Source organism: Klebsiella pasteurii (assembly GCF_018139045.1).
GTDB lineage: Bacteria > Pseudomonadota > Gammaproteobacteria > Enterobacterales > Enterobacteriaceae > Klebsiella > Klebsiella grimontii.
The window spans coordinates 4,820,716-4,936,058 of the sequence record NZ_CP073236.1 but is presented as its reverse complement, the minus strand read 5'-3'; the positions used below and the strand labels follow the sequence as shown (position 1 = coordinate 4,936,058).

Here is a 115,343-nt window from a genome sequence, read left to right as displayed (position 1 = left end):
TTAATGACGTTCCAGCCAGCACCACCGAAGATGCCTTCCAGTTCGTTAATGATCTTGCCATTACCGGTAACCGGGCCGTCAAGACGTTGCAGGTTACAGTTGATAACGAAGACCAGGTTGTCCAACTTCTCACGAGTCGCGATGGTGATCGCGCCTTTGGATTCCGGCTCGTCCATCTCACCGTCGCCCAGGAAGGCGTAAACGGTTTGTTTGGAGGTATCTTTCAGGCCACGGTGTTCCAGATATTTCAGGAACTTAGCCTGATAAATCGCACCGATTGGGCCCAGACCCATAGAGACGGTCGGGAACTGCCAGAATTCCGGCATCAGTTTCGGGTGCGGATAAGAGGACAGACCTTTACCGTGAACTTCCTGACGGAAGTTGTTCATCTGCTCTTCAGTCAGACGACCTTCCAGGAAAGCACGCGCGTAGACGCCCGGAGAGATGTGGCCCTGGAAGTAAACCAGGTCGCCGCCGTCCTGCTCGTTGCGTGCGCGGAAGAAGTGGTTAAAGCACACTTCATAGAAGGTTGCGGAAGACTGGAAGGAAGCCATGTGGCCGCCCAGTTCGAGATCTTTTTTCGATGCGCGCAGAACGGTCATAATCGCGTTCCAGCGGATCGCAGAACGGATACGACGTTCCAGATCCAGATTCCCCGGGTATTCCGGCTCATCTTCAACGGCAATAGTATTTACGTAACCGCCGGTCGATGCGCCAGCAGCCACTTTCACCCCGCCTTTGCGGGCTTCAGAAAGGAGTTGGTCAATAAGATACTGAGCGCGCTCAACACCTTCTTCACGGATGACCGATTCGATCGCCTGTAGCCAGTCGCGAGTTTCGATCGGATCCACGTCATTTGGTAAACGTTCTGACATGGGGGGTATTCCTTATCTATCTAATCGTTGATTAATCTGGAACCTGTCCCATTGCGCTCTTTGTTCTTCATACTTCTGGCTGTCTCTTTGTTGGCTTCGCTTCCTCATCCCAGTCACATAGTTCACTATGCTCCCGGGGATTCGCGCGCTTGCCGCCGCGATACACCCAAAATTATTTTGAACAACTAAAAGTGCAATAAGACAGGTTCTGCGTTTAGTTGCCGCGCTCTAAAAATGGCGCTTAAGAACCGGAGTTCTCATCTTTTCGTTGCTGTAAACGACGCAGTGAGCGTTCACGACGGCTCTGCTCACGGCTACGATCCAGCAAAATTTCCTCAATGAACGCCAGGTGACGATGCGACGCTTCACGCGCCTGCTCCGGTTCCCCGGCGATTATCGCCTCAAAAATGCGAGTACGATGATTGCTGACCTGCGGGAGCATCTCCCGACGGGCGTACAACAATTCAAAATTCTGGCGAACGTTCTGGGCCAGCATCGGCTCCATACAGCGTAGTAGATGGAGCAACACCACATTGTGCGCCGCTTCGGTGACGGCAATTTGATACTGGACGACGGCATCGGATTCGGCGTCAAGATCGCCGGACTGCTGAGCCCGCTCAATGGCCTGATGCAACTCGCGAATACGTTCGCGATCTTCATCGTTGCTGCGCAGCGCCGCGTAATAAGCCGCGATGCCTTCAAGCGCGTGACGGGTTTCCAGCAGATCGAATTGGGATTCAGGGTGGTCGGACAGTAGCTCTACCAGCGGGTCGCTGAAGCTCTGCCACAGGCGGCTTTGCACAAACGTTCCGCCCCCCTGGCGACGAAGCAACAAGCCCTTAGCTTCGAGGCGTTGAATAGCCTCACGGAGCGAGGGACGGGAAACGTCGAACTGTTTTGCCAGTTCACGTTCTGGCGGGAGTTTTTCACCGGGGCGCAACGTCCCCTCAAGGATTAAAAACTCCAGCTGCTGCTCTATCACATCGGATAGTTTTGGTTGGCGGATCTTGCTGTAGGCCATATTCCCTGTCTCTGCCATTAGCCCGGAGTCAATTGGTCTTACCAATTCATAGTTCGTATCGCTAAAGTAACAAAGTATTCACCTTCTGTCCATACAGGTTTTGATTGAAATCATTAAACCCGGCACGTTTTAACAACCTTACAGAAATAACATTTCAAAAATGTAACCTTGCACAAATGTTGTGTTTACTCACAAAGAGGTAGCGTTAACGTAATAGAAACGAAAAATTACGCTATCTGAACCGATTCAACTCACCAATTGGTGAATATTAATTCAATGAAAGCGAATAAGTAGCAAATAATAGACAGGTGCGGAATATTGAGGTGTGATTTACAAATGGTTTCTTTTTGCTCGCATCGTCATCATCCCTTCATAAAGCAGGTGCATTCAGCGGCGCTTATCACTATTCTCCATGATACGAAAGGCCTTTTCATGAATTCCCCCTCCGCCTTGCGTAAAGAAATAAGTACATCAACGGAATTTGATAATTACACAAACACAACAATATGTGCGTTGCATCATTCGGGGCAGAACGGAGCGCAGGCTCAGTGAAATTTCGCTGACTATGCTATCAGGCAGGGACGGACAGCGAAGAAGTCACCTGAAGGATGACGCGGACAAACATAATAACCATAACCACACACGAGGTTTCATGATGGAAGGTCAACAGCATGGCGATCGGCTTAAGCGCGGCCTTAAAAACCGCCATATTCAGCTTATTGCGCTGGGAGGCGCTATCGGTACCGGTTTGTTTCTCGGTAGCGCATCCGTCATCCAAAACGCGGGTCCCGGTATCATTCTGGGCTACGCAATTGCCGGTTTTATTGCCTTCCTGATTATGCGTCAGCTGGGCGAGATGGTCGTTGAAGAACCGGTGGCCGGTTCATTTAGTCATTTTGCCTACAAATACTGGGGCGGCTTTGCAGGTTTCGCTTCCGGCTGGAACTACTGGGTGCTTTACGTGCTGGTCGCGATGGCTGAGCTGACCGCGGTCGGGAAATACGTCCAGTTCTGGTGGCCGGAAATTCCCACCTGGGTTTCTGCGGCCATTTTCTTTATCGCCATCAACGCGATCAACCTGACTAACGTCAAAGTGTTTGGCGAGATGGAGTTCTGGTTCGCGATCATCAAAGTCGTCGCCGTCGTGGCGATGATCCTGTTCGGCGGCTGGCTGCTGTTTAGCGGCAACGGCGGCCCGCAGGCCACCGTACGCAACCTGTGGGAGCAAGGCGGATTCCTGCCGCACGGCTTCACCGGGCTGGTGATGATGATGGCGATTATTATGTTCTCGTTCGGCGGTCTGGAGCTGGTGGGTATTACCGCCGCAGAAGCGGATAACCCGGAGCAAAGCATTCCAAAAGCCACTAACCAGGTTATCTACCGTATTCTGATTTTCTATGTGGGCTCGCTGGCCGTTCTGCTCTCTCTGCTGCCGTGGAGCCGCGTGACCGCCGATACCAGTCCGTTTGTCCTGATTTTCCATGAGCTGGGCGATACCTTTGTCGCTAACGCCCTGAATATCGTGGTCCTGACCGCGGCGCTGTCGGTGTATAACAGCTGCGTTTACTGCAACAGCCGGATGCTGTTCGGCCTGGCCCAGCAGGGTAACGCGCCAAAAGCGCTAATGAGCGTTGATAAACGCGGCGTACCGGTTAACACTATCCTCGTCTCCGCTGTGGTCACCGCGCTGTGCGTCCTGATAAACTACTTCGCGCCGGAATCCGCGTTTGGTCTGCTGATGGCGCTGGTAGTTTCCGCCCTGGTGATCAACTGGGCGATGATCAGCCTGGCGCACATCAAATTCCGTCGCGCTAAGCAGCAGCAGGGCGTGGTTACCCGCTTCCCGGCGCTGCTGTATCCGCTGGGTAACTGGATTTGCCTGCTGTTCATGGCGGGAGTACTGGTGATCATGCTGATGACCCCTGGCATGGCGATTTCTGTCTACCTTATCCCGGTGTGGATTGCCGTTCTCGGCGTCGGCTACCTGTTTAAACAGAAAACCGCCAGCGCCATTAAAGCGTAATCCTGCATCTCTACAATCTGTGTCCGCCCGACGTTGGCGGACACAGTGCATTGTTACCTGCTTCACATTTTATCCCTGACAACCGATTTATCCATATCGTTAACCCTATCCTGCAACGCATTAGTCCATTACCCGGCTAATAATTCTCTCCATACCGCCACGGGGAGATCGCTGCGATGAATGGCAATAAGCTTTCAGTTAAAGAAAAAATAGGCTACGGGATGGGTGACGCCGGATGCAACATCATATTCGGCGCCATCATGTTGTTTGTTAACTATTTTTATACGGATATTTTTGGTCTCGCGCCGGCGCTGGTAGGCGTATTGCTGCTCTCCGTACGCGTTATTGATGCAGTTACCGATCCGATTATGGGGGCTATGGCCGACCGTACCCGCAGTAAATACGGGCGCTTTCGTCCATGGCTGCTGTGGATTGCTTTCCCGTATGCGCTGTTCAGCGTGCTGATGTTTACCACGCCGGAGTGGACGTACAATAGCAAGGTTATCTATGCTTTCGTCACCTACTTCCTGCTCTCGCTGACCTATACCGCGATTAACATCCCCTACTGCTCATTAGGTAGCGTGATTACGAATGACCCGCAGGAACGCGTGGCCTGCCAGTCCTATCGCTTCGTGATGGTCGGTATTGCCACACTCCTGCTCTCCCTTACGCTACTGCCGATGGCGGACTGGTTCGGTGGTGAGAATAAAGCCAAAGGCTACCAGATGGCGATGACCGTGCTGGCGTTTATCGGTATGTGCATGTTCCTTTTCTGCTTTGCCACCGTCCGTGAACGCGTAAAACCCGCTGTCCAGACCAACGACGAGCTGAAAAAAGATCTAAAAGACGTCTGGAAAAACGACCAGTGGGTTCGCATCCTGCTGTTAACGCTTTGCAACGTCTGTCCGGGCTTTATTCGCATGGCCGCCACCATGTACTACGTCACCTGGGTTATGCAACAAAGCACCCACTTCGCGACGCTGTTTATCAGCCTTGGCGTGGTCGGGATGATGATCGGTAGTATGCTGGCAAAAGTTCTGACCGACCGCTGGTGTAAACTGCAGGTGTTTTTCTGGACCAATATCGTACTGGCCGTTTTCTCCTGCGCGTTCTATTTCTTCGACCCGCACGCCACCATGATGATCATGGCGCTCTACTTCCTGCTGAATGTTCTGCATCAGATCCCCTCACCGCTGCACTGGTCGCTAATGGCCGACGTTGACGACTACGGTGAATGGAAGACCGGCAAACGCATCACCGGCATCAGCTTCTCCGGCAACCTGTTCTTCCTGAAGGTCGGTCTGGCTATCGCCGGGGCGATGGTTGGCTTTCTCCTCTCCTGGTACGGTTACGATGCCGGCGCGAAACAGCAAAGCGCATCCGCGCTTAACGGTATCGTACTGCTATTCAGCGTTATCCCCGGCGTCGGCTATCTGATTACCGCGGGAGTGGTGCGTATGCTGAAGGTTAACCGTGAATTTATGAGGCAAATTCAGTCTGACCTCGAGAAGCGCCGGGTCAACTATAGCGAGCTCAATGACTATCAGGACCTGAAAACCGGCGAACATGTAAGGAAAGCGTAATGAAAAACTGGCCGAATCCATTTATTGAACAACGCGCGGACCCGTATATTCTGCGCCATCAGGATAGCTACTACTTTATTGCTTCGGTGCCGGAGTACGACCGTCTGGAAATCCGCCGCTCCGCAACTCTTGAAGGCCTGCGCGACGTGCAGCCGGTGGTCGTCTGGCGTAAACCGGACAGCGGCCCGATGAGTCAGCTCATATGGGCGCCGGAGCTGCATGAGATTGACGGAAAATGGTACATCTACTTTGCGGCGACCCACACGCACGACCTGGATGAACTGGGGATGTTCCAGCACCGTATGTTTGCGCTTGAATGCGCGGACAGCGATCCGTTAACCGGTAAATGGCAGGTAAAAGGCCAGGTAAAAACGCCGTTTGACACCTTTGCCCTGGATGCCACCACTTTCCGTCATCAGGGCAAACAGTGGTACCTGTGGGCGCAAAAAGACCCTGACATTAAAGGCAACACCAACCTCTATCTGGCTGAGCTGGAAAACCCGTGGACGCTAAAAGGCAAGCCGGTGATGTTGAGCAAACCCGAGTTCGACTGGGAGTGTCGCGGTTTCATGGTGAACGAAGGCCCGGCGGTGCTTTTCCACGGCGACAAGCTGTTCGTTAGCTATTCCGCCAGCGCTACCGATGAAAACTACTGCATGGGCTTACTGTGGATAGACATTAACGCCGACCCGCTCCGGCCAGAAAACTGGCATAAAGCGCCGCAGCCGGTATTCCGCACCAGCTATGAGAATCGTCAGTATGGGCCCGGGCACAATAGCTTTACGCAGACGCCGGAAAGAGAAGATGTGCTGGTGTACCACGCGCGTAACTACACCGAAATAGAAGGCGACCCGCTGTACGATCCAAATCGTCATACGCGCCTGAAGCTCATTCGCTGGCAAGAAAACGGGATGCCTGATTTCGGCATCCCGGCAGCAGACACGTATTAAAAGTCCTGCCTGCCCGCCAACGGGCAGGCGCTTAAATCAGCGTACCGTAAATGGTCAGCAGCGCCATAATCACCACGACCACCAACGAGGTTTTCTTCGCCATGGAGACCGCCGCCTTCGGCGTAGCCACTTTATCCACGTGCGGCTCACGCGCCAGCGAATACTGCGCCAGACGCGTCAATACCTGATACTGAGAAGAGTGGCGGTCGCCCAGCGAGGCAAACCACGCCGGTAAGGCTTTTTCCCCGTGTCCAACCAAAGCGTACACCACGCCGACCAGGCGTACCGGAACCCAGTCAACCACGTGCAGAATGCCGTCGATACCCGACTGTAAGCGATGGCGCGGCGTCTGATAACGCGCCAGCCACGTTTGCCAGGCCCGCAGCGTACAGTAGGCGATCAGGGTTAACGGCCCCCACGGCCCGCCGACCACAAACCAGAACAGCGGAGCAAGATAATAGCGGTAGTTAATCCACAGCAGCGCATTTTGCAGCTCGCTCAGATACTCACGCTGGTCGCATCCGGGCGGTACGCCGTGGATCAGGGTAAGTTCGCTGGCCATGGCGTCGCAGGCGCGGCTATCATCGCGCGCTGCGGCCTTCAGGTAGGCGTGATAGTGCAAGCGGACTTTACCTGCGCCTATGCACAGCAGGCCAAGCAGGATCCAGAACACCAGCAGCGGAACGTTAAACAGCTGCCCCTGCAGCAGGCGCTGAATAATAAACACAACCGCCGCAGCCGCTACCGTCATCAGTATGGTTGTCAGCAGGGAATAATGCTTTATCCGGCGAAACAGCACTTCCAGCCGATGATCGAGCTGCCAGTGCTCGCCCAGCTTAAACAAGCGCTCGGCAATGAGGACTAACAGCGTAGTAAACAACGTCATGGCATCTCCTTATTCTGACGACGGGGTTAACAGAGCGCGAAATTTTACCCAGTCAAAAGCCGGGCCGGGATCCGTTTTACGCACTGGCGCAATATCGCTATGGCCGGTGATATTGTCAGCTATCGCCGGATAGAGCGGGATAAGCTGACGGGTAACGGCTGCCAGCTGCTGATACTGCGCGTCGGTATAAGCCAGCTCGTCGGTCCCTTCCAGCTCAATGCCTATCGAAAAATCGTTGCAGCGCTCGCGCCCGTGATAGCTTGAAACACCCGCGTGCCACGCGCGCTTGTCGAAAGGCACATACTGCACGATTTCGCCATCGCGGCGAATCAGACAATGCGCCGAAACGCGAAGATGGGCAATCTCGGCAAAGAAAGGATGGGCATGAGGATCGAGCGTACCGCTGAACAGGGCATCAATCCACGGGCCGCCAAATTCGCCGGGCGGTAGGCTTATATTGTGCACCACCAGCAAAGAGGGAGTTTCATTATCCGGACGGCTATCTTGATGCGGCGAAGGTACCCGACGCGCCTCGACCAGCCATCCCCCGTTCAACTGCATGTTGAGTCTCCTTTTACTAGCTTATGCATGGCGGCACCGCGCCCAACGAATCCCCTGCATCATACGCCCTCTCGCTCAGCGGACTAACGCCAAAAGCTAAACGCTGAAACCGCCGGCAAAATGAAGCGGATGTGGTACAAAAACGTTGTTCAGGTTAGCATGTTTCCCACTTCTGAATCTTATCTATCTGGAGCTTTATCATGACGCCTCGTCGCTACAATCCCGACCGCCGCCGTGACGCGCTGCTGGAGCGTATTAATCTTGATATTACCGATGCCGTCGCTCAATCCCTGCGGGAAGATTTAGGCGGCGAAGTGGATGCGAATAACGACATTAGCGCACAATTATTGCCTCAGGACGCGCACTCGCATGCGGTCGTGATCACCCGCGAAGATGGCGTATTTTGTGGTAAACGCTGGGTAGAAGAAGTCTTTATTCAGCTTGCGGGCGATGACGTTAACTTCACCTGGCATGTTGCCGATGGCGATGCAGTAAAAGCAAACCAGCCGTTGTTCGAGCTGGAAGGCCCTTCGCGTATTCTGCTCACCGGCGAGCGCACCGCACTCAATTTCGTGCAAACGTTGTCCGGGGTAGCGAGTGAAGTCCGCCGCTACGTTGATCTGCTGGTGGGTACCAAAACTCAGCTGCTCGATACGCGCAAAACGCTGCCGGGTCTGCGCACAGCGCTGAAGTACGCGGTCTTATGCGGCGGTGGGGCCAACCATCGTCTGGGCCTCTCCGATGCCTTTCTGATTAAAGAGAATCATATTATCGCTTCCGGCTCGGTACGGCAGGCGGTTGAAAAAGCGTTCTGGCTTCATCCTGATGTGCCGGTAGAAGTGGAAGTCGAAACTCTTGAAGAACTGGACGAAGCGCTAAAAGCCGGCGCCGACATCATTATGCTCGACAACTTCACTACCGACCTGATGCGCGAAGCGGTCAAACTTACCCAGGGTCAGGCGGCGCTGGAAGTCTCCGGCAACGTTACATTCGATACCATTCGTGAATTTGCCGAAACCGGCGTCGACTACATCTCCGTTGGCGCGTTGACGAAACACGTGCGCGCCCTCGACCTCTCTATGCGTTTCCGTTGATTGCCTTGCCCCGGTTTTCACTTTATGCCGGGGCTCACTTTTGCGAACTGACTCGCATGCCAATAATCCCTCCATGCAAGCGGCCCAAAAAGCCTGGAACCCTGCTTCCTTAGGCGAAATCTGCGGATCGTATCGCTGAAAAAATCCCGGCAAAGTGCTCCCGAAGATAACAAGGAGCAACTTATGGACAAACAACGTGGTTTTACCCTCATCGAACTCATGGTGGTCATCGGGATCATCGCCATTCTCAGCGCAATCGGCATTCCGGCGTATCAGAATTACCTGCGAAAAGCGGCGCTTACCGACATGCTACAAACCTTCGTCCCTTTCCGTACCGCCATTGAGCTATGCGCGCTGGAGCACGGCGGATTAACCCCCTGCGATGGCGGCAGCAACGGGATCCCCTCCCCCGCAACCACCCGCTACGTCTCCGCTATGACCGTAGCGACGGGCGTTGTCACGCTCACCGGCCAGGAAAGCCTCAATGGCCTGAGCGTCACCATGACGCCGTCCTGGGATAACGCTAACGGTATCACCGGCTGGCAGCGCGTTTGCAATATTACTGGCGATAGCGCACTTAAGCAGGCCTGTGAAGATGTGTTCCGTTTTAACTGAGAGGGCAGCAATGAAAACTGAACAATTGATCCCACTGTGCCAGCGCTACAAGGCATTGCTGCTCGATAGCGATGAAAACACCATTGCCATCGCCGTAGTCGATGCCCCTGCGCCGGAACTCATGGAAGCCCTGCGCTTCGCGACTCAGAAAAGGATTGATATCGAATGCTGGAACCAGGACCGGATGGACAAACGGCTGCAGACGCCGGGAATATCAACACTCACCCCACCTGTTGAAGCGTCGGCCAGCATCGTTGAACAGGTAAATAACCTTCTCGAACAAGCCCTGCGCCAGCGCGCATCCGATATTCATATCGAACCAGGCGACGATCGCCTGAGAATTCGCCTGCGGGTAGACGGCGTCCTCCATTCTCTTGCTCCGCTCGCCGCGGAACTCGCCGCCCCCATCACCGCCCGACTTAAGGTGCTCGGCAATCTGGATATCGCCGAACACCGGGTGCCGCAGGACGGTCAGTTCACCCTCACGCTCTCCGATCGCCCGGTCTCGTTTCGGATCGCCACGCTTCCCTGCCGCGGAGGGGAGAAAATCGTTCTGCGTTTACTACATCAGGTCGAACAAGCGCTGGACCTGGAGGCGCTGGGGCTCTCCACCCAGCAGCTTGCCGCCTTCCGTTCGGCGCTAAACCAACCCCAGGGCCTGATGCTGGTCACTGGTCCGACGGGGAGTGGGAAAACCGTCACTTTATACAGCGCGCTGCAGGCGCGGAACCGCGACGAAGTCAATATATGCAGCGTTGAAGATCCGCTGGAGATCCCCATTGTGGGGATGAATCAGACGCAGATTAACCCCCGGGCGGGTTTAACCTTTCACAGCGTACTGCGCGCCCTGCTCCGTCAGGATCCCGATATCGTAATGGTGGGAGAAATACGCGATGCGGAAACCGCTGAAATTGCGATAAAAGCAGCGCAGACCGGGCACCTGGTGCTCTCAACGCTGCACACCAATTCAACCAGTGAAACGCTGGTTCGTCTGCAGCAGATGGGCGTTGCGCGCTGGATGATCTCATCCGCGCTTTCGCTGGTGGTTGCTCAACGTCTGGTACGCAAGCTGTGCCCCCACTGCCGGCGGGAAACCGGCAGTTCGGCTGATGTTCCGCACAGCCTGTGGCCGCGGGCGCTTCCTCGCTGGCAGGCTCCGGGCTGTCAGCACTGCTATCACGGCTACTACGGTCGCCTGGCGCTCTTTGAGCTGCTACCCGTCAATACCGCGTTACGGCAGGCGATAACTCAGGGTCTTAGCGCCGGGGAGATCGAGTCCCTGGCACGGGAATCCGGAATGATGACGCTATTTGAGAGCGGTTGCCTGGCCGTCGAACGTGGGATGACCAGTCTGGAAGAAGTGGTACGCGTGTTGGGGATACCGCATGGCGACTAAACGACTGTGGCGCTGGCGCGGTATCACTCTCCAGGGCGCTCCCTGCCAGGGAACGCTCTGGCAGGATAATCGCCCCGAGGCATTGCAGGTTCTACAGCGACAACGAATTATCCCGCTGACGCTGCGCCGCTGTAGCGTGCAAAACGCCCTCTGGCATCCGCGCTACAGCGGTGAAATCATCCGCCAGTTGGCGGCCCTTCTTCAGGCCGGCCTCCCGCTGGCTGAGGGGTTGGAACTGCTGGCGCAGCAGCAGCCCAATGCGCAATGGCAAGCGTTGCTGCAAACCCTGGCAGCAGATCTAGCGCAGGGCATTTCGCTTTCAGGCTCCCTGGAAAAATGGCCTGAAGCGTTCCCCCCGTTATATCTGGCCATGATCCGCACCGGTGAGCTTACCGGTAAACTGGAGCTATGCTGCGCCGAGCTGGCCCAGCAGCAGCGAGAACAGCTGCTTCTCACCGAGAAAGTGAAAAAAGCGCTGCGCTACCCGCTGATTATTTTGACTCTGGCGCTGCTGGTGGTCATGGGAATGCTGTGCTTCGTCTTACCGGAGTTTGCCGCTATATATCAAACTTTCAACACCCCGCTGCCGTGGTTGACCCGCGCGGTAATGAGCGTCGGCGAGGGGCTAACTCGCTTTTGGCCATTACTCGCGGCGCTGGTAATTTTACCTGCGATACTCAACCGGCTGATTTGCCAGCGGCCAGGCTGGCTACTGTATCGTCAGAAGCTGCTCCATACGCTGCCGGTGTTTGGCAAACTGCTATGCGGCCAGCGGCTTAGCCAGATTTTTACCGTACTCGCATTGACGCAAAGCGCCGGTATCAGCTTTCTGCAAGGGCTGCAAAGCGTAGAGGAAACGCTGAATTGTCCGCTGTGGCGACAGAGACTCCGCCAGGTTTGCCGGCAAATTACCCACGGCGATCCCATCTGGCAGGCGCTCGCCAACAGCGGAGGATTTACGCCGCTGTGTCTACAGCTGATTCGTACCGGTGAAGCTTCGGGTTCGCTGGATACTATGCTGGCCAATCTGGCTCGTCACCATAGCGAGCAGACGCATCAGCAGGCAGATAATCTGGCCACCTTACTGGAGCCGATGATGCTGGTTGTAACCGGAACGATTGTCGGCGTGCTGGTGGTGGCGATGTATTTACCCATTTTTCATCTGGGCGACGCCATTAGCGGAATGGGGGGATAACGCTGGCGCAAACGCGCCAGCGAGCGGCATTACAGACTGTTGAACACGCGGTTCTCTTGTTCCTGTACGCGAATAAAAGTCGTACGTTTAGTCAGTTCTTTCAGGCGTGAAGCACCAACGTAGGTGCATGCGGAGCGCAGGCCGCCAAGAATATCGCGCGCGGTGTTTTCAACCGGGCCGCGCAGCGGCAGCTTAACGGTTTTGCCTTCCGCCGCACGGTACTGGGCTACGCCGCCAACGTGACGGGTCATCGCCGACTCGGAGCTCATGCCGTAGAACAGCATGAATTTTTCACCGTTCTCTTCAACTACGGTACCGCCGCTCTCTTCGTGCCCGGCCAGCATACCGCCAAGCATCACAAAATCTGCGCCGCCGCCGAATGCTTTAGCCACATCCCCGGGCATAGTACATCCGCCGTCGCTGATAATCTGCCCGCCCAGGCCGTGCGCCGCGTCGGCACATTCAATCACGGCGGAAAGTTGCGGATAGCCGACACCGGTTTTCACGCGGGTTGTACATACGGAACCCGGGCCGATGCCAACCTTCACGATATCGGCGCCCGAAAGAACCAGCTCTTCACACATTTCGCCGGTAACAACGTTACCTGCAATGATGGTTTTCTGCGGCCAGGCTTCACGCGCTTTCGCGACAAACTGCACGAAGTGCTCGGAATAGCCATTCGCCACGTCAATGCATACGAAGCTAAGCTGCGGGTTCTGGATCAGAATCTGTTTGGTTTTTTCGAAATCCGCGTCGGAGGTTCCGGTAGAGACCATGACGTGCTGCACGACATCTGCCGATACGCTCTGAACAAACGCCTGCCACTGTTCAACGCTGTAATGCTTATGTACCGCAGTCAGAACGCCGAACGAAGCCAGAGCTTTAGCCATAGCAAACGTGCCAACGGTGTCCATATTAGCAGCAATAATCGGCACGCCAGTCCAGGCCAGGCCAGAGTGTTTGAAAGTGAATTCACGTTCCAGCTGTACGTCAGAACGGCTTTTGAGGGTAGAACGTTTCGGGCGGATAAGAACGTCTTTAAAACCAAGCTTCAAATCTTCTTCAATACGCATGTGCGAATTCCTGGGGTTAATTGCATTATTGTGAGAGCACAACTCCAGTGACGCTATCATACGCACGAATCATGGCCGCGCAAGACTGCGATTTTCACTTTTTTTACGCTACAATCGTATAAATTTACCTGGTGAATAGCCAAAAGCGAATTTGCGATATCCCATCGCTGGCGTATCATTTTTAACCATTTGATTTGCATGCACAAAAAAACCAGAATAGGTGGTGACAGCGCTTTATTGGTTGATATCAGACCGATAAACCAACTGTCGCAGTGGCGTCGTCGCGTCGTAAATAACGGCGCTATTATTGAAAAATGTGCATGTAGTCAGTTTCAGGATTGAGGTGTATGGCATACACGGTAGCGTTAACAGGCGGCATCGGCAGTGGTAAAAGTACTGTAGCCGATGCATTCTCACACCTCGGGGTTAACGTTATTGATGCTGACATAATCGCGCGCCAGGTAGTAGAGCCCGGCACTCCGGGGCTAAGCGCGATTGTTCAACGCTTCGGTCCGCAGATACTCAATGAAGATGGCACCCTCAACCGTCGTGCTCTGCGTGAGCAGATTTTCGCTCATGCAGAGTATAAGAGCTGGCTAAACGCGCTGCTGCATCCACAAATTCAGCAGGAAACGCGTCGCCAGATGCAGCTTGCCACCTCATCTTATATTCTCTGGGTTGTACCTTTATTGGTCGAAAACCGTTTGTCCGCTAAAGCCGATCGCGTCCTTGTTGTTGATGTACCTAAAGAGACGCAGATAGAGCGCACGATGCTTCGCGATCGGGTCAGCCGACAACATGCGGAACATATTCTTGCCGCTCAGGCCACGCGCGAGCAGCGCCTTGCCGTTGCGGATGATGTTATTGAAAATATGGGTTCACCTGGTGCCATCGCATCAGCTGTCGCCCGCCTGCATGCAAAGTATCAACAGCTGGCAACGCAGGCCGCCTCACAGGAAAAACCGTAATGTCTACCCCTGTTCTATTTGAACATCCGCTTAATGAAAAAATGCGTACCTGGCTGCGTATTGAGTTTTTGCTCCAGCAGCTGGCCGTACATCCCGCCATTACCAGCCATGCTGATGCGCTGCATTTTTTCCGCAATATCGGCGACCTTTTAGATGTTTTTGAACGCGGTGAAGTGCGTACCGATCTGATGAAAGAGCTGGATCGCCAGCAGAGGAAGCTGCAATCCTGGGCGGAAGTCCCTGGGGTTGATCAGGATCGTATCAACGAACTCCGTCAGCAGCTGAAGCAATCAGGCAGTACGTTAATGTCGGCGCCACGTATCGGCCAGTACCTGCGAGAGGATCGCCTGATCGCCCTGGTACGCCAACGCCTGAGCATCCCGGGCGGCTGCTGTAGCTTCGATCTTCCGACGCTGCACATCTGGCTGCATATGCCGCAGGAATACCGTGATGAGCAGGTCGGTAAGTGGCTGGCCAGCCTGGAACCGTTGACGCAATCGCTGATGCTCATTCTCGATCTCATCCGTAACTCGGCCCCCTTCCGTAAGCAGACCAGCCTGAACGGTTTTTATCAGGACAACGGCGAAGATGCCGATCTGCTGCGTCTGCGTTTGGATCTTGCCAGCCAGCTCTACCCCCAAATATCAGGCCACAAGAGCCGCTTTGCCATCCGCTTTATGCCGCTGGACAGCGAACATGGCATCGTGCCGGAGCGTTTTGATTTTGAACTGGCCTGCTGTTAAGGAGTCATTATGTCCGAAGAGATAACCGTCAACTGCCCAACCTGCGGCAAAATTGTGGTCTGGAATGAGCAGAGCCCGTATCGCCCGTTCTGCTCCAAGCGCTGTCAGCTTATCGATTTAGGCGAATGGGCAGCGGAAGAGAAACGTATCCCGAGCAGTAGCGATCTATCAGATAGCGACGGCTGGAGCGAAGAAAAAGAGTAACGGATTTCGGGCGGGCATGTGCAGGCCCGCCCTGATTTGCCGGATGCAGACGCACCCTACCCGATCTGAGAACATTGAATTAACTTCGTAATGACGGGTTCGTTTGCCGGCGGAAAATCCTCTGCAACAAGCACGCTCTGCGCAATCCAGCGACCCGGTTGCCCTTCTTTACCCCACGGCTCGCCATCCCAGCTTTCCACCAGCCAGAACCACAGCGTGATATGACGATCGGGAAACTGATACTCCAGCTTATCAAACAGACGGGAAGCACGTACCGTAATGCCGACCTCTTCCTGCAATTCGCGAACTAAGGCCTGCTCTGACGACTCTCCTGCTTCGATTTTTCCACCAGGGAATTCAAGTTTATTCGCCATATGCGCGTCGGCAGCGCGCTGCGTTATAAAAATTTCCCCTTGCGAATTACGGATAATACCCACTGAAATTTGCAGCGTTTTCATTGTCTTTGTTCCATAAAAAAGGCGCAGATATCTGCGCCCTGGTATTCAAGATTGTAAAAGCTTAGCTCAGGCGACCGTGGCACTGCTTATATTTTTTGCCGGAGCCGCACGGACACGGATCGTTACGACCCACTTTACGCTCGCCAGTTTGTTCAGCCAACGCCTCCGCGGCAGCGGTATCATCGTCCTGGTGGCTCAACTGCTGCATCTGCGCCAGACGCTCAGCTTCTTCACGACGCTGCTGCTCCATCGCTTCCACCTCTTCCGGCATCCGCACCTGAACCTTACTCAGCGTACTGATCACTTCATACTTCAGGGATTCCAGCATTGAAGCGAACATGGAGAAAGATTCACGCTTATATTCTTGCTTCGGATCTTTTTGCGCATAGCCGCGCAGATGGATGCCCTGACGCAGATAGTCCATCGCCGCCAGGTGCTCTTTCCACAGGGAGTCCAGCGTTTGCAGCATGACGCCTTTTTCAAAGTGACGCATCATCTCAGCGCCAACCACTTCTTCCTTACGCTGATAGGTTTCAATGGCGCTCTGCAGAATGCGCTCACGCAGCGTTTCTTCATGAAGCTCCGGCTCTTTATCCAGCCACTCTTTGAGCGGAAGATCGAGGTCGAAATCATTTTTCAGACGCTCCTGCAGGCCTTCAATATCCCACATCTCTTCCAGCGACTGCGGAGGAATATGGGCATCGATGGTCGCTTTAAATACGTCTTCACGAATGCTATTAATCGTCTCGCTCACGTCGGTCACGTCGAGCAGCTCATTACGCTGGGTGTAAATAGCGCGACGCTGGTCGTTGGCCACATCGTCATATTCCAGCAGCTGCTTACGGATATCGAAGTTGCGGCTCTCGACTTTACGCTGCGCGTTGGCAATCGCTTTGGTCACCCACGGATGTTCGATAGCCTCACCCGGCTTCATACCCAGTTTACGCATCATGCCGGACACGCGGTCAGACGCGAAGATACGCATCAGGGCATCTTCCATCGACAGATAGAAACGGGAAGAACCGGCGTCCCCCTGACGGCCTGAACGACCGCGGAGCTGGTTATCAATACGGCGAGATTCATGGCGTTCGGTACCGATGATATGCAGACCGCCCGCAGCCAGTACCGCATCGTGACGAACCTGCCAGTCGGCTTTGATCTGCGCAATCTGTTCCGGAGTCGGGTCTTCCAGCTGGGCGACCTCGGCCTGCCAGCTACCGCCGAGCATAATGTCGGTACCACGGCCGGCCATGTTGGTCGCAATGGTCACCGCAGATGGATAGCCCGCCTGAGCGACGATATCCGCTTCGCTGGCGTGGAATTTCGCGTTCAGCACGTTGTGCTTGATACCCGCCTTCGTCAATTCATTAGAGACCACTTCTGATTTTTCGATAGAAATGGTCCCCACCAGCACCGGTTGGCCCGCGGCGGTACGCTGCTTGATATCTTCGATAATGGCCTGGATTTTTTCCGCTTCAGTCATATAAACCAGGTCCGCCATGTCTTTACGAATCATCGGGCGGTTGGTCGGGACCACAACGGTATCCAGCTTGTAGATCGAACTAAATTCAAACGCTTCGGTATCGGCAGTACCGGTCATCCCTGCCAGCTTCTCGTACAGGCGGAAATAGTTCTGGAAGGTAATTGAAGCCAGCGTCTGGTTTTCGTTTTGAATATCAACGCCTTCTTTTGCTTCAACGGCCTGGTGCAGACCATCGGACCAGCGACGCCCCTGCATCGTACGACCGGTATGTTCGTCGACGATAATCACTTCGCCATCTTTAACGATGTAATCAACATCGCGGGTGAACAGCACGTGCGCGCGCAGCGCGGCAGTCACATGGTGCATCAGCATGATATTAGTCGGTGAGTACAGCGACTCGCCTTCTTCCATAATACCTTCATTTACCAGTAGCTCTTCAATCAGCACCAGACCCCGTTCGGTCAGGTTTACCTGACGCGCTTTCTCATCGACGGAGAAGTGTCCTTCGCCGGTAAAGGTCTCAGAGTCTTCTTTATCCTGACGTACCAGGTGCGGAATGATCTTGTTCACTTTCTTATACATTTCCGAGCTGTCTTCAGCCGGGCCGGAAATAATAAGCGGAGTACGCGCTTCATCGATCAGAATGGAGTCGACTTCATCCACCAGCGCATAGTGCAGTTTGCGCTGCACGCGCTCTTCAGGACTGAAGGCCATATTGTCGCGCAGATAGTCAAAGCCGTATTCGTTGTTGGTACCGTAAGTAATATCGGCTGCGTAGGCTTCACGCTTGGCCGGCGCAGGCAGGCCGGACATGTTAATGCCAACGGTCATACCCAGGAATTCAAACAGCGGGCGGTTGTTCTCGGCATCACGCTGCGCCAGATAGTCGTTAACGGTCACCACGTGAACACCTTTACCGGTCAGCGCATTCAGATAGGCAGGCAGCGTTGCGGTCAGCGTTTTACCTTCACCGGTACGCATTTCTGCAATACAGCGGTCGTTGAGAACCATGCCGCCGAGCAGCTGAACGTCAAAGTGACGCATACCGAAGACGCGCTTACTGGCTTCACGCACGACGGCAAAGGCTTCCGGGATCAGACTCTCCAGGGCTTCACCTTTTTCCAGGCGAGCGCGGAACTCAGCAGTTTTCCCTTTCAGTTCGTCGTCGGACAGTTTTTCCATGGACGGTTCCATGGCGTTGATCACGTTGACGGCTTTGCGCATACGACGCAGCGTACGGTCGTTACGGCTACCGAATACTTTCGTTAATAATTTGATTAGCATAATAAAATCTCAAACGCCCCGCGGTGCGGAGTCAAAAAATAGAATGGTCCGTTTTTGGTTTAGCTGAGGCGTTGAGGCCCGGCGCGAATGCCGGTAACCTGGCTAATCCAGGTACAGACGCGAAACGCGCGGTGGGAAAAAGAGGGGGTGTATGCCGCCAGGTGAACAATGGCAGGAGGAGTACTATCCTGCGTCAACAGCGCGCTAAGCGTGTCGAGAAGAGCCAGATGCTGCGCCTGAAGCGGTGAAGACTCTTCCGCTACCGGCAGCGCCTGCGGCGCCATCGCAAAAGAGAGATGGCGAATAACCGTACGAATGGCGTGCTGATGCCAGTAATCAACGGTGAAATTGGGTCGACGGCTAGAAGCTTCCAGCAGCGCAAGCTGGGAAAAATTGACTTTCGCAGGATGATGATTGCTGGACGTCGTTTTTGCGGGCGACGCGGTCTCATGCTCATGACCATTGCTAAGCGCAGGCAGGCCAAGGCTAGCCGCGACCATCCCCAACAGGAGATGCGGCCAGAAATACCGTCTGCCAAACTGTCGCCAGCGCGTCAGCAATCCACTCAATTACGTTACCTTTTGTTGGTAGCAACCCTAAGAAATATTTTGCGTTCAAATACTAACATTAATACGTCGTCACGGCAGCAGGAATGAAGTCTCAGGCGGGGTAAAAACGTTTAAAAAAGGAACGAACGCGTAAAAAATGCAGTTAAAAATCAAAGCAGGGCGCAGCGGGAATATAAAAAAGAAAACGACTGGCTCCCTGGCCGGAGAGAGTACCAGGTTACCAGTCGAATTTACTATCGGGTCTGACTTATGCCAGAACCAGCGTTGGAGCGCGGAACGCCAGCGGCATTTCTGCGTCGTCCTCGAAGGTCACATACTCCCAGGCTTCCTGTTTTGCCAGAACAGCCTGCAGCAGTTTGTTATTCAGCGCGTGACCGGATTTGTACGCCGTAAATGCACCGATAATATTGTGACCACACATAAAGAGGTCGCCAATGGCATCCAGCATTTTGTGACGGACAAACTCATCTTCAAAGCGCAGACCGTCTTCGTTCAGTACGCGATAATCGTCAACAACGATGGCACAATCGAAGCTGCCGCCCAGGCACAGGCCGCGGGACTGCAGATATTCGATATCACGCATGAAACCGAAGGTACGCGCGCGGCTAATCTGGCGCATAAACGCATCAGCCGAGAAGTTCATTGCGTAGCGCTGGCTACTGGAATCAATCGCCGGATGGTTAAAATCAATGGTGAAGTCCAGTGAAAAACCATTGTACGGTTTGAATTCAGCCCATTTATCGCCATCTTCAACGCGAACCGTCTCTTTAATACGCACAAATTTCTTAGCGCAGTTCAGTTCATCGATGCCGGCATCCAGCAACAGATAAACGAACGGAGCCGCACTACCGTCCATAATCGGAACTTCCGGCGCATCGACTTCAATAATAATGTTGTCGATACCCAAGCCAGCCAATGCAGCATTGAGGTGCTCGACCGTCGATATCCGCACGTCATGCTCGTTGACCAGGCAAGTACAGAGCATGGTATCACGCACAGATTTGGCATCAGCCGGAAAATCAACCGGTGGATTCAAGTCGGTGCGACGATAGATGACCCCGGTATTTGCCGGCGCAGGGCGTAACGTCAGGGTGACTTTCTTGCCGGTATGCAAACCGACGCCAGTCGCCTGAACGATACGTTTAAGAGTCCTTTGTTTGATCATCGTATAATCTCGCCAAGTTACCTATCCAACCGAAGTGTACTACACATTCGGCAGGCCAGTTTAGCACAAAGAGCGCAGATGCCCAACTTCCAGCCAATTCTTAATCGGCTTGCTTACGCAGGAAGGCTGGGATATCCAGATAATCCGGCTCTTTCGCCGCCTGCGGCGTATTGTCGTTGACCACTTTTGCGGCCGGTTTCTGCTCTTGAGTCAATGGAGACATACCGTGCTGCTGGTAACGATCCATCACTGGCTGCTGCACCTGTTTGTTAGTCACCAGAGTAATTTCTGGACGTTTGTCCATACCGATACCGGTGGCAACAACGGTTACGCGCAGTTCGTCGTTCATATCCGGGTCCAGAGAAGTACCGATAACCACGGTGGCGTTATCCGAAGCAAATGCGCGGATAGTATTACCCACAGTCTCGAACTCATCCAGACGCAGGTCGAAGCCCGCGGTGATGTTGACCAGAACGCCACGCGCACCGGACAGATCGATATCTTCCAGCAGCGGAGAAGAAATCGCCATTTCAGCCGCTTCTTCCGCACGGTCTTCACCGCTCGCCACGCCGGAACCCATCATGGCGTAGCCCATTTCAGACATCACGGTACGCACGTCCGCAAAGTCGACGTTCATCAGGCCAGGACGGGTGATCAGTTCAGCGATACCCTGCACCGCGCCTTTCAGCACGTCGTTTGCAGCGCCGAAGGCGTCGAGCAGAGAAATGCCGCGACCCAGTACTTTCAGCAGTTTGTCGTTCGGGATGGTGATCAGCGAGTCAACGTGCTTGGATAGCTCGGTGATACCCTGCTCAGCGAACGCCATACGTTTCTTGCCTTCAAAATTGAAAGGCTTAGTCACGACGGCAACGGTCAGGATACCTAAATCTTTTGCGACTTCAGCAACCACTGGCGCAGCACCGGTTCCGGTACCGCCGCCCATGCCGGCTGCGATAAACACCATGTCGGCGCCGTCAAGAGCGGCACGCAGCGCTTCACGGTCTTCATCCGCTGCGTTACGGCCGACTTCCGGGTTTGCGCCTGCGCCCAGACCTTTAGTAATACCGCTACCGATCTGGATAGTCTGGCCAACAGCCGTTTTGCGCAGAGCCTGCGCGTCGGTGTTCACCGCGAAAAACTCAACACCCTCAATGCGCTCGCGCACCATGTGCTCAACGGCGTTACCGCCGCCGCCGCCGACGCCGATGACTTTAATCACCGCGTCGTTGGTCAGTTCCATAGGTTCAAACATAATTTCTCTCTCCGTTGTGCCTGTCGCCTGAGATCGCTAATTTTCTGCGTTCTCTTAAAAAATTAAAACTCTTTTCGCAACCAACTGTTGAGTCGTTTGATCCACGACCCGACCGTTACGCGTTTTTCCACTTCTGCTTCACCACTGAGATGAGATTCCTTCCCGTAGTGCAGCAGCCCAACCGCCGTCGAGTAATACGGCTCCTGGGCATAATCCGTTAATCCGGTAATGTTCAGCGGCGCGCCAATCCTCACCTGCGTATGGAATACGCGCTGCGCGCAGGCGGCAAGTCCTTCAATTTGCGCCGCGCCGCCGGTTAATACAATGCCTGCCGCCAGGTGGTGCTTCACACCTTGCTGACGCAGCTGTTCCTGCAGTTGCAGAATCTCTTCATTAACCAGGTTGAGCAATTCGGTATAACGTGGCTCAATCACCTCTGCCAGCGTCTGACGCTGCAGGCTGCGAGGTGGACGCCCACCCACGCTGGGTACTTCTACATTTTCGTCTTTACCAACGATGGAGCCCAGCGCACAGCCGTGACGCACTTTAATGGCTTCCGCGTCGCTCGGCGGCGTACCGAAAGCGTAGGCAATATCGCTGGTCACCACGTTGCCCGCGTACGGGATCACTTTGGTATGACGCAGCGCGCCGCCGGTATATACCGCTATATCCATTGTACCACCGCCGATGTCCACCACGCAGACACCCAGTTCACGTTCGTCTTCCGTTAATACGGAATAGCTGGCGGCTAAACCGGCGAAAATGAGCTGGTCAACTTTCAGACCGCAACGTTCCACCGCTTTGACAATATTTTTCGCCATATCGTTATGGCAGGTAATCAAATGCACTTTCGCCTGCATACGTACGCCAGACAATCCGACGGGGTTTTTGATCCCCTCCTGGTAATCGATAGCGTACTCCTGCGGGATAACGTGCAGAACGCGATGTTCGTCGCGCACGCGAACCGATTTCGCGGTATGTACCACGTTTTCAACGTCGTCCTGCGTCACTTCTTCTTCTGAAATCGGCACCATGCCGATTTCATTTTGACAGCTGATATGTTTGCCTGAAAGCGCCAGATAGACTGACGAGATCTGGCAATCCGCCATCAGTTCGGCCTGGTCAATGGCGCGCTGTACGCATTTCACCACGGATTCCAGGTCGTTCACTCCGCCTTTATCCATACCACGCGATGGGCAACTGCCCACGCCAATGATATTAATCATACCGTCGGGCAGAACTTCCCCTACTAAAGCGGCAACCTTAGCGGTGCCAATCTCCAGTCCAACTACCAGTTTTCTGTCCGTCGCCTTGATCATTGTTGTTCTGCCTGTGCCTGATTCTGTTGTTGTTGAGCTTCCTCTACGGGAGCCGGTACCCAACCGACTGCCGCTCCCGAGTCATAACGCAAATCAACGTAGCTTATCCGTTTGCCGTCGGTCTGCGCCTGCTGCTGAAGAACCGGGTAGAGTTCCATAAAGCGCTGAAGCCGTTTCATGGTGTCACCCCGGCCAAGGTTGAGCTTAATATCGTTATTCAGCGTCAACTGCCAGGAACGACGCGCGGTCATTGCCGCCACTTTCAACGTGAACTTATCCTTTGCCAGCACCTGCCCCATGTCGCGATAGCCCTGAAGAACTTCGTTCTCGCTGCCTTCCGGGCCGTACAACATCGGTAAATTCTGTTTACTGGTGCGATCTGACGGCACGCTGAAAGAATTTCCGTCCACGTCTACCATATGCTGATCATTCCAGCGCGCAATCGGCACATATTCAACCAGATGAATCTTCAATTCGTCCGGCCACTGCTTTCTGACGCTCGCCTGCTTAATCCAGGGCAGACGTTCAATCTGGCTTTGAATTATATTGACGTCCTGCGTCATAAAGGTGCCCGGCGACCCTAATGCCAGAATCGCCTGACGGATATCATCGTTGCGCGTGTAGTGACGCTCACCGGTGACCACCATCTTTGACAGCGGTAATCGCTGTGCATCTTCCATCCAGCCCAGAACCATCCATCCGCTGACCAGCACGGTACAGAGCACCGCCAGCAGGAAGAAAATACCTGCCAGACGAGAGCCATTACTTCGACGCGAAGAAGTTTCTTCTTCCTCTTCGTGGTTCCGCGTATTCAGCGCAGCCTGCGACATATCACCCCGCCAGGTCCAGAATTCGTACAACAAGCTGCGAGAAGCTCATCCCGGCCTGACGCGCCGCCATTGGCACCAGGCTATGGCTGGTCATGCCAGGAGAGGTGTTTGCTTCCAGCAGATAAAACTGGCCATCGCTGTCCAGCATCACATCAATTCGTCCCCAGCCGTAACAGCCAAGAGTATCCCAGGCTTTTTGCACCAGAGCCTGAATTTCTGACTCGCGCGCGGGATCTTCAAAACCTGGGCAGAAATATTGCGTTTCATCAGAGAGATACTTTGCTTCATAATCATAGAAGGTTCCAGCCGCCTGGATACGTATTGACGGTAAAATTTCTTCTCCGACGATAGCGACGGTAAATTCCGGCCCACTGAGCCATTTTTCGATTAGAACTTCGTCATCGTGCTGAAAAGCCAGCGTCAATGCATCTTGCAATGCGCAACTTTCGCTGACTTTAGACATACCGACACTTGAGCCTTCCCGACTCGGTTTAATAATCAACGGCAGTCCGAGGGCGGCGATTTGCTGTTCTAACTCAGCAGAAAGTCCTGCGCTGAACTGTTTACGCGTGAGCGCAACCCATGGCGCAACTGGCAGCCCAGCCCCCTGCCACAGCAATTTGCTGCGCAGTTTATCCATTGAGATAGCCGAAGCCATTACGCCACTGCCGGTATAGGGCAGGTGAATCAGCTCCAGCAGCCCCTGCAATGTTCCATCTTCACCGCCACGACCATGCAGGGCAATAAACGCTTTCTGAAACCCCATATTTTTCAATTGGGTAATATCCACGTCGCGCGGGTCTACCGGGTGTGCATCGACCCCGGCTTCACGCAGGCCAGCGAGCACCGCCGAACCTGAATTGAGAGAGACTTCACGTTCAGCGGAGGTTCCGCCAAAGAGGACCGCGATTTTATCAGCCATGGCGCTCCTCCTGCGATTTTTGCGGCTGCAATTTGATTTCCGCCAGGTGACGGGCGATTTTACCGATATTTCCCGCCCCCTGAACCAGCACCAGATCGTTGCCGGTCAACACTGAAGCCAGCATCTCTGCCGCCTGCGCCGGGTCGGAAACCAGAATTGGGTCAACTTTACCGCGACCGCGGATCGTACGGCACAGCGAGCGGCTGTCGGCGCCAGGAATAGCGGCTTCCCCCGCGGAATAAACGTCCAGCATCAGCAGCGCGTCAACCTGGGTCAGTACGTTGGCGAAATCATCGTACAGATCGCGCGTACGGGTAAAACGGTGTGGCTGAAACAGCATCACCAGGTTTTTATCCGGCCAGCCCGCCCGCGCTGCTTTAATGGTGGCATCCACTTCCGTAGGATGATGACCATAATCATCGATTAGCATCGCGGTGCCGCTTTTACCGTTAACCTCAGCTAACGGGTATTCGCCAAGGAAATCAAAGCGACGGCCGGTGCCCTGGAAGCTTTCCAGTGCGCGCAGGATAGCAGCATCATCAATGCCCTCTTCCGTCGCAACGGCCACCGCCGCCGCCGCGTTCAGCGCATTGTGGCGACCCGGAGCGTTCAGTGTCACCTGAATGACTTCTTTATCCTGGCGAACCAGACGGAAATGGCCCTGAGCGCCGAGCTGGCGATAATCTTCAACGCGAACATCGGCATCATCGCTAAATCCGTAAGTGGTTATCTGGCGACCAACGCACGGCAACAGTTCACGGATAACAGGATCGTCCACGCACATCACCGCACGACCATAGAACGGCAGATTGTGCAGGAAGTTAATAAACGTCTGCTTCAGGTTTTCGAAGTCGCCATGGTAGGTATCCATATGATCGGCTTCGATATTGGTCACGATAGCAACCATCGGCTGTAAATGCAGGAACGAAGCGTCGCTTTCATCCGCTTCGGCAATCAGGTAGCGGCTGTGGCCAAGACGGGCGTGGACGCCAGCGGCTTTCACCAGACCGCCGTTAACGAAGGTTGGATCAAGTCCCGCTTCAGCATAAATGCTCGATACCATCGCCGTAGTCGTGGTTTTTCCGTGCGTGCCGGCAATGGCAATGCCGTGACGAAAACGCATCAGCTCCGCCAGCATCTCGGCGCGACGAATAACCGGAATACGTGCTTCGTGGGCAGCGACAATCTCCGGGTTATCCGCAGAAATTGCGCTGGAAACGACGACAACGCTCGCATCGCGCACGTTCTCAGGGCGATGGTTGAAATAAATCGTAGCGCCAAGCTGAGCCAGCTGCTGAGTCACCGGATTCGGCGCCAGGTCGGAGCCGCTAATCTGATAACCTTCGTTGGCCAGAACTTCGGCAATACCGCCCATGCCGGCACCGCCAATGCCAACAAAGTGAATGTGCCGGACGCGACGCATCTCGGGCACTATGGAACGCAGTTTTGCCAGATCTTGTGTATTCATTCTTTACGCCATCAACTTCTTTATTCGGACGGTGATTATCACCGCGATTAGCGCGCCAGTGCTGCGGCGCTCACTTCTTCAGCTACCCGTTCGGTCGCATCCGGAATCGAGGCTCTACGCGCTCGCTCCGCCATATCCAGCAGCGTTACGCGATCCCAACTTGCCAGGGTCTGCGCGACGGCCTCCACGGTGAACTGCGGCTGCTCAAGGATCTTCGCTGCCCCGGCCTTCTCCAGCGGCAGCGCATTCCAGTACTGCTGACGATCTTTGTGCTGAAAAGGCACAAACAGCGCCGGTAAACCAGCGGCGGCAATTTCGCTCACCGTCAGCGCACCGGAACGACACACAACAACATCGGCCCAGGCATATGCCGCCGCCATGTCGTCGATAAATTCGGTAACTTTATGCTGCGGCTGCCCGGCATCGGAGTAGGCCTGCTGCACGGTTTCCTGACCGCCTTTACCGCTCTGGTGCCAGATGGTGACAGAAACACCGAGCTTCGCCGCCACCTGCGGCATCGTCTGATTGAGCACGCGCGCGCCCTGCGAACCGCCCACGACCAATACGCGAATCGGTCCCTGACGTCCGACCAAGCGCTGCTCCGGCAGCGGCAGCGCCAGCACATCGGTGCGAACCGGGTTGCCCACAACATCGGCATGCGGGAAAGCGCCGGGGAACGCCTGCATCACTTTTTTAGCGATTTTCGCCAGCCATTTATTCGTCAGGCCGGCAATCCCGTTCTGCTCATGCAGAACAACGGGGATCCCCAGCGACCATGCCGCCAGACCGCCGGGGCCGGAAACGTATCCGCCCATACCCAGAACCACGTCCGGCTGAAAACGCCGCATAATCGCCCGCGCCTGACGCCAGGCGTTGAAAATGCGCACCGGCGCCAGCAGTTGCGCCTTAAGGCCCTTGCCGCGCAGGCCGGAAATCTGAATGAAATCAATTTCAATGCCGTTCTTCGGCACTAAATCCGCTTCCATACGATCCGCGGTGCCCAGCCAGCGAACCTGCCAGCCCTGGTCCATTAAATGGTGCGCAACCGCCAGTCCCGGGAACACATGTCCGCCGGTACCGCCCGCCATCACCATTAACCGCTTTTCCTGACCGCTCATCGAACACCCCGTGTAAACGCCTGGGCTTTTTCCAGGCGCGTTTCATAATCAATTCGTAACAGCAACATGATGGCCGTCGACATAATCAGCAAGCTCGATCCGCCGTAGCTGATCAGCGGCAGCGTCAGGCCTTTAGTTGGCAGCATACCCGCCGCCGCGCCGACGTTTACCAACGCCTGAAAGCTAAACCAAATCCCAATGGCGCAGGCCAGAAATCCGGAGAAACGATGGTCAATCTCCAGCGCCTTACGGCCAATGGACATGGCGCGAAAAGCGACGAAGAATACCATTAAAAGAGCGAGTACCACACCGATATAACCGAGCTCTTCGCCGATAATGGCGAAGATGAAATCGGTATGCGCCTCCGGCAAATACTCCAGTTTCTGCACCGAATTGCCCAGGCCTTGCCCCCACATTTCGCCGCGACCAAAGGCCATCAGCGACTGGGTCAACTGATAGCCGCTGCCAAACGGATCTTCCCACGGGTTCCAGAAAGAGGTTACGCGGCGAATACGATACGGCTCGGCGAGAATCAGCAGTACGACCGCCGAGATCCCCATACCGATAATGGCGATGAACTGCCACAGCTTGGCCCCTGCCAGAAACAGCATGGCCAGGGTGGTCACAAACAGCACGACGACGGTCCCGAGGTCAGGCTGCGCCAGCAGTAAAATCGCCAGTACGAAAATCACGCCCATCGGCTTCAGGAAGCCGCGCAGGTTGTTACGCACTTCGTCGCCTTTACGCACCAGGTAGTTGGCGATGTAGCAGAACAGCGACAGCTTGGTGAACTCCGCAGGCTGGATACGCAGCGGTCCCAGCGCAATCCAGCGCGATGCGCCGTTGACCGAGCTGCCAACCACCAGAACGATCAGCAGCATGACGATAGAGGCGATCAGCATCGCGGTACTATGGCGTTGCCAGAACTCCATCGGCAGGCGCAGTGTCACCATCGCCAGCCCGAGAGCCAGCAGGATGTATAAACCATCGCGTTTGGCAAACAGAAACGGGTCGTTAGCCAGACGCTGACCTACCGGCATCGACGCCGAGGTCACCATAATGAAGCCGATCGCGGCCAGGCCAAAGGTCAGCCACAGCAGCATCCGGTCATACATCACCAGGCTATCGGTATCTTTTTGCCGCGAGCCCATCACCCAGCCTTTCAGCGCGGCGAACAGCCATGCGAAAATAAACATTCCCGGCAGACGCGGCAGTCTCAGCCGTGGCATTTTCAGGCGCGGGAGTGATAAACGCATCAACCTAACTCCTTCGCCAGGCGAGCAAAGACGTCGCCGCGTTGTTCAAAGTTTTTAAACTGATCGAGGCTGGCGCACGCTGGAGATAGCAGAACCATATCGCCCGGGACAACCTGCGGCGCAATCTGGCGCATCGCCTGCTCCATGGTTTCCGTTTGCACAGCGACATCCGGGCGAAGGGCAGCCAGCTGCGCGCCGTCGCGGCCAAAGCAGTACAGGCGGACGTTGTCGCCGGTCAGGTAACGGCTTAACGGCGTGAAATCAGCCGATTTACCATCGCCGCCCAGCAGCAGATACAGCGTTCCGTCAAGGTGCAGCCCATTGAGCGCCGCTTCGGTACTACCGACATTCGTCGCTTTAGAATCATTGATCCAGCGCACGCCGTTGTGCTCCAGCACCTGCTGGAAACGATGCGCCAGGCCGGTAAATGTAGTCAGCGCTTTCAAGCTGCTGGCGCGCGGCAAACTAGCGGCATCAGCCAGGGCCAACGCAGCCAGGGCGTTACTGTAGTTGTGCTGGCCGCTAATCTTCATCTCTTTGACGTTGAGCACTTTCTCGCCTTTGACGCGCAGCCAGGTTTCCCCTTGCTGACGATTCAGGTGATAGTCGCCAACGTCCACGCCGAAGCTAATGCAACGATCGTCAGCACCGCGTACCGGCATGGTTAACGCATCGTCAGCGTTGACGATACAGGCCCGCGCATTTTCGTAAACTCGCAGTTTGGCGGCGCGGTACTGCTGAAGCCCCAGCGGGTAGCGGTCCATATGATCTTCGGTGACGTTAAGGATCGTCGCCGCTACCGCTCGCAGGCTCGAAGTGGTTTCCAGCTGGAAGCTGGAAAGTTCAAGAACATAAAGTTCGCGCTCAGGATCCAGCAGCATCAGCGCCGGCAGACCAATATTGCCGCCTACGCCGACGTTCAGACCCGCCGCCTTCGCCATTTCCCCTACCAGCGAAGTTACGGTGCTTTTACCGTTAGACCCGGTGATAGCTATAATCGGCGCCTGCGCCTCGCGGCAGAAAAGTTCGATATCGCCGACAATTTCTACGCCTGCATCCGCCGCCGCGCTCAGGGAAGGATGCGCCAGCGCGATGCCCGGGCTGGCGACAATCAGGTCAGCCGTCAACAGCCAATCTTCGTTCAGACCGCCGACATAGCGCTCAACGGCTTCCGGCAGTTTATCCAGTCCCGCAGGCGCAACGCGGGTATCCATCACCCGCGGCGTCACGCCGCGAGCCATGAAAAAGTCCACGCATGACAGGCCGGTCATACCCAGCCCAATAATGACGACTTTTTTACCCTGATAATCTGCCATGATTAACGTACCTTCAGCGTCGCCAGGCCTATCAGCACCAGCATCAGCGAAATAATCCAGAAGCGCACGATCACGCGCGGTTCCGGCCAGCCTTTCAGTTCATAGTGATGGTGGATCGGCGCCATGCGGAAGATGCGCTGACCGCGCAGCTTGAAGGAGCCGACCTGCAGAATCACCGAGAGCGTTTCCACTACGAATACGCCGCCCATAATCACCAGCAGAAACTCCTGGCGCAGCAGCACGGCGATAATACCCAGCGCGCCGCCGAGCGCCAGAGAACCCACATCGCCCATAAAGACCTGCGCCGGATAGGTGTTAAACCACAAGAAGCCCAGCCCCGCGCCGACAATCGCCGTACAGACGATCACCAGTTCACCAGCGTGACGCAAATAAGGGATATGCAGGTAGTTGGCGAAATTCATGTTACCCGTCGCCCACGCGACCAGCGCGAATCCGGCGGCAACAAATACGGTCGGCATAATCGCCAGCCCATCGAGGCCGTCGGTCAGGTTGACCGCATTCCCGGTTCCGACGATGACAAAGTAGGCCAGCAGGACGTAGAACAGGCCCAGCTGCGGCATGACGTCTTTGAAGAACGGCACTACCAGCTGAGTCGCCGGCGTATCTTTACCCGCCATGTACAGCGCAAAGGCAACGCCCAGCGCAATCACCGACATCCAGAAGTATTTCCAGCGGGCAATCAGCCCCTTGGTGTCTTTACGTACTACCTTACGGTAGTCGTCAACAAAACCGATGATGCCGTAGCCGACCAGAACCGTCAGCACACACCAGACGTAGGGGTTGGAAGGATAGGCCCATAGTAGAACGGAGACAACAATGGCAGTCAGGATCATAATCCCGCCCATCGTTGGCGTACCGCGCTTGCTAAAGTGAGATTCCGGGCCATCATTACGTACAACCTGGCCAAAAGAGAGTTTTTGCAGACGGGCAATCATGCGCGGGCCCATCCACAAAGAGATGAACAGCGCGGTCAGCAGGCTGACAATGGCGCGAAACGTCAGGTAAGAAAAGACGTTAAAGCCTGAGTAATATTTGACCAAATGTTCGGCCAGCCATACTAACATGTTCCGTTCTCCTGTAATGCGCGTACTACCACTTCCATGGCGGCACTACGTGAACCCTTCACTAAAATGGTCATAATTTTATGTTCTGACAGCAGCGCTTGCAGCCGCGTTACCAGCAGCGCTTTATCGTTAAAGTGTTCACCGACGCCGCTGGCGCCGCTAATCTCCGCGCTCAAGGAGCCTACGCTCAATACGCGATCGAGCCCGGCCGCTTTTGCCGCTTCGCCCACCTGACGATGGCACGCCTGGCTTTCCGCACCAAGTTCAGCCATATCGCCAACAACCAGCACCCGGTAGCCCGGCATCTCAGATAGCACCTGTACCGCGGCGGTCAGCGAGCCGACGTTGGCGTTATAGGAGTCATCCAGCAGGAGCTGGCTATCGGTGAGTTGAATCGGGAATAAACGCCCCGGCACCGCTTTCAGATCTTTCAGCCCCGCTTTAATTGCCTCATGCGTCGCGCCTACCGCCATAGAGAGCGCCGCTGCGGCCAGCGCGTTGGCGATGTTATGGCGCCCCGGCAGCGGCAGCAGCACATCAACGCTGCCGGTTGGGGTTCGCAGAGTAAATTCGGTCCCGTGCGAAGTCACATGAACGTTAGTTGCCGTGAAGTCGCTATTGGCGGCATTCGGCGAGAAGCGCCAGGTTTTACGCTCGCCAATGACGTTTTGCCAGTTCAGCCAGTCATTATTGTCGGCATTCATAATTGCGATGCCGTTGAGCGGCAGACCGGTGTAAATTTCGCCCTTCGCTTTCGCTACGCCTTCCAGGGAACCAAAACCCTCCAGGTGCGCGGCGGCCAGGTTATTCACTAACGCGGCGTCGGGACGGGTCAGGCTAACGGTCCAGGCAATTTCCCCCTGGTGATTAGCGCCTAACTCGATGACCGCGTAGTCATGCTCTTTGGTGAGACGCAGCAGCGTCATCGGCACGCCGATATCGTTGTTCAGGTTGCCAGCGGTATACAGCGTATTACCGCACTGGCTCAGAATCGCGGCGGTCATCTCTTTAACCGAGGTTTTTCCGGAAGATCCGGTCAGCGCGACCACCCGCGCCGACACCTGCTGACGCACCCACGCGGCCAGTTCGCCGAACGCCAGACGCGTATCCTTTACTACCACCTGCGGCAAATCGCAGGCCAGTCGATGGCTGACCAACAATGCGCCCGCGCCGGCAGCCTTAGCCTGTTCGGCAAAGTCATGAGCGTCAAAGCGCTCGCCTTTTAGCGCCACAAACAGGCAGCCTGCCGTGACCTTACGGGTGTCAGTGGTGACGTCTTCGATCGCCACATCGCTGCCGTGCAGCTCGCCGCGCGTGATGTCGGCCAGCTGGCTGAGAGTCAAGCGAATCATGCTACCGCCCCCAGCAGACGCGCCACGGTGACGCGATCGGAGTAATCGAGTCGGCGATTGCCGACAATTTGATAATCCTCGTGGCCTTTACCCGCCACCAGAACGACGTCGTTTTCTTTCGCCTGCATCACCGCGTTGGTCACCGCCTCCGCGCGCCCTTCCACCGCTTTGGCATGGCCCGCATCGAGCATACCGGCCAGGATATCGTTGATAATCGCCCGCGGCTCTTCGGTACGCGGGTTGTCATCGGTGACAACCACGATATCGGCAAACTCTTCGGCGATAGCGCCCATCAGCGGACGCTTGCCTTTGTCGCGGTCTCCACCGCAGCCGAACACGCACCACAGTTTACCGTTGCAGTGCAGACGCGCCGCCTGCAGCGCTTTTTCCAGCGCGTCGGGCGTGTGAGCATAATCAACCACGACGGTCGGTTTACCCGGCGCGCTGAACACTTCCATACGCCCGCAAACCGGCTGCAGGCGCACGGCGGTTTTAAGCAGTTCGGCCAGCGGATAGCCCAGCGCCAGCAGAGTGGCTAACGCCAGCAGCAGATTGCTGACGTTAAAGGCGCCCATCAGGCGGCTTTCGATCTCGCCGTTCCCCCAGCTGGAGGCAAACTGAATGGTGGCGCCGCTGTCGTGATAGTTCACGGCGGTTGCTTTCAGCCAACGCCCCCGGCAGTTCGGATTAATATGGTCTTCCATTGATACGGCAACCGCATCCGGCAGCTTCGCCAGCCAGCGGCGACCAACCTCATCGTCCGCGTTGACGATCGCCTGTCCGCAATGGTGGGTTGAGTAGAGCAGCCATTTCGCCGCTTCGTAATGCTCCATATCACCATGGTAATCAAGGTGATCGCGGCTCAGGTTGGTGAAGACTGACGCGGCAAACTGCAGCGCGGCGACGCGGTGCTGTACCAGGCCGTGAGAGGAAACTTCCATCGCGGCGAACGTCGCCCCCTGCCCTACCAGGCCAGAGAGTACGTGTTGAACATCAACCGCCGAACCGGTGGTGTTTTCCGTGGGGATAACTTTCTCCAGCAGGCCATTGCCTACGGTTCCCATTACCGCGCTAGTTTCCCCCAGCAGCTGCGCCCATTGCGCCAGCAGCTGGGTGGTGGTGGTCTTGCCGTTAGTCCCGGTGACGCCAACCAGGCGCAGTTGCTCCGAAGGCTGATGGTAAAAACGTCCGGCCAGCGCGGATAAGCGCTCGTTGAGTTGGCTCAGATAGATAACCGGCACACCGTGCATTTCACGGATTTCACCGTCATGAGCCTCATCTTTGGCCTCAGCAATAATGGCAGCAACACCTTGCGCTATCGCCTGCGGGATATAACGACGCCCGTCCGCCTGATGACCTAAAACCGCGACAAAAAGATCGCCTGAAGCAGCCACCCGGCTGTCCAGCGTCATTTCTCGCAGAATTCGCTCCGGCGCATTTGGCACCCACGGAGCGAGAAGGTCGCGCAAATTACGATCTGCCACCTGTTCCCTCGCCTTGATTAATCACTAATTCACTTTTTTCAGCCGTTGCCAGCGCATCCGGTTCAATGTTCATGGTACGCAGTACGCCGCCCATGATGGCACCGAAGACCGGCGCGGAAACGGCGCCGCCGTAGTATTTACCTGCCTGCGGATCGTTGATCACCACCACCAGCGCGAAGCGTGGATGGCTGGCGGGCGCAACGCCTGCGGTGTAAGCAATATATTTGTTGATGTAGCGACCATCAGGCCCTACTTTCTTCGCCGTACCGGTTTTAATGGCGATGCGATAGCCTTTGATCGCCGCCTTCACGCCGCCGCCGCCGGGCAGCGCCACGCTTTCCATCATATGAACAACGGTACGAACGAGTGATTCCGGGAAGACGCGCTCGCCCGGAACCGGTGGATCAACTTTGGTAATCGACAGCGGGCGATAGATGCCGTAGCTGCCGATCGTTGCGTAGACTCGCGCTAACTGTAACGGGGTTACCATTAGCCCATAGCCGAAAGAAAAGGTGGCCCTCTCTATGTCAGACCACCGTTGTTTTTGAGGGTATAAGCCACTGCGTTCTCCGACCAACCCCAAATTGGTCGCTTTTCCAAGTCCAAAACGTGAGTAAGTGTCTACTAACGCTGAGGACGGCATCGCTAACGCCAGCTTGGAAACACCGACGTTACTCGACTTCTGTAGCACCCCGGTCAGGGTCAATTCGCTATAGCGCGCCACGTCTTTGATTTCGTGGCCGTTAATTCGATAGGGAATGGTGTTCAGTACGGTATTTTCGTTAACAATACCGCGCTGAAGCGCCGTCATCACCACCATCGGCTTCACCGTTGAACCCGGCTCAAACACGTCGGTAATGGCGCGGTTACGCATAGTATCTTTGGAGGTGCCCGCGAAATTGTTCGGGTTGTAGGATGGGCTATTGGCCATCGCCAGTACTTCGCCGGTGTTGACGTCAACCAGAACCGCAGTGCCGGACTCCGCTTTGTTAAACGCCACCGCATTATTAAGCTCGCGATACACCAGCGCCTGCAGGCGCTCATCAATGCTCAGCGCCAGGTTATGCGCGGCCTGGCTATCGGTAGATGAGATATCTTCGATGACACGCCCATAGCGGTCTTTACGCACGATACGCTCGCCGGGCTGGCCGGTGAGCCACTTATCGAAGCTCTTCTCAACCCCCTCAATCCCCTGGCTATCGACGTTAGTGAAGCCAATGAGGTGAGCAGTTACTTCGCCCGACGGATAATAGCGGCGGGACTCTTCCCGCAGATGAATCCCCGGCAGCTTGAGTTTGCGGATATAATCGGCCATATCAGGATTCACCTGACGCGCCAGATAGATAAAGCGCATCCGCGGATTGGTATTGATGCGCGATGCCAGCTGATCCAGCGGCATATTCAGCGCATCGGCCAGGGCCTTCCAGCGGTTGTCGAGCGTCACGCCGCCGGCTTCATGCAGCTCTTTCGGGTCAGCCCAGATAGCTTTTACCGGCACGCTCACCGCCAGCGGGCGGCCGGAACGATCGGTTATCATGCCGCGCGCGGTGGAGACCTCCTGCACGCGCAGAGAACGCATATCGCCCTGACGTACCAGCATGTCCGGACTAATCACCTGTAGCCAGGCCACGCGACCCAGCAGGAAGCCCAGCGCCAGCAGAATACAGCCGCACAGCAACGCAAAACGCCAACTGATAAAGTTGGCCTGTTCTTCCTGACGTTTTGCTTTTGGCGTTTTCGGCGCTGCTTTCATGCGTCGCAATAATCCTTATTTCTGTACAACGATATTTTCTTGTGATGGATCGACGTGCTGCATCTGCAGCTTCTCGGTCGCGATCCGCTCAACCCGACTGTGATCGCCGAGAGCGTTCTCTTCGAGGATCAGGTTGCGCCATTCAATATCCAGCGCGTCGCGTTCCAGCACCAGCTGTTCACGCTGCGCGGTTAACAGGCGAGTATGGTGTGCCGTTGTCACCACCGTAATCGCCGTGATAATGATGCAAATGAACAGGCAGAGTGGCAGCTTCCCAAACCGCAGAAGGTCGTCTCCGATCACGCCAGGCAAAGCATGGCGCTCGTTGCTTCCTATCGACCCTTTCACCTTGCTTAGGGCTTCTGTCACTCTGCCGATCATGCGTTCGTCCTCTCTGCAATACGCAGAACTGAACTACGGGCACGAGGATTTTCAGCTACCTCTTTTTCGCCCGGCATCAACTTGCCTAATGCTCTTAACTCACGACCGCCCAGTTTTTTAAGCTGCTCTTCGGTCATCGGTAAGCCGGCTGGAACCTGCGGACCGCGGCTTTGCTCGCGCATAAAGCGCTTCACAATACGGTCTTCCAGCGAGTGGAAACTGATGATTGAGAGCCGCCCGCCTGGGGCCAGCACGCTGAGCGAGCTTTTTAGCGCCTGCTCTATCTCCTCCAGTTCACTGTTCACCCAAATGCGCACCGCCTGGAAGGTACGGGTCGCGGGATGTTTGAATTTGTCTTTCACCGGCGTCGCCGCCGCAACGACTTCCGCCAGCTCTTTGGTGCGCGTCATCGGTTCGATGCGGTTGCGTTCGACGATGGCGCGGGCGATGCGTTTACCAAAGCGCTCTTCGCCAAAGGTTTTAATGACCCAGGCGATGTCCGCCTCGTCGGCGGTTTGTAGCCATTCAGCGGCAGATTGACCGCGCGTCGGATCCATACGCATATCCAGCGGGCCATCGCGCATGAACGAAAAACCACGTTCAGCGTCATCCAGCTGCGGCGAGGAGACGCCAAGATCGAGCAAAATACCGTCGATCTTACCGGTTAGATTGCGCTCGCCAACATAGTCGGCCAGCTGAGAAAAAGGACCATGAACGATGGAAAAGCGGGGATCATCGATAGTTTTCGCGACGGCGATAGCCTGCGGATCGCGATCGATCGCCAGCAGACGTCCCTCCGCTCCCAGTTGGGAGAGAATCAGGCGCGAGTGGCCGCCGCGACCAAAGGTACCATCAATGTAGATACCATTTGGACGAATATTCAGGCCGTTAACGGCTTCATCCAGCAGTACCGTAGTGTGTTTATAATTTTCCATCATTTTACAAAGACAAATCCTGCAGGCGCTCCGACAGTTCCCCGGAAGCGGACTGCTCAGCGTCGATATCTTCCTTGACCCGTTGATACCAGGTCGTTTCATCCCACAGCTCAAACTTATTGAACTGCCCGACCAGCATCACTTCTTTTGTCAGCCCGGCATGTTGCCGCAGCACCGGCGCTATTAATAGCCGCCCGGCGCTATCCATCTGACATTCGCTGGCATGTCCCAAAAGCAAACGCTGTACGCGCCGCTCGGTGGGGTTCATGCTCGATAAACGCGACAATTTTTGCTCGATGATTTCCCATTCAGGCAAAGGGTAAAGCAGCAGGCACGGGTGATGGATGTCAATGGTGCACACCAATTGACCGGAAGCGTCCTCGATCAGCCCATCGCGGTAGCGCGTCGGTACGGCCAGACGGCCTTTGCTGTCGAGATTGACTAACGTTGCCCCACGGAACATGCCAGCCTCACCCCTTTTCGCCACTTTACCCCACAAATTCCCACAAGAAGGAGTTTACGGAGCGGAGGAAAAGCTTGTCAAGCCAGCACGAATGCCAACAGAGCTCAAAAACCCATTATTTACAGCCGATATTTGCCCTGAGGAAAAATCAACCAACAAACGAGGCAAATTAACGTTATGAATATCGGTAAGAAAACAACCAACAAACTTGTAACAGTTAAAGCAGCAAAATATCTTCGCGGGGAAAATATAAAGTGTCAGTTTGCGACGCGAGCGGCATTTTAGGTCATTCTGATGACCGTTAACAGTACCAGTTTTCGCAGGAGAGGCTCTCTTACTGCGGGGCATAGCGCTTATGGCACTCATAATAGTGAGGAAACGGGCGTTAATTCAGCAACTCACCCGCCGAATGTAACAAAATAATACAAATAAATACGCTAATCCTTTTATCGGTTAATTAAACCACTAAATAAATGGCGCTAAGAATAGAATTAAAAGAGATGTCAGGAAGATTAAGGATTTGTCTGAAAGATGCTTAACCCTGCAATTTTTACGTCATTTATCCAGATTATCGCCAGACGTGTCTCCGTCTGGCGAATTTCCTACGAATAATCCTGGTATTGCGCTCAGCGACGGTTCAGGCTGCCGCGACGATAAAGATTGCGCCGAATGCGGCTTAACCCCGGTTTCGGCTTCCGCGGTTCATCAAGGCTGGCGAGCACAATCTCCAGCACGCGTTCCGCAACGTCGCGATGACGCTGAGCAACGGCTAAAACGGGGCACTGGAGAAAATCCAGCAGTTCATTATCGCCAAAAGTGGCAATAGCCAGTTCCGAAGGCAACTTCCCTTCCCTGCGCAGCGTCACGTCCATCACACCCTGCAGCAGCGGAAACGAAGTCGTGAACAGCGCCTGAGGCATCGGATGGGTTTCCAGCCACTTTTCAAATAGCTGCGCCGCAGCTTCGCGCTCGTAGCTGTTAGCGTAGAGGAAATGCACCTCTCGCGGATCGTCCTTCCACGCCGTACGGAACCCCTGCTCACGCAGGAAGCTCACCGAAAGCTCCGGCAGGGCGCCAAGGTAAAGCACCGTTTCAGCGGGGAATTTACGTAACTCCGCGCCGAGCATTTCAGCATCATCCTGATCGGCGCCGACAACGCTGGTGAAGTGCTCACGATCGAGCGCGCGGTCAAGAGCAACAATCGGGAACGGATCGTTAGCCCAGCGCTGATAGAACGGATGCTCAGGAGGTAATGAGGTGGAAACGATAATCGCATCGACCTGACGCTGCAGCAGATGCTCTATACAACGCATTTCGTTATCCGGTTGATCTTCGGAACAGGCGATCAGCAGTTGGTAGCCGCGCTGGCGGGCCTGACGCTCCAGGTAATTAGCGATGCGCGTATAGCTGGTGTTTTCCAGGTCCGGGATAACCAGACCAATGGACCGCGTACGTCCTGCACGCAAGCCTGCAGCAACCGCATTCGGGTGATAGTTGTGCTCACGAACGACCGCCATCACCTTTTCAACAGTTTTATCGCTGACGCGATACTGCTTCGCTTTACCATTAATCACATAGCTAGCGGTAGTTCGCGAGACACCGGCCAGCCGGGCGATTTCATCCAGTTTCACAATTGCCCCTTGGGTAATAAGTACAGAACATAACCATTCTTCAGGTATGGATTCGTTTTTATAACATCTAAGCGCAGAAAAGTAAGTGCAGCAACCGCTTTAGTCTACAGTTCCCACCGATTTCGCAAAAAAATAGCCCGACAGGGGGTGTCGGGCTATTTTTATGTCAGTTTGCGCTGCTCAGCGCATGATTTTGTCGCCGCGCGACAATCCGACAACGCCGGAGCGGGCAACCTCAACAATACGGGCCACATCGCGCAGCGACGCTAAAAACGCATCCAGCTTGTCGCTAGTTCCCGCCAATTGAACGGTATAGATAGACGGCGTGACGTCGATAATTTGCCCGCGGAAGATTTCCGTATTGCGCTTTACCTCATCGCGCCCATAGCCGCTGGCCTGGACCTTCACCAGCATAATCTCGCGCTCTACGTGCGCGCCTTGCCCGAGTTCGTTAACGCGCAGCACGTCCACCAGCTTGTGCAGCTGCTTTTCTATCTGCTCAATCGCTTTCTCATCGCCAACGGTCTGAATCGTCATTCTGGATAACGTCGGATCGTCCGTCGGCGCTACCGTCAGGCTTTCAATATTATAACCGCGCTGTGAAAAGAGGCCGATCACGCGGGATAAAGCGCCCGATTCGTTCTCCAGTAATACTGATAATATCCGGCGCATAATCAGGTCCTCTCCGTTTTGCTCAGCCACATCTCGTCCATACCGCCGCCACGAATCTGCATGGGGTATACATGCTCACTGCCGTCAACCGTGACATCGACAAAAACCAGTCGATTGTTACGCACCTGCTCCAGCGCCTCGGCTAGCTTCGCTTCCAGCTCCTGCGGGTCGCTAATACGAATTCCCACATGGCCGTAGGCTTCCGCTACGCGAGCAAAATCGGGCAATGACTCCATATAGGACTGCGAATGACGGCCAGAATAGAGCATATCCTGCCACTGCTTCACCATCCCGAGATAGCGGTTATTAAGGTTCAGCACCAGTACCGGCAGCTCGTACTGCAGCGCGGTAGAAAGCTCCTGAATATTCATCTGGATACTGCCGTCGCCGGTCACGCAAATCACCGTTTCTTCCGGCAGCGCCATCTTCACGCCCAGCGCGGCAGGAAGACCAAATCCCATGGTCCCCAGACCACCAGAGTTAATCCAACGCCGCGGTTTGTCGAAAGGATAATAAAGCGCCGCGAACATCTGATGCTGACCAACATCTGACGTCACGTACGCATCGCCGTGAGTCAGCCGCCAGATGGTTTCAATTACAGCCTGCGGTTTAATCTTGCCGCTTTGCGTGTCGTATTGCAGGCAGTGACGCGCGCGCCACTGTTCAATCTGCTGCCACCAGTCACGGATTTCATCCAGCGGCTGCTGGGTCTCCTCGTGTTCGAGCAGCTCCAGCATCTGTTCCAGCACCAAGCGGGCGTCGCCAACAATAGGCACGTCGGCAGGCACCGTCTTGGATATTGAAGTGGGATCGATATCGATATGCAGTACCGTCGCGTTCGGACAGTACCTGGCCAGATTATTCGTCGTACGATCGTCGAAGCGCACGCCAACGGCGAAAATCACGTCGGAATTGTGCATGGTCATGTTGGCTTCATAAGTGCCATGCATGCCCAGCATCCCCAGCGCCTGCTGATGCGATGCCGGAAAGGCGCCGAGCCCCATCAGCGAAGACGCCACCGGCAGCTTCAGCTTCTCAACCAGTGTATACAGCTGCGGTTCACATTGGGCGTTAATCGCCCCGCCGCCGACATAAACCACCGGTTTTTTTGCCGAAACCAGCGTCTGTAACGCGCGCTTAATTTGCCCTTTATGGCCCGACGTTGTCGGGTTATACGAGCGCATGCTAACCGTATCCGGCCAAACGTACGGCAGCTTTTTGGCCGGATTGAGGATATCTTTCGGTAAATCGACGACAACCGGGCCGGGACGCCCGCTGGCCGCCAGCCAAAAGGCTTTTTTCAGCACGCCAGGAATATCTTCGGTTTGCTTAACCAGGAAGCTGTGTTTGACCACCGGTCGGGAGATACCCACCATGTCGCATTCCTGGAACGCATCGTAGCCGATTAAGGAGGTCGCGACCTGACCGGAAAGAATCACCAACGGAATGGAATCCATATAAGCCGTCGCAATACCGGTTATCGCGTTAGTCGCCCCCGGACCGGAGGTGACCAGCACAACCCCGACTTCGCCGGTTGCGCGGGCAAGGCCATCCGCCATGTGAACGGCAGCTTGCTCATGGCGGACCAGAACGTGATCGATACCGCCCAGGGTGTGTAACGCATCATAAATATCGAGGACAGCGCCCCCGGGATAACCGAATACCTGCTTGACGCCCTGATCGACCAGCGACTGGACGACCATCTCGGCTCCTGACAACATCTCCATGGTTTGCCTCCCGGCTTATTGTTTTTAACGACAGCGGAATCCGATTTCCGCGCGCTCGCACAAGACGAAGCGCAATGGCTTCGTAGTGAGGTGAATAGACTGCATGGAGTTACCATAACTGCTCGCTAACGGGCAGGCAATTGGCGACTGTCGGCACATAAGAGGCATTAAAAGGATAAAAGAAAGGTTCGCAGGTAAAACACGGTGAAAAACTTCGGAGATAAGAAAATATGATAGTCAATACTCGGGGAAAATAACCAACTACAGCAAATCATCCATTTTTTAACGGACAGCGCCGGGAGCGGACAATCGCAAACAGAATAAAATTCTACGTTTAGTGATTTTTGTCACACAAAGCAGGAGCCGAAGCCCCCGTTTGTATTGCGACCGTTTATCGCTGGCAGATATTGACCAGCAATTCTTCCATCCACTGATGGCCTTTATCGCGGCCTGCCGCTTCATGCCAGGAAAGATAGCAGGTACGGCTATTCACTTTCAGCGGCAAAGGTAATATTTGCAAATCCAGCTTATCGGCAAACTCGCTGGCTAACCAGCGTGGCGCGATAGCAACCATGTTGGTCTGGGAAACCACATTTAATACGCTAACCATCGCGTTCCCCTGATAAGCAATACGCGATTGTTTATCCGCAGTGTCATACCATGGCTGGCTAAATGAAGCGTATCGATCGAGAGCGACAACCGCGTGCTCCTCCTGATAAATATCATTTTCCATCATTGGGCCAGAAATACGCGGATGTTTCCGGCTCGCCACCAGCACCATTTCATCTTTAAATAAAGGCACGCAGGCAAACTCAGGGCGACGAAACTCTTCATAGCCAATAACGAATTCAATTTCCTGATAACGTAATTGATGTTCCGTGTTTTGATTCAATGCCGATTTAAAGACCAAATGAATGTTGGGCGCAATCTCACCAACTTTATTGAAAATAACCGAAGTCAATGCGTTATCCAGCGGGCTGCAAACGCATAAATTAAACACCCGCTCGCTGCTAAGCGGCTCAAAGCCCGAGCCCGGCAATTCGTTCTGCACTAATTGCAATGCCTGCCGCACAGAACCAAAAAGCTGATAAGCACGTGCCGTTGGCTGGATGCCGCGTCCATAACGAACAAACAGCTCATCATTAAACATCACTTTCAGTCTTGATACGGCATTGCTGACCGCCGGCTGCGACATTCCCAGGGAATGTGCCGCACGAGTGATATTTTGTTCCTGCATGACCGCATCGAATACGGTTAGCAGATTGAGGTCGACCATCCGCAGCTGAGGTTTGGTGTTTTCTACCTCAGAGGTTGGTTTATATTCAGTATCTTCTTTTAACATATTTAACTCCACTGTCACGCTAAATTCCCTTTGCCAAAGTGCAGTAATTAATTCTGAAATATCATTTATCATGCATATGACATTTGCAAAAGAGCAAAGATGAATTTTAGGAATATATCAAGGTTATGAGTGGCGACGAAAAATCTGCAGCCGAACGGACCCGCAACCCCCTAAATATATTGTTTACTTGATAAAACCAAGTGTACCCATAAATATTAAAAATAAACAATAACAGCAGCGATTAATTATAATTTAAGCACTATTACAATATCGATTTAAGCTGCCCTTAACATTCACATTTCATTATCATTGATAATTCCCCCTTACAAACTTGGACGCATTCAGCAAACAAATAATCCCAGCTATTTCATTAAGATATGACTCCGGCCAAGCGCCCTATCCTTGTGGCTTTCAGCGAAAATAAAAATTATCAAATGGTGAAATTATCTCAACATGCCGCGGCACCCTAAAAAAGATCATCGGTAAAAAAGCGCGATTGTCAGCACAATTAGCTAATTCATCTCTCAGGTAAAAAGGCCTTTTCTTCACCCAAGGGTTGACATCAAACCCCATATCCAGTAACTCTAAAAGCATAACGATTTCATCTGGAGCATGACGCAATGATTCGCAGCATTCGCTTTCTCAGCCTACTACTACTAAACGCATCCATTTTGCGCGGTAGGCTGTTGGGCGACGTTCATCGTTAAGTCATCTTCCAGCAAGACTATAAAACCCGCGCCAATGCGCGGGTTTTTTTATGCTCGCAAGCAAGGCGCCAGGACAGAGAACAAGGATCTAAACCATGAGCCAGCAAGTCATTATTTTCGATACGACCTTACGCGACGGTGAACAAGCGTTACAAGCCAGCCTGAGCGTGAAAGAAAAACTGCAGATTGCTATGGCCCTTGAGCGGATGGGCGTTGACGTGATGGAAGTTGGTTTTCCGGTCTCATCCCCTGGCGACTTTGAGTCCGTACAAACCATTGCGCGCACAATCAAAAACAGCCGCGTTTGCGCGCTGGCCCGCTGCGTAGAAAAAGATATCGACGTCGCGGCAGAATCATTAAAAGTCGCAGAGGCGTTCCGTATTCACACCTTTATTGCCACCTCTCCGATGCATATCGCGACCAAGCTGCGCAGTAACCTGGATGAGGTTATCGAACGGGCGATCTATATGGTGAAACGCGCACGTAACTACACTGACGATGTCGAGTTTTCCTGTGAAGACGCTGGCCGTACGCCGATCGCCGATCTGGCTCGCGTCGTTGAAGCCGCCATTAATGCAGGCGCAACGACCATCAATATTCCGGATACCGTTGGCTACACCATGCCTTTCGAATTCGCCAACATTATCACCGGTCTGTACGAACACGTCCCCAATATCGACAAAGCCATTATCTCCGTCCATACCCATGACGACCTGGGTATCGCGGTCGGTAACGCCCTCGCAGCGGTCCACACAGGCGCTCGTCAGGTGGAAGGTGCGATGAACGGTATCGGCGAACGCGCCGGTAACTGCTCGCTGGAAGAGGTGATCATGGCCATCAAAGTGCGCAAAGACATTATGAATGTGCACACCCGCATTAATCACCAGGAAATCTGGCGTACCAGCCAGACCGTGAGCCAGATCTGCAATATGCCGATCCCTGCCAACAAAGCTATCGTCGGAACCGGCGCTTTTGCCCACTCTTCCGGTATTCACCAGGACGGCGTGCTGAAGAATCGCGAAAACTACGAAATCATGACGCCGGAATCTATCGGCCTCAACCAGGTGCAGTTGAACCTGACTTCCCGCTCCGGCCGCGCTGCGGTGAAACACCGTATGGAAGAGATGGGCTATAAAGAAACCGACTACAACATGGACCATTTGTATGATGCGTTTCTGAAGCTGGCGGATAAGAAGGGCCAGGTGTTTGACTATGACCTGGAGGCGTTAGCTTTCATTAACAAACAGCAGGAAGAACCGGAGCATTTCCGCCTCGATTACTTCAGCGTGCAGTCCGGTTCCAGCGATATAGCAACCGCGTCCGTGAAGCTGGCCTGCGGCGATGAGACAAAGGCTGAGGCCGCCAACGGTAACGGCCCGGTGGACGCCATTTATCAAGCCATTAACCGCATCACCGGCTATGAGATTGAGCTGGTTAAATATGACCTGAACGCTAAAGGCCAGGGTAAAGACGCGCTGGGTCAGGTTGACATCGTGGCTAATTACAACGGCCGCCGTTTCCACGGCGTTGGTCTGGCAACGGATATCGTGGAATCGTCCGCGAAAGCCATGGTTCACGTCCTGAACAACATCTGGCGCGCCGCTGAAGTCGAAAAAGAGTTGCAACGCAAAGCTCAGAATAAAGAGAACAATAAGGAAACCGTGTAATGTCGAAGAATTACCATATTGCTGTTTTACCAGGTGATGGTATTGGCCCGGAAGTGATGAACCAGGCGATGAAAGTACTGGAAGCCGTTCGCCACCGTTTTGATATGAGCATTACCACCAGCCAGCATGACGTGGGCGGTATCGCCATTGACCGTCAGGGCACCCCGCTGCCGCAGACTACCGTCGAAGGCTGCGAGCAGGCCGACGCGATTCTGTTCGGCTCCGTTGGCGGGCCGAAATGGGAGCATCTGCCGCCCGCGGAACAGCCGGAGCGCGGAGCGCTGCTGCCTCTGCGTAAGCACTTCAAATTATTCAGCAACCTGCGTCCGGCTAAGCTGTACCAGGGTCTGGAAGAATTCTGTCCACTGCGCGCCGATATCGCCGCCAACGGCTTTGATATTTTATGCGTCCGCGAGCTGACGGGCGGCATCTACTTCGGCCAGCCGAAAGGCCGCGAAGGCAGCGGCCAGCACGAGAAAGCGTTTGATACCGAGGTGTATCATCGCTTTGAGATTGAGCGTATCGCCCATATCGCCTTCGAGTCCGCCCGCAAGCGTCGCCACAAAGTGACCTCAATTGATAAAGCAAACGTGCTGCAGTCTTCTATTCTGTGGCGTGAAATCGTCAGCGAAATCAGCAAACAGTATCCTGACGTTGAGCTGTCGCATATGTATATCGACAACGCCACCATGCAGCTGATTAAAGATCCGTCCCAGTTCGACGTTCTGCTGTGTTCCAACCTTTTCGGCGACATTCTGTCTGACGAATGCGCCATGATCACCGGTTCAATGGGGATGCTGCCGTCCGCCAGCCTCAACGAGCAGGGCTTCGGCTTATATGAGCCCGCGGGCGGCTCCGCGCCGGACATCGCCGGTAAGAACATCGCTAACCCGATCGCGCAGATCCTCTCGCTGGCGCTGCTGCTGCGCTACAGCCTGGATGCCGATAGCGCGGCAACAGCGATTGAAAATGCGATCAACCGTGCCTTAGAAGAAGGCGTGCGTACCGGCGATTTAGCGCGCGGCGCGGCGGCGGTCAGTACCGATGAAATGGGCGATATCATTGCCCGCTATGTCGCTGAAGGGGTGTAATCATGGCGAAGACGTTATACGAAAAGTTGTTTGATGCTCACGTAGTTTATGAAGCGCAAAACGAAACCCCGCTGCTGTACATTGACCGTCATCTGGTTCACGAAGTGACCTCGCCGCAGGCGTTTGACGGCCTGCGCGCGCATAAACGCCCGGTGCGTCAGCCGGGTAAAACCTTCGCCACGATGGATCACAACGTTTCGACGCAGACGAAAGACATCAATGCGTCCGGCGAGATGGCGCGTATCCAGATGCAGGAGTTAATTAAAAACTGCAAAGAGTTCGGCGTTGAGCTGTATGACCTGAACCACCCTTTCCAGGGGATCGTCCACGTGATGGGGCCGGAACAGGGCGTCACCCTGCCGGGTATGACCATCGTCTGCGGGGACTCCCACACGGCAACCCATGGCGCATTCGGCGCGCTGGCCTTCGGTATAGGCACCTCTGAAGTCGAGCACGTTCTGGCGACACAGACCCTGAAGCAGGGTCGCGCTAAAACCATGAAGATCGAAGTCAAAGGCAAAGCCGCGCCGGGTATCACTGCCAAAGATATCGTCCTGGCGATTATCGGTAAAACCGGCAGCGCTGGCGGGACCGGTCACGTCGTGGAGTTCTGCGGTGAAGCCATTCGCGATTTAAGCATGGAAGGCCGTATGACCCTGTGTAATATGGCTATCGAAATGGGGGCTAAAGCGGGCCTGGTGGCGCCGGACCAGACCACATTTGATTACGTCAAAGGCCGTCTGCACGCGCCGAAAGGCGAAGATTTTGCCGACGCCGTCGCTTACTGGAAAACCCTGACCACCGACGATGGCGCGACGTTTGACAGCGTTGTCACCCTGCAGGCGGAAGAGATTGCCCCGCAGGTCACCTGGGGCACTAACCCAGGCCAGGTGATCTCCGTTACCGACATCATTCCGGATCCGGCCTCATTCTCCGACCCGGTAGAACGCGCGAGCGCCGAGAAAGCGCTGGCCTATATGGGGCTGAAATCTGGCGTGCCGTTAACCGAAGTCGCCATTGATAAAGTCTTTATCGGTTCCTGCACCAACTCACGTATCGAAGACTTACGCGCGGCGGCCGAGATCGCTAAAGGCCGCAAAGTCGCGCCGGGCGTTCAGGCGCTGGTCGTACCGGGTTCCGGTCCGGTGAAAGCGCAGGCTGAAGCAGAAGGCCTGGATAAAATCTTTATTGAAGCCGGTTTTGAGTGGCGTTTACCCGGCTGCTCCATGTGCCTGGCGATGAACAACGACCGTCTTAATCCGGGCGAGCGCTGCGCCTCCACCAGCAATCGTAACTTTGAAGGCCGTCAGGGCCGCGGCGGACGCACTCACCTGGTTAGTCCGGCAATGGCAGCCGCGGCGGCCGTGACCGGTCATTTCGCCGATATCCGTAGCTTGAAATAAGGAAACCATCATGGCAGAGAAATTTACCCAACATACCGGCCTGGTGGTTCCGCTGGACGCCGCGAACGTCGATACCGATGCAATCATTCCAAAGCAGTTTCTGCAGAAAGTTACGCGTACCGGTTTTGGCGCCCATCTGTTTAACGACTGGCGCTTCCTGGACGATAAAGGCGAACAGCCTAATCCGGAATTCGTGCTGAACTTCCCGGAGTATAAAGGCGCCTCTATCCTGCTGGCGCGGGAAAACTTCGGCTGCGGCTCTTCGCGCGAGCACGCGCCGTGGGCGCTGACCGATTACGGCTTTAAAGTCGTTATCGCCCCCAGCTTCGCCGATATCTTCTACGGCAACAGCTTTAACAATCAGCTGCTGCCGGTCACGCTGAGCGAAGCGCAGGTCGATGAGCTGTTTAATCTGGTCCACTCTCGGCCCGGCATTAAATTTGAAGTCGATCTGGAAGCCGGGGTGGTTAAAGCTGGCGATAAATCCTACAGCTTTAAAATTGACGCTTTCCGCCGTCACTGCATGCTTAACGGCCTGGACAGCATCGGCCTGACTCTGCAGCACGAAGAAGCTATTTCAGCCTATGAGCAAAAACTACCGGCCTTTATGAATTAAGGCGAACCGCAGCTAATAACCCAGCCCGAACTTCGCTTCGGGCTTTTTTTCATCGGGCAAAAATGAGATCTGGCGCACATATATCATTTTTGGTCGCCCTGTCAGAACAAATTTTTATCCGTAAAAAATATAAATCATTATCAATTGGGCATCTATTCAATCATTCCCCCACTCTTTTTGTGTCATTCCACAAGTACAAGTAAAAAATCGATTGAAATATTTAAGATAAAACCATGAATATGTAAATTGATTGTTAATCCCATAGAATCCCGCTATAGCTCCGCGCAAAAAAAAGCATTATTTTTCTATTAAACGCCTCGTTATCTTTCCCCACAGAGAAATATTAACTTTGGACAGGCCAGAATCGCCGTATCGCGGCCATCGGGCATCCAGTGGAGAGAGCATATGAGCCACTATCCCCATCTTTTTTCCCCGTTGACCATTAACGGGATGACAATAAAAAACCGCATCATCATGCCGCCAATGGGGACCAACCTGGCGAGTCTGAACGGTGAAGTCACCCAGGAACAGATTGACTACTATGAGCTACGGGCGCGGGGCGGCACAGGACTCATCACTATCGAGAATATTTGTATCGATTTTCCTTTCGCCTCTAACGGCACAACGCAGCTGCGTATCGATAACGATCAATATATTCCGCGCCTGTTCAAATTAACCGAAACCTTACATAAACACGGCGCCTGCGTCAGTATTCAATTAAACCACGCTGGCGCGTCGGCCTATGCGTATCGCCTGAACGGTGAAATGCCGCTTTCTTCTTCAAGCACCCCATCCAAAAAGAACGGTAATATTCCCCGCCCGATGACGCACGACGAGATTTATCATGCCGTCGATAAATTTGGTGATGCCGCGGAACGCGTACGCCGCGCGGGATTCGACTGCGTGGAAATACACGCCGGCCACTCTTATTTAATTAGCCAGTTTTTATCACCGCTGTTTAATAAGCGCACCGATGAATTTGGCGGTAGCGTAGAGAATCGCGCCAGAGTATTAACCTTAATCGTCGATAAGGTACGCGCCTGCGTAGGTCCGCGTTTCCCGGTCAGCCTGCGTATTAGCGCCGATGATTTCCTGGAGGGCGGGAATACGCTCGAAGATTCACTGCGGATCCTCGAACTGTGCCAGGAAAAAGTGGATATTATCAACGTCTCCGCGGCGCAAAACGACAACCTGAATTTCCAGATTGACCAGATGTCTCTGGAAGATGGCTGGAAGCGCTACCTCTCCCGCGCGGTACGTGACAAGTTCCACAAACCCACGGTGATTGCCGGCAACATCCGTACCCCGAAAGTCGCAGAAGATATTATCGCCAGCGGCGATGCCGACCTGATTGCCATCGGTCGCGGACTGATCGCCGAGCCGGAGTGGGTGCAAAAAGTTCAGAGCGGTAACGAACGTTTGATGCGGAAATGCATCTCCTGCAACATTGGCTGCGCGGATCACCGCATTGCCCGCTCGCGCCCTCTGCGCTGTTCGATCAACCCGGACATCATCCACGGCGACGCTTACAAACAGCAGCGCGTGATCCGTGATACCAACGTTGTGGTTATCGGCGCGGGTACGGCGGGAATGGAAGCCGCCTGCACCGCAGCTGAAGTCGGCTGCCATACCTGGCTGCTGGAAGAGAAACACAGCATCGGCGGGCTGGCCAGCGAGATCTCCCTGCTGCCGGAGAAAAAGCGTATCGCTGATTTTCCGCAGTTTATGAAAAACCGTATCGCCTCCCTCGATAACCTGATGCTTCAGGTCGGCAAGCGCGCCACCGTGGCGTCCGTTTCCGCTTTGCGCCCGAATTTAATCGTCAACGCCACCGGCTCAGTTCCCCTGCTGCCGCCGATTGAAGGGCTGCGCGAGAACATCGATGTCGAAGGCGGCAACGTCTTCTCCATTACCAACATGATTCATCATCTGGACCAGTTTGCCGATGCCACGGGTAAACGCATCGCCGTCGTCGGCGCGGGCGCCGTGGGTCTGGACGTTATTGAATACTTCTCCGCGCGCGGTGCCAGCGCCGTGCTTATCGAGATGCAGGACGCGCCGGGACGCGACCTGGACATCATTACTAAAAATGCCATGTTGACCATGCTCGATGAACATCACGTGGAACAGCACATGCGTACGCAGCTGGTTGCCGTCACCCCAACGCATTTCACCGTTAAAAATGCGGATGGCGCCTTCAACATTCCTTTTGATTACGGCTTCGTCTGTCTGGGAATGCGCGCCAACACCGCCGGTCTCAATGAGATTGAGCAATGGGCCAGAGCCAATAACGTAAAAATAATGAACATCGGCGACAGCCTGATGGCCCGGCGAATTATTGATGGCGTGCGCGAAGGGCGCAACGTGCTGGATACCCTCGAAGATATGGGGGCTCTCGGCAACCGCGAATCGACAAAAATTCCATTTCTAACATATTGAGGATTTTATCATGGCAGAACGTATTACCGGACATACCGAGCTGATTGGCCTGATTGCGATCCCGATTCGTCACAGCATGTCGCCAACCATGCATAACGAAGCTTTTGCTCATCTGGGGCTGGACTATGTTTACCTGGCGTTCGAAGTCGGTAACGAAGAGCTGAAAGACGTGGTACAGGGCTTTCGCGCGTTAAAACTGCGCGGCTGTAACGTCTCGATGCCGAACAAAACGGAGATTTGCCAGTATCTGGACAAACTCTCTCCGGCTGCAGAGCTGGTTGGCGCGGTGAATACCGTGGTGAACGACAATGGCGTACTGACCGGCCATATCACCGATGGCACCGGATATATGCGCGCTCTTAAAGAAGCGGGCATCGACATTATCGGCAAAAAAATGACCGTGCTGGGCGCCGGCGGAGCAGCAACCGCACTCTGCGTCCAGGCCGCGCTGGACGGCGTCAAAGAGATCTCCATCTTCAACCGCAAAGATAAGTTCTTCGCCAACGCAGAACAGACCGTCGCTAAAATCCGTAACAACACCAACTGCGCGATCCACCTGTTTGATCTGGACGATCATGACAAACTGCGCGCCGAGATCGACAGCAGCGTCATTCTTACTAATGCGACCGGTGTTGGCATGAAACCGTTTGAAGGCCAGATGCTGCTGCCTGACGACAGCTTCCTGCGCCCGGACCTGATCGTATCTGACGTGGTCTATAACCCGCGCAAAACCTATCTGCTGGAAGTGGCCGAGAAAAAAGGCTGCCGCACCATCAACGGTCTGGGGATGATGCTCTGGCAAGGCGCGCGCGCTTTTGAAATCTGGACAGGCAAAGAAATGCCGGTTGAACACATCAAAAGTATCCTGTTCTAAGGATGGGCGCGATGAAAAATCCATATGTCCCAACGGCAGCTGGGCTCTATCTTAACTACCTGATCCATGGCATGGGGGTATTATTAATTACCCTCAATATGGCGAATTTACAGACGCAATGGGGAACCGACGCTGCCGGCGTCTCCATCGTCATTTCGTCGCTCGGGATCGGTAAGCTCGCCACAATCGTCACAGGATTCCTGTCCGACCGTTTTGGCCGTAAACCCTTTATCTATCTCGGCATCGCCAGCTATCTGGTGTTTTTCCTCGGTATTTTACTGACGAAAAACATTTATATGGCCTACTTCTTCGGCATTATGGCCGGTCTGGCAAACAGCTTCCTCGATTCCGGAACCTATCCGGCGTTGATGGAGTCTTTCCCTAACTCCGCCAGCCGGGCAAATGTGCTGATCAAAGCCTTCGTCTCTGCCGGACAGTTCCTGCTGCCGTTCATTATCAGCCTGCTGATTTGGGCGAATATGTGGTACGGATGGTCGTTTATTATCGCCGCGGCATTGATGCTCCTGAGCGCTATCTACCTGATAAAAATGCCGTTCCCGGACCATCGGGCGAAAAAAGAGAGCGCAGAAAAATCGCCGGCCGCCGCCGCTGCCCCACAGGCGGACTCCAGCAAACTGGATATGGTTATCTTTACCCTGTACGGCTATATCGGTATGGCGACGTTTTATCTGGTCAGCCAGTGGCTAGCGCAGTACGGCGAGTTCGTTGCCGGTATCCCGCATGAGTCAGCCATTAAACTGCTGAGCGTCTATACTGCGGGTTCCCTGACGTGCGTATTCGTCACCGCCGCCTTTGTTAAAGAGGTATTTAGTTCAGCCGTCGCCATGATCGTCTACACCTTCCTGTCGATGATTTCATTGCTGATCGTTTGCCTGTTCCCGACGCCAATGGTGGTTACCGGCTTCGCCTTTATCATCGGTTTCTCCGCCGCTGGCGGCGTACTGCAGATAGGCGCGACCATTATGGCCATGAGCTTCCCGAACGGGAAAGGCAAAGCCACCGGGATCTTTTATACCGCAGGCAGTCTGGCCAGCTTTACGATCCCGTTGATCACCGCAAAACTGTCGAAGATGGGTATCGCCAGCATTATGTGGTTTGATCTTCTGATCGCTATCGTCGGCTTTGTGATCGCCCTGTACATCGGTTATCGTCAGCTTCAGGTTCGCGCCGCTGCAAGAACATCCCATGTTGCAGCAACCGCCTGATGGTCAATGACAAAAAGAATAATGGATACCAACATGACTCAAGCAATAACAGTAAAAAACATCACCTTCCAGGAAGGGGAAACCTTAATCTGCGTACCGCTGATCGGCAAAACGCTTGCCGAACTGCAGACTAACGCGCGCGAGCTGGCTACCGCCGGAGCCGATATTATCGAATGGCGCGTCGATCACTTCACCCAGGTCAGAGAAACTGAGCAGGTTCTGCTGGCGCTGGGCGAAATTCGCCAGTTGCTGAAAGAGATGCCTCTGCTGTTTACCTTCCGCAGCAAAAAAGAGGGGGGCGAAACGGAAATCAGCGATGAAGCCTACTTTGAGCTAAATCGCCGGGCGGCCGTTAGCGGTCTGACCGACGTGATTGATATCGAGCTGTTCAACGACGAAGCGCAAATTCGCTCGCTGGTGAGCGATGCCCACGCTGCGGGCGTCAAAGTTATCATGAGCAATCATGATTTCAATAAAACGCCGGCTCAGGAAGATATCATCTACCGCCTGCGCCGCATGCAGGATCTTGGCGCCGATCTGCCGAAGATCGCGGTCATGCCGCAGTCGCCGCAGGATGTCCTGACCCTGCTCTCGGCAACCCTGACGATGAAAGAGAAGTACGCGACTCGGCCGTTAATCACCATGTCGATGGGTAAATCCGGCGGCGTGAGCCGGGTAACCGGCCGTTTGTTCGGTTCAGCAATGACCTTCGGTACCGTCGGCCAGGCTTCTGCGCCAGGGCAAATCGCCATTACCCAACTGCGTGAACTGATGGATATTCTTTCCTGATAAATCATCGCCCGGGGGTCACCCTCCGGGCGATGTTGCTAGCGGATTTTTTGGCTGTCATTAATAATGACATCTTTAAATGACTGAATAGCGGGAGAAAGTACCCGTTCTTTCATCGTTGCCAGGTAGATATAACGTGGTGGAATCGCATTTTTGATCGTCATGATATGCACGTTGTAATACGAGAGTGCGGAAATTCGCGGCATAATCGCAATCCCATAATCAATACTGACCAGCCCCGCCATCGCCGTATCCTCATCAACGTAGCAGGCAATATCCGGGACCAGCTTTTGCTGCATAAACACGTTATCAATAAAAGGGCGAAGACCGCTATTTTCCGAAAAATAGATATAGGGATAGTGGATTGTCTCCACCAGATCGACTTCATTTTCATAGAGTCTGGCCAGAGGATGATCTTTCGCCGTCACCACCACTAATTCTTGCTGAATAATAGGAATAAAATCGATATCTGGTTCATCTGCAATATAAGAACAAATAGCCAGATCGCTTTTCCCGGCCTTGAGTTCCTGCAGAAGCGTTAACGACGTGCCCTGCGTAAAGGAAAATGTCACATTGTGACGAGATGGTGAAAGTGAATACTTATTAATTAACTGCGGAACAACATACTCCCCCATGGTATAAATAAACGCAATGCGTATATTCTCTTTGTTCTCTGCGCTATTTTTTTGCAACGTCATGCGGCCATTTTCTAACGAGGCCAGCGCATCTTCCACGTAGGGAAGAAATCGCTTACCGTTCTGCGTAATCTTGATATTGCGCCCTTGCCTGGCGAATAGCGCCACGCCCAGCTCTTTCTCCAGTTCAGATATGGCATGGCTCAGCGAGGGTTGAGTGATAAAAAGGCTGGAGGCTGCTTCAGTGTAGTGCTCGGTTTCTGCCAGCCGCTTAAAATAATAAAGTTGCTTTAGGTTCATTATTTTTGCTCGTATAATATAAGAATAAAACTAATGGCCTAATATACCATACAAGCCATCTATGATGATCCAAAAGGGAGAAATACCGGAGTTATATCAAATATTGTTTACGTAGCAAAGCGTGACTTCTCATCGATAGAGTCAATGCTTAATTAGAATATTTCTGCATGCATAAATACATGCAAAAATATTTTAAACTTTAAAGGAAATTACTATGAGGACGATCGATGCTCAGGAACGGCCGATTTTGCCGTCGGCCACGCAGAAGCGAACTAAAACGCGAATTGTAATTTTAATGTTACTATCGATAGGGACGATGATAAATTATCTCGATCGTACTATTTTAGGTATTGTTGCTCCCAAGTTAACAAGCGAAATACATATTGACCCAGCGATGATGGGGATCGTTTTTTCTGCTTTCGCCTGGACCTACGCGCTGGCACAAATTCCTGGCGGGATGTTTTTAGATCGCTTTGGTAATAAACTGACCTACGCGCTTTCTATTTTCTTCTGGTCAACCTTTACCTTATTACAAAGCTTTTCTGTCGGGCTAAAGTCTCTGCTGCTGCTGCGTTTAGGCTTAGGTATCAGCGAAGCCCCCTGCTTCCCGGTTAATAGCCGAGTCGTCAGTAAATGGTTTCCCCAGCATGAACGCGCCCGCGCGACGGCAACTTACACCGTCGGTGAATATATTGGTCTGGCCGCATTCTCCCCGCTACTTTTTTTAATTCTTGAACATCATGGCTGGCGAACGTTGTTTATTCTGACCGGCGGACTGGGCATCGCGTTTACTTTTGTATGGTGGAGGTTTTATCACGAACCGCATCAATCAACAACGGCAAATAAAGCAGAACTGGAGTATATCGGCGTAGAAAATACGGCTGCCGCCAATGAAAACATCCCTTTCAACTGGCCTGATGCGAAACGTTTACTGTGCTGCCGACAAATCATTGGCGCTAGCCTTGGGCAATTTGCCGGTAACACCACGCTGGTATTCTTCCTGACATGGTTCCCGACTTATCTGGCCAACGAGCGCCACTTACCGTGGCTGCACGTGGGTTTCTTCGCCTCCTGGCCGTTCCTGGCCGCCGCTATCGGGATATTTTTCGGCGGCTGGACATCCGATAGAATATTAAAGAAAACGCGTTCGGTTAATATTAGCAGGAAGCTGCCGATTATTTCAGGGCTGCTACTTTCGAGCAGCATCATCCTTGCAAACTGGGTCGACAGCAATACCGCAGTGATTATTATTATGTCGATCGCATTTTTTGGTCAGGGGATGGTTGGCCTGGGCTGGACGCTTATCTCTGATATCGCCCCAAAAAATATGGCCGGGCTTACCGGTGGCATTTTTAACTTCTGTGCGAATATGGCATCAATTATTGCCCCTTTAATTATAGGGGTCATCATATCCATGACCGGTAATTTTTTCTACGCGCTGATTTATATCGGTTTAACCGCGCTGGTTGGCGTTATCGCTTATATTTTTATTATCGGCGATATAAAAAGAATTGAATTGAAATAACCGCCCCAGACATTGCCCCGGCAGGATACCGGGGCAATGAAAACGCTTAGATATCTTTCACCCTGCTGGTCATAAACAGCGTCACCAGAGAAATCGCAGCAATCGTCCAGTAGACGCTGGCGTGCCCATAGCTTTGCGACAGCGCCCCCTGAATGACCCCGGCCAGAATGACTCCGGTGGAAATACTGTTGGTAAACAGCGTCGTCGCGGCCCCCGCCCTTCCTGGCATCAGATCCTGAAACCACAGCATGCCAATCCCGGCCACAATGCCGATAAAGACGGCATTAAACAGCTGTAAAATCAGCAGCGCAACGCGGTCGTGAAACAGAATCAGACCAATATAAAACAGCACGCCCGCCGCAACCGCCGTCACCATCATATTGCGTTTGCCCCAGCGCTTAACGTAGTAGCCCGCCAGAATCATCGCCGGGATCTCCAGCCCGGCAGCGGTGCCCATCAGGATCCCAGCAAGGCTGTCGGGAAGACCAAGATCGCTGCTGATCCATAAAGGCATATCAATGATATACATGGTATTGCAGGTCCACATCAGCGTGGAAGCGATAAACAGCATCCGTACGTTTTTATCGTGCCACCCTCCGGCCTGCACCAACACTTCGGCCCCTTCCGAGGGTTGTTCAACGCGGGCGACCGACGGTAGCTTAAAAGCGATCAGCACCAGGCTAATAACAAAGATCCCGGCGGCAATGGAGAACATGGTGGTGAAGCCATAATTCAGCGCCAGCATAAACGCCAGCGGTGGGCCAATGACCCACGCCAGCGAGAGCTGCGCGCGCATTATCGAACTGAACATCACCACTTCGCGCGCCGAGCTATCGGCATATTCCCGCGCCAGAGCGAAGAGTTGCGGCATCGCGGCATTCGCCACGGAGGCCAGCATAACCCCGCAGGTTATCAGCGTCAGATAGTGGCGATTGAACGCAAACAGCAGCGCGTTTCCCACCGCCATCAGGCAGCAAAACATTATCAGCCGTCGACGATCGCCCCGACTATCGGAGCGTTTAGCCAGCGCCAGGCTGACCAGAATCCCGGCAATGGCGTTAACGGTATAGAACAGCCCCACCCAGAAAGGCTGCGCACCGACTTCGCGGCTAAGAAATAAGCTGAGCGTCGGCGCCTGCAGCGCGCCTGCGATCCCCATCATGAAAGCGACAAGCATAAAAGCGGCGTAAACGCCGTTAAGCCGACGCCCCATCGTCATTAACCACAGCATGAAATATCCTTAAACACGCGAAGAAGAAAACGAAAAAAGCCAGCAGAAGTTTTCTGCTGGCGGGTGATTCTATACTCTATGGATTTCGAGTTGCGGGCAGGCGGCCAGAACGTAAGTCCCTGGGAACATAGATAACTATGTGACCTGGGCGAGCGGGCGCAGCCAACGCACCTGCAGCTTGAAAGACGACGAGTATAACACCAATACTCAGTCACACATGATGTCTGCAAGTCAATGTTCAGAGGTCTGCGACGTAACTCCCCACTGCATCAGTTCACCGAGAATTTCCTGCTGTCTTCCTGCCATCAGGCGGGCCAGCCAGGACGCATCCTGCGTCGCAGAAAAGTAGCGTTGGTAGAACTGTTTTGCAGTTGACCTCATCATATCCACCTCCTCGCTTCATCGACGTTGATTATTGCCTTAATATAGGGAGTAATAAATTGCTGAGTTTTTATCAGGAGTTCCCCTTTTATGTCTTCCGGTCGTTTACAACAGCAGTTCATCCGCCTGTGGCAGTGCTGCGACGGCAAGTCGCAGGAGACCACGCTCAACGATCTGGCCACTATGCTGAGCTGCTCGCGCCGCCATATGCGAACCTTACTGAACATGATGGAGGAGCGCGGTTGGCTAACCTGGGCGGCGGAAGCCGGACGCGGCAAACGTTCCCAGCTCTCATTTCTCTATACCGGCCTCGCGCTGCAGCAGCAGCGAGCGGAAGACCTGCTGGAACAGGACAGAATCGATCAGCTGGTGCAGTTGGTTGGCGATAAAGCCGCCGTCCGACAAATGCTGGTTTCCCATTTGGGCCGCAGCTTTCGTCAGGGACGGCATATTCTGCGCGTGCTCTACTATCGGCCGATGAAAAATTTGCTGCCCGGCAGCGCGCTGCGCCGCTCGGAAACCCACATCGCCCGGCAGATTTTTAGCGCTCTCACTCGGGTAAATGAGGAAAATGGGGAACTGGAGGCCGATATTGCTCACCATTGGCAGCAGATCACCCCGACCCACTGGCGCTTTTTCCTGCGTCCGGGGATTCATTTTCATCATGGACGCGAACTGGAGATGGAGGATGTCATCACCTCCCTGCAGCGCAGCAACGCCCTGCCGCTGTTCTCACATATCGAGCGCATCGACTCCCCTACTGCCTGGACCCTCGATATTCATCTCGCCCAACCTGACCGCTGGTTGCCGTGGTTGTTAAGCCAGGTTCCGGCCATGATCCTGCCGCACGAGTGGCAGTCGATGGATAATTTCTCCAGCATCCCCGTCGGCACCGGGCCCTACTCGGTGGTGCGCAATAACCAGAATCAGCTCAAAATTCACGCCTTTGACGACTATTTCGGCTACCGGGCGCTAATCGATGAAGTGAACGTCTGGGTCCTGCCGGAAATCAGCGAAGAGCCCAACGGCGGGTTAACGTTACAGGGCACCACGCAAAGCGAGAAAGCGGTAGAAAGCCGTCTGGAAGAAGGTTGTTATTACCTGCTGTTCGATGCCCGCAGCCCGCTCGGCGCCAACGCGGCGGTACGCCAGTGGCTGAGTTATCTGTTCCAGCCCGCCAGCCTGCTCTACCACGCCGGCGAGCACTATCAGGGTAACTGGTTCCCGGCCTATGGCCTGCTGCCCCGCTGGCATCACGCGCGCAGCCACGCCTGCGAAAAACCGCCGGGCCTGGAAACGGTCAGGCTGACCTACTACCAGGACCACGTCGAACATCGCGTGATCGGCGGAATCATGGCGACGTTGCTGGCCGAGCATCAGGTTAAGCTGGAAATTCAGGAACTGGAATACCAGGAGTGGCACCGCGGTGAAGCGGTCAGCGACGTGTGGCTCAACAGCGCCAACTTTACCCTGCCGATCGATTTTTCCCTGTTTGCCTGGCTGTATGAAGTCCCGCTGATTCGCAACTGTATTCCCATCGACTGGGAGGAGGACGCAAGCCTCTGGCGTGCGGGAGAGCTTAACCCCGCCACCTGGAGCCAGAAGCTGCTGGCCAATCAAACCGTAGTGCCGCTCATTCACCACTGGCTGATGATCCAGGGACAGCGCAGCATGCGCGGCGTACGCATGAACACGCTTGGCTGGTTTGACTTTAAATCCGCGTGGTTCGCGCCGCCGGAGCCGTAATACTTTCAGTCCGCAGACAAAATCATTACACTAACTGCCGTTCTCAACGGGGTGCTAATAAACATACGCAATCTCATTCAAGTTGCCTCAAGGCGCGGTTAGCGCAGAAGCAACCCGAAGATAAAGCGTATGGGCTGAGAAAATACCCGTCGAACCTGATCCGGATAACGCCGGCGAAGGGATTTGAGGCCCACTCAAAATCCTTTGCCCCCCCTTTTTCTGAGGTGCAAAGTGTTGAAAAAATTACTCCCGCTGTTGGCGCTGGTCGCCGCGCCCGTTTTTGCCAAACCGCTGCTCACCGTTTATACCTACGACTCGTTCTCCGCCGACTGGGGCCCCGGCCCGGCGGTTAAAAAAGCCTTTGAAGCCGACTGCGGCTGCGAACTGAAGTTCGTGGCGCTGGAAGACGGCGTCTCGCTGCTCAATCGTCTGCGCATGGAAGGCAAAAACAGCAAAGCCGACGTGGTGCTTGGGCTGGATAACAACCTGCTGGAAGCCGCCTCGCAGAGCAACCTGTTCGCCAAAAGCGGCGTACCGGCCAGCGCGGTCAGCGTGCCCGGCGGCTGGGACAACGACACCTTCGTCCCGTTCGATTACGGCTACTTCGCTTTTGTTTACGATAAAAACAAGCTGAAAAATCCGCCGAAAAGCCTGAAAGAGCTGGTTGAGGGCGAGCAGAAATGGCGGGTGATTTATGAAGATCCGCGCACCAGCACGCCGGGACTGGGGCTGCTGCTGTGGATGCAAAAAGTTTACGGCGATAAAGCGCCGGAGGCCTGGCAGAAGCTGGCGGCGAAAACCGTCACCGTCACCAAAGGCTGGAGCGAAGCCTACGGCTTGTTCCTGAAAGGCGAGAGCGATTTGGTGCTGAGCTATACCACCTCCCCGGCTTATCACATTATTGCAGAGAAGAAAGAGAACTACGCCGCGGCAAACTTTGCTGAAGGCCACTACCTGCAGGTCGAGGTTGCCGCCCGCACTGCAGCCAGCAAACAGCCGGAGCTGGCGGAAAAATTCCTCAAATTTATGGTTTCCCCTGGCTTCCAGAACGCGATCCCGACCGGCAACTGGATGTATCCGGTCACTCAGGTTGCGCTTCCAGCAGGCTTTGACGCGCTGATGAAACCACAAACGACCCTCGAATTTACCCCGCAGCAGGTGGCTACCGAACGCCAGAACTGGATCAGCGCATGGCAACGCGCCGTCAGCCGCTAGCTTTCGGCTGGCTACTGCCGGGAGTCACGGCGGCCATCATTCTGGTCGTCGTGGCGCTGGCCGCCTTTCTGGCGCTGTGGTTCAGCGCGCCGGAAGCGGCCTGGGGCGTGCTGATCAGCGATAGCTATCTCTGGCACGTCGTACGTTTCTCTTTCTGGCAGGCCTTTCTTTCGGCGCTTTTTTCGGTGCTGCCGGCGATATTTCTCGCCCGCGCCCTCTACCGGCGTCGATTCCCCGGGCGAACGCTGCTGCTGCGCCTTTGCGCAATGACCTTAATTCTGCCGGTGCTGGTGGCGGTCTTCGGCATCCTTAGCGTCTACGGCCGTCAGGGCTGGCTGGCCGAATTATTTAACGCTTTCGGCTGGCAGTGGTCGTTCTCGCCTTACGGGCTACAGGGGATCCTGCTGGCGCACGTATTCTTTAATATGCCCATGGCCACGCGCCTGCTGCTGCAAACGCTGGAAAATATCCCCGGCGAGCAGCGGCAAATCGCCGCCCAGCTCGGCATGCGCGGCTACGTTTTCTTCCGTCTGGTCGAGTGGCCGTGGCTGCGCCGGCAAATTGCTCCGGTCGCGGCGCTGATCTTTATGCTCTGTTTCGCCAGCTTTGCAACCGTGCTGTCGCTGGGCGGCGGCCCACGGGCAACCACCATCGAACTGGCGATTTACCAGGCCCTTAATTTCGACTACGACCCGGGCCGCGCGGCGATGCTGGCGCTGATCCAGATGATCTGCTGCCTTGGGCTGGTGCTGCTTAGCCAACGGCTGAGCAAAGCCCTCGCCATCGGGGCCAGTCATATTCGCGGCTGGCGCGATCCCGACGACCGGCGGTACAGCCGGTTGTGTGACATGGCGTTGATTGGCGCAGCGCTTTTGCTGCTGCTGCCGCCGCTGCTGGCGGTGATACTTGACGGTCTGAATAGCAATCTGTTTCGCGTGCTGCATCAGCCCGCGCTGTGGCAGGCGCTGGGGACATCGCTGCGCATCGCGGTTGCCGCCGGGCTCTTGAGCGTTATCCTGACCATGATGCTGCTGTGGAGCAGCCGCGAGCTTCGCGCCCGCCGTCGCCCTCTGGCCGGGCAGGCGCTTGAGCTGAGCGGGATGCTGATCCTCGCTATGCCGGGCATCGTGCTGGCCACCGGCTTCTTCCTGCTGCTCAATAACAGCGTGGGCCTGCCCGAGTCCGCCGACGGTATCGTGATTTTCACCAACGCGCTGATGGCGATCCCCTACGCGCTGAAGGTGCTGGAGAACCCGATGCGCGATATCGCCGCCCGCTACGGCACCCTCTGCCAGTCGCTGGGGATGCACGGATTTACCCGTCTCAGGGTGGTTGAGCTTCGCGCGTTAAAGCGCCCGCTGGCCCAGGCGCTGGCCTTCGCCTGCGTGCTGTCGATTGGCGACTTCGGCGTGGTGGCGCTGTTTGGTAACGAAGATTTTCGTACCCTGCCATTCTACCTGTATCAGCAGATCGGTTCTTATCGTAGCCAGGACGGCGCCGTAACCGCCCTCCTGCTCCTGCTGCTGTGCTTTTTACTCTTTAGTGTGATTGAAAAACTTCCGGGGCGCGATGCTAAAACTGAATGATGTGACCTGGCTTTACCAGCATCTGCCGATGCGCTTTACGCTTTCCGTCGAACGCGGAGAACGCATCGCGGTGCTTGGCCCCAGCGGGGCCGGGAAAAGCACGCTGCTGAACCTGATTGCCGGTTTTTTACCTCCCGCCAGCGGCAGTATCGACATCGGCGGCCAGCCTCATACCCACACGCCGCCCGCGCGCCGTCCGGTATCGATGCTGTTTCAGGAAAATAACCTGTTTAACCACCTCACAATCCGCCAGAACATTGCTCTGGGAATGCATCCGGGGCTTAAGCTGAACCCGGAACAAACCGCCCATTTGCGGGCTATCGCCGGACAGATGGGGATCGACGCGATGCTAGAACGGCTGCCGGGCGAGCTTTCCGGCGGCCAGCGTCAGCGCGCGGCGCTAGCGCGCTGTCTGGTACGCAAGCAGCCGGTGCTGCTGCTGGATGAACCTTTCTCGGCGCTCGATCCCGCGCTGAGGCAGGAGATGCTGGCGCTGGTTGCCGACGTCTGCCAGCAGCAGCGGCTGACGCTATTAATGGTATCGCACAGCGTGGAAGATGCGGCGCGCATCGCGCCGCGGTCGGTGGTTGTGGCTGAGGGACGAATCGCCTGGGATGGCGACACCGCCTCGCTGCTCAGCGGCAACAGCAGCGCCTCGACGCTGCTGGGAATTAGCGCAAAATAACCTTCTGTAGGATCTCAAGATAGACTGGCATCAGCGGATGGCGGAAGGTGAAAACCAGCGTGGCCCCGGCGGCGCACACCGTAAGCGGAGCAAGCCACAGCAGACGCGAACGCGGCAGAAAGCGGGTTAACCGATCGGCGGAATTTTTGGCGCTGCGCCACAGCCGCCAGCACAGCCACGCCGCCAGCCACGCCAGCAGCGCCGCGCCCAGCAACAGCCACTTAAAGCTGGCGCTATTCTCATCGGACGGAATATCAATGGCCGCCCCGGCGAGGATCCCCGGTAAGAAGTAGAGCGGCGGCCACAGCAGGCAGCCAATGATATTTGGCGGGATGAATTTCGCGACCGGCAGATCGAGCATTCCGGCGACCATCGGCACCAGCGGGCGCGTCGGCCCGACAAATCGGCCAATCAGAATGGTCAACATGCTGTGCTGGTGCAGCGCATGTTCGGTTTTATCCAGCAGCGCTTTATTTTTCTTTAAAAAAGACCAGCGGTGTAGCGGCTTTTTGAAGCGCCAGCCCAGCCAGAACGAAATCCAGTCACCGAGCAGACAGCCGATAATCCCCGCCAGCCACGCCTGCCAGAAGTTAACCTCGCCGCTGCCGATCAGCGCCCCCAATCCGGCCATCATCACCGTTCCCGGTAAGATAAGTCCCACCAGCGCCAACGACTCCAGGAAGGCAACCAGCAGAACGGCTATCAGGGAATAGACCGTGGATTGAGTAATAAAGTGTTCCAGCAATGCTTGCATAATGTACCCGGTTTAAAAACGAAGCACGGATTCTCCGGAGCCGTAAATACTTCGTCAAGCCATCATTTGTTTGTATAGTTTACTGGCTGTGTTAATAATCCGGGCCATCATTTCACTTTCTTTACTTTTTATTCACACCCGGCGCGAAACTCGCTCGGGCTGGCGCCGGTACATTTCTTAAATACGCGCGAAAAGTAGAGCTGATCCTCGAAACCGACGTTACGGCCAACGGTGGCGATCGGCATCCGCGTGGTGCTCAGCAGCAGCTTGGCCTGGCTAATGCGCTGATCCTCCCGCCACCCCAGCACGCTGATCCCCAGCTGCTGGCGGAACAGATGCGACAGGCGCGACGGCGACAGGCACACGTGCTGGGCGACGCTGGCGATATCAAAATGACTGTCCGCCAGATGGTCGCTGATGTACTGGCAGGCATCGCGCACCCGATTATCCAGCGGCGGATGCAGCGATTCGTTGATGGCCTCCATGCGCCTGAGCAGCAGCTGCTCCATGAGATTGATCGCCAGCAGTTCAGAGTAACGCCCGGCCCCCTGCCCAGCTTCCACAATCTGCCCGAACAGTTCGCCAAAGCGCGTCTGCCACTGCTCATCGGGACGAAAAAAACCGGTCTGGGCGAAAATAGTCGGCCAGTTTAGCCATTCATGCCAGTAGGCGCGCGGCCGGAAATAGACCCACTGGTGATACCACTCGCGAGCATCCGGGTGACGGCCATAATGGTGAATCTCTCCCGGTGGAAATAGCAGCATATCGCCGGGCCGACAGATAAACTGCTCCCCGTGGTTATTGATCACCCCTTCGCCACGAATCGTCAGGTTCAGGATATAGCCTTTCATCCCCAGCGGACGGTCAATAAAGAAATCCAGATACCCATCGGCGTCAATCGGCGTCAGGCCCGTCACCAGATGGGCGTTAAAAGAGTAACCCGGCAACAAAGGATCGTTTTGCGTTTCGGCCATAAACTCTGCTCTCCTGGAGACATTGAGGACACCAATTGTCCATACCTTGCATTTTATCCTCTGGCTGACAGCGCGTGCTGCGACGCGGGTTATAAATTGAATTAAAACCCGCCGCCTCTCGGCTAAAACTGAGCGCAGCGCACAATTCAGGCGCTTTTAGCGCATAACTGAAGTGTCTATAAAGACGACAGGAAAGTCCACATTGAATATTTGCACGGCGTCACACTTTGCGACGTCACAGCAATATAGTCCATAAGATTAGCGAATACAGCCTGACGGTTTTCAGCCCAGATATCTACTGTTTCACCATGAATGATTTTTAGCATGGAGTAACAGCATGGCAATTGCGATTGGCCTCGATTTTGGCAGTGATTCAGTACGCGCCCTGGCGGTAGAGTGCGCAACGGGCGAAGAGCTCGCCGCAAGCGTCGAGTGGTATCCGCGCTGGCAGGAGGGGCTGTTTTGTGATGGCCCGAACAACCAGTTCCGCCATCATCCGCGCGACTATATTGAATCGATGGAAGCCGCGCTGAAAAGCGTCCTTGCCTCACTGAGCGCTGAACAGCGCGCTGCCGTGGTGGGTATCGGCGTGGATAGCACCGGCTCAACTCCCGCGCCCATTGACGCCGACGGCAACGTCCTGGCGCTACGCGACGAATTCGCCAGCAACCCCAACGCCATGTTCGTCCTGTGGAAAGACCACACCTCGGTGGAAGAAGCGGAGGAGATTACCCGCCTGTGCCACCAGCCGGGTAAAGAAGACTACTCCCGCTATATCGGCGGTATCTACTCCAGTGAATGGTTCTGGGCCAAAATCCTCCACGTTACCCGCCACGATAGCGCCGTCGCCGAGGCCGCCGCGTCGTGGATTGAGCTATGCGATTGGGTACCCGCGCTGCTTTCCGGGACCACCCGCCCGCAGGATATTCGTCGCGGCCGCTGCAGCGCCGGGCATAAATCGCTGTGGCACGAAAGCTGGGGCGGCCTGCCGCCAGCCGGTTTCTTCGATGAACTCGACCCGATTATCAACCAAAACCTGGCCTACCCGATGTTCAGCGATACCTGGACTGCGGATGTCCCGGTGGGCACCCTGACCGCCGAGTGGGCCGCGCGCCTGGGCCTGCCGCAAACCGTCGCCATCTCCGGCGGCGCTTTCGACTGCCATATGGGCGCCGTCGGCGCCGGTGCACAGCCAAACGCGCTGGTCAAAGTGATCGGCACCTCCACCTGCGACATTCTGATCGCCGATAAACAGAGCGTCGGCGAGCGTACGGTGAAGGGTATTTGCGGCCAGGTCGACGGTAGCGTTGTGCCTGACTTTATCGGTATGGAAGCGGGGCAATCCGCTTTTGGCGACATCTACGCCTGGTTTGGCCGCATCCTCGGCTGGCCACTGGAGCAGCTGGCGCAAGCGCATCCGGAACTCAAAGAGCAGATCAAAGCCAGCCAGAAACAGCTGCTGCCTGCCCTGACCGACGCCTGGGCGAAAAATCCGTCTCTTGACCATCTGCCGGTCGTGCTGGACTGGTTTAACGGCCGCCGTACGCCGAATGCCAACCAGCGTCTAAAAGGGGTCATTACCGATCTCAATCTCGCCACCGACGCCCCGGCGCTGTTCGGCGGGCTGATTGCCGCCACCGCCTTCGGCGCCCGCGCCATTATGGAGTGCTTCACCGACCAGGGGATCCCGGTCAATAACGTGATGGCGCTCGGCGGCATCGCGCGGAAAAACCCGGTGATCATGCAGGCCTGTTGCGATGTGCTAAATCGCCCGCTGCAAATCGTCGCCTCCGATCAGTGCTGCGCGCTGGGCGCGGCTATCTTCGCCGCCGTCGCTGCGGGCGTATACCGCGATATACCCGCCGCGCAGGAAAACATGGCCAGCCAGGTGGAAAGTACCCTGCAGCCCCGTCCGGCCCAGGCGCAACGCTTCGAACAACTCTACCAGCGCTACCAGCAGTGGTCGCTCAGCGCGGAACAACGTTATCTCCCTTCGACTGCAAAGGCGGAAACCGCGCCGCAATCGCAGGCAGCTCTCACCCATTAAGGATATAAAAATGACTATTTTTAATAATTATGAAGTGTGGTTCGTCATCGGTAGCCAGCATCTGTATGGCCCTGAAGCGCTACGTCAGGTTACGAAGCACGCAGAACATGTGGTGAGCAGCCTGAATGCGGAAGCCAAGCTGCCGTGCAAACTGGTGCTGAAACCGCTGGGTACAACCCCGGATGAGATTACCCATATCTGCCGCGACGCCAATTACGATGACAAGTGCGCCGGGATGGTGGTGTGGCTGCATACTTTCTCGCCCGCGAAAATGTGGATTAACGGCCTCACGATCCTGAATAAACCGCTGATGCAGTTCCATACCCAGTTCAACGCGGCCCTGCCGTGGGACAGCATCGATATGGACTTTATGAACCTGAACCAGACCGCGCACGGCGGCCGCGAGTTTGGCTTCATCGGCGCCCGAATGCGTCAGCAGCACAGCGTGGTGACCGGCCACTGGCAGGATAAAGAAGCGCATCAGCGCATCGGCGCGTGGATGCGTCAGGCGGTCTCTAAACAGGATACCCGTCACCTGAAAGTCTGCCGCTTCGGCGATAACATGCGCGAAGTGGCGGTTACCGACGGGGATAAAGTCGCCGCGCAGATCAAGTTTGGCTTCTCGGTTAACACCTGGGCGGTGGGCGATCTGGTGCAGGTCGTCAATGCGGTCACCGACGGCGAAATCAGCGCGCTGATTGATGAGTATGAAAGCAGCTATCGTCTGACGCCCGCGGTACAAATCCACGGCGATAAACGGCAGAACCTTCTCGACGCCGCGCGCATTGAGCTGGGGATGAAGCGCTTCCTGGAACAAGGCGGCTTCCACGCGTTTACCACCACCTTTGAAGATTTACACGGCCTGAAACAACTTCCGGGTCTCGCCGTGCAGCGTCTGATGCAGCAGGGCTACGGCTTTGCGGGCGAGGGCGACTGGAAAACCGCCGCTCTGCTTCGCATCATGAAGGTGATGGCAACTGGTCTGCAGGGCGGCACCTCCTTTATGGAGGATTACACCTATCACTTCGAGAAAGGCAACGATCTGGCTCTGGGCTCGCATATGCTGGAAGTCTGCCCGACCATCGCCACCGCGGAGAAACCGATTCTCGACGTCCAGCCTCTGGGCATCGGTGGTAAAGCCGATCCGGCGCGCATCATCTTTAACACCCAGACCGGCCCGGCGATCGTTGCCAGCCTGATCGATCTCGGCGATCGCTATCGTCTGCTGGTGAACACCATTGAGACGGTGAAAACCCCGCACGAGCTGCCGAAGCTGCCGGTCGCCAACGCCCTGTGGAAAGCGCATCCGGATCTGCGCACCGCGTCTGAAGCGTGGATCATCGCCGGCGGCGCGCACCACACTGTCTTCAGCCATGCGCTAACCCTCGACGACATGCGCCAGTTTGCTGAGCTGCAGGATATTGAGCTGACCGTGATTGATAACGAAACCCGTCTGCCCTCCTTCAAGGACGCGCTGCGCTGGAACGAAGTGTATTACGGTTCAAAACGCTAAGAGGCCGTTCCCTCACCCTCTCCCTTGGGGTGAGGGGAACTGACTCGCCAGCAATTCGGAGCACAGTATGTTAGAAGATCTCAAACGCCAGGTTCTCGAAGCCAACCTGGCCCTGCCAAAGCATAATCTGGTCACCCTCACCTGGGGCAACGTCAGCGCCGTCGACCGTGAACGGGGCGTGCTGGTGATTAAACCCTCCGGCGTCGACTACAGCGTAATGAGCGCCGAAGATATGGTGGTGGTCAGCCTGGAGACCGGCGAAGTGGTTGAAGGCGAGAAAAAACCCTCGTCGGATACGCCAACCCACCGTTTGCTGTATCAGGCATTCCCGACGCTGGGCGGCATTGTTCATACTCACTCGCGTCACGCCACCATCTGGGCGCAGGCCGGACAGTCGATTCCCGCCACCGGCACCACCCACGCCGACTACTTCTACGGCGCGGTCCCCTGTACCCGTCTGATGACCGACGAGGAGATCAACGGCGAGTACGAATGGGAAACCGGCGCGGTGATCGTCGAAACCTTCCGTGAAAAAGGGATCGATCCAGCGCAAATGCCCGGCGTGCTGGTGCACTCGCATGGCCCGTTTGCCTGGGGGAAAAACGCCGAAGATGCGGTGCATAACGCTATCGTTCTGGAAGAGATCGCCTATATGGGTATCTTCTGCCGCCAGCTGGCACCGCAGCTGCCGGAGATGCAGCAAACGCTGCTGGATAAACACTATCTGCGCAAGCACGGCGCGAAAGCCTATTACGGACAGTAACCCTCCACAGTAGTCCCGGCTCGCTCTACGCTTAGCCGGGCTACCCTCTGCGGACGAGTAGCCCGGATAAGGCGTTTACGCCGCAATCCGGGAAACAGCGCGCAACACAACCTCCGGCCTATACCTGTATAAAACCCCAGCATCATTTCGTGAACCAGGCTATAATCAGGCCTGGTTTTGACTCATGAGAGCACGGCGTGACGCAGCCACGAGCAGGTTTTTTACTCACCCGTCACTGGCGGGATACCCCACAGGGCACCGAACTGACTTTCTGGCTGGCGACTGATGACGGCCCGCTTGAGGTCACGCTGCCGCCGCAGGAATCCGTGGCGTTCATTGCCGAATCTCAGCGTCCGCAAGTTGAACGCCTGCTGCAGGGCGAAAACGGCCATCGCCTTGCTGCGCTCAATCTGCAAGATTTTCATCGCCAGCCGGTATTTGGCCTCTACTGCCGCGCTCACCGCCAGCTGATGCGGCTGGAAAAAAAGCTGCGCGAAAACGGCATCACGGTATATGAAGGCGACATTCGCCCGCCGGAGCGCTATCTGATGGAGCGCTTTATTACCGCCCCGGTGTGGGTGGAAGGCGAGGCGCGCGGCCAGCGGCTGGTTAACGCGCGAATGAAGCCCAACCCCCACTACCGTCCGCCGCTGAAATGGGTGTCGCTGGACATCGAAACCAGCCGCCACGGCGAACTCTACTGCATTGGTCTTGAAGGCTGCGGCCAGCGGGTCGTCTATATGCTCGGGCCGGAGCCCGCCTCGCTGCCAGCCGTCAACTTCACGCTGGAGTACGTCGCCAGCCGCCCGCTGCTGCTGGAAAAGCTTAACGCCTGGTTTGCCGCTCACGACCCGGACGTGCTGATCGGCTGGAACGTGGTGCAGTTCGATTTACGCGTTCTGCAAAAGCACGCCGAGCGCTATCGTATCCCGCTGATGCTCGGGCGCGGCAACAGCGAACTGGAGTGGCGCGAGCACGGTTTTAAAAATGGCGTCTTCTTTGCTCAGGCCAACGGCCGACTGATTATCGATGGCATCGAGGCGCTGAAATCCGCGTTCTGGAACTTCTCCTCTTTTGCCCTGGAATCGGTGGCCCGCGAACTGCTCGGTGAGGGCAAAGCCATTGATAACCCTTGGGATCGGATGGATGAAATCGATCGCCGTTTTCACCAGGATAAACCGGCGCTGGCGACATACAACCTGCAGGACTGCGAGCTGGTTACGCGCATCTTCCATAAAACCGAGATCATGCCTTTTTTACTAGAGCGCGCGACGGTCAACGGCCTGCCTGCTGATCGCCACGGCGGTTCGGTCGCCGCCTTCAGCCATCTCTATTTCCCGCGCATGCACCGGCTCGGCTACGTTGCGCCGAACCTTGGCGCAGTACCGCCGCAGGCCAGTCCCGGCGGCTACGTGATGGACTCGCGCCCCGGCCTCTACGACTCGGTGCTGGTGCTGGACTACAAAAGCCTGTATCCGTCGATTATCCGCACCTTCCTGATTGATCCCGTGGGGCTGGTTGAAGGGCTGGCGCATCCCGATGACGCTCATAGCACCGAAGGCTTTCTCGGCGCGCGCTTTTCGCGAGAAAAACACTGCCTGCCGGGCATTGTCGGGCAGATCTGGCACGGTCGCGACGAGGCCAAGCAGCATAAAAACAAGCCGCTGTCGCAGGCGCTGAAGATCATTATGAACGCCTTCTACGGCGTACTCGGCACCAGCGCCTGCCGCTTTTTCGATCCCCGTCTGGCCTCCTCCATCACCATGCGCGGCCACGCGATTATGCGCCAGACCAAAGCGCTGATTGAATCCCAGGGCTACGACGTTATCTACGGCGATACCGACTCCACGTTCGTGTGGCTCAAGCGGGCCCACAGCGAAGAGGAAGCCAACGGTATCGGCCGCTCGCTGGTGGACTTCGTCAACGCATGGTGGGCGGCGGAGCTCAGCAAAGAGGGACTTGTCAGCACACTGGAGCTGGAGTTCGAAACCCACTTCTGCCGCTTTCTCATGCCCACCATTCGCGGCGCGGACACCGGCAGTAAAAAGCGCTACGCCGGGATGATTCAGGAAGGCGGCGAGCAGCGAATGGTGTTTAAAGGGCTGGAGACGGTACGTACCGACTGGACGCCGCTGGCCCAGCAGTTTCAGCAGGAGCTTTATCTGCGCATTTTTCGTCATCAGCCCTATCAAGATTACGTACGCGAAACCATCGATAAGCTGATGAACGGCGAGCTTGACGATCGTCTGATTTACCGTAAACGCCTGCGTCGTCCGCTGGCGGAGTATCAGCGCAACGTGCCGCCGCACGTGCGCGCGGCCAGGCTCGCTGATGAGCAAAACGTCAGGTTAGGCAGGCCGCAACAGTACCAGCAGCGCGGCAGCATTAAATATGTCTGGACCACCGGCGGGCCGGAGCCGGTGGACTATCAGCAATCACCGCTGGATTATGAACACTACCTTTCTAAGCAATTAGAGCCTGTCGCCGAAGGAATACTTCCCTTTGTCGACGACGATTTTGCTACAATAGTGACGGGGCAACTGGGGCTATTTTGATTTTTCCTCACCCATTCCGCTGGCGCAAAAGCCGTAAAATGAAGGGTGAGGAGGACGTGACGAACGTTCCGCCATCCAGTAATATAGCGCCCTTTCCATTCCTGGACCCAATTTTGACGTATCTCCGATTCTCCATGGAGATGATCAACTATTGCCTGCAATCAAAGAACTAAAGAGCCGAACATATATGCCTTTTACACTTGGTCAACGCTGGATTAGCGACACAGAGAGCGAACTGGGATTAGGGACGGTCGTTGCGCTGGACGCGCGCATGGTGACTCTGCTTTTCCCCGCCATCGGCGAAAACCGTCTGTACGCACGCAACGACTCCCCGATCACCCGCGTGATGTTCAACCCGGGCGATACCATCACCAGCCATGAAGGCTGGCAGCTCCAGGTTGACGAAGTTAATGAAGAGAACGGTCTGCTGGCCTACACCGGTACCCGCCTCGATACCCAGGAAGCCAACGTCACCCTGCGTGAAGTGCTGCTCGACAGCAAACTGGTCTTCAGCAAACCGCAGGACCGTCTGTTCGCCGGGCAGATCGACCGTATGGACCGTTTCGCCCTGCGCTATCGTGCGCGTAAATTTCAGAGCGAACAGTACCGTATGCCGTGGAGCGGCCTGCGCGGCCAGCGCACCAGCCTGATCCCGCATCAGCTGAATATCGCTCACGACGTTGGCCGCCGCCACGCGCCGCGCGTCCTGCTGGCGGACGAAGTGGGTTTAGGTAAAACCATTGAAGCCGGGATGATCCTGCATCAGCAGCTGCTCTCCGGCGCTGCCGAACGCGTTCTGATCGTCGTTCCGGAAACCCTGCAGCACCAGTGGCTGGTGGAAATGCTGCGCCGCTTTAACCTGCGCTTTTCGCTGTTTGACGATGAGCGCTACGCCGAAGCGCAGCACGACGCCATTAACCCGTTCGAAACCGAACAGCTGGTTATCTGCTCGCTGGACTTCGTGCGCCGCAGCAAGCAGCGCCTGGAGCACCTGTGCGATGCCGAATGGGACCTGATGGTCGTCGATGAAGCGCACCATCTGGTGTGGAGTGAAGACGCGCCAAGCCGCGAATATCAGGCCATTGAGCAGTTGGCCGAGCGCGTGCCGGGCATTCTGCTGCTCACCGCGACGCCGGAACAGCTGGGGATGGAGAGCCACTTCGCCCGCCTGCGCCTGCTCGACCCTAACCGTTTCCACGATTTCGCTCAGTTTGTTGAAGAGCAGCAGAACTACCGTCCGGTCGCCGACGCCGTGGCCCTGCTGCTGGCCGGGAATAAACTGAACGACGCCGAGCTGAACGCGCTGAGCGATCTGATCGGCGAACAAGATATCGAACCGCTATTGCAGGCCGCCAACAGCGATCGCGATGATGCCCAGGCTGCTCGTCAGGAGCTGGTGTCGATGCTAATGGACCGCCACGGCACCAGCCGCGTGCTGTTCCGCAACACGCGTAACGGCGTCAAAGGTTTCCCGAAACGCGAGCTGCATACAATTCGTCTGCCGCTGCCGACCCAGTACCAGACAGCGATCAAGGTTTCCGGGATTATGGGTGCCCGTAAAACTGCCGAAGAGCGCGCCCGCGATATGCTCTATCCGGAGCAGATTTATCAAGAGTTTGAAGGCGATACCGGCACCTGGTGGAACTTCGACCCGCGCGTTGAGTGGCTGATGGGCCATCTCACCAGCCACCGTTCGCAGAAAGTGCTGGTGATCTGCGCCAAGGCAGCTACTGCGCTGCAGCTGGAGCAGGTCCTGCGCGAACGCGAAGGCATCCGTGCGGCGGTGTTCCACGAAGGGATGTCGATTATTGAACGTGACCGCGCTGCAGCCTGGTTTGCCGAAGAAGATACCGGCGCTCAGGTGCTGCTGTGTTCTGAAATCGGCTCAGAAGGCCGTAACTTCCAGTTCGCCAGTAACCTGGTGATGTTCGATCTGCCGTTCAACCCGGATCTGCTGGAACAGCGTATCGGCCGTCTTGACCGTATCGGCCAGGCTCACGATATTCAGATCCACGTTCCCTATCTGGAAAGAACCGCCCAGTCGGTGCTGGTGCGCTGGTATCACGAAGGTCTGGACGCTTTCGAGCACACCTGCCCGACCGGCCGTACCGTCTACGACAGCGTGCATAACGAACTGATTAACTATCTCGCCGCCCCGGAAAATACCGACGGCTTCGACGAGCTGATCAAAGCTTGCCGCCAGCAGCATGACGCGCTGAAAGCGCAGCTGGAGCAGGGCCGCGACCGCCTGCTGGAGATCCACTCCAACGGCGGTGAAAAAGCCCAGCAGCTTGCGGAAAGCATTGAAGAGCAGGATGACGACACCAGCCTGATCGCTTTCTCCATGAACCTGTTTGATATCGTCGGCATCAACCAGGACGATCGCGGTGAGAATCTGATTGTCCTGACCCCCTCCGACCATATGCTGGTCCCGGATTTCCCGGGTCTGCCGGAAGATGGCTGCACCATTACTTTTGAGCGTGATGTTGCCCTGTCCCGCGAAGACGCACAGTTCATCACCTGGGAGCATCCGCTGATTATCAACGGTCTGGATCTGATCCTTTCCGGCGATACCGGAAGCAGCACCATTTCGCTGCTGAAGAACAAAGCGCTGCCGGTCGGCACTCTGCTGCTGGAGCTGATTTACGTCGTTGAAGCGCAGGCGCCGAAGCATCTGCAGCTCAACCGCTTCCTGCCGCCGACGCCGGTACGCATGCTGCTCGACAAAAACGGCAACAACCTCGCCGGTCAGGTGGAGTTCGAAAGCTTTAACCGTCAGCTGAGCGCGGTTAATCGCCACACAGGCAGTAAGTTGGTTAATGCCGTCCAGCAGGACGTCCACGCGATTTTACAGCAGGGTGAAGGCCAGGTCGCCAAAGCGGCCCAGGCGCTGATCGACGCCGCGCGTAAAGAAGCCGACGACAAGCTGACGGCCGAGCTGTCGCGCCTGGAAGCGCTGCGCGCCGTGAACCCGAACATCCGCGATGATGAACTGGCGGCTATCGAGAGCAATCGTCAGCAGGTGATGGACGCGCTGGCTCAGGCAGGCTGGCGTCTTGATGCGCTGCGCTTAATCGTCGTCACCCACCAGTAACGGAACGCGAATATGGCGATGGAAAACTACAATCCGCCGCAGGATCCCTGGCTGGTTATTCTTTACCAGGATGAGCACATTATGGTGGTCAACAAGCCTAGCGGCCTGTTGTCCGTGCCGGGCCGGCTTGAGGAGCACAAAGACAGCGTGATGGCGCGCGTTCAGCGCGACTTCCCGCAGGCCGAATCGGTGCACCGGCTGGATATGGCGACCAGCGGCGTGATTGTGGTGGCCCTGACCAAAGCGGCAGAGCGCGAGCTAAAGCGGCAGTTCCGCGAACGCGAGCCGAAAAAACAGTATGTCGCCCGCGTCTGGGGACATCCGGAAAAAGCGGAAGGTCTGGTGGATTTACCGCTGATTTGCGACTGGCCGAACCGGCCAAAGCAGAAGGTGTGTTACGAAACCGGCAAAGCGGCGCAAACCGAGTATGAAGTGCTGGAGTTCGCGGCGGACAACACCGCCCGCGTGCGCCTGAAGCCGATTACCGGGCGTTCGCATCAGCTGCGCGTACATATGCTGGCGCTGGGCCATCCGATTCTCGGCGACCGCTTTTATGCGTCGCCGGAAGCGCTGGCGATGGCGCCGCGTCTGCTGCTGCACGCCGAAACGCTGACCATCACCCATCCCGCTTTCGGTAATTCGATGACCTTCCGCGCGCCGATCGACTTCTGACCGTTTATCTCTGTCCCGGGTCGTGCCGCCAGCGGCTCACCCGGGCTATTCCTCGCTCATCAATGCCGCGGAAAACGGGCGTCAGTCGCGGGCAAACCACGCATCAATCATCTGCTCAACGCGGGCCACAACCTGCCCGGTGTCATGACGGCGGCTGCGCGCGCAGGCGTGCGCGGGCTCGTCGCACAGCAGGCAGCGGCGCTGGTTCTCCCCCATTGACTGACGGCCCACCAGACCATTTTTCGGGCAAATCACGTCAATATCCCACAGGCGGCCCAGCGGATGAGTATGCTCAAGATCGGTACAGAAGGCTTTGATTTCACTGGCGGCGTGATCGACGCACCACAGCGCTTCCGGCCCGGTCGGCAGCCACAGCACCTGGCGATCCAGCGTCTGCCAGCGGTGTTTCCACAGCATCTGATCGCAGGCCTGCAGCGCCACGCCCATCATATTACGGTAGCGAATGCTGTCTTTCACCGCGCCCGGCGTCACCAGGGTCAGCGAAATCACCGGCCGCTGATAATGGGCTAACCAGTCGGCCTGGCGCGCGGCGCGCTGCTCTTTCGCCGCCAGCAGCGCTTCCATGCTTACGCCCTCACGGGCGAGAGTATCCACTGACATTTGTTTTTCTCCTCACTTAATAAAAGGCAGCGGACAGGCTGCCGTCGCAGTCGCGAATAATGGCGCTGATTGTATCGCTAAACGATCCCTGTTTTGGAGACGGGGCGCAGATATTTTCTGCGCCATTTAGCACGAAAAAGCAGACTTAGCGGTTATAAAAAAGTTAAATCAGGCCAAAAAATGACTGAGGAACAGCAGACCCAGCGAAACATTAATCGCGCCGCCGATCCGGGTTGCGATCTGGGCGAACGGCATCAGGTTCATGCGGTTGCCGGATGTCAGAATCGCCACATCGCCGGTACCGCCCTGGCCGCTCTGGCAGCAGGAGACAATCGCCACGTCAATCGGGTGCATGCCAATCTTTTTGCCGACCAGGAAACCGGTCGCCACCAGCGCCGATACGGTGCTGATAATCACCAGCAAATTGGTAAGGGTAAAGGCGTTGACCAGCTCCTGCCACGGCGTGATCGCCACGCCGACGGCAAACAGAATCGGATAGGTCACCGCCGTGCGGAAGAACTTATACACCATCTGCGAGCCCTCCTGCAGGCGCGGAGAGACGCCGTTTACCAACTTCAGCAGCACCGCGAGGAACAGCATGCCCACCGGCGCGGGCAGGCCGATGGTCTTCTGGCCAAGCATACCCAACATATAGAGCAGCACCGCCAATAGCGCGCCGGAGGCCAGCGTCGTCACCTCCATTTTGCCCTCGGCGGGCGTTTCGCGGTGCGTCTCGTTGCGGCGGTTAGGCATCAGTTGCCCCTCGCCGGTCAAATGCGGGAAACGCTTGCCCAGTTGGTTTAAACAGCCGGCGATCACAATCGCCGTCAGGCTGCCCAGCATCACCATCGGCAGCACGCGCCCGAGCGCAACGCCCTGATCCATATGCATCAGCGCGGCGTAGCCAATCGACAGCGGAATCGCCCCCTCGCCGACGCCGCCGGCCATGATCGGCAGGACGATAAAGAAGAACACCTGAAACGGCTCCAGCCCCAGGGCGGTACCGACGCCGACGCCGACCACCATGCCGACGATTTCGCCGCACAGCATCGGGAAGAAAATCCGCAGAAAGCCCTGAATCAGCGTGGTGCGGTTCATGCTCATAATGCTGCCGACGATAATGCAGCAGATATAAAGGTAAAGAATGTTGGTCGACTTATAGAATTTGGTGGTCGACTCCACCACCACCTCCGGCAGCAGGCCGTAATGCACCAGCGCAGAAGGGATGAAGGTCGCGCAGATGGCCGCCGCGCCGAGCTTGCCGAGTACCGGCAGGCGTTTACCGAATTCGCCGCAGGCAAAGCCGAAAAAGGCCAGCGTCGCCACCATCACGACGATATCGCTCGGCAGCTTGCCGCCCAGACAGTCCAGCGCGATCAGGCCGCCGGCCAGCAGAAAGAGCGGCAGCGGGATAATACCGACTTTCCAGTTATCGAGGATATGCCACCAGCGCTGCTTAAGCGCGGGTTTCGGCGTATTAATAGGGTCGATGGTTGCAGAGAATGCATTGTCTGTGGTGCTCATAATTAAGCCCTCTGGTTATTATTACTTTTCAGGTTAGAGGGCCACGCGCGGAGTTAATGTGAGGATCGGCAGATTAAAAAAGAAGTTTTAATGGTCACTATGGTTTTTATGGTTTCTATTATTATTGTGAAACCGCTCTGATTTATTACCGTGGTTTTTAAGGTTTTTAAATCCAGCGCCTTATTAACCTTGATAAATTCCCCGCCAGCGGATAATTGTGGTTGCCGGACACTCTTGTGACGTTCACCGGTTTCCCTCAGCCACGATGCCGGCAGCGAAAAAAAGATACGCTGCCGTATCCCTGATACTGTGCATTATACTTATGAAGGTTTCATTTCAGTTTAAGCTGTTCATTTCGCTGGTCGCTTTTTTCTCAGTGCTGTTTGCGCTGCTGGGCGTGTATTACTATTTCGACGCCAGCCATCAGCTTTATCAGGAAATGAGCGCCCGCGCGAAAATACAGGCAGAAGAAATCGCGCTGATGCCGGATTTACGTCAGCAGGTGGCGCGTGAAGACGCGCTGGCGATAAAGCCTTTTATGCAAAATATCGCCGCCCACAGCGACGCCAGTTTTATCGTCATTGGCGATAAGCGGGGCGTGCATCTGTTTCACTCTGTCCATCCGGAGTGGGTCGGCACGCGGCTGGTTGGCGGCGATAACCAGTCGGTACTTGAGGGGAAAAGCACGACCACCATCCGCAAAGGGGGACTCGGTATTTCTCTGCGCAGCAAAGCGCCCATTTTCGATGACGCGGGTCGGGTCGTTGGCATTGTCTCCGTCGGCTACCTCACCAGCTATCTCGACAGCATCACGCTGGCAAAAGTCATCAATATCTTCATCGCCGCGGTGCTGCTACTTATCGCGCTGTTTACCTTTTCCTGGTACTTCACCCGCAGCATTAAGAAACAAATCTTCTCGCTGGAGCCGCGGGAAATCGGCCTGCTGGTGCGTCAGCAAAAAGCGATGATGGAGTCGATATACGAAGGGGTGATTGTGATTGACCATCACCGGCGTATCGAAGTGATAAACCACGCCGCCCGCAGCCTGCTCGGACTGAGCCAGCCCGCGCACCAGCTGCGCGGTAAGTCGATCGATAGCGTCATTACCCCGCAGCCGTTTTTCGCCGGCGGAGAGATGTTCGAAAGCGATACCCACGACGAGCTATGCCGTTTTAATCAGCTTACCGTGCTCGCCAGCCGGGTGCGAATCATGCTGGAGAATTCGCTCCAGGGCTGGGTGATCACCTTCCGCGACCGCGATGAAATCAACTCCCTGAGCGCCCAGCTCAGCCAGGTAAAACGCTACGTTGATAATCTGCGCATCATGCGCCATGAACAGCTCAACCGGATGACGACCCTCTCCGGCCTGCTGCATATGGGCCACTATGATGAGGCAATTCGCTATATTCAGGCGCAGTCGGAGCATGCCCAGGAGCTGCTGGACTTTATCTCCTCGCACTTTAATTCGCCGACCCTGTGCGGCCTGCTGCTGGGTAAAGCCGCCCGCGCGCGGGAAAAAGGAGTTGAGCTGAGCTTTGACCCGGCCTGCCGCATCGACCGCCCGCTGCCATCATTGATAGAGTCCGAGCTTATCTCTATCATCGGTAATCTGCTGGATAACGCCATTGAGGCCACCCAGCGCGCCGAACTGCCGCACGAACCGGTAGAGATCCTGATTCAGCTCAACGCCAGGGAATTAATGATTGAAGTCGCCGATCGCGGCGTCGGTATTCGCCCGGAGATCCGCGAGCATATCTTTGAACGCGGCGTCACCACCAAAACCCGGGGCGATCACGGTATTGGACTGTATCTTATTGAGCGCTATGTCACCCAGGCTGGCGGTACGATTGAAGTGGCCGACAACGCGCCGCGCGGGGCGATTTTCACGCTGTTTATTCCCGCCAGCGGGCCAGCCCATCCGCAAGAAGAGACGCACTATGCATCATGACCTGGTCGATGTCCTGATCGTTGAAGATGAAAGCGAACTGGCGCGGCTGCACGCCGAGCTTATCCAGAAACACCCGCGTATGCGGCTGGCGGGCACGGCGGCTTCTCTCGCCCAGGCGCGGCAGATACTCAATGCCAGGCCGCCGCAGCTGGTGCTGCTGGATAACTACCTGCCGGACGGCAAAGGGGTCACCCTGATGAACGATCCTACCATGGCCCACGCTAGCTGCTCGGTGATCTTTATCACCGCCGCCAGCGATATGGAAACCTGTAGCCAGGCGATCCGCAACGGCGCCTTCGACTACATTCTCAAACCGGTGTCGTGGAAACGCCTGAGCCAGTCCCTTGAACGGTTCGTGCAGTTCTACGACCAGCAGCGCGAATGGAAAATTGTCGACCAGCAGAACGTGGATTCGCTGTATCAGTTGCAGGCTAAAAACTACCGAGCCGATAGCGGCAGTAAAGGTATTGAAGAAAAAACGCTGGCGCTGGTGCAGAGTCTGTTTACCGACGAAGAAGCGCGCTGCTTTTCGGTAGATGACGTGGTGAGCGAGGCTGGATTGAGCAAAACCACGGCCCGGCGCTATCTGGAGCACTGCGTGGAAATCGGTTTTCTGCAGGTGGAAATGCTGTACGGCAAGATAGGCCATCCGCGGCGCATGTACCGCCGCGCCGCCAGCGCATCGTGACGCCTCTCCCGCCCGGGAGAGGCCGGTCGTTCAGAAGCCGCGCTGCTCTTTAACCAGCTCCCAGGCTTTCTGGATCTCCTGCGCTTTCTGCTTAGCCATCTCCATCATTTCCGGCGGTAACCCTTTCGCCACCAGCTTATCCGGATGGTGTTCGCTCATCAGCTTACGATAGGCGCGCTTGACGGTAGCGGCATCGTCGGTCGTTTTAACCCCCAGCACATTGCAGGCATCTTCCAGGGTTGGCCCGCGCTGCGCCTGCTGCCAGCCAGCGTTGCCGCCGCGCTGCCCGTATGAATGCTGCTGCGAACCACCGCCAAACTGCGCCCCGCCCTGCATCATGCGCAGGAACTGCTCGAACTGAGCCCGGGAGATACCCAGTTCATCGGCAATGACAAACAGCACATCACGTTCGTTGGGATGCAGTTCACCGTCGGCGAAAGCCGCCTGCAACTGAATTTCCAGAAACATCCGAATTAAATCAAAACGCCCAAAACAGACGCTGCGCAGCTGACGCATTTTCTCACGCAGCGGATAATCATCTGATTTCCCTACCCGAAACGCGTGCTGCGCCGCGGTACGCGCTTCGCCATGCAGATTCATGCGATCCATCAGCAAATTGGCGACATGAATATCGGCTTCAGTGACGCGTCCTTTCGATTTGGTCAGATGCCCCATCACTTCAAAAGTGGTGGAGAAGAACAGCGACTGGCGCTCCTGCTGGTTGGCGAAGACATTCAGCCGGCGACTGCGCGCGCGGTCAAACATATGCCCGACTAAGAACCCCAGCACCACGCCCCAGAAGCCGCCCCCCATCATCAACGCAACCGCAACGCCAATTATTTTACCCAAATACTGCATAGACTCCCCAATCTCTCTGCCGCCAGTTAAGCTATATCTGACCGCACGTTACAAAGCGTTTACGCCTCGGTCAATTGTGGGACATAGCCTATAATTTGCTTTATCATACTCGTCATTCTACACGGTGCCTAACGCTCGGGAAGTAAACGGGCAGGATTAACACTAGCGCGATTTAGACGAGTACGTTAGGCTCTGACCGTTTGCAAGCCGCTGCCACACGATGACGGAACAACAAATACAACGTATGAAAAAACGTATTCCCAGCCTCCTGGCCACCATGATTGCCAGCGCCTTGTATAGCCAACAGGGCCTCGCTGCCGATCTCGCCACGCAGTGTATGCTTGGCGTACCAAGCTACAATCGTCCTCTGGTTGAAGGGAAACCCAACGACCTGCCGGTGACGATCGATGCCGATCATGCGAAAGGCAACTATCCTGATAACGCCGTATTTACCGGCAACGTTGATATCAATCAGGGGAACAGCCGACTGCAGGCCGATGAAGTTCAGCTTCACCAGCAGCAGGCCGCCGGTCAGCCGCAGCCGGTGCGTACAGTTGATGCCCTCGGCAACGTTCACTATGACGACAATCAGGTGATCCTCAAAGGGCCGAAAGCCTGGTCGAACCTGAACACCAAAGATACCAACGTCTGGCAGGGCGATTACCAAATGGTTGGCCGTCAGGGACGCGGTACCGCTGACCTGATGAAACAGCGCGGCGAAAACCGCTACACCATTTTAGAAAACGGCAGCTTCACCTCGTGTCTGCCCGGCTCTGACACCTGGAGCGTGGTCGGCAGTGAAGTTATCCACGACCGCGAAGAACAGGTCGCTGAGATCTGGAACGCCCGCTTCAAGCTCGGTTCCGTGCCGATTTTTTACAGCCCTTACCTGCAGCTGCCGGTGGGTGACAAGCGTCGTTCGGGCTTCCTGATCCCCAACGCCAAATACAGCACCAAAAACGGCGCGGAGTTCTATCTTCCTTACTACTGGAACATCGCCCCGAACTTCGACGCCACGCTGACGCCGCACTATATGAGCAAGCGCGGCGGCGTCATGTGGGAGAACGAATTCCGCTATCTGACCAAAGCAGGAACCGGTTTAATCGAGTTCGATTACCTGCCTTCGGATAAAATCTACCAGGACGATCACTCAGGCGACTCCAATAGCCGCCGTTGGCTGTTCTACTGGAACCATTCCGGCGTCGTAGACCAGGTATGGCGCTTCAACGCCGATTACACCAAAGTCAGCGACCCGGACTACTTTAACGACTTCAGCTCGAAATACGGTTCCAGTACCGATGGCTACGCCACGCAGAAACTCAGCGCCGGCTACGCTAATCAGAACTTTGACGCCACCGTATCGACCAAGCAGTTCCAGGTCTTTGACCGCGACTCAAGCAATGCCTATTCCGCCGAGCCGCAGCTGGACGTGAACTACTACCAGAACGATGTCGGCCCGTTTGATACCCATCTTTATGGCCAGGCGGTGCATTTTGTTAACTCGAACAGCAGAATGCCGGAAGCGACGCGCGTTCACTTCGAGCCAACCATCAACCTGCCGCTGTCTAACGGTTGGGGAAGCATCAATACTGAGGCCAAACTGCTGGCAACCCATTACCAGCAAAGCAACCTTGACGACTACAACGCGGCCAACGGTACCGATTATAAAGACTCCGTTAACCGCGTGATGCCGCAGTTTAAAGTCGATGGCAAAATGGTTTTCGAGCGTGATATGCAGGAGAACTATACCCAGACGCTTGAACCGCGGATGCAGTATCTGTATATCCCTTATCGCGACCAAAGCAAGATCGGCAGCTACGACTCAACGCTGCTGCAATCGGACTACAGCGGCCTGTTCCGCGACCGCACCTACAGCGGTCTCGATCGTATAGCTTCCGCCAATCAGGTCTCCACCGGCGTCACATCTCGCGTTTATGATGCCGCCGCCGTTGAACGTTTTAATATTTCCGTTGGTCAAATCTACTATTTCACCGAGGCACGTACCGGTGACGACAACATCAACTGGGAGAACAACGACACGCGAGGTTCACTGGTATGGGCTGGCGATACTTACTGGCGCATCACCGACGACTGGGGTTTACGCGGGGGAATTCAGTACGATACGCGTCTGGATAACGTCGCTACCGGCAGCGGAACCGTGGAATACCGTCGCGACGAAAACCGTTTAGTACAACTTAACTATCGTTATGCGAGCCCGGAATACATTCAGGCGACCCTGCCGTCTTATTCCACCGCTAAGCAGTACAAAGATGGTATCTCGCAGGTGGGGATGACCGCCAGCTGGCCAATCGTCGATCGTTGGGCAGTCGTCGGCGCGTATTACTACGACACGAATACCAGAAAGTCAGCGAACCAGATGTTAGGGGTTCAGTATAGCTCCTGCTGCTACGCTATCCGCGTCGGCTATGAACGTAAGATCAACGGCTGGGATAACAGCAGCAGCGAAAGCAAATACGACAACACTTTCGGCTTTAACATTGAGCTGCGCGGCCTGAGCTCCAATTACGGTCTCGGCACCCAGCAGATGCTGCGTTCGAACATTTTACCGTACCAGAGCTCCCTGTGATGTGGCTGGTTTAAAACGTAATCCGCAATTGCGGTTAATTGAAATGGAAAAAGTATGAAGAACTGGAAAACGCTGCTTCTCGGTATCGCCATGATCGCGAATACCAGTTTCGCTGCCCCACAGGTTGTCGATAAAGTAGCGGCTGTCGTCAATAATGGCGTTGTTCTGGAAAGCGACGTCGATGGCTTGATGCAATCGGTAAAACTTAACGCCGGCCAGGCCGGGCAGCAGCTGCCGGATGACGCCACCCTGCGTCATCAGATCCTTGAACGTCTAATCATGGACCAGATTGTCCTGCAAATGGGCCAGAAAATGGGCGTGAAGATCTCTGACGATCAGCTCGACCAGGCGATCGCCAACATTGCAAAACAGAACAACATGACCATGGATCAGATGCGTAGCCGTCTGGCCTATGACGGCATTAACTACAACACCTACCGTAATCAGATTCGTAAAGAGATGATTATTTCGGAAGTGCGTAACAATGAAGTTCGTCGTCGCATCACCGTTCTGCCGCAGGAAGTTGAAACTCTGGCAAAACAGATCGGCGATCAGAACGACGCCAGTACCGAACTGAACCTCAGCCACATCCTGATCCCGCTGCCGGAAAACCCGACTTCTGAGCAGGTTGCTGAAGCTCAGGACCAGGCAAACTCCGTGGTTGAGCAGGCGCGCAGCGGTGCGAACTTCGGCAAGCTGGCTATCACCTACTCTGCTGACCAGCAGGCGCTGAAAGGCGGCCAGATGGGCTGGGGCCGGATTCAGGAGCTGCCGGGCATCTTCGCCCAGGCGCTGAGCACCGCGAAAAAAGGCGATATCGTCGGCCCAATACGCTCCGGCGTTGGCTTCCATATCCTGAAAATTAACGATATGCGCGGCGGCAGCCAGAATATCTCCGTGACCGAAGTTCACGCCCGCCACATCCTGCTGAAACCGTCGCCGATCATGAACGACGATCAGGCTCGGGCGAAGCTGGAGCAGATCGCGGCTGACATCAAGAGCGGGAAAACCACGTTTGCCAAAGCGGCGAAAGAGTTCTCTGAAGATCCGGGCTCTGCCAACCAGGGCGGCGATTTAGGTTGGGCGACGCCGGATATCTTCGATCCGGCTTTCCGCGACGCCATTCTGCGCCTCAATAAAGGCCAGACCAGCGCTCCGGTTCACTCCTCCTTCGGCTGGCACCTGATTGAGCTGCTGGATACCCGCAACGTCGACAGAACCGACGCCGCGCAGAAAGATCGCGCTTATCGCATGCTGATGAACCGTAAGTTCTCTGAGGAAGCAGCGACCTGGATGCAGGAACAGCGCGCCAGCGCCTACGTGAAGGTTCTGAGCAACTAATCGCATTAGCCTCATACACAACATCACTCAGGGTGTATCGAGGCGGCTGAGCAAATCGCCCCGGTCTCTGACGGGGGCGACGAAGCGCAGCCAGTAAGAGACCGCCTGAAGGATGAAGTGTATGAATCGAGTTGTTATCACTCCCGGTGAACCCGCCGGGATTGGCCCCGACCTCGTTGTGCAGCTTGCGCAGCGCGACTGGCCGGTAGAGCTGGTGATCTGCGCCGATGGCGCTCTGTTATCCGACCGGGCGAAGCTGCTCGGTCTTCCTTTAGCGCTTCTGCCTTACGACCCCTCCGCCCCCGCTACGCCGCAGCGCGCAGGCACTCTGACGCTTCTCCCCGTCGCGCTCAACGCGCCGGTTGAACCGGGCGTGCTCAACGTCAGCAACGGCAGCTACGTAGTGGACACGCTGGCCCGCGCCTGCGATGGTTGCCTGAACGGCGAGTTCGCCGCGCTGATTACCGGTCCGGTGCACAAGGGCATTATTAACGATGCGGGGATCGCATTTACCGGTCATACCGAGTTCTTTGAAGAGCGCTCGCAGGCCAGTAAAGTGGTGATGATGCTGGCGACGGAAGCGCTGCGCGTGGCGCTGGTGACCACTCACCTGCCGCTAAAAGCGATAAGCGATGCGATTACCCCTGAGCTGCTGCGGGAAATCATCACTATCCTGGATCACGATCTGCGCACCAAATTTGGCATCAGCAACCCGCACGTGCTGGTTTGCGGCCTGAACCCGCACGCCGGCGAAGGCGGCCATATGGGGACGGAAGAGATCGATACCATCATTCCGGTGCTCGAAGAGATGCGCGCGAAAGGCATGAATCTCAGCGGCCCGCTGCCGGCGGATACCCTGTTTCAGCCGAAATATCTCGACCATGCCGATGCCGTGCTCGCGATGTATCACGATCAGGGCCTGCCCGTGCTAAAATACCAGGGCTTTGGCCGCGGCGTGAATATTACGCTCGGTTTACCATTTATTCGCACTTCCGTTGACCACGGCACCGCGCTTGAACTTGCGGGCCAGGGGAAAGCGGAAGTCGGCAGTTTTATCACGGCGCTTAATCTCGCCATTAAAATGATTGTTAATACTCAATGAATAATCGAGTCCATCAGGGCCACTTAGCCCGTAAACGCTTCGGGCAAAACTTTCTCAACGATCAATTTGTGATCGACAGCATTGTCTCGGCCATCAATCCACAAAAAGGCCAGGCGATTGTTGAAATCGGCCCCGGCCTCGCCGCGCTGACCGAACCGGTTGGCGAACGCCTCGACCAGCTCACCGTTATCGAGCTGGACCGCGACCTGGCCGCTCGTCTGCAAACGCATCCGTTCCTCGGACCTAAGCTGACGATTTATCAGCAGGATGCGATGACCATGAACTTTGGTGAGCTGTCGCAGAGCATGGGCCAGCCGCTGCGCGTCTTCGGCAACCTGCCGTACAATATCTCGACCCCGCTGATGTTCCATCTGTTCAGCTATACTGATGCCATTGCCGATATGCACTTTATGCTGCAAAAAGAGGTCGTCAATCGCCTGGTTGCCGGGCCGAACAGTAAGGCGTATGGTCGGTTAAGCGTAATGGCGCAGTACTACTGCCAGATCATCCCGGTACTTGAAGTGCCGCCGAGCGCCTTTACGCCGCCGCCTAAAGTCGATTCCGCCGTAGTGCGTCTGGTGCCTTACCGCACGCTGCCGCATCCGGTGAAAGAAGTACGCGTACTGAGCCGTATCACGACAGAAGCGTTTAACCAGCGTCGGAAAACGATCCGCAACAGCCTCGGCAACCTGTTCAGCGTTGAGGTTCTGACCGAACTGGGTATCGACCCGGCGAAGCGCGCAGAGAATATTTCCGTGGCGCAGTACTGTCAGCTAGCTAACTGGTTATCTGAGAACGCGCCCACCAAGGAGAGCTAACCATGATTAATTCGCCCCGAGTATGTGTGCAGGTACAAAGCATCTATATCGAATCGCAATCTTCTCCGGAAGAAGAGCGTTACGTCTTTGCTTATACCGTCACCATTCGCAATCTGGGGCGAACTCAGGTTCAGCTTCTTGGCCGCTACTGGCTTATCACCAACGGCCACGGTCGCGAGACCGAAGTCCAGGGTGAAGGGGTTGTCGGCGAGCAGCCGCATATTCCCGCTGGCGGTGAGTATCAATATACCAGCGGCGCGGTCATTGAAACGCCGCTGGGCACCATGCAGGGACATTATGAGATGATCGATGTGAACGGCGCGCCGTTCTCCATTGAAGTCCCTGTTTTCCGTCTCGCAGTACCAACCCTCATCCATTAAAACAATGTCTACATACCTTATTGGCGACGTTCACGGTTGCTACGATGAACTGATCGCATTATTAGAGCAGGTGGAGTTTAACCCTGAGGTTGATACGCTGTGGCTCACGGGCGACCTGGTCGCGCGCGGCCCCGGTTCTCTGGAAGTGCTGCGTTTCGTGAAACAGCTTGGCGATAGCGTTCGCATCGTCCTGGGCAATCATGACCTGCACCTGCTGGCGGTCTTTGCGGGCATTAGCCGCAATAAACCCAAAGATCGGCTGAAATCGCTACTCGAGGCACCGGATGCCGACGATCTGCTCAACTGGCTGCGTCGTCAGCCAATGATGCAAATCGATGAAGAGAAAAAGCTGGTCATGGCCCATGCCGGGATCACCCCGCAATGGGATCTGGAAACCGCCAAACAGTGCGCCCGCGATGTGGAAGCCGTGCTCGCCAGCGACTCCTATCCGTTCTTCCTCGACGCGATGTACGGCGATATGCCGAACAACTGGAGTAACGAGCTCAGCGGCCTGGCGCGCCTGCGCTTTATCTCCAACGCCTTTACCCGCATGCGCTACTGCTTCCCGAACGGGCAGTTGGATATGTACGCCAAAGAGGCGCCGGAAAACGCCCCCGCGCCGCTCAAGCCGTGGTTTGCCATTCCCGGACCGGTGGCCAACGAGTACAGTATTGCTTTCGGTCATTGGGCTTCACTGGAAGGAAAAGGCACGCCGGAAGGCATTTACGCGCTGGATACCGGCTGCTGCTGGGGCGGCGATCTGACCTGCCTGCGCTGGGAAGATAAGACATATTTTACGCAGCCATCAAACCGGCAGGTAAATCTTGATGGGGATGAGGCAATCGCCTCCTGAAGATAGTCCCCCGGTGGGCTAAGCCACCGGGGAAAGCTTTAGCGGCGCTCCAGAATCTCGAAGCAGTAGCTATGGGAATTCTGCGCATCGGCATCGTGGAACTCGCTGAATACCGACTCCCACTCGTCCGGGTCGTAATCCGGGAAATGAGTATCGCCCTCCACTTCCGCATCAATATGCGTCAGATAGAGCTTGTGTGCTTTCGGCAGGAACTGCTCATACACGCGACCGCCGCCGATCACCATCATCTCTTCCACGTCGCCGCAGGCGGCAATAGCTTCATCGACCGATTTGACCCACTCCACGCGCTCGTCGGTTCCGGTCTGGCTGCTAATCACGATATTTTTACGTCCCGGTAACGGACGACCGATGGATTCCCAGGTAAGACGTCCCATCACTACCGGTTTGTTTAAGGTATTGCGCTTAAACCAGGCGAGATCGGCAGGCAGGTTCCATGGCATGGCGTTTTCCATACCAATGACGCGATCTACCGCTAACGCCGCAATCAGACTGATCATTAAATAATTCCCGAATGCAAAAAATTGTCGCCACTATACGGAAAGCGTAATACTTCGTCGACTGGGCAAAGGGTAAAGAATCAGAAAATTTTAAGTTTTGCTGGCGAGCCCACGTAAGCCCCGTGAGCCGCCAGAACAGGATTTAAATTGAAAACAAAATGTTACTTGTAAAGCTAACGTAACACCCTGAATTTACCCTATACCGAGGGCTTATTCTCCGGTTCATCAGCGATGTCGCCGGTATGCCGTCCCTCTTCCGTCCCCTGCCAGCCGTGACGCTGAACCAGCGATAAATGATTGCGGTCCTCGTTAATAATGCCGGTCAGCATATCGCTGGTACGTTTGAACACCGCCACCCGCGAAGCCGCATCGTTTTCCGCCATCGCCACCATCTCTTCAACCATTTGCAGGTTGAAACGGCGGAACAGGTCGGCGCGTTCCCGGGCCTCATAGGCGCCGAGGCCCAGCGCCTCCAGCGTCATACGCCCGGACTTCAGCGCCGCTTCAAAGGTTTCGCGCTCCGGCGCTTCGACTCCGGCCTGGCGCAGCTTAATATAATGATCGACATCGCGGGCGCGGGAGATGATCTGCAGATGTGGGAAATGCTCTTTTGCCAGCTCCGCCAGCTGCAGGTTCGTCTGCGGATCGTCGATGGCGTTAATCAGCACTTCCGCTTTTTCCGCCCCCGCCGATTCCAGCAGGTCAACCCGCGTCGCATCGCCGTAGAACACCTTCATATCAAACTTACGCAGGGTATCGACGTGGTCAGGATCGTGATCGAGGATCACCATCTTCACGCCGCTGGAGAGCAGCACGCGGCCGGCAATCTGCCCGTAACGACCGAAGCCGGCGATAATCACCCGCGGCTGCTCTTCATCAATTTCATCGGCTTCGCGCTCCTGGCCGCTGGCGGATTTCTCCAGACGGGTCAGCAACACCAGCAAGATTGGCGTGGCAGCCATCGATAGCGCCACCGCCAGGGTCAACGCCTTCGCCCATTCTCCGTCCAGGACATCGGCCATCTGCGCCGCGCCGAAGACCACAAAGGCGAATTCACTCCCCTGCCCCAGCAGCACCGCAAACCAGCGGCGCTGGGCGCGAGGTACGCCTAACGGCCTGGCGATCAGCCACAGCATCAGGGACTTAATCACCAGGAATCCCACCAGCAAAATCAGGATCCGCAGCGGATGAGTGACCAGGGTACCGAAGTCGATAGACATGCCGACGCCGATAAAAAACAGCCCCAGCAGCAGCCCCTTAAACGGTTCAATATCGCTCTCCAGGGCGTGGCGGTACTCCGAGCTCGCCAGCAGCACCCCGGCGAGGAAGGCCCCCATCGCCATCGACAGCCCGACCTCTTCCAGCAGCAGTCCGAAGCCAAATACCAGGAACAGGGCCACGGCGCTGAAGACTTCGCGCAGCCCGGAGCGCGCGACAAAACGCAGCATAGGCCGGGTCAGATAACGTCCGAGCGCCACCACCAGCGCCAGCGCGCCCGCTACTTTCAGCGCCGAGAGCGCAAACGCGCCCAAGGTCGTCGAGCCGCCGCTTGCCGCCAGCAGCGGGATCATCGCCACCAGAGGAATGGCCGCGATATCCTGAAACAGCAGCACCGCGAAAGCGCTGCGGCCCAGTTGCGTAACCGTCAGGTTACGTTCGTTCATCGCCTGCATGGCGATCGCCGTTGAGGAGAGCGCCAGGGTCATACCAATCAGCTCGGCAACCTGCCAGCGCAGACCAAGCGACATGCAGAACAGGCCGATCAGCACGCCGCAGACGACCATCTGCAGCGCCCCGCCGCCGAACACCGAGGCGCGCAGTTTCCACAGTCGTTGGGGATCCAGCTCCAGGCCGATGACAAAAAGCATCAGCACCACGCCGATTTCGGCAAAGTGCAGAATCGACTCGGCGTCGGTGACCAGCCGCAGCCCCCACGGGCCAATAATACAGCCAGCAATTAAATAGCCGAGTACCGACCCCAGTCCAAGACGTACGGCAATCGGCACAATTAGCGCAGCGGATCCTAAATAGATCAGCGCCTGTATCAGCGTATGGCTATCCATGGTTGTGCGCCTCCTGCCATTCGATTAAACGTTGACGATAGCGGCGCGCCTGCGCCTGAAGGGTTTCATCATCGCAGATAAAAGTGCAATGCATCGCGAACGGCGGCAGCCATTTCATGCCGCAATACAGCGCGGTGGCCTGCAGCGGCTGCGCCAGCACGTCGAAACCGGGGAAGGAACCGATATCAAAGTGGCTTTCGCCGCCGCCGGTGGTGACCGCCCACATTAGCGATTTACCGTGCAGCGCGATACCGTTGTGCCCGTATGCCCAGCCGTGCGCCAGTACCTTATCCAGCCACAGCTTCAGCAACGGCGGTACGCTGTACCACTGCATCGGATGCTGCCAGATAACCAGATCGGCTCGGGCCAGCGCGGCCTGCTCGGCGGCGATATCGATATTGAAATCGGGATAAAGTTGATAGAGGGAGCGTATCTCTACGCCGTCAAGCGTTCCTGCCTGTTCAAGCATCCGCTTATTCGCATGCGAGTGCTGCGGATAAGGGTGCGCATAAATTATGAGAATCATTGATTAGCCTGCGTTAGTTCTTGTTGTAATCAGCAAGAGTGTAGACAGTTAATCGAATCGCTTACAATGATAAGTGTGATTTAAATCTCATTCAGGATGAGGGGCTGTCAGATGTGCGCAAAGGTGAGGCCAGATATGACCCCGCCGCACGGGGCCATGGAGAACGCTTAGTTATCCAGTTCATCCATCGATTTAACCTGATCGCGATTGATCTGCTCGGTGCGGCCAGTCTCGGCATTTTTGTAGGACACAAGCCCGGTATCATCGTCCACCTGCGGCTTGCCATCGGTCACAATGGTTTTGCCGTCGGTCGTTTTTAGCGACTGATTGGATGAGCAGCCAGCGACGGTAAAAAGCGCGGCAGCGGCGAAAACAGCAGCAGTGAGGGGTTTATATTGCATCGTGTTTCTCTCCCGTTATTAAGAGCCTATCCCATTAGGACTATTTCACTTGCCATTTTGGACCTGGGCAGTGCTCGAAATCCTCACGTACTACGTGTACGCTCCGGTTTCTCCGCGCTGTCCGTATCCAAACTGGCTGCGCCAATAACGCCTACTGGGATAGGCTCTAAGTCATATTAATTATCACCCTAACCACTTTAGGCTAGCTGACTGAACCGAGGGAGAAAACCAGAACTCTCCGAAGTGGCCTGTTAGCGCCAGGCCCTCTATTTTTGATCGGCGTTCAGCGCCGCGGGGAGCGTCACTTTATTCCGCCCGGGCTTAGCGCCACGCAAAAAAAAAAGCGCCTCCGGCGTTGGCCACCGGAGGCGCTATTAGTGGCAGATGAGATTACTTTTTAATCTGCGCGTGCATTTCTTGTACCGATGTCACCTTCTCCATCGCGTTGGCGTTCAGCGCCATTGCGGTGGCGAAACCGCCGTTCAGCGTGGTGTCATAGTGCACTTTGTACTGCAGCGCACTGCGGCGAATCAGCTTGGAGTCTTCAATCGCCTGACGACCTGCGGTGGTGTTGATGATATAGGTATATTCGCCATTCTTAATACGGTCCTGAATGTGCGGACGACCTTCATGCACCTTGTTCACCAGACGCGGGTTGATGCCGGCTTCGCCCAGCACAATCGCGGTACCGTGAGTGGCATCCAGCTCAAAACCGAACTTCAGCAGTTTTGCCGCCAGATCCACCACGCGCTCTTTGTCGCCTTCACGAACGGAGAGCAACGCGCGCCCCTGTTTCTTCATCGTGGAGTTGCTGCCCAGCTGCGCCTTGGCGAAGGCTTCCGCAAAGGTACGTCCCACGCCCATCACTTCACCGGTCGAGCGCATTTCTGGCCCTAACAGCGGGTCAACGCCCGGGAATTTGTTGAACGGCAGCACCACCTCTTTCACCGAGTAGTACGGCGGAATGATTTCTTTGGTCACGCCTTGCTGCGCCAACGTTTTCCCGGCCATCACGCGCGCCGCGACTTTCGCCAGCGGTACGCCGGTGGCTTTCGAGACAAACGGGACGGTACGCGCCGCGCGCGGGTTGACTTCAATCAGGTAGACTTCGTTGTTTTTGACCGCAAACTGCACGTTCATCAGGCCGCGAACCTGCAGCTCAAAGGCCAGCTTCTGCACCTGCTCGCGCATCACATCCTGAATTTCCTGACTCAGGGTGTAGGCCGGCAGTGAACACGCGGAGTCGCCGGAGTGCACGCCCGCCTGCTCGATATGCTCCATGATGCCGCCAATCAGCACCATTTCGCCGTCGCAGATCGCATCAACGTCAACTTCAACCGCATCGTCAAGGAAACGGTCCAGCAGTACCGGCGCATCGTTAGAGACGCTGACCGCGGTCTGGAAGTAACGGCGCAGGTCGATCTCGTCATAGACGATCTCCATCGCGCGACCGCCGAGAACGTAGGACGGGCGCACCACCAGCGGGTAGCCAATCTCTTTCGCTTTTTCGACAGCCATTTCGATCGCGGTCACAGTGGCGTTCGCCGGCTGCTTCAGCTTCAGGCGGTCAACCGCATGCTGGAAGCGCTCACGGTCTTCCGCACGGTCAATCGCATCCGGGCTGGTGCCGATAACCGGCACGCCAGCCGCTTCCAGCGCGCGCGCCAGCTTCAGCGGAGTCTGACCGCCGTACTGTACGATAACGCCTTTCGGCTTCTCGATACGCACGATTTCCAGTACATCTTCCAGCGTCACCGGTTCGAAGTAGAGACGGTCGGAGGTGTCGTAGTCGGTGGAGACGGTTTCCGGGTTACAGTTGACCATAATGGTCTCATAGCCGTCTTCGCGCAGCGCCAGGGAGGCGTGTACGCAGCAGTAGTCAAACTCGATACCCTGACCAATACGGTTCGGGCCGCCGCCGAGTACCATGATTTTATCGCGGTCAACGGACGGGTTCGCTTCGCACTCGTCTTCATAGGTGGAGTACATGTAGGCGGTGTCGGTGGCGAATTCCGCCGCACAGGTATCCACACGCTTGTAGACCGGGTGCAGGTCGTACTGGTCGCGCAGCTTGCGGATTTCCGCTTCGCGCACGCCCGCCAGCTTCGCCAGACGCGCATCGGCAAAGCCTTTGCGCTTAAGCTGACGCAGGAAGTCGGCGTCGAGGCCGGTAATACCGACTTCGGCCACTTTCTCTTCCAGACGCACCAGCTCTTCAATCTGCACCAGGAACCAGCGGTCGATATTGGTCAGGTTGAAAACGCCGTCGACGGACAGGCCGGCGCGGAAGGCATCGGCGATGTACCAGATACGCTCAGCGCCCGCGTCTTTCAGCTCGCGGCGAATCTTGGTCAGCGCTTCCGGGTCGTCAAGGCTCACCTTCGGATCGAAACCGGTGGCGCCCACTTCCAGGCCACGCAGCGCTTTTTGCAGGGACTCCTGCTGCGTGCGGCCAATCGCCATCACTTCACCGACAGATTTCATCTGGGTGGTCAGGCGATCGTTAGCGCCAACGAATTTTTCGAAGTTGAAGCGCGGGATTTTAGTCACGACGTAGTCGATGGACGGCTCAAACGACGCCGGGGTACGGCCGCCGGTGATATCGTTCATCAGCTCATCAAGGGTGTAACCTACCGCCAGCTTCGCCGCGACCTTGGCAATCGGGAAGCCAGTGGCTTTCGAGGCCAGCGCCGAGGAGCGGGATACGCGCGGGTTCATTTCGATAACGATCAGGCGACCGTCTTTCGGGTTCACCGAGAACTGAACGTTGGAACCGCCGGTCTCAACGCCGATTTCACGCAGTACCGCCATCGAGGCGTTACGCATGATTTGGTATTCTTTATCGGTCAGGGTCTGCGCCGGCGCAACGGTGATGGAGTCACCGGTATGGATGCCCATGGCGTCAAAGTTTTCGATAGAGCAGACGATGATACAGTTGTCGTTTTTATCACGCACCACTTCCATCTCGTACTCTTTCCAGCCAATCAGCGACTCATCAATCAGCAGTTCATTGGTTGGGGAGAGATCCAGCCCGCGCTCGCAAATCTCTTCGAACTCTTCGCGGTTATAGGCGATACCACCGCCGGTGCCGCCCATGGTAAAAGAGGGACGGATGATACATGGGAAACCAACGTCAGCGGCAACCGCCAGCGCTTCTTCCATAGTATGCGCGATACCGGAACGCGCGGTGTCGAGGCCGATTTTCTTCATCGCCACGTCGAAACGGCGGCGGTCTTCGGCTTTATCAATCGCATCGGCGGTCGCGCCAATCATAGTCACGCCGAATTCTTCAAGCACGCCCTGACGCTCCAGCTCCAGCGCGCAGTTCAGCGCCGTCTGGCCGCCCATGGTCGGCAGAACCGCATCCGGACGCTCTTTCTCAATAATCTTGCGCACCACTTCCCAGTGAATCGGCTCGATGTAGGTGGCATCGGCCATTTCCGGGTCGGTCATGATGGTAGCCGGGTTAGAGTTTACCAGAATGACGCGGTAACCCTCTTCGCGCAGCGCTTTACACGCCTGGGCGCCGGAGTAGTCAAACTCACACGCCTGACCGATAACAATCGGGCCCGCGCCCAGAATCAGGATGCTTTTTATATCTGTACGTTTTGGCATGGCTCTCTTAACTCCTGATTATTTCGCGGACTGACGGTACTGCTCAATTAATTCGATAAAATGGTCGAACAGCGGTGCGGCATCGTGCGGGCCAGGGCTCGCTTCCGGGTGCCCCTGGAAGCTGAACGCCGGTTTGTCGGTACGGTGAATGCCCTGCAGGGTGCCGTCGAACAGCGACTTGTGGGTCACGCGCAGGTTAGCGGGCATCGACGCTTCATCCACCGCAAAACCGTGGTTCTGCGCGGTGATCATCACCACGTTGTTATCCATATCTTTTACCGGATGGTTGCCGCCGTGGTGGCCGAACTTCATCTTCACGGTCTTTGCACCGCTCGCCAGCGCCAGCAGCTGATGGCCGAGGCAGATGCCGAATACTGGAATGTCGGTTTCCAGGAACTTCGTAATCGCGTCGATAGCGTAATCACAAGGCGCCGGGTCGCCAGGGCCGTTGGACAGGAAAATACCGTCCGGATTCATCTTCAGCACCTCTTCGGCGGAGGTCTGCGCCGGAACCACCGTCAGGCGGCAGCCACGATCGACCAGCATGCGCAGAATGTTGCGCTTGGCGCCGAAATCGTAGGCCACCACGTGGAAAGGCAGCTCGCTTTCCGCTTTGGCTTCCGGCAGGTCTCCCGCCAGCGTCCAGCTCCCCTGCGTCCAGCTGTAGGTTTCTGCGGTCGTAACTTCCTTCGCCAGATCCATACCGTTGAGGCCCGGGAACGCTTTCGCTTTTTCCAGCGCCAGCTGCGCGTCCGGGCTGTCGCCGGCGATGATGCAGCCGTTCTGCGCGCCTTTTTCACGCAGCAGACGGGTCAGCTTACGCGTATCAATATCGGCAATCGCCACGATGTTATGGCGCTTCAGATAAGAAGAGAGGTCTTCGGTATTGCGGAAGTTGCTGGCAATCAGCGGCAGATCGCGAATGACCAGACCCTGAGCATGTACCTGAGAAGACTCTTCATCGGCGGCATTGGTGCCGACGTTGCCGATATGGGGATAGGTTAGAGTGACGATTTGGCGGGAATAGGAAGGATCAGTGAGGATTTCTTGATAACCGGTCATTGAAGTATTGAAAACGACTTCCCCAACCGCCGTGCCGGTAGCCCCTATGGCCCGACCGTGAAACTGGGTTCCGTCTTCCAGAACCAATAGCGCTGACTTAATCAAAACACCCTCCAGAGAATATCCACTCACTTTATTTGCATATTAATTCATAATGTAGATCTGAATCAATGCAAATCTGTTGCCCGCAGAATTTTGGCAAACGGCGGCATTCTGGAGAGATGGCCGGTAAAAGTCAACTTAAAGCGGATATTTTTAATCTTGTTTCAGGCGACTATTCAGCAATATCGGTCTTAATGGGCAAAAAGATCAACTAACTAGACTGGGAAAACGCTTGCGGAAGAGAATGATTGTAGAATCTTAGCGCAGGGATTGAAAAAGTAGACCAGACGGTCAAAATTCACAATAAAACAACAAAAAAAACATAGATAACGTACTATTTTGAACGCTTAACGATGAAAATCATCTAAACAACCAAAAATAAAAAAGGGCAATAAAGCATTGCCCCTTGCAATCAATTACTTATTGAATGCAATAACCACATCACGATGGGTAATAATCATTATAAAGAGTTCAGTTCAAGCACATCTCGCATATCAAAAAGGCCGTTTTTCTTACCTTTTAACCATAAAGCAGAGCGTACGGCGCCATTCGCAAATGTCATCCGGCTGGAGGCCTTGTGACTGATTTCAATGCGTTCACCGATATCCGCAAACATCGCCGTGTGCTCGCCGACGATATCCCCGGCGCGGACGGTCGCAAAACCGATAGTGCCGGGAACACGTTCGCCGGTGTAGCCTTCGCGACTGTAGACCGCACACGCTTTCAGATCTTTATCCAGCGCACCGGCAATCGCTTCTCCCATCGCCAGCGCCGTACCCGATGGCGCATCCACTTTGTGGCGATGATGCGCTTCGATAATCTCAATATCGGTATAGTTGCCCATCACCTTCGCCGCCTTCTCCAGCAGCTTGAGCATCACGTTGACCCCAACGCTGAAGTTGGCGGCAAAGACGATGGCGATCTCCTGCGAAGCCTCGCGAATGGCCTGTTTGCCGGCGTCGTCAAACCCGGTGGTGCCGATAACCATTCCTTTACCGTGTTGACGGCAAAAGGCGAGATGGTTCAGCGTGCCTTCCGGGCGGGTAAAGTCGATGAAAACGTCGAAATCGTCTTTTACCGCCTCAAGGCTGCTTTGCACCACAACCCCCGCCTTGCCTACGCCCGCCAGCTCGCCCGCATCGCTGCCGAGCAGCGACGAACCTTCGCGTTCCAGCGCCGCGCCAAGCGCCGCGCCGTCCATCTGCTGTACCGCCTGAATTAACTGGCGTCCCATCCGGCCGCCCGCGCCCGCGATGGCCACGCGGATTTGTGCATCATGCATAGCTATTCTCTTTTGTTAACACTACGTAAATTGTTTTCAGAGTAACCAGCCCATCGATGGGCCGCTACTCAAAAACACCAATAATTAGAAATTTATGACAAACTGCCGCCGATATCAGTAAAAACTATAAGATTGTGCCGTGAATTTGCCGTTGAGTAGTGAGGAGAAAGGAGCAAGCGCGGTCCGCAACCCCGGATCGGCCCTCTGCTGGCCAATCCGGGTGAACCGTCGAGATAAAAGCGAGCGATTAGTGCAGGAACAGCTCCCCGGCCGGGAAACCGGACAGGAACGAGGTGACCGCCAGCAGGTCGGCGCTGCCACCGGGGCTAAGGTGGCGGACAATCAGTTCATCATCCAGCTGGCGGAGCGCTTCCAGGCCGCCGTCAGTCAGCACACCACCTTCCCACAGTAGCCTTTGCGCCTGCTGCTGAACAAAATTCAGCCCTTCAAGCCCGCCACGCGACACCAGGTTGGTGTCGTCATTCCAGGCCATCAGGTGCAGCAAGGTCTGCAATAACGCCAGATTGGTATCGCCGGTCTCCGCCATAACGCGATTGAATACCGGCATCGCCTGGGTGCGCACAGTGCGAAAGCCGCTTTCCGCTTCGCCCCGTGCGCCGGATAGCCCGTAGCGCAGGAAATGCCCCTCGCCTTTACTCACCTTCTTTCCTTCGGGAGAGGAGAGCTCTCGCCCGACCAGGCCCCGGCAGAAGCGGGCCACCTGATCGCAAACCCGATGCTGCTCAACTGGCTCCCCTCTGGCCACCAGCCTTCCCGCCGCCGCGCTGAGTAGGCCAAAAGCGAAGATCGCGCCGCGATGGGTATTCACCCCGCCGGTAGCTGCCAGCATATCCGTCTCGCAAGCCATGCCCACCGGACGCAGCATCGTCAGCACCTGTTCCGGCATGATATTGGCCGTGTCGTGGCCCATAATGAAAAACTTCTCCATCCATGGGGCGACAACCGCCGTGCTGGCCTCAAAGGAGGCGAGATCCATATCCCGATGGGCGCCGGCGTTACGAATATCCACCAGCCCGGGCTTCGGCGTCAGGCGAACTTCGGTCAACAGCGCCCGTTCTACGCGAGAAACCATCTCCTCCGCCGCCACCGTTTGACGGCTCAACGGGCGTTGCTGGCTCATTATCACTTCGCTCATGCCTTCCTCCTCGATGCGTTAGCTGGCGTTTTTAACCTGATGAATCACATCAATTACCGAACCGTCGCGATAGCGCACGACGGCCACGACGCGGTCGGTAAATTCGATAGGCTCAGGTTTACCGGTTAACAGCTCGGCGCGCTGCTGCAGCTCTTCGATGGTCATCAATGGGATACCGGCATTGCGTAGGGTATCAATCAGATCCTGACGAGCCGGGTTAACAGCGATACCGTGATCGGTTACCAGCACATCTACGCTGGCGCCCGGCGTCACGCGCGTCAGCACTTTCTCTACCACGCACGGAATGCGTCCGCGCACCAGCGGTGCGGTGATAATGGTTAAATCAGCGCCTGCCGCCGTATCGCTGTGGCCGCCGGATGCCCCGCGCAGCACGCCGTTAGAACCAGTCATCACGTTAACGTTGAATCCGATATCGATTTCCAGGGCGCTCAGCATCACCACATTCAGGCGTTCGCAAGCGATACCTTTAGAGCTTGGGTTGGCATATTGGTTAGCAGAAATTTCAATATGGTTGGGGTTATTCGCCAGCGAACGCGCGGCATCTCCGTCGAAGGACTGAGTATCCAGCAGCGCTTTAATCAGGCCCTTTTCATGCAGATCGACCATCGTGCCGGTGATCCCACCCAGACCAAAGCTGGCGGTGATCTCATTGCGACGCATTTTATCTTCGAGGAATCGAGTCACCGCCAGCGACGCGCCGCCGGTGCCGGTTTGCAAAGAGAATCCATCTTTGAAGTAGCCTGAGTGTTCGATCACTTTGGCTGCCTGGCGCGCGATCAGCAACTCACGCGGATTACTGGTCAACCGGATCGCCCCGGCGGTAATTTTTGCCGGATCGCCAACTTCATCGACCTGAACGATCAGATCAACCTGATCCTGGGCAATGCTCGCCGGGTAATTCGGATAATCAACCCACTCTTCGGTTAGTAGCACCACGCATTTTGCGGCTTCTGCATCGACTTTGGCGTAACCCAGCGAGCCGCAGCGGGATTTACCGCTAAAGCCGTTGGCATTGCCATATTCATCGCAACAGGGTACGCCAAGAAATGCCACATCAATGGTCAGCTCGCCAGTTTGTACTAAATGCGCGCGGCCGCCGTGGGAGTGGATTTGTACCGGGTTTTCCATCAGACCAGCGGAAATCTCTTCTCCCAGTTTACCGCGCAGGCCGGAGGTGTAAATCTGGCGGACCACGCCATTTTTAATATGCTCAATCAGCGGCCAGTGGGCGTCGATCAACGAACTTGAGGCCAGCGTCAGATCGCGAAAACCCATTTCAGCCAGCTTCGCCATCACCATATTGATCACCTTGTCGCCGCCGCGAAAGGCGTGATGAAAAGAGATGGTCATGCCGTTTTGCAGACCCGAACGGCGAATCGCCTCCTCCAGCGAGGCGCAGATTTTACGTTGGCGCTTTTCGCTTTCACTGGCCAGCCACGGGCTTTTCGCCGTCACACCCGCATAGGGCGCTAATCCTTCCGGCATCACGTACTGCTGATTAAGCATTGCTACGGTTTCTTTCATTATTTGCTCCTTAATCACGAATGCCGGAAGCCGACAGCGCCACGACTTTGCGCGCATGGTCGATAATCGGTCCATCTATCATCTTACCGTTCAGCGATACCACGCCCAGACCGCGCTGTTCCGCCTCTTCCGCCGCCGCGATAACGTCCCGCGCATGCTCAACGTCTTTCAGCGTTGGGGCATAGACCTGATGCAGCAGTTCGATCTGGCGCGGGTTGACCAGCGATTTGCCGTTAAAGCCAAGATTTTTCGCCAGGTTCGCTTCCGCGAGGAACCCCTCTTCATTGTTAATATCCGACCACACCACGTCGTAAGCCGCGATCCCGGCGACTCGCGCCGCGTGCAGCACCGCGCAGCGGGCGTAAAACAGCTCGGTGCCGTCGCCGCGGCAGGTGCCCATATCCATGACGTAATCGAAAGCCGCCAGCGCGATCGCCGACAGGCGCGGGCTGGCGCGAGCAATCTCAACGGCGTTCACCACGCCCAGCGCCGACTCAATCGCCGCCATTAGCTTAGTGCTCCCTACTTCCCGTCCGCACTCGCGTTCAATCCGCTCGACGTGCGCTTCCAGTTCGTGGATATCTTCTTTGCTGTCGGTTTTCGGCAGGCGCACCATGTCCACGCCCGCGCGCACTACCGCTTCAAGATCGGCGAGACCAAACGGCGTATTGAGCGGGTTAATACGCACCACGGTTTCCACATCCCGATAGAGAGGATGCTGTAGCGCGTGATGCACCAGCAGGCGGGCGGTATCTTTTTCACGGAGCGAGACGGCATCTTCGAGGTCAAACATCACCGCGTCAGCGCCGTACACAAACGAGGTGCTTAACATCGCGGCGTTGGCGCCGGGGATAAACAGCATACTGCGACGAGGTTTCATATCTGGCTCCATTGCGGTTGAGATTGTTGCGCCGCGCGCAGCGCCGCGGCCTGAACGCGAGCCTTCAGCACGCATTCGAGCGCGCCTTTATCATCGACGACGACGTTCGCCCGGGTAACGCCAAGCTGCGTCAGCGTCTCTCTGACCACCCGTTCAATCGCCGCGCCAAACTGCTGCTTCACAATGCTGTCGATCTCAAGCTGAATGCCTGGCTCATTAGCCGGCCCGATCCTGACCATCACATCGCTGGATTCCAGCGTGCCGGCCAGGGCGTCAATCTTCATTTCCATAGAAGCTGATCCTTAGTTATGGAGGTAAATCAGGCGGTTTGATGTTCGCTTTCCGCCAGATGCATTAGAAAAGAGAGAGTTCCCGGCGGTACCAGCGGCGCAATCGCCGACCACTGGCGCTGCTGATATAGCCTGCGCACCCGAGAGGCGGAAATCGGCCCGCCCTCTTTCTCAACCCGCGCCAGCTCAACCACCTGAATGGCCGGCGCGTCGCCGGGCGCTTCCAGCAGTTGGCGCATGCGCAGGTTGTACTGGCGGGTTAATTCGCACAGCGGTTCGCTGCCGACAAAGCGGTGGGTTACGCCCAGCGCCGGGGCTAAACGTTCACGGAAGAGTTGTAGATCGATCTGACAGTGACAATCGTCAACCACGCCCTGATCTTTAAGGAAGTAGCCCGGAAACGTGGCCCGGGAGATCAGGTAGGCCGATCCGGGATGCAGGGTCACATTGGCGATCCCGGCGATCCCCTGTTCAATCAGCGCCACGCGATCGCGATAGCTGAAAAACGAAGCATCTTCCTTCACCACGAACAGGTGCAGCCAGTCACACTGGCGAGCGGCTTGCTCCACCAGCCAACGATGCCCCAGGGTAAAGGGATTGGCGTTCATCACGATGGCGCCGATTTTCTCCCCGGGCTGGCGATACATCGTCAGCTGGCGGCAATAGCGCGACAGACGCTCGCGGCTATTCTCCATTAATACAGCCTGATCCCCCGCGCGGGCGATAGGCCAGAATCCGGCACAGGAAAATAGCGCCGCATTGTAGGGTTTGGTGAACAAAAACAGCTCGCTACGGCCCAGTTCATACGCCTGGGTCATCAATTCAGTCAGCAGCTTCAGACTGAGCCCCTCCCCCTGGAGCGAAGGATCGACGGCAATACATTTGAGCACGCAGCCGGCAATCGCGCCGCAGCCGACAATTCGCCGCTGGTATTCGGCAATAATCACGATTTCGCAGTCCACCTCCAGCGAAAGCTGATGCTGGTGAAGAAAGAGGTCAATCGCCTCTCGCCGCCGGGGATCTTTTTGCAACGCGACGCGTTTTAATATCAGATTCATTTTTCTGCGCTTCATTAACCAAAACGAGCTGTATTTCGCCATCGTTCGCATAGCGGTTCTTTTATTTAAATCACACTTTTCCCCGAACCTTAATTGGCTTTATGGTTTTTATGTTGTTAATTAATTCAGAAGAATAAAAACAATTAAATTAATTAAAAACACGGCCAATAAGTGAAGATAATCACATATCATCCTGAGGTACATTTATTATTATGCCGCCGTCCTATTATTGCTTTTTCTAACGGCATTAATACACAAAATCATTCAAGTTGCATCGAGGCGGTAACTGAATGAATCCCAGGAGCTTACGCATAGTAAGTGACTAGGGTGAGTGAAGGCTGCCAACAAAGAGGCAGTTTGAAGGATGATGTGTATATTCCTTTTTTTAACAGGGTGACGTCATATGACTAATATGAGCCAGGCTCCATCTGCAGAGAAAAAAGGCGTTAGCGATATTCTGGGGTTTAAAATCTTCGGCATGCCGCTACCGCTTTACGCCTTTGCGTTAATCACTTTACTACTTTCACACTTTTATAATGCCCTGCCGACCGACATTGTCGGCGGCTTCGCCATCATGTTTATTATTGGCGCCGTTTTTGGAGAAATTGGCAAACGCCTGCCGATCTTCAATAAATATATCGGCGGCGCGCCGGTGATGATCTTCCTCGTGGCCGCCTATTTCGTTTATGCAGGCATTTTCACCCAGAAAGAAATTGATGCAATCACTAATGTGATGGATAAAAGTAACTTTCTGAACTTATTCATTGCAGTATTGATTACTGGTGCAATCCTCTCGGTTAACCGTAAGCTGCTGCTGAAATCTCTGCTGGGTTATATTCCGACCATTTTAATGGGGATCCTCGGCGCATCCATCTTCGGGATTCTCATCGGCTTGTGCTTCGGTATCTCCATCGACCGCATTATGATGCTGTACGTCCTGCCGATTATGGGTGGCGGCAACGGCGCGGGCGCGGTGCCGCTATCTGAAATTTATCACTCCGTCACCGGCCGTTCGCGTGAAGAGTACTACTCCACCGCGATTGCTATCCTGACCATCGCCAACATCTTTGCCATCGTGTTTGCCGCGCTGCTCGATATTATCGGTAAAAAGCACACCTGGCTGAGCGGCGAAGGCGAGCTGGTGCGCAAGGCCTCTTTCAAAGTAGAAGATGATGAAAAAGCGGGCCAGATTACCCATCGCGAAACGGCCGTCGGCCTGGTGCTCGCCACAACCTGCTTCCTGCTGGCCTACGTTATCGCCAAGAAAATTCTGCCAAGCATTGGCGGCGTATCTATCCACTATTTCGCCTGGATGGTGCTGATCGTCGCGGCGCTGAACGCTTCCGGCCTCTGCTCGCCTGAGATTAAAGCTGGCGCTAAACGCCTGTCTGACTTCTTCTCTAAGCAACTGCTGTGGGTACTGATGGTCGGCGTCGGCGTGTGCTACACCGACCTGCAGGAAATTATCGACGCGATTACCTTTGCGAACGTCATCATCGCGGCGGTGATCGTCGTGGGCGCGGTCATCGGCGCGGCCATCGGCGGCTGGATGATTGGCTTCTTCCCGATTGAATCCGCGATCACCGCCGGTCTGTGCATGGCTAACCGCGGCGGCTCGGGCGACCTGGAAGTACTCTCTGCCTGTAACCGTATGAATCTTATCTCTTATGCGCAAATCTCCTCCCGTCTGGGCGGCGGTATTGTGCTGGTCATTGCCAGCATCGTGTTCGGCATGATGATGTAACCAACACGCACGATGGCGATGTTTGAGCGTCAACCACAGCGGTGCTATTTAGGGTCCAGAGCCGGGGGCGGCTTCGGGAAATCCACCCTACTCCTTAGCCGGAAGCACCGGTTGGTTAGCCTTCAGGCACGCCATCGTGCCCTTACTTTTGGATCTTTTCATGAGTGATGCAGTTCTGCTGGGTGAAGGCTTCACCCTGATGTGCCTCGGCATGGGCTTTGTGCTGGCGTTTCTGTTCCTGCTGATTTTCGCCATCCGCAGCATGTCCGCCGCCGTCAACCGCTTCTTCCCGGAACCGGCTCCCGCGCCGAAGGCCACACCTGCCGCCGCGCCCGCTGACGACTTCGCCCGCTTAAAGCCGGTAATTGTCGCCGCTATTCACCACCATCGCCGCCTTAACCCTTAATTCACGGAGGAATCCATGACCGTTGCCATTACCGATGTCGTCCTGCGCGACGCCCACCAGTCCCTTTTTGCCACCCGCCTGCGCCTCGACGATATGCTCCCCGTCGCCGCGCGGCTCGACGACGTGGGCTACGGCTCCCTCGAATGCTGGGGCGGCGCCACCTTCGACGCCTGCATCCGCTTCCTCGGCGAAGACCCCTGGGTCCGCCTGCGCGAACTGAAAAAGGCCATGCCGAAGACCCCGCTGCAGATGCTGCTCCGCGGCCAGAATCTGCTCGGCTACCGCCACTACGCCGATGACGTGGTGCAGCGCTTCGTTGAACGCGCCGTCAAAAACGGCATGGACGTGTTCCGCGTCTTCGACGCCATGAACGACCCGCGCAATATGCAGGCCGCCCTGCAGGCGGTGCGCAGCCACGGCGCGCACGCCCAGGGCACGCTCTCCTACACCACCAGCCCGGCTCACACCCTGCAGACCTGGCTCGACCTGACCGAACAGCTGCTGGAAACCGGCGTCGATTCCATTGCGATTAAAGACATGTCGGGCATTCTCACCCCGATGGCCGCCTTTGAGCTGGTGAGTGAAATCAAAAAACGTTATGACGTGAAGCTGCACCTGCACTGTCACGCCACCACCGGGATGGCGGAGATGGCCCTGCTGAAGGCCATCGAGGCCGGCGTCGACGGCGTCGATACCGCCATCTCGTCCATGAGCGCCACCTACGGCCACCCGGCCACCGAGGCGCTGGTGGCGACGCTGGCCGGAACGGAGCATGACACCGGGCTGGATATCCTGGAGCTGGAGAGCATCGCCGCGTACTTCCGCGAAGTGCGCAGAAAATACCACGCCTTCGAAGGCCAGCTGAAGGGCACCGACAGCCGTATCCTCGTGGCCCAGGTGCCGGGCGGCATGCTCACCAACCTCGAAGGCCAGCTGAAGCAGCAGAACGCCGCCCACCGTCTGGATGAGGTGCTGGCGGAAATCCCCCGCGTACGCGAAGACCTCGGCTTTATCCCGCTGGTCACTCCCACCTCGCAGATTGTCGGCACCCAGGCGGTGCTTAACGTCCTCACCGGGGAGCGCTACAAAACCATTGCGAAGGAGACCGCCGGCATTCTGAAGGGCGAGTACGGCCACACCCCGGTGCCGGTCAACGCGGCATTACAGGCCCGCGTGCTGGACGGCGCCGAAGCCATCACCTGCCGCCCGGCGGACCTGCTGAAGCCGGAGCTGGCGGAGCTGGAAGCCGACGTGAAGCGCCAGGCGCAGGAGAAGGGCATCACGCTTGCGGAGAACGCCATCGACGACGTGCTCACCGTGGCGCTGTTCCCGCAGGTCGGCCTGAAGTTCCTTGAGAACCGCCATAACCCGGCGGCCTTTGAGCCGCTGCCGCAGGCGGAAGAGGCAAAACCTGCCGCCGCTCCGGTGAAAGCCGCCGCTTCCGGCGTCTACACCGTGGAAGTGGAAGGGAAAGCCTTTGTGGTGAAGGTCAGCGACGGCGGCGATATCAGCCCGCTGACGGCGGCCGCTCCGGCGGCGCCTTCCGCCCCGGCTCAGGCTGCCGCCCCGGCAGGCGCCGGTACGCCGGTGACCGCGCCGCTGGCGGGCACTATCTGGAAGGTGCTGGCCACCGAGGGCCAGAGCGTGGCCGAGGGCGACGTACTGCTGATTCTGGAGGCCATGAAGATGGAAACCGAAATCCGCGCCGCGCAGGCCGGAACCGTGCGCGGTATCGCGGTGAAATCCGGGGACGCGGTCGCGGTGGGCGACACCCTGCTGGCCCTGGCGTAAGGAAGAGGAACGGAAATGGAAAGTCTGAACGCCCTGATTCAGGGCATGGGGCTGATGCACCTCGGCGGCGGCCAGGCCGTCATGCTGCTGGTGAGCCTGCTGCTGCTGTGGCTGGCCATCGCGAAGAAGTTCGAGCCGCTGCTGCTGCTGCCGATTGGCTTCGGCGGGCTGCTGTCGAATATTCCCGAGGCCGGGCTGGCGCTGACCGCCCTGGAGAGCCTGCTGGCCCATCACGACGCCGGGCAGCTGGCGGTGATTGCGGCGAAGCTTAACTGTACGCCGGACGTTCATGCCATCAAGGAGGCGCTGGCCCTGGCGCTGCCGTCGGTGCAGGGGCAGATGGAAGACCTCGCCGTGGATATGGGCTACTCCGCCGGGGTGCTGGCGATTTTTTATAAGGTCGCCATCGGCTCGGGCATCGCCCCGCTGGTGATATTTATGGGCGTCGGGGCGATGACCGACTTCGGCCCGCTGCTGGCCAACCCGAGGACCCTGCTGCTGGGGGCGGCGGCGCAGTTCGGCATCTTCGCCACGGTGCTCGGGGCGCTGACGCTGAACTACTTCGGGATTATCAGCTTCACCCTGCCGCAGGCGGCGGCCATCGGCATCATCGGCGGCGCGGACGGGCCGACGGCGATTTACCTCTCCGGGAAACTGGCGCCGGAGCTGCTGGGCGCCATCGCGGTGGCGGCGTACTCGTATATGGCGCTGGTGCCGTTAATCCAGCCGCCGATTATGAAGGCGCTGACCAGCGAGAAGGAGCGGAAAATCCGCATGGTGCAGCTGCGCACGGTGAGTAAGCGGGAGAAGATTCTGTTCCCGGCGGTACTGCTGCTGCTGGTGGCGCTGCTGCTGCCGGACGCGGCGCCGCTGCTGGGGATGTTCTGCTTCGGCAACCTGATGCGCGAGAGCGGGGTGGTGGAGCGCCTGAGCGACACGGTGCAGAACGGGCTGATAAATATCGTGACGATATTCCTCGGGTTATCGGTAGGGGCGAAGCTGGTGGCGGACAAGTTCCTGCAGCCGCAGACGCTGGGGATACTGGTGCTGGGGGTGATTGCGTTCTGCGTGGGGACGGCGGCGGGCGTGCTGATGGCGAAGCTGCTGAACCTGTGCAGTAAGCACAAAATCAACCCGCTGATTGGCTCGGCGGGCGTGTCGGCGGTACCGATGGCGGCGCGGGTGTCGAACAAAGTGGGGCTGGAGTCGGATGCGCAGAACTTCCTGCTGATGCACGCGATGGGCCCGAACGTGGCGGGAGTGATTGGCTCGGCGATTGCCGCCGGGGTGATGCTCAAGTACGTGCTGGCGATGTAAACCGTTACCTTTCCCGGATTATGGCTGACGCCTTATCCGGGCTACAAATGCACCGCCGTCTGCGGATAGGGAGCCCGGACAGGCGCTACGCGCCGCCTCCGGGAAATATCCCAGGCGGCGCCAAAGCCCAAACCGGAGGTACGTAAAACGTCGTATTCCGACTAAACGTGTTCTGAAATCAGTAAATTTGTGGGCCAATTCCGCGCCGTCGGCCGCTAAAAAAGAGAAAATAACCTTTTGATATCAATTCGCCCAATGTTTGCCCGAAAAATCACGCACTGGTTTGCCCGACGTTCGTTTCAGAACCGCATCTTCCTGTTGATCCTGTTTACCTCGACAATCGTGATGCTGGCGATGTCATGGTATCTCACCAGCATTACCGAGGAGCGCCTGCATTACCAGGTCGGACAGCGCGCGCTGATTCAGGCGATGCAGATCTCCGCTATGCCCGAACTGGTTGACGCGGTGGAGAAACATGATCTACCGCGCATTAAAGCACTTATCGACCCGATGCGTTCGTTTTCCGACGCTACCTATATCACCGTCGGCGACGCGAAAGGCCGGCGCCTGTATCACGTGAATCCAGAGGAGATCGGTAAATCGATGGAAGGCGGAGACAGCGACGAGGCGCTATATAACGCTAAAAGCTACGTGTCGGTGCGTAAAGGATCGCTCGGTTCTTCACTACGCGGCAAGTCGCCGATCCAGGACAGCACCGGGAAGGTGATCGGTATTGTATCGGTGGGCTACACCATCGAACAGTTAGAAAACTGGCTGAGCCTGCAAATCGGATCGCTGATGATCCCGATGGCGATCATGCTGCTTCTGCTGCTCTACTGCGCCCGGCGCTTCTCGCTCCACATTAAAAAACAGATGCTGAATATGGAACCCCAGCAGCTCTCACAGCTGCTTATCCAGCAGAGCGTCCTGTTTGAATCGGTCTTTGAGGGGCTGATAGCCATTGACTCCCACTACCGAATTACCGCCATCAATCAAACCGCAAGGAGGCTATTAAACCTGAGCCAGCCGGAAACCATTCTGATTGGCAAAAGCATCAGCAGCGTGATCTCTCAGGAGACATTCTTCTATGACGCGCCGCAGACCAATAAAAAAGACGAAATCGTCACCTTTAACCAGATTAAAGTGATCGCCAGCCGCATGGCCGTCACGCTCAATAGCGAGCCTCAGGGCTGGGTCATTAGCTTTCGCAGTAAAGACGATATCAACACCCTGAGCCTGCAGCTCAGCCAGGTTCAGCAGTACGCGGATAATCTGCGGGCCGTGCAGCACGAGCATCGCAATCTGATCTCCACCATAGCCGGGCTGCTGTTTTTAAAACGCTATGACAACGCGCTGGATCTTATTCAGCAGCAATCTGAAAGCCACCAGAAGGTGCTCGATTTTATTGCCCGTAATTTTAAAGTGAATCACCTTGCCGGGCTGCTGATCGGCAAGTATTACCGCGCCAAAGAGCTCGGAATAGAGCTGGTATTCGATCCCGCCTGCCACGTTGAGAGCTTACCCTCGTCGCTTTCGCATAATGAGTGGATCTCGATCGTCGGTAATTTGCTGGACAATGCCTACAACGCCACCTTGCGCCAGCCGACAGGTTCAAGGCAGATCGAATGCCTGATCAACAGCGAGGGCGACGAAGCGATTGTCGAGATCGCCGACCAGGGCTGTGGAATTGACGAATCGCTGCGCGATCGTATTTTTGAACGCGGCGTCACCAGCAGCGGCAGCGGCGATCACGGCATTGGACTCTGGCTGGTTCGCAGTTACGTTGAGCAGGCCGGCGGTAATATCGTCGTCGATAACAACATTCCTTTTGGCACCATTTTTACCCTTTATATCCCCCTGACCAGAGATGAACATCATGGATAGCATTACAACTCTCATCGTTGAAGACGAACCTATGCTGGCGGAAATCCTGGTGGATACGATCAAGCAATTTCCCCAGTTCGAAGTCATTGGTATTGCCGATAAACTGGAAAGCGCGAAAAAGCTGCTTCGCCTCTATCAGCCCCAGCTCACTCTGCTGGATAACTTCTTGCCCGATGGTAAAGGGCTCGATTTGATCCGCCACGCCGTCAACACGCATTATCAAGGGCGCATCATTTTCATCACTGCCGATAACCATATGGATACCATCAGCGAAGCCCTGCGGATGGGCGTTTTTGATTACCTGATTAAACCGGTTCATTATCAGCGATTACAGCATACCCTTGAGCGTTTTGCCCGCTATCGCAGCTCTCTGCGCTCGAGCGAACAGGCAAGCCAAACCCATGTTGACGCCCTGTTCAACATCCAGGCAAAAGAGCATACGGAAGCCGCAGGCTCTCCGCTGCGCGGTATTGATGAGAGCACCTTTAACCGGGTATTACAGCTTTTCGCCGACCCGGAAACGGTCCATACCGCAGACACGCTCGCCCGTATTCTCGGCAGCAGTAAAACCACCGCCCGCCGATACCTTGAGCAGGGGGTTAAAAACGATTTTCTTGAAGCTGAAATCAGCTATGGCAAAGTCGGCAGACCGGAGCGGATTTATCACGGTAAACATCCTGCGCATATTTAAGTCCCAGGAGATGCCCTGTTCATCGCGCATCTCCTTTCATGCGCTTATTCCACGGTGTAGCTGACAATAATTTGGCCTTTTTTCATCTTCACCTGGTTAATGACGATTTTCCCCAGCTCGGACAGGCTGGCAACGTGCGTACCGCCGCAAGGATAGCTCTGCATATCGCCGAACCCAACCTGGCGCAGGCCATCGGCAAAAGCGACCTGAAGCGGTAAATTTTCTGCCTGCCAGGCGGCGACTTTTTCCAGCAGTGCGCTGGCTTCGGGCAGCCCACCGTTAGCCCCCACGGCAAAAATGATACGGCTTTCTCCCGGCCAGTGATGTCCTTTCATCGGCTGCCAGCCTGACTGCTCGCCGGCCTGGGCAAGCACGTGCCCGGCGGAGTGCAGGCGCGCGTGAAGCCGCCGGCTTTCGGCATCGATACGGATCGTGACCTCGCCTGGCGGCAGCGGCTGTGAAACGATATGCGCTACGCTATCGCCGCGCGAAACCACGCCTTCGACCGCCAGATCGGCAATCCAGCCGCGATCCGCCGGCTGCCCGCCACCCTGCGGGTGAAACAGCGTGCGGTCCAACTCAATGGCATAGCGGCCATCGGCTTCGCTCAGGCAGTTGACGACTCGCGCCAGGCATTCAGTGGCGTCGCTGGTGTAATAAAGGCGTTCAGTCATGGTTGTCCTCCTCTCTGTCAGGACAGTATATTGATATTACTGGTGGCGATAATCCCGCCTGACATCAATGCAATTTTGCTCTGGAAGCACGAATGAATCTGAGCCTACTGCCCGACCTCGCCCTGTTTGTGCAGATTGTCGAACAGGGCAGCTTTTCCGCCGTCGCGCGCCAGGCGGGCGCGACGCCTTCAGCTATCAGCCGCAGCGTTTCGCGCCTTGAACAGGAGATGGGCTGCAAGCTGCTGCACCGTACAACGCGCAAGCTACGCCTCAGCGAGCCCGGTAAGACGGTGTATGAACATGCGCTGGAGATGCTGGAGTCGGCGCGTCTGGCTATCGATTCCGCCAGCAGTACCCAGGCGGTGGCGCAGGGCAAGCTCACGCTAAGCGTGCCGAAAGCCGTGGGCCGGTTTGCCATTCACCCGCTCATGCTGGAATTTTTTACCCGCTATCCACAGGTCGACGTCTGTCTGCGGCTCGAGGATCGGGTTCTCGATTTTATTGATGACGGTATTGACCTGGCGCTGCGTATCACCCCTACTCCCTCACCGGGGCTACACGGTAAGCCTTTGATGACCATCAGCCACGTCATCTGCGCGACGCCCGGCTACCTGGAGCAATATGGAAAGCCGCGAACGCCGCAGGACCTGCGCGATCATAGCTGTATCAGCCTTGGCGAAACGCCCGCCGATGCGCGCTGGAAGTTCCGCCGAGGGGGGAAAACGGAGACGATCCAGACCCACGGCCGCTACGCCGCCAACCACACCGCCGTACGCCTCGATGCCGTGAAGCAGAATCTGGGGATCGGTAGCCTGCCGCTGTTTACCGCCCGTGAGGCGCTGGCGCGCGGCGAGATTGTGCAGGTTTTACCGGAGTGGGAGTTTATCAGCAGCTATTCCGGCCAGCTGTGGCTACTGTGGTCGGGCAATAAGCATATGCCCGCCAGAATGCGGGCGATGATTGATTATCTTAGCGAGAAGATGCAGCCGGCTTCAGGCAGCACAGCCATAGTGCGACGATCAAAAACCATGGAATAATAAGGCACAGGGCGAACCACCATCCTGAACGACCGATATCGTGCATCCTGCGGCAGCCAACGGCCAGCAGCGGGACAATCATCAGCAGTAACAGAATACCGCTGAGCGGCACAGCGAAAAAAATGAACATGCCGTACTCAGAGTTATGCTGCACCGCCAAAAACCAGGTCGCCAGCGGCAAGGCAAGAATCAACAGGTTGATGAGCAAAAAAGACCAAAACTCCTGCCTGCTGGCCACTCCGCTAAAATCGAGGCCCTTTTTCCATCCGTTAAAATACGCTTGTCCATTCGTCATTTTTCTCTCCCTGTTCATAGCCCAATCCAGTATTGGCTGCGTACCGGAGAGATTACGCCAGAATAACCCATCGTGCGATAGCGTAAAGCAGCAAGAATTTTGAACGTGAGTTATTTTATCTCGACTATAAATAAAACGGGGATGATATATCATCCCCGCTTATTCATCTTGACGATGAATATCATTTAATGTTGGTGGGTTGTTAAGTGTAATTTATTATAATTAATTAAGCTCCCCGCTTTAATAATCTCCCGCTCTGATGCGGTTAATCCCTCCATATAAAGCGAGATCTCTTTGACGGGATGCTGAGGGCTAATCACGAAGGCGGTAATCTGGCTCAGATCGCTTTCCAAAGCTGACTTGATTCCCGGGATATAGATAAAGTCGCCCACTTCAAACTCCGGCAGCGCCTCCATCTGCAGCGGCAGCATCCCCCAGTTGATAACGTTTGAACGATAGCGCTTGGTCGCATACTGCTGGGCAATATTCGCCAGGCCGCCAAGGACTCGCTGGCAGCTGGCAGCCTGCTCGCGCGCGGAGCCATCGCCGGGTTTAACCGCATACACCATACTGCCTATCTCCGTCTGCTCGAGGGTGACATTTTCCTGTCCCGGCAGTTGCCGGATCCGAGAAAAAACCGCCTCAAGCTCCGGCTCCAGACGGCAAGGGTTGTCGCCTGTCATCCGCAGTGTTTCCAGAGCGGCAATCTTCTTACTGCGGCCAACGTAGCCCGGATCGCGTCGTGAAAGGGTAAACTCGGCCAGCCCTAAAGGATTGGAGCGGAATGATGAGGTTTCTCCGGATGGAATTAGTTCATCGGTGGTGGTCACCGGATCCATTATCTTTGAGGTCACGTTTAACAGAATATTTTCCGTTAGCGCACTCATCTCCGGCCAGTCTTTAATATTCGGACCATAAATCAGCGATTGTTGCGTCGCCCCCTTAATAAAGCCTTGATAAACGCGATTTTTATAAGGCGAAGCATCAAATTCATACTGCGGAATGTTTTCCCAGCAATCGAGTTCGCAAGCCGATGTCAGCACGCCCCCATTGGCTGCCGTCGCCGCAATGGAGCGGGCATCCATCAGCGCGACAGCCGACATTTGCCCATTCCCCGGTTTTGATCCTTCCCGGTTTGGAAAATTACGCGTCGTGTGGCGAATGCTTAATCCGTTATGCATGGGCGTATCGCCTGCGCCAAAACAGGGTCCACAAAATGCGGTGCGCATAATCGCGCCGGCGCTCAACAGCGCGCTGGTCATGCCTTTTTTAGTCAGGTCCATCAATACCGGTTGGGAGGAGGGATATATCGACAGAGAGAAAGCGTTGTCACCACAGGAGTGGTTTTTTAAGGCATGCGCCGCTTCGACCACGTTAACATAGTTTCCGCCGGCGCAACCGGCGATGATCCCTTGCTGAATCCGCAGCTTACCATTTTCGATTTTATCCCGCAGGGTGAGCGCTGCGCGTCCCTGGGAAATTTTATCGGCCGCCGTTTCGACCTCATGCAAAATATCCTGCAAATTGTCATTAAGCGTATCAATTTCGTAGACGTTGGCGGGATGAAAGGGCAAGGCGATCATCGGCTTGATACTACTTAAGTCCACCTCTATGCAGCCATCATAGTATGCCATCTCTTTCGCTGAGAGCGGACAATAGTCCTGCTCCCTGCCATGAATACGTAAGTAGTGTTTGGTCTCTTCATCGGTTTGCCAGATAGACGATAGACACGTGGTCTCTGTTGTCATCACATCCACGCTATTTCTGAAGTCGGTAGACATCGTCGCCACGCCCGGGCCAACAAATTCCATAATTTTATTTTTCACGTAACCGCGCTCGAACACCGCGCCAATTATCGCCAGGGCAATATCCTGAGGGCCAACGCCGGGCGAAGGTTTACCCGTCAGATACACCGCAACCACCTCTGGATAATCAATATCCCAGGTCTCACCCAGCAGCTGTTTAACTAACTCTCCGCCCCCCTCGCCAACCGCCATCGTTCCCAGCGCGCCATACCGGGTATGGCTGTCTGAGCCCAGTATCATTTTCCCGCCGCCGGCCATCATCTCACGCATATATTGATGAATAACGGAAATATGGGGCGGGACATAAATGCCGCCATATTTTTGCGCTGATGACAAACCAAATATATGGTCATCGCTATTGATCGTGCCGCCGACTGCGCAAAGCGAGTTATGACAATTCGTTAAAACATATGGTAATGGAAAACGCTCCATTCCTGATGCCTTAGCGGTCTGGATGATGCCCACAAAAGTAATATCGTGGGAAGCCATCGAATCAAACTTAATTTTTAACTTACGATCATTCCCTGACGTATTATGTGCGGAGAGAATCGACCACGAGATCGTTCTCTTGCGCGCCTCCTCCTTCTCCTCTACCGCGGCTGAGTGATTATCAGCACAAATAATACCATGCTGATGCGAGATATAGACTCCATGGTCATATAATTTAATCATGACATATATCCTTAGATGTAGAAAAAATCACGCCTGAACGATTAGCCCTACTTATTTTAAAAAATCGCTGACCGCAATTAATAAAATGGAAAGAAAATGGGCAGCAAGATAAAGCTCACAATTACCGATATCAACATAAGCGGCAAGCCAACTTTTACATAGTCGACAAACTTATATCCGCCGGCGGAAAAAATCATCATATTGGCAGGCGTTCCCACTGGCGTCGCATAAGCGCATGAACAGCCGATAACAATCGCCATTAACACCGCCCGAGGATCGGCGCCCATCGAATGGGCAATAGACAGGCCAATCGGCATTAATAAAGCCGCCGTTGCCGTATTCGACATAAAATTGGTTAAAATACAGGAGATGATTAATACGGCGCTTAAAAGTAAGAAAGGCGAGGCCTGGTCCCCGAGCAAATCTATTATTGAGCGCGCCATGATCGCCCCAGCACCGGTGGTTTCCAGCGCCTTTGCTAATGCCAGAGTGCCGCCGAACAGGAAAATCGTTTGCGAGTCGATGGCCTGGTAGGCCTGTTTTTCAGTAATCACCCGGGTAATAACCAACGATAAAGCACCAATCGAACCAATAATCGCAATCGGTATACCAATGCTCTTTTCGAAGATCATGCCCAATACCGTCGCGATCAATACCGCCAGCGCAATCACCTGCTTGTACGTCGGGCAATCGACCGTCCTGATGCTTTCAACGCCGTGCTTCTGGAGCGTATTTTTGTCGGGTAATATCCGGTAGCCGATAGTCACAAAATAGAGAATACCGCAGGCTAACATGGGAATACCTAACTTAGCATATTCAAAAAAGCTAAAACTTTGGCCAACCTGTTCCAGCGCCGATTGCGCGATCAG

97 protein-coding genes and 1 riboswitch (2 of these 98 only partly in view) are annotated in these 115,343 nt (G+C 55.8%); of the genes, 45 read left to right on the top strand and 52 right to left on the bottom strand.

Annotated elements, in window-relative coordinates:
* Both aceE and pdhR read right to left on the bottom strand, forming a co-directional pair.
* Positions 1-875, bottom strand: the 5' portion of a protein-coding gene (aceE, locus tag KCG39_RS23140) for a pyruvate dehydrogenase (acetyl-transferring), homodimeric type (protein ID WP_004129009.1). The gene continues 1,789 nt to the left of window position 1, outside the view; 875 of the gene's 2,664 nt are visible here — the first part of the coding sequence; the start codon lies at positions 873-875; the stop codon falls past the left edge of the window.
* A gap of 241 nt (positions 876-1,116) precedes the next feature.
* The gene (pdhR, locus tag KCG39_RS23135; RefSeq protein WP_004098632.1) at positions 1,117-1,896 is read right to left on the bottom strand and encodes a pyruvate dehydrogenase complex transcriptional repressor PdhR; all 780 of its coding nucleotides are present in this window, start codon (positions 1,894-1,896) and stop codon (positions 1,117-1,119) included.
* A gap of 652 nt (positions 1,897-2,548) precedes the next feature.
* Between pdhR and aroP the strand changes: the two genes are divergently transcribed.
* The 3 genes from aroP to KCG39_RS23120 all read left to right on the top strand — a co-directional run bounded on the left by aroP (position 2,549) and on the right by KCG39_RS23120 (position 6,452).
* Positions 2,549-3,919, top strand: coding sequence for an aromatic amino acid transporter AroP (gene aroP / locus KCG39_RS23130; RefSeq protein ID WP_087828456.1), 1,371 nt, complete (start codon positions 2,549-2,551; stop codon positions 3,917-3,919).
* A gap of 176 nt (positions 3,920-4,095) precedes the next feature.
* Positions 4,096-5,502: a glycoside-pentoside-hexuronide (GPH):cation symporter gene (locus tag KCG39_RS23125; protein ID WP_142468524.1), complete on the top strand. Its 1,407-nt coding sequence runs from the start codon at positions 4,096-4,098 to the stop codon at positions 5,500-5,502.
* Positions 5,502-6,452 carry a glycoside hydrolase family 43 protein gene (locus KCG39_RS23120; RefSeq protein WP_142468525.1) on the top strand — a complete coding sequence of 317 codons (951 nt, stop codon included), beginning with the start codon at positions 5,502-5,504 and terminating at the stop codon, positions 6,450-6,452. The genes KCG39_RS23125 and KCG39_RS23120 overlap by 1 nt, the downstream gene beginning before the upstream one ends.
* 31 nt (positions 6,453-6,483) lie before the next feature.
* Here KCG39_RS23120 and ampE read toward each other — a convergent pair whose 3' ends face one another.
* Positions 6,484-7,338 carry a beta-lactamase regulator AmpE gene (gene ampE / locus KCG39_RS23115; protein ID WP_004128989.1) on the bottom strand — a complete coding sequence of 285 codons (855 nt, stop codon included), beginning with the start codon at positions 7,336-7,338 and terminating at the stop codon, positions 6,484-6,486.
* 9 nt (positions 7,339-7,347) lie between these two features.
* Positions 7,348-7,899: a 1,6-anhydro-N-acetylmuramyl-L-alanine amidase AmpD gene (ampD, locus tag KCG39_RS23110; protein WP_004128986.1), complete on the bottom strand. Its 552-nt coding sequence runs from the start codon at positions 7,897-7,899 to the stop codon at positions 7,348-7,350.
* Between the two features lie 200 nt (positions 7,900-8,099).
* On the opposite strand from ampD, the gene nadC reads away from it, so the two are divergent.
* The 4 genes from nadC (at position 8,100) to hofC (ending at position 12,199) form a co-directional block, all read left to right on the top strand.
* Positions 8,100-8,993, top strand: a complete 894-nt coding sequence (nadC, locus tag KCG39_RS23105; protein ID WP_004128984.1) for a carboxylating nicotinate-nucleotide diphosphorylase — start codon at positions 8,100-8,102, stop codon at positions 8,991-8,993.
* A gap of 183 nt (positions 8,994-9,176) precedes the next feature.
* Positions 9,177-9,608, top strand: a complete 432-nt coding sequence (gene ppdD, locus KCG39_RS23100; RefSeq protein WP_004128982.1) for a prepilin peptidase-dependent pilin — start codon at positions 9,177-9,179, stop codon at positions 9,606-9,608.
* A gap of 10 nt (positions 9,609-9,618) precedes the next feature.
* The gene (gene gspE / locus KCG39_RS23095; protein ID WP_123828467.1) at positions 9,619-11,004 is read left to right on the top strand and encodes a type II secretion system protein GspE; all 1,386 of its coding nucleotides are present in this window, start codon (positions 9,619-9,621) and stop codon (positions 11,002-11,004) included.
* Entirely contained in the window at positions 10,994-12,199 is a 1,206-nt protein-coding gene (gene hofC, locus KCG39_RS23090; protein ID WP_004128978.1) for a protein transport protein HofC, read from the top strand. Before gspE ends, hofC begins: the two co-directional genes overlap by 11 nt.
* Positions 12,200-12,228: 29 nt before the next feature.
* Here hofC and KCG39_RS23085 read toward each other — a convergent pair whose 3' ends face one another.
* Positions 12,229-13,272, bottom strand: a complete 1,044-nt coding sequence (locus tag KCG39_RS23085; protein WP_004128976.1) for a GMP reductase — start codon at positions 13,270-13,272, stop codon at positions 12,229-12,231.
* Positions 13,273-13,619: 347 nt separating this feature from the next.
* Here KCG39_RS23085 and coaE point away from each other — a divergent pair, with 347 nt between their 5' ends.
* From coaE to yacG, 3 genes are read left to right on the top strand one after another with little or no spacing between them, the layout of a single operon-like run.
* The gene (gene coaE, locus KCG39_RS23080) at positions 13,620-14,240 is read left to right on the top strand and encodes a dephospho-CoA kinase (protein WP_142468526.1); all 621 of its coding nucleotides are present in this window, start codon (positions 13,620-13,622) and stop codon (positions 14,238-14,240) included.
* Positions 14,240-14,983: a cell division protein ZapD gene (gene zapD / locus KCG39_RS23075; protein WP_004128972.1), complete on the top strand. Its 744-nt coding sequence runs from the start codon at positions 14,240-14,242 to the stop codon at positions 14,981-14,983. Before coaE ends, zapD begins: the two co-directional genes overlap by 1 nt.
* Before the next feature lie 9 nt (positions 14,984-14,992).
* The gene (gene yacG / locus KCG39_RS23070; RefSeq protein ID WP_004128970.1) at positions 14,993-15,187 is read left to right on the top strand and encodes a DNA gyrase inhibitor YacG; all 195 of its coding nucleotides are present in this window, start codon (positions 14,993-14,995) and stop codon (positions 15,185-15,187) included.
* 56 nt (positions 15,188-15,243) lie between these two features.
* On the opposite strand, the gene mutT is transcribed toward yacG, so the two are convergent.
* The 23 genes from mutT to leuO all read right to left on the bottom strand — a co-directional run bounded on the left by mutT (position 15,244) and on the right by leuO (position 42,470).
* Complete coding sequence (gene mutT / locus KCG39_RS23065; protein ID WP_004128968.1) at positions 15,244-15,645, bottom strand: 8-oxo-dGTP diphosphatase MutT; 402 nt, start codon at positions 15,643-15,645, stop codon at positions 15,244-15,246.
* Between the two features lie 61 nt (positions 15,646-15,706).
* Positions 15,707-18,412: a preprotein translocase subunit SecA gene (secA, locus tag KCG39_RS23060; RefSeq protein WP_049123295.1), complete on the bottom strand. Its 2,706-nt coding sequence runs from the start codon at positions 18,410-18,412 to the stop codon at positions 15,707-15,709.
* Between the two features lie 59 nt (positions 18,413-18,471).
* The gene (secM, locus tag KCG39_RS23055; RefSeq protein ID WP_004128963.1) at positions 18,472-18,981 is read right to left on the bottom strand and encodes a secA translation cis-regulator SecM; all 510 of its coding nucleotides are present in this window, start codon (positions 18,979-18,981) and stop codon (positions 18,472-18,474) included.
* Between the two features lie 247 nt (positions 18,982-19,228).
* Positions 19,229-20,146: a UDP-3-O-acyl-N-acetylglucosamine deacetylase gene (gene lpxC / locus KCG39_RS23050; protein WP_004098599.1), complete on the bottom strand. Its 918-nt coding sequence runs from the start codon at positions 20,144-20,146 to the stop codon at positions 19,229-19,231.
* Between the two features lie 100 nt (positions 20,147-20,246).
* The gene (gene ftsZ / locus KCG39_RS23045; protein WP_004098597.1) at positions 20,247-21,398 is read right to left on the bottom strand and encodes a cell division protein FtsZ; all 1,152 of its coding nucleotides are present in this window, start codon (positions 21,396-21,398) and stop codon (positions 20,247-20,249) included.
* A gap of 62 nt (positions 21,399-21,460) precedes the next feature.
* Positions 21,461-22,717, bottom strand: a complete 1,257-nt coding sequence (ftsA, locus tag KCG39_RS23040) for a cell division protein FtsA (protein WP_004098594.1) — start codon at positions 22,715-22,717, stop codon at positions 21,461-21,463.
* Positions 22,714-23,547, bottom strand: coding sequence for a cell division protein FtsQ (gene ftsQ / locus KCG39_RS23035; RefSeq protein WP_004128960.1), 834 nt, complete (start codon positions 23,545-23,547; stop codon positions 22,714-22,716). The genes ftsA and ftsQ overlap by 4 nt, the downstream gene beginning before the upstream one ends.
* 1 nt (position 23,548) lies before the next feature.
* The gene (locus tag KCG39_RS23030; protein ID WP_004128959.1) at positions 23,549-24,469 is read right to left on the bottom strand and encodes a D-alanine--D-alanine ligase; all 921 of its coding nucleotides are present in this window, start codon (positions 24,467-24,469) and stop codon (positions 23,549-23,551) included.
* A complete protein-coding gene (gene murC, locus KCG39_RS23025) occupies positions 24,462-25,937 on the bottom strand; it encodes a UDP-N-acetylmuramate--L-alanine ligase (RefSeq protein ID WP_142468527.1) in 1,476 nt (491 codons plus the stop codon). The genes KCG39_RS23030 and murC overlap by 8 nt, the downstream gene beginning before the upstream one ends.
* 47 nt (positions 25,938-25,984) lie before the next feature.
* Positions 25,985-27,055 carry an undecaprenyldiphospho-muramoylpentapeptide beta-N-acetylglucosaminyltransferase gene (gene murG, locus KCG39_RS23020; protein ID WP_032742037.1) on the bottom strand — a complete coding sequence of 357 codons (1,071 nt, stop codon included), beginning with the start codon at positions 27,053-27,055 and terminating at the stop codon, positions 25,985-25,987.
* Entirely contained in the window at positions 27,052-28,311 is a 1,260-nt protein-coding gene (gene ftsW / locus KCG39_RS23015; RefSeq protein ID WP_004128950.1) for a cell division protein FtsW, read from the bottom strand. Before ftsW ends, murG begins: the two co-directional genes overlap by 4 nt.
* Positions 28,311-29,627 (bottom strand): UDP-N-acetylmuramoyl-L-alanine--D-glutamate ligase, encoded by a 1,317-nt coding sequence (gene murD, locus KCG39_RS23010; protein WP_004128946.1) that lies wholly within the window; start codon positions 29,625-29,627, stop codon positions 28,311-28,313. The genes ftsW and murD overlap by 1 nt, the downstream gene beginning before the upstream one ends.
* A gap of 2 nt (positions 29,628-29,629) precedes the next feature.
* The gene (gene mraY / locus KCG39_RS23005) at positions 29,630-30,712 is read right to left on the bottom strand and encodes a phospho-N-acetylmuramoyl-pentapeptide-transferase (RefSeq protein ID WP_004098585.1); all 1,083 of its coding nucleotides are present in this window, start codon (positions 30,710-30,712) and stop codon (positions 29,630-29,632) included.
* A complete protein-coding gene (murF, locus tag KCG39_RS23000) occupies positions 30,706-32,064 on the bottom strand; it encodes a UDP-N-acetylmuramoyl-tripeptide--D-alanyl-D-alanine ligase (protein WP_123828469.1) in 1,359 nt (452 codons plus the stop codon). Before murF ends, mraY begins: the two co-directional genes overlap by 7 nt.
* A complete protein-coding gene (gene murE / locus KCG39_RS22995) occupies positions 32,061-33,548 on the bottom strand; it encodes a UDP-N-acetylmuramoyl-L-alanyl-D-glutamate--2,6-diaminopimelate ligase (RefSeq protein WP_004128941.1) in 1,488 nt (495 codons plus the stop codon). Before murE ends, murF begins: the two co-directional genes overlap by 4 nt.
* Positions 33,535-35,301, bottom strand: a complete 1,767-nt coding sequence (locus KCG39_RS22990; RefSeq protein WP_004098582.1) for a peptidoglycan glycosyltransferase FtsI — start codon at positions 35,299-35,301, stop codon at positions 33,535-33,537. The genes murE and KCG39_RS22990 overlap by 14 nt, the downstream gene beginning before the upstream one ends.
* Positions 35,302-35,316: 15 nt before the next feature.
* The gene (ftsL, locus tag KCG39_RS22985; protein ID WP_002888550.1) at positions 35,317-35,682 is read right to left on the bottom strand and encodes a cell division protein FtsL; all 366 of its coding nucleotides are present in this window, start codon (positions 35,680-35,682) and stop codon (positions 35,317-35,319) included.
* A complete protein-coding gene (gene rsmH, locus KCG39_RS22980; protein WP_004128935.1) occupies positions 35,679-36,620 on the bottom strand; it encodes a 16S rRNA (cytosine(1402)-N(4))-methyltransferase RsmH in 942 nt (313 codons plus the stop codon). Before rsmH ends, ftsL begins: the two co-directional genes overlap by 4 nt.
* A gap of 1 nt (position 36,621) precedes the next feature.
* Complete coding sequence (mraZ, locus tag KCG39_RS22975; protein WP_004108122.1) at positions 36,622-37,080, bottom strand: division/cell wall cluster transcriptional repressor MraZ; 459 nt, start codon at positions 37,078-37,080, stop codon at positions 36,622-36,624.
* Positions 37,081-37,706: 626 nt separating this feature from the next.
* A complete protein-coding gene (gene cra, locus KCG39_RS22970; protein ID WP_004098577.1) occupies positions 37,707-38,711 on the bottom strand; it encodes a catabolite repressor/activator in 1,005 nt (334 codons plus the stop codon).
* A 180-nt stretch (positions 38,712-38,891) separates the two neighbouring features.
* Positions 38,892-39,383 carry an acetolactate synthase small subunit gene (gene ilvN, locus KCG39_RS22965; RefSeq protein ID WP_004098573.1) on the bottom strand — a complete coding sequence of 164 codons (492 nt, stop codon included), beginning with the start codon at positions 39,381-39,383 and terminating at the stop codon, positions 38,892-38,894.
* 2 nt (positions 39,384-39,385) lie between these two features.
* Complete coding sequence (gene ilvI / locus KCG39_RS22960; RefSeq protein ID WP_004128929.1) at positions 39,386-41,110, bottom strand: acetolactate synthase 3 large subunit; 1,725 nt, start codon at positions 41,108-41,110, stop codon at positions 39,386-39,388.
* 391 nt (positions 41,111-41,501) lie between these two features.
* Positions 41,502-42,470 carry a transcriptional regulator LeuO gene (gene leuO, locus KCG39_RS22955; protein WP_087828464.1) on the bottom strand — a complete coding sequence of 323 codons (969 nt, stop codon included), beginning with the start codon at positions 42,468-42,470 and terminating at the stop codon, positions 41,502-41,504.
* A 602-nt stretch (positions 42,471-43,072) separates the two neighbouring features.
* Between leuO and leuL the strand changes: the two genes are divergently transcribed.
* The 9 genes from leuL (at position 43,073) to aroD (ending at position 53,264) form a co-directional block, all read left to right on the top strand.
* Positions 43,073-43,159, top strand: a complete 87-nt coding sequence (gene leuL, locus KCG39_RS28135; protein WP_009654551.1) for a leu operon leader peptide — start codon at positions 43,073-43,075, stop codon at positions 43,157-43,159.
* 95 nt (positions 43,160-43,254) lie between these two features.
* Positions 43,255-44,826, top strand: coding sequence for a 2-isopropylmalate synthase (gene leuA, locus KCG39_RS22945; RefSeq protein WP_112166666.1), 1,572 nt, complete (start codon positions 43,255-43,257; stop codon positions 44,824-44,826).
* Entirely contained in the window at positions 44,826-45,917 is a 1,092-nt protein-coding gene (gene leuB / locus KCG39_RS22940) for a 3-isopropylmalate dehydrogenase (RefSeq protein ID WP_049114386.1), read from the top strand. Before leuA ends, leuB begins: the two co-directional genes overlap by 1 nt.
* 2 nt (positions 45,918-45,919) lie before the next feature.
* Positions 45,920-47,320, top strand: coding sequence for a 3-isopropylmalate dehydratase large subunit (gene leuC / locus KCG39_RS22935; RefSeq protein WP_004128917.1), 1,401 nt, complete (start codon positions 45,920-45,922; stop codon positions 47,318-47,320).
* A gap of 10 nt (positions 47,321-47,330) precedes the next feature.
* Positions 47,331-47,936, top strand: a complete 606-nt coding sequence (gene leuD, locus KCG39_RS22930) for a 3-isopropylmalate dehydratase small subunit (RefSeq protein WP_004128914.1) — start codon at positions 47,331-47,333, stop codon at positions 47,934-47,936.
* Positions 47,937-48,341: 405 nt separating this feature from the next.
* Positions 48,342-50,375: an oxidoreductase gene (locus tag KCG39_RS22925; RefSeq protein WP_004128911.1), complete on the top strand. Its 2,034-nt coding sequence runs from the start codon at positions 48,342-48,344 to the stop codon at positions 50,373-50,375.
* Between the two features lie 10 nt (positions 50,376-50,385).
* Positions 50,386-51,249, top strand: a complete 864-nt coding sequence (locus tag KCG39_RS22920) for a shikimate dehydrogenase (protein ID WP_142468528.1) — start codon at positions 50,386-50,388, stop codon at positions 51,247-51,249.
* An 11-nt stretch (positions 51,250-51,260) separates the two neighbouring features.
* A complete protein-coding gene (locus tag KCG39_RS22915) occupies positions 51,261-52,475 on the top strand; it encodes an MFS transporter (protein ID WP_087828465.1) in 1,215 nt (404 codons plus the stop codon).
* 33 nt (positions 52,476-52,508) lie between these two features.
* Complete coding sequence (gene aroD, locus KCG39_RS22910) at positions 52,509-53,264, top strand: type I 3-dehydroquinate dehydratase (RefSeq protein ID WP_142468529.1); 756 nt, start codon at positions 52,509-52,511, stop codon at positions 53,262-53,264.
* Positions 53,265-53,302: 38 nt separating this feature from the next.
* On the opposite strand, the gene KCG39_RS22905 is transcribed toward aroD, so the two are convergent.
* Entirely contained in the window at positions 53,303-54,199 is an 897-nt protein-coding gene (locus tag KCG39_RS22905; protein WP_004128887.1) for a LysR family transcriptional regulator, read from the bottom strand.
* A gap of 214 nt (positions 54,200-54,413) precedes the next feature.
* Between KCG39_RS22905 and KCG39_RS22900 the strand changes: the two genes are divergently transcribed.
* Entirely contained in the window at positions 54,414-55,724 is a 1,311-nt protein-coding gene (locus tag KCG39_RS22900) for an MFS transporter (RefSeq protein WP_004128885.1), read from the top strand.
* Positions 55,725-55,770: 46 nt separating this feature from the next.
* Here the strand turns inward: KCG39_RS22900 and KCG39_RS22895 are convergent, their stop codons facing one another.
* Both KCG39_RS22895 and sgrT read right to left on the bottom strand, forming a co-directional pair.
* Positions 55,771-56,955 (bottom strand): sugar efflux transporter, encoded by a 1,185-nt coding sequence (locus tag KCG39_RS22895; protein WP_049123176.1) that lies wholly within the window; start codon positions 56,953-56,955, stop codon positions 55,771-55,773.
* Between the two features lie 231 nt (positions 56,956-57,186).
* Entirely contained in the window at positions 57,187-57,339 is a 153-nt protein-coding gene (gene sgrT, locus KCG39_RS22890) for a glucose uptake inhibitor SgrT (RefSeq protein ID WP_004128878.1), read from the bottom strand.
* Between the two features lie 87 nt (positions 57,340-57,426).
* On the opposite strand from sgrT, the gene sgrR reads away from it, so the two are divergent.
* The 4 genes from sgrR to thiQ all read left to right on the top strand — a co-directional run bounded on the left by sgrR (position 57,427) and on the right by thiQ (position 62,568).
* Entirely contained in the window at positions 57,427-59,082 is a 1,656-nt protein-coding gene (gene sgrR, locus KCG39_RS22885) for an HTH-type transcriptional regulator SgrR (RefSeq protein WP_049113167.1), read from the top strand.
* Positions 59,083-59,119: 37 nt separating this feature from the next.
* Positions 59,120-59,282, top strand: a riboswitch (TPP riboswitch).
* A 31-nt stretch (positions 59,283-59,313) separates the two neighbouring features.
* On the top strand, positions 59,314-60,297 hold the full coding sequence (gene thiB, locus KCG39_RS22880) for a thiamine ABC transporter substrate binding subunit (RefSeq protein ID WP_049113168.1): 984 nt from the start codon (positions 59,314-59,316) through the stop codon (positions 60,295-60,297).
* The gene (gene thiP, locus KCG39_RS22875; RefSeq protein ID WP_004128869.1) at positions 60,273-61,883 is read left to right on the top strand and encodes a thiamine/thiamine pyrophosphate ABC transporter permease ThiP; all 1,611 of its coding nucleotides are present in this window, start codon (positions 60,273-60,275) and stop codon (positions 61,881-61,883) included. The genes thiB and thiP overlap by 25 nt, the downstream gene beginning before the upstream one ends.
* Entirely contained in the window at positions 61,867-62,568 is a 702-nt protein-coding gene (thiQ, locus tag KCG39_RS22870; protein WP_142468530.1) for a thiamine ABC transporter ATP-binding protein ThiQ, read from the top strand. The genes thiP and thiQ overlap by 17 nt, the downstream gene beginning before the upstream one ends.
* Here thiQ and KCG39_RS22865 read toward each other — a convergent pair.
* Together KCG39_RS22865 and araC are read right to left on the bottom strand one after the other, a co-directional pair.
* Entirely contained in the window at positions 62,555-63,322 is a 768-nt protein-coding gene (locus tag KCG39_RS22865) for a DedA family protein (RefSeq protein WP_004128864.1), read from the bottom strand. The two genes, thiQ and KCG39_RS22865, sit on opposite strands and share 14 nt — an antisense overlap.
* A 128-nt stretch (positions 63,323-63,450) precedes the next feature.
* A complete protein-coding gene (gene araC / locus KCG39_RS22860) occupies positions 63,451-64,296 on the bottom strand; it encodes an arabinose operon transcriptional regulator AraC (protein ID WP_004128863.1) in 846 nt (281 codons plus the stop codon).
* 337 nt (positions 64,297-64,633) lie between these two features.
* Between araC and araB the strand changes: the two genes are divergently transcribed.
* From araB to rluA, 6 genes are all read left to right on the top strand, one after another.
* A complete protein-coding gene (gene araB, locus KCG39_RS22855) occupies positions 64,634-66,343 on the top strand; it encodes a ribulokinase (protein WP_142468531.1) in 1,710 nt (569 codons plus the stop codon).
* 10 nt (positions 66,344-66,353) lie between these two features.
* Entirely contained in the window at positions 66,354-67,856 is a 1,503-nt protein-coding gene (araA, locus tag KCG39_RS22850; protein WP_004128861.1) for an L-arabinose isomerase, read from the top strand.
* Positions 67,857-67,923: 67 nt separating this feature from the next.
* Positions 67,924-68,619, top strand: coding sequence for an L-ribulose-5-phosphate 4-epimerase (gene araD / locus KCG39_RS22845; RefSeq protein ID WP_004128860.1), 696 nt, complete (start codon positions 67,924-67,926; stop codon positions 68,617-68,619).
* Between the two features lie 197 nt (positions 68,620-68,816).
* Positions 68,817-71,174: a DNA polymerase II gene (gene polB, locus KCG39_RS22840; protein ID WP_004128859.1), complete on the top strand. Its 2,358-nt coding sequence runs from the start codon at positions 68,817-68,819 to the stop codon at positions 71,172-71,174.
* A gap of 187 nt (positions 71,175-71,361) precedes the next feature.
* A complete protein-coding gene (gene rapA / locus KCG39_RS22835) occupies positions 71,362-74,268 on the top strand; it encodes an RNA polymerase-associated protein RapA (protein WP_004128858.1) in 2,907 nt (968 codons plus the stop codon).
* Between the two features lie 12 nt (positions 74,269-74,280).
* Positions 74,281-74,940, top strand: coding sequence for a bifunctional tRNA pseudouridine(32) synthase/23S rRNA pseudouridine(746) synthase RluA (gene rluA, locus KCG39_RS22830; protein WP_004128846.1), 660 nt, complete (start codon positions 74,281-74,283; stop codon positions 74,938-74,940).
* An 81-nt stretch (positions 74,941-75,021) separates the two neighbouring features.
* Here the strand turns inward: rluA and citX are convergent, their stop codons facing one another.
* Entirely contained in the window at positions 75,022-75,561 is a 540-nt protein-coding gene (gene citX, locus KCG39_RS22825) for a citrate lyase holo-[acyl-carrier protein] synthase (protein ID WP_004098536.1), read from the bottom strand.
* Positions 75,562-75,729: 168 nt separating this feature from the next.
* Complete coding sequence (locus tag KCG39_RS22820; RefSeq protein ID WP_004128842.1) at positions 75,730-77,085, bottom strand: 2-hydroxycarboxylate transporter family protein; 1,356 nt, start codon at positions 77,083-77,085, stop codon at positions 75,730-75,732.
* Positions 77,086-77,407: 322 nt separating this feature from the next.
* Here KCG39_RS22820 and KCG39_RS22815 point away from each other — a divergent pair, with 322 nt between their 5' ends.
* Both KCG39_RS22815 and KCG39_RS22810 read left to right on the top strand, forming a co-directional pair.
* Positions 77,408-79,033 carry an ATP-binding protein gene (locus KCG39_RS22815; RefSeq protein ID WP_004128840.1) on the top strand — a complete coding sequence of 542 codons (1,626 nt, stop codon included), beginning with the start codon at positions 77,408-77,410 and terminating at the stop codon, positions 79,031-79,033.
* A complete protein-coding gene (locus tag KCG39_RS22810) occupies positions 79,023-79,721 on the top strand; it encodes a response regulator (protein WP_087828469.1) in 699 nt (232 codons plus the stop codon). The genes KCG39_RS22815 and KCG39_RS22810 overlap by 11 nt, the downstream gene beginning before the upstream one ends.
* A 30-nt stretch (positions 79,722-79,751) precedes the next feature.
* Here KCG39_RS22810 and djlA read toward each other — a convergent pair whose 3' ends face one another.
* Entirely contained in the window at positions 79,752-80,579 is an 828-nt protein-coding gene (gene djlA / locus KCG39_RS22805; protein WP_049112713.1) for a co-chaperone DjlA, read from the bottom strand.
* A gap of 244 nt (positions 80,580-80,823) precedes the next feature.
* Here djlA and lptD point away from each other — a divergent pair, with 244 nt between their 5' ends.
* The 6 genes from lptD to apaH all read left to right on the top strand — a co-directional run bounded on the left by lptD (position 80,824) and on the right by apaH (position 87,660).
* Positions 80,824-83,166, top strand: a complete 2,343-nt coding sequence (gene lptD / locus KCG39_RS22800) for an LPS assembly protein LptD (protein ID WP_032742034.1) — start codon at positions 80,824-80,826, stop codon at positions 83,164-83,166.
* 54 nt (positions 83,167-83,220) lie between these two features.
* Complete coding sequence (surA, locus tag KCG39_RS22795) at positions 83,221-84,507, top strand: peptidylprolyl isomerase SurA (protein WP_004128832.1); 1,287 nt, start codon at positions 83,221-83,223, stop codon at positions 84,505-84,507.
* Positions 84,508-84,628: 121 nt separating this feature from the next.
* On the top strand, positions 84,629-85,609 hold the full coding sequence (pdxA, locus tag KCG39_RS22790; protein WP_004128831.1) for a 4-hydroxythreonine-4-phosphate dehydrogenase PdxA: 981 nt from the start codon (positions 84,629-84,631) through the stop codon (positions 85,607-85,609).
* Positions 85,606-86,427, top strand: coding sequence for a 16S rRNA (adenine(1518)-N(6)/adenine(1519)-N(6))-dimethyltransferase RsmA (gene rsmA / locus KCG39_RS22785; RefSeq protein WP_004098527.1), 822 nt, complete (start codon positions 85,606-85,608; stop codon positions 86,425-86,427). Before pdxA ends, rsmA begins: the two co-directional genes overlap by 4 nt.
* 2 nt (positions 86,428-86,429) lie before the next feature.
* Positions 86,430-86,807, top strand: a complete 378-nt coding sequence (gene apaG, locus KCG39_RS22780; protein ID WP_116944001.1) for a Co2+/Mg2+ efflux protein ApaG — start codon at positions 86,430-86,432, stop codon at positions 86,805-86,807.
* Between the two features lie 4 nt (positions 86,808-86,811).
* Positions 86,812-87,660 carry a bis(5'-nucleosyl)-tetraphosphatase (symmetrical) ApaH gene (gene apaH, locus KCG39_RS22775; RefSeq protein ID WP_004128827.1) on the top strand — a complete coding sequence of 283 codons (849 nt, stop codon included), beginning with the start codon at positions 86,812-86,814 and terminating at the stop codon, positions 87,658-87,660.
* 38 nt (positions 87,661-87,698) lie between these two features.
* On the opposite strand, the gene folA is transcribed toward apaH, so the two are convergent.
* From folA to citC, 12 genes are all read right to left on the bottom strand, one after another.
* On the bottom strand, positions 87,699-88,178 hold the full coding sequence (gene folA, locus KCG39_RS22770) for a type 3 dihydrofolate reductase (RefSeq protein WP_142468532.1): 480 nt from the start codon (positions 88,176-88,178) through the stop codon (positions 87,699-87,701).
* Between the two features lie 197 nt (positions 88,179-88,375).
* Entirely contained in the window at positions 88,376-90,241 is a 1,866-nt protein-coding gene (gene kefC / locus KCG39_RS22765; protein WP_004128825.1) for a glutathione-regulated potassium-efflux system protein KefC, read from the bottom strand.
* The gene (kefF, locus tag KCG39_RS22760; RefSeq protein WP_004128823.1) at positions 90,234-90,767 is read right to left on the bottom strand and encodes a glutathione-regulated potassium-efflux system oxidoreductase KefF; all 534 of its coding nucleotides are present in this window, start codon (positions 90,765-90,767) and stop codon (positions 90,234-90,236) included. Before kefF ends, kefC begins: the two co-directional genes overlap by 8 nt.
* Positions 90,768-90,934: 167 nt before the next feature.
* Positions 90,935-91,168, bottom strand: coding sequence for a YgdI/YgdR family lipoprotein (locus tag KCG39_RS22755; RefSeq protein WP_004098521.1), 234 nt, complete (start codon positions 91,166-91,168; stop codon positions 90,935-90,937).
* Positions 91,169-91,558: 390 nt separating this feature from the next.
* Positions 91,559-94,783, bottom strand: a complete 3,225-nt coding sequence (carB, locus tag KCG39_RS22750) for a carbamoyl-phosphate synthase large subunit (protein WP_004098519.1) — start codon at positions 94,781-94,783, stop codon at positions 91,559-91,561.
* 18 nt (positions 94,784-94,801) lie between these two features.
* Positions 94,802-95,950, bottom strand: coding sequence for a glutamine-hydrolyzing carbamoyl-phosphate synthase small subunit (carA, locus tag KCG39_RS22745; RefSeq protein WP_004128821.1), 1,149 nt, complete (start codon positions 95,948-95,950; stop codon positions 94,802-94,804).
* A 457-nt stretch (positions 95,951-96,407) separates the two neighbouring features.
* Entirely contained in the window at positions 96,408-97,229 is an 822-nt protein-coding gene (gene dapB, locus KCG39_RS22740; protein WP_004128819.1) for a 4-hydroxy-tetrahydrodipicolinate reductase, read from the bottom strand.
* A 247-nt stretch (positions 97,230-97,476) separates the two neighbouring features.
* Entirely contained in the window at positions 97,477-98,370 is an 894-nt protein-coding gene (gene citG, locus KCG39_RS22735) for a triphosphoribosyl-dephospho-CoA synthase CitG (protein WP_369894326.1), read from the bottom strand.
* Between the two features lie 33 nt (positions 98,371-98,403).
* Positions 98,404-99,930: a citrate lyase subunit alpha gene (citF, locus tag KCG39_RS22730; RefSeq protein WP_049122859.1), complete on the bottom strand. Its 1,527-nt coding sequence runs from the start codon at positions 99,928-99,930 to the stop codon at positions 98,404-98,406.
* Between the two features lie 10 nt (positions 99,931-99,940).
* Positions 99,941-100,810 carry a citrate (pro-3S)-lyase subunit beta gene (citE, locus tag KCG39_RS22725; protein ID WP_004128813.1) on the bottom strand — a complete coding sequence of 290 codons (870 nt, stop codon included), beginning with the start codon at positions 100,808-100,810 and terminating at the stop codon, positions 99,941-99,943.
* The gene (gene citD / locus KCG39_RS22720; protein WP_004128811.1) at positions 100,807-101,100 is read right to left on the bottom strand and encodes a citrate lyase acyl carrier protein; all 294 of its coding nucleotides are present in this window, start codon (positions 101,098-101,100) and stop codon (positions 100,807-100,809) included. The genes citE and citD overlap by 4 nt, the downstream gene beginning before the upstream one ends.
* A 29-nt stretch (positions 101,101-101,129) precedes the next feature.
* Positions 101,130-102,158, bottom strand: a complete 1,029-nt coding sequence (gene citC, locus KCG39_RS22715; protein ID WP_087828473.1) for a [citrate (pro-3S)-lyase] ligase — start codon at positions 102,156-102,158, stop codon at positions 101,130-101,132.
* Positions 102,159-102,561: 403 nt separating this feature from the next.
* Here citC and citS point away from each other — a divergent pair, with 403 nt between their 5' ends.
* The 6 genes from citS to citB all read left to right on the top strand — a co-directional run bounded on the left by citS (position 102,562) and on the right by citB (position 109,991).
* Entirely contained in the window at positions 102,562-103,902 is a 1,341-nt protein-coding gene (gene citS, locus KCG39_RS22710) for a citrate/sodium symporter CitS (protein WP_004128807.1), read from the top strand.
* 160 nt (positions 103,903-104,062) lie between these two features.
* Positions 104,063-104,308: an oxaloacetate decarboxylase subunit gamma gene (locus tag KCG39_RS22705; RefSeq protein ID WP_117085769.1), complete on the top strand. Its 246-nt coding sequence runs from the start codon at positions 104,063-104,065 to the stop codon at positions 104,306-104,308.
* Positions 104,309-104,323: 15 nt separating this feature from the next.
* Entirely contained in the window at positions 104,324-106,099 is a 1,776-nt protein-coding gene (gene oadA, locus KCG39_RS22700; RefSeq protein ID WP_142468337.1) for a sodium-extruding oxaloacetate decarboxylase subunit alpha, read from the top strand.
* 15 nt (positions 106,100-106,114) lie between these two features.
* Entirely contained in the window at positions 106,115-107,416 is a 1,302-nt protein-coding gene (locus tag KCG39_RS22695; RefSeq protein WP_004125763.1) for an oxaloacetate decarboxylase subunit beta, read from the top strand.
* A 255-nt stretch (positions 107,417-107,671) separates the two neighbouring features.
* Positions 107,672-109,300 (top strand): citrate sensor histidine kinase CitA, encoded by a 1,629-nt coding sequence (citA, locus tag KCG39_RS22690; protein WP_004128802.1) that lies wholly within the window; start codon positions 107,672-107,674, stop codon positions 109,298-109,300.
* Complete coding sequence (citB, locus tag KCG39_RS22685; protein ID WP_004128800.1) at positions 109,293-109,991, top strand: citrate response regulator transcription factor CitB; 699 nt, start codon at positions 109,293-109,295, stop codon at positions 109,989-109,991. Before citA ends, citB begins: the two co-directional genes overlap by 8 nt.
* Positions 109,992-110,035: 44 nt before the next feature.
* Here citB and KCG39_RS22680 read toward each other — a convergent pair whose 3' ends face one another.
* Positions 110,036-110,665: an alanyl-tRNA editing protein gene (locus tag KCG39_RS22680; protein WP_004128797.1), complete on the bottom strand. Its 630-nt coding sequence runs from the start codon at positions 110,663-110,665 to the stop codon at positions 110,036-110,038.
* Between the two features lie 92 nt (positions 110,666-110,757).
* Between KCG39_RS22680 and KCG39_RS22675 the strand changes: the two genes are divergently transcribed.
* Positions 110,758-111,702, top strand: a complete 945-nt coding sequence (locus KCG39_RS22675; protein WP_049123170.1) for a LysR family transcriptional regulator — start codon at positions 110,758-110,760, stop codon at positions 111,700-111,702.
* Here the strand turns inward: KCG39_RS22675 and KCG39_RS22670 are convergent.
* The 3 genes from KCG39_RS22670 to KCG39_RS22660 all read right to left on the bottom strand — a co-directional run.
* Positions 111,635-111,997, bottom strand: a complete 363-nt coding sequence (locus KCG39_RS22670; protein ID WP_117077311.1) for a DUF805 domain-containing protein — start codon at positions 111,995-111,997, stop codon at positions 111,635-111,637. The two genes, KCG39_RS22675 and KCG39_RS22670, sit on opposite strands and share 68 nt — an antisense overlap.
* Before the next feature lie 185 nt (positions 111,998-112,182).
* Complete coding sequence (locus KCG39_RS22665; RefSeq protein ID WP_004128791.1) at positions 112,183-114,474, bottom strand: hydratase; 2,292 nt, start codon at positions 114,472-114,474, stop codon at positions 112,183-112,185.
* A 77-nt stretch (positions 114,475-114,551) separates the two neighbouring features.
* Positions 114,552-115,343, bottom strand: the 3' portion of a protein-coding gene (locus KCG39_RS22660) for an SLC13 family permease (RefSeq protein WP_032742247.1). The gene runs 468 nt beyond the window's last position; 792 of the gene's 1,260 nt are visible here — the last part of the coding sequence; its start codon lies beyond the right edge, outside the window — the gene reads right to left on this strand; it ends in the stop codon at positions 114,552-114,554.

Coding starts and splice junctions, on each gene's coding strand:
- kefC (WP_004128825.1), bottom strand. CDS start 90,241: ATGGATAGCCATACGCTGATACAGGCGCTGATCTATTTAGGATCCGCT.
- ilvI (WP_004128929.1), bottom strand. CDS start 41,110: ATGGAGATGTTGTCAGGAGCCGAGATGGTCGTCCAGTCGCTGGTCGAT.
- kefF (WP_004128823.1), bottom strand. CDS start 90,767: ATGATTCTCATAATTTATGCGCACCCTTATCCGCAGCACTCGCATGCG.
- KCG39_RS22925 (WP_004128911.1), top strand. CDS start 48,342: ATGAGCCACTATCCCCATCTTTTTTCCCCGTTGACCATTAACGGGATG.
- murD (WP_004128946.1), bottom strand. CDS start 29,627: ATGGCAGATTATCAGGGTAAAAAAGTCGTCATTATTGGGCTGGGTATG.
- murC (WP_142468527.1), bottom strand. CDS start 25,937: ATGAATACACAAGATCTGGCAAAACTGCGTTCCATAGTGCCCGAGATG.
- yacG (WP_004128970.1), top strand. CDS start 14,993: ATGTCCGAAGAGATAACCGTCAACTGCCCAACCTGCGGCAAAATTGTG.
- nadC (WP_004128984.1), top strand. CDS start 8,100: ATGACGCCTCGTCGCTACAATCCCGACCGCCGCCGTGACGCGCTGCTG.
- leuL (WP_009654551.1), top strand. CDS start 43,073: ATGATTCGCAGCATTCGCTTTCTCAGCCTACTACTACTAAACGCATCC.
- KCG39_RS23030 (WP_004128959.1), bottom strand. CDS start 24,469: ATGGCTGATAAAATCGCGGTCCTCTTTGGCGGAACCTCCGCTGAACGT.
- gspE (WP_123828467.1), top strand. CDS start 9,619: ATGAAAACTGAACAATTGATCCCACTGTGCCAGCGCTACAAGGCATTG.
- citB (WP_004128800.1), top strand. CDS start 109,293: ATGGATAGCATTACAACTCTCATCGTTGAAGACGAACCTATGCTGGCG.
- citS (WP_004128807.1), top strand. CDS start 102,562: ATGACTAATATGAGCCAGGCTCCATCTGCAGAGAAAAAAGGCGTTAGC.
- pdhR (WP_004098632.1), bottom strand. CDS start 1,896: ATGGCCTACAGCAAGATCCGCCAACCAAAACTATCCGATGTGATAGAG.
- ppdD (WP_004128982.1), top strand. CDS start 9,177: ATGGACAAACAACGTGGTTTTACCCTCATCGAACTCATGGTGGTCATC.
- citG (WP_369894326.1), bottom strand. CDS start 98,370: ATGAGCCAGCAACGCCCGTTGAGCCGTCAAACGGTGGCGGCGGAGGAG.
- surA (WP_004128832.1), top strand. CDS start 83,221: ATGAAGAACTGGAAAACGCTGCTTCTCGGTATCGCCATGATCGCGAAT.
- KCG39_RS22865 (WP_004128864.1), bottom strand. CDS start 63,322: ATGCAAGCATTGCTGGAACACTTTATTACTCAATCCACGGTCTATTCC.
- ftsA (WP_004098594.1), bottom strand. CDS start 22,717: ATGATCAAGGCGACGGACAGAAAACTGGTAGTTGGACTGGAGATTGGC.
- zapD (WP_004128972.1), top strand. CDS start 14,240: ATGTCTACCCCTGTTCTATTTGAACATCCGCTTAATGAAAAAATGCGT.
- KCG39_RS22680 (WP_004128797.1), bottom strand. CDS start 110,665: ATGACTGAACGCCTTTATTACACCAGCGACGCCACTGAATGCCTGGCG.
- rapA (WP_004128858.1), top strand. CDS start 71,362: ATGCCTTTTACACTTGGTCAACGCTGGATTAGCGACACAGAGAGCGAA.
- KCG39_RS22670 (WP_117077311.1), bottom strand. CDS start 111,997: ATGACGAATGGACAAGCGTATTTTAACGGATGGAAAAAGGGCCTCGAT.
- rsmA (WP_004098527.1), top strand. CDS start 85,606: ATGAATAATCGAGTCCATCAGGGCCACTTAGCCCGTAAACGCTTCGGG.
- hofC (WP_004128978.1), top strand. CDS start 10,994: ATGGCGACTAAACGACTGTGGCGCTGGCGCGGTATCACTCTCCAGGGC.
- KCG39_RS22705 (WP_117085769.1), top strand. CDS start 104,063: ATGAGTGATGCAGTTCTGCTGGGTGAAGGCTTCACCCTGATGTGCCTC.
- KCG39_RS22895 (WP_049123176.1), bottom strand. CDS start 56,955: ATGCTGTGGTTAATGACGATGGGGCGTCGGCTTAACGGCGTTTACGCC.
- mraY (WP_004098585.1), bottom strand. CDS start 30,712: ATGTTAGTATGGCTGGCCGAACATTTGGTCAAATATTACTCAGGCTTT.
- leuB (WP_049114386.1), top strand. CDS start 44,826: ATGTCGAAGAATTACCATATTGCTGTTTTACCAGGTGATGGTATTGGC.
- KCG39_RS22815 (WP_004128840.1), top strand. CDS start 77,408: ATGAAGGTTTCATTTCAGTTTAAGCTGTTCATTTCGCTGGTCGCTTTT.
- leuC (WP_004128917.1), top strand. CDS start 45,920: ATGGCGAAGACGTTATACGAAAAGTTGTTTGATGCTCACGTAGTTTAT.
- KCG39_RS22920 (WP_142468528.1), top strand. CDS start 50,386: ATGGCAGAACGTATTACCGGACATACCGAGCTGATTGGCCTGATTGCG.
- citA (WP_004128802.1), top strand. CDS start 107,672: ATGTTTGCCCGAAAAATCACGCACTGGTTTGCCCGACGTTCGTTTCAG.
- murF (WP_123828469.1), bottom strand. CDS start 32,064: ATGATTCGCTTGACTCTCAGCCAGCTGGCCGACATCACGCGCGGCGAG.
- citX (WP_004098536.1), bottom strand. CDS start 75,561: ATGTCAGTGGATACTCTCGCCCGTGAGGGCGTAAGCATGGAAGCGCTG.
- KCG39_RS22810 (WP_087828469.1), top strand. CDS start 79,023: ATGCATCATGACCTGGTCGATGTCCTGATCGTTGAAGATGAAAGCGAA.
- thiP (WP_004128869.1), top strand. CDS start 60,273: ATGGCAACGCGCCGTCAGCCGCTAGCTTTCGGCTGGCTACTGCCGGGA.
- carB (WP_004098519.1), bottom strand. CDS start 94,783: ATGCCAAAACGTACAGATATAAAAAGCATCCTGATTCTGGGCGCGGGC.
- KCG39_RS22820 (WP_004128842.1), bottom strand. CDS start 77,085: ATGAGCACCACAGACAATGCATTCTCTGCAACCATCGACCCTATTAAT.
- citE (WP_004128813.1), bottom strand. CDS start 100,810: ATGAAACCTCGTCGCAGTATGCTGTTTATCCCCGGCGCCAACGCCGCG.
- ftsL (WP_002888550.1), bottom strand. CDS start 35,682: ATGATCGGCAGAGTGACAGAAGCCCTAAGCAAGGTGAAAGGGTCGATA.
- ampD (WP_004128986.1), bottom strand. CDS start 7,899: ATGCAGTTGAACGGGGGATGGCTGGTCGAGGCGCGTCGGGTACCTTCG.
- KCG39_RS22695 (WP_004125763.1), top strand. CDS start 106,115: ATGGAAAGTCTGAACGCCCTGATTCAGGGCATGGGGCTGATGCACCTC.
- araB (WP_142468531.1), top strand. CDS start 64,634: ATGGCAATTGCGATTGGCCTCGATTTTGGCAGTGATTCAGTACGCGCC.
- ftsW (WP_004128950.1), bottom strand. CDS start 28,311: ATGCGTTTATCACTCCCGCGCCTGAAAATGCCACGGCTGAGACTGCCG.
- araC (WP_004128863.1), bottom strand. CDS start 64,296: ATGGCCGAAACGCAAAACGATCCTTTGTTGCCGGGTTACTCTTTTAAC.
- ftsQ (WP_004128960.1), bottom strand. CDS start 23,547: ATGTCGCAGGCTGCGCTGAATACGCGGAACCACGAAGAGGAAGAAGAA.
- leuD (WP_004128914.1), top strand. CDS start 47,331: ATGGCAGAGAAATTTACCCAACATACCGGCCTGGTGGTTCCGCTGGAC.
- rluA (WP_004128846.1), top strand. CDS start 74,281: ATGGCGATGGAAAACTACAATCCGCCGCAGGATCCCTGGCTGGTTATT.
- citD (WP_004128811.1), bottom strand. CDS start 101,100: ATGGAAATGAAGATTGACGCCCTGGCCGGCACGCTGGAATCCAGCGAT.
- KCG39_RS22665 (WP_004128791.1), bottom strand. CDS start 114,474: ATGATTAAATTATATGACCATGGAGTCTATATCTCGCATCAGCATGGT.
- rsmH (WP_004128935.1), bottom strand. CDS start 36,620: ATGATGGAAAATTATAAACACACTACGGTACTGCTGGATGAAGCCGTT.
- KCG39_RS22905 (WP_004128887.1), bottom strand. CDS start 54,199: ATGAACCTAAAGCAACTTTATTATTTTAAGCGGCTGGCAGAAACCGAG.
- folA (WP_142468532.1), bottom strand. CDS start 88,178: ATGATCAGTCTGATTGCGGCGTTAGCGGTAGATCGCGTCATTGGTATG.
- lptD (WP_032742034.1), top strand. CDS start 80,824: ATGAAAAAACGTATTCCCAGCCTCCTGGCCACCATGATTGCCAGCGCC.
- KCG39_RS23125 (WP_142468524.1), top strand. CDS start 4,096: ATGAATGGCAATAAGCTTTCAGTTAAAGAAAAAATAGGCTACGGGATG.
- secA (WP_049123295.1), bottom strand. CDS start 18,412: ATGCTAATCAAATTATTAACGAAAGTATTCGGTAGCCGTAACGACCGT.
- aroP (WP_087828456.1), top strand. CDS start 2,549: ATGATGGAAGGTCAACAGCATGGCGATCGGCTTAAGCGCGGCCTTAAA.
- ilvN (WP_004098573.1), bottom strand. CDS start 39,383: ATGCGCCGGATATTATCAGTATTACTGGAGAACGAATCGGGCGCTTTA.
- pdxA (WP_004128831.1), top strand. CDS start 84,629: ATGAATCGAGTTGTTATCACTCCCGGTGAACCCGCCGGGATTGGCCCC.
- araD (WP_004128860.1), top strand. CDS start 67,924: ATGTTAGAAGATCTCAAACGCCAGGTTCTCGAAGCCAACCTGGCCCTG.
- thiQ (WP_142468530.1), top strand. CDS start 61,867: ATGCTAAAACTGAATGATGTGACCTGGCTTTACCAGCATCTGCCGATG.
- KCG39_RS22900 (WP_004128885.1), top strand. CDS start 54,414: ATGAGGACGATCGATGCTCAGGAACGGCCGATTTTGCCGTCGGCCACG.
- KCG39_RS22915 (WP_087828465.1), top strand. CDS start 51,261: ATGAAAAATCCATATGTCCCAACGGCAGCTGGGCTCTATCTTAACTAC.
- sgrR (WP_049113167.1), top strand. CDS start 57,427: ATGTCTTCCGGTCGTTTACAACAGCAGTTCATCCGCCTGTGGCAGTGC.
- ampE (WP_004128989.1), bottom strand. CDS start 7,338: ATGACGTTGTTTACTACGCTGTTAGTCCTCATTGCCGAGCGCTTGTTT.
- sgrT (WP_004128878.1), bottom strand. CDS start 57,339: ATGATGAGGTCAACTGCAAAACAGTTCTACCAACGCTACTTTTCTGCG.
- KCG39_RS22675 (WP_049123170.1), top strand. CDS start 110,758: ATGAATCTGAGCCTACTGCCCGACCTCGCCCTGTTTGTGCAGATTGTC.
- KCG39_RS23085 (WP_004128976.1), bottom strand. CDS start 13,272: ATGCGTATTGAAGAAGATTTGAAGCTTGGTTTTAAAGACGTTCTTATC.
- aroD (WP_142468529.1), top strand. CDS start 52,509: ATGACTCAAGCAATAACAGTAAAAAACATCACCTTCCAGGAAGGGGAA.
- leuA (WP_112166666.1), top strand. CDS start 43,255: ATGAGCCAGCAAGTCATTATTTTCGATACGACCTTACGCGACGGTGAA.
- KCG39_RS22990 (WP_004098582.1), bottom strand. CDS start 35,301: ATGAAAGCAGCGCCGAAAACGCCAAAAGCAAAACGTCAGGAAGAACAG.
- oadA (WP_142468337.1), top strand. CDS start 104,324: ATGACCGTTGCCATTACCGATGTCGTCCTGCGCGACGCCCACCAGTCC.
- citC (WP_087828473.1), bottom strand. CDS start 102,158: ATGAATCTGATATTAAAACGCGTCGCGTTGCAAAAAGATCCCCGGCGG.
- mutT (WP_004128968.1), bottom strand. CDS start 15,645: ATGAAAACGCTGCAAATTTCAGTGGGTATTATCCGTAATTCGCAAGGG.
- apaH (WP_004128827.1), top strand. CDS start 86,812: ATGTCTACATACCTTATTGGCGACGTTCACGGTTGCTACGATGAACTG.
- mraZ (WP_004108122.1), bottom strand. CDS start 37,080: ATGTTCCGTGGGGCAACGTTAGTCAATCTCGACAGCAAAGGCCGTCTG.
- coaE (WP_142468526.1), top strand. CDS start 13,620: ATGGCATACACGGTAGCGTTAACAGGCGGCATCGGCAGTGGTAAAAGT.
- citF (WP_049122859.1), bottom strand. CDS start 99,930: ATGAAAGAAACCGTAGCAATGCTTAATCAGCAGTACGTGATGCCGGAA.
- murG (WP_032742037.1), bottom strand. CDS start 27,055: ATGAGCGGTCAGGAAAAGCGGTTAATGGTGATGGCGGGCGGTACCGGC.
- araA (WP_004128861.1), top strand. CDS start 66,354: ATGACTATTTTTAATAATTATGAAGTGTGGTTCGTCATCGGTAGCCAG.
- KCG39_RS23120 (WP_142468525.1), top strand. CDS start 5,502: ATGAAAAACTGGCCGAATCCATTTATTGAACAACGCGCGGACCCGTAT.
- apaG (WP_116944001.1), top strand. CDS start 86,430: ATGATTAATTCGCCCCGAGTATGTGTGCAGGTACAAAGCATCTATATC.
- lpxC (WP_004098599.1), bottom strand. CDS start 20,146: ATGATCAAACAAAGGACTCTTAAACGTATCGTTCAGGCGACTGGCGTC.
- dapB (WP_004128819.1), bottom strand. CDS start 97,229: ATGCATGATGCACAAATCCGCGTGGCCATCGCGGGCGCGGGCGGCCGG.
- ftsZ (WP_004098597.1), bottom strand. CDS start 21,398: ATGTTTGAACCTATGGAACTGACCAACGACGCGGTGATTAAAGTCATC.
- KCG39_RS22755 (WP_004098521.1), bottom strand. CDS start 91,168: ATGCAATATAAACCCCTCACTGCTGCTGTTTTCGCCGCTGCCGCGCTT.
- djlA (WP_049112713.1), bottom strand. CDS start 80,579: ATGCAGTATTTGGGTAAAATAATTGGCGTTGCGGTTGCGTTGATGATG.